Source organism: Flavobacterium terrigena, assembly GCF_900108955.1.
Classification (GTDB): domain Bacteria; phylum Bacteroidota; class Bacteroidia; order Flavobacteriales; family Flavobacteriaceae; genus Flavobacterium; species Flavobacterium terrigena.
This window is the reverse complement of the sequence record NZ_FNYA01000006.1, coordinates 115,343-214,956: the sequence shown is the minus strand read 5'-3', so window position 1 is coordinate 214,956 and position 99,614 is coordinate 115,343. Positions and strand designations below refer to the sequence as shown.

General features: G+C 30.1%; 109 protein-coding genes (1 of these 109 cut by a window edge). 55 read left to right on the top strand and 54 right to left on the bottom strand.

Annotation, left to right across the window (positions count from 1 at the left end; genetic code table 11):
• From BMX42_RS11375 to BMX42_RS11355, 5 genes are all read left to right on the top strand, one after another.
• Positions 1-650 (top strand): T9SS type B sorting domain-containing protein (locus tag BMX42_RS11375; RefSeq protein WP_143055644.1); only part of this gene is annotated, 650 nt, incomplete at its 5' end.
• Positions 651-803: 153 nt separating this feature from the next.
• The gene (locus BMX42_RS11370; protein ID WP_091314082.1) at positions 804-1,208 is read left to right on the top strand and encodes a hypothetical protein; all 405 of its coding nucleotides are present in this window, start codon (positions 804-806) and stop codon (positions 1,206-1,208) included.
• Positions 1,209-1,402: 194 nt separating this feature from the next.
• Positions 1,403-1,636, top strand: coding sequence for a hypothetical protein (locus tag BMX42_RS11365; protein ID WP_091314077.1), 234 nt, complete (start codon positions 1,403-1,405; stop codon positions 1,634-1,636).
• Positions 1,637-1,853: 217 nt separating this feature from the next.
• Positions 1,854-2,096 (top strand): DUF6364 family protein, encoded by a 243-nt coding sequence (locus BMX42_RS11360; RefSeq protein WP_091314072.1) that lies wholly within the window; start codon positions 1,854-1,856, stop codon positions 2,094-2,096.
• On the top strand, positions 2,096-2,503 hold the full coding sequence (locus BMX42_RS11355) for a type II toxin-antitoxin system VapC family toxin (protein WP_091314068.1): 408 nt from the start codon (positions 2,096-2,098) through the stop codon (positions 2,501-2,503). Before BMX42_RS11360 ends, BMX42_RS11355 begins: the two co-directional genes overlap by 1 nt.
• Before the next feature lie 359 nt (positions 2,504-2,862).
• Here the strand turns inward: BMX42_RS11355 and BMX42_RS11350 are convergent, their stop codons facing one another.
• Positions 2,863-5,493: a valine--tRNA ligase gene (locus BMX42_RS11350; RefSeq protein WP_177169165.1), complete on the bottom strand. Its 2,631-nt coding sequence runs from the start codon at positions 5,491-5,493 to the stop codon at positions 2,863-2,865.
• A gap of 158 nt (positions 5,494-5,651) precedes the next feature.
• On the opposite strand from BMX42_RS11350, the gene BMX42_RS11345 reads away from it, so the two are divergent.
• Positions 5,652-6,083: a DUF1573 domain-containing protein gene (locus tag BMX42_RS11345; protein WP_091314063.1), complete on the top strand. Its 432-nt coding sequence runs from the start codon at positions 5,652-5,654 to the stop codon at positions 6,081-6,083.
• A 64-nt stretch (positions 6,084-6,147) separates the two neighbouring features.
• On the opposite strand, the gene BMX42_RS11340 is transcribed toward BMX42_RS11345, so the two are convergent.
• The 3 genes from BMX42_RS11340 to BMX42_RS11330 are packed head-to-tail and all read right to left on the bottom strand — an operon-like array spanning position 6,148 to position 7,822.
• Complete coding sequence (locus tag BMX42_RS11340) at positions 6,148-6,714, bottom strand: YceI family protein (protein WP_091314060.1); 567 nt, start codon at positions 6,712-6,714, stop codon at positions 6,148-6,150.
• Positions 6,715-6,734: 20 nt separating this feature from the next.
• Positions 6,735-7,367 (bottom strand): NAD(P)H-dependent oxidoreductase, encoded by a 633-nt coding sequence (locus BMX42_RS11335; RefSeq protein ID WP_091314057.1) that lies wholly within the window; start codon positions 7,365-7,367, stop codon positions 6,735-6,737.
• Positions 7,368-7,369: 2 nt separating this feature from the next.
• Positions 7,370-7,822: a MarR family winged helix-turn-helix transcriptional regulator gene (locus tag BMX42_RS11330; RefSeq protein WP_091314054.1), complete on the bottom strand. Its 453-nt coding sequence runs from the start codon at positions 7,820-7,822 to the stop codon at positions 7,370-7,372.
• A gap of 269 nt (positions 7,823-8,091) precedes the next feature.
• Here BMX42_RS11330 and BMX42_RS11325 point away from each other — a divergent pair, with 269 nt between their 5' ends.
• The 4 genes from BMX42_RS11325 to BMX42_RS11310 are packed head-to-tail and all read left to right on the top strand — an operon-like array spanning position 8,092 to position 11,955.
• A complete protein-coding gene (locus BMX42_RS11325) occupies positions 8,092-8,400 on the top strand; it encodes a rhodanese-like domain-containing protein (RefSeq protein WP_091314050.1) in 309 nt (102 codons plus the stop codon).
• Positions 8,401-8,421: 21 nt separating this feature from the next.
• The gene (locus BMX42_RS11320; protein ID WP_091314046.1) at positions 8,422-10,659 is read left to right on the top strand and encodes a cation:proton antiporter; all 2,238 of its coding nucleotides are present in this window, start codon (positions 8,422-8,424) and stop codon (positions 10,657-10,659) included.
• A 1-nt stretch (position 10,660) separates the two neighbouring features.
• Complete coding sequence (locus BMX42_RS11315; protein ID WP_091314043.1) at positions 10,661-11,488, top strand: CvfB family protein; 828 nt, start codon at positions 10,661-10,663, stop codon at positions 11,486-11,488.
• Positions 11,489-11,499: 11 nt separating this feature from the next.
• Entirely contained in the window at positions 11,500-11,955 is a 456-nt protein-coding gene (locus tag BMX42_RS11310) for a hypothetical protein (RefSeq protein WP_091314039.1), read from the top strand.
• Positions 11,956-12,030: 75 nt separating this feature from the next.
• On the opposite strand, the gene pyrE is transcribed toward BMX42_RS11310, so the two are convergent.
• Positions 12,031-12,672, bottom strand: coding sequence for an orotate phosphoribosyltransferase (gene pyrE / locus BMX42_RS11305; RefSeq protein ID WP_091314034.1), 642 nt, complete (start codon positions 12,670-12,672; stop codon positions 12,031-12,033).
• A gap of 7 nt (positions 12,673-12,679) precedes the next feature.
• On the opposite strand from pyrE, the gene BMX42_RS11300 reads away from it, so the two are divergent.
• The 5 genes from BMX42_RS11300 (at position 12,680) to BMX42_RS11280 (ending at position 19,599) form a co-directional block, all read left to right on the top strand.
• Entirely contained in the window at positions 12,680-13,276 is a 597-nt protein-coding gene (locus tag BMX42_RS11300; RefSeq protein WP_091314155.1) for an NUDIX hydrolase, read from the top strand.
• 60 nt (positions 13,277-13,336) lie between these two features.
• On the top strand, positions 13,337-13,762 hold the full coding sequence (locus tag BMX42_RS11295) for a hypothetical protein (RefSeq protein WP_143055643.1): 426 nt from the start codon (positions 13,337-13,339) through the stop codon (positions 13,760-13,762).
• Between the two features lie 102 nt (positions 13,763-13,864).
• Positions 13,865-14,950 (top strand): efflux RND transporter periplasmic adaptor subunit, encoded by a 1,086-nt coding sequence (locus BMX42_RS11290; RefSeq protein ID WP_091314028.1) that lies wholly within the window; start codon positions 13,865-13,867, stop codon positions 14,948-14,950.
• A gap of 25 nt (positions 14,951-14,975) precedes the next feature.
• Positions 14,976-18,179, top strand: a complete 3,204-nt coding sequence (locus BMX42_RS11285) for an efflux RND transporter permease subunit (protein WP_091314024.1) — start codon at positions 14,976-14,978, stop codon at positions 18,177-18,179.
• A complete protein-coding gene (locus BMX42_RS11280; protein ID WP_091314149.1) occupies positions 18,166-19,599 on the top strand; it encodes a TolC family protein in 1,434 nt (477 codons plus the stop codon). The genes BMX42_RS11285 and BMX42_RS11280 overlap by 14 nt, the downstream gene beginning before the upstream one ends.
• Positions 19,600-19,704: 105 nt before the next feature.
• On the opposite strand, the gene BMX42_RS11275 is transcribed toward BMX42_RS11280, so the two are convergent.
• Positions 19,705-21,414, bottom strand: a complete 1,710-nt coding sequence (locus BMX42_RS11275; RefSeq protein WP_091314021.1) for a M14 family zinc carboxypeptidase — start codon at positions 21,412-21,414, stop codon at positions 19,705-19,707.
• An 85-nt stretch (positions 21,415-21,499) separates the two neighbouring features.
• Between BMX42_RS11275 and BMX42_RS11270 the strand changes: the two genes are divergently transcribed.
• Positions 21,500-22,849: a DEAD/DEAH box helicase gene (locus BMX42_RS11270; protein WP_091314017.1), complete on the top strand. Its 1,350-nt coding sequence runs from the start codon at positions 21,500-21,502 to the stop codon at positions 22,847-22,849.
• A 54-nt stretch (positions 22,850-22,903) separates the two neighbouring features.
• On the opposite strand, the gene coaD is transcribed toward BMX42_RS11270, so the two are convergent.
• Together coaD and BMX42_RS11260 are read right to left on the bottom strand one after the other, a co-directional pair.
• Complete coding sequence (gene coaD, locus BMX42_RS11265; protein ID WP_091314013.1) at positions 22,904-23,362, bottom strand: pantetheine-phosphate adenylyltransferase; 459 nt, start codon at positions 23,360-23,362, stop codon at positions 22,904-22,906.
• 51 nt (positions 23,363-23,413) lie between these two features.
• Positions 23,414-24,400, bottom strand: a complete 987-nt coding sequence (locus BMX42_RS11260; protein WP_091314008.1) for a D-alanine--D-alanine ligase — start codon at positions 24,398-24,400, stop codon at positions 23,414-23,416.
• Between the two features lie 79 nt (positions 24,401-24,479).
• On the opposite strand from BMX42_RS11260, the gene BMX42_RS11255 reads away from it, so the two are divergent.
• Complete coding sequence (locus BMX42_RS11255; RefSeq protein WP_091314002.1) at positions 24,480-25,100, top strand: PASTA domain-containing protein; 621 nt, start codon at positions 24,480-24,482, stop codon at positions 25,098-25,100.
• Positions 25,100-26,146, top strand: a complete 1,047-nt coding sequence (locus BMX42_RS11250) for an RluA family pseudouridine synthase (protein WP_091313998.1) — start codon at positions 25,100-25,102, stop codon at positions 26,144-26,146. Before BMX42_RS11255 ends, BMX42_RS11250 begins: the two co-directional genes overlap by 1 nt.
• A 165-nt stretch (positions 26,147-26,311) precedes the next feature.
• Here BMX42_RS11250 and BMX42_RS11245 read toward each other — a convergent pair whose 3' ends face one another.
• The 5 genes from BMX42_RS11245 to BMX42_RS11225 all read right to left on the bottom strand — a co-directional run bounded on the left by BMX42_RS11245 (position 26,312) and on the right by BMX42_RS11225 (position 31,549).
• Positions 26,312-26,908: a YkgJ family cysteine cluster protein gene (locus BMX42_RS11245; protein ID WP_091313993.1), complete on the bottom strand. Its 597-nt coding sequence runs from the start codon at positions 26,906-26,908 to the stop codon at positions 26,312-26,314.
• A gap of 156 nt (positions 26,909-27,064) precedes the next feature.
• Positions 27,065-27,673 (bottom strand): YkgJ family cysteine cluster protein, encoded by a 609-nt coding sequence (locus BMX42_RS11240; RefSeq protein ID WP_091313990.1) that lies wholly within the window; start codon positions 27,671-27,673, stop codon positions 27,065-27,067.
• 122 nt (positions 27,674-27,795) lie between these two features.
• Positions 27,796-28,890 (bottom strand): endonuclease, encoded by a 1,095-nt coding sequence (locus tag BMX42_RS11235; RefSeq protein ID WP_091313986.1) that lies wholly within the window; start codon positions 28,888-28,890, stop codon positions 27,796-27,798.
• Between the two features lie 11 nt (positions 28,891-28,901).
• On the bottom strand, positions 28,902-30,119 hold the full coding sequence (locus tag BMX42_RS11230) for an RsmB/NOP family class I SAM-dependent RNA methyltransferase (RefSeq protein ID WP_091313982.1): 1,218 nt from the start codon (positions 30,117-30,119) through the stop codon (positions 28,902-28,904).
• Positions 30,120-30,238: 119 nt separating this feature from the next.
• Positions 30,239-31,549, bottom strand: a complete 1,311-nt coding sequence (locus BMX42_RS11225) for a hypothetical protein (protein WP_091313979.1) — start codon at positions 31,547-31,549, stop codon at positions 30,239-30,241.
• A 118-nt stretch (positions 31,550-31,667) separates the two neighbouring features.
• Here BMX42_RS11225 and BMX42_RS11220 point away from each other — a divergent pair, with 118 nt between their 5' ends.
• Positions 31,668-32,699, top strand: a complete 1,032-nt coding sequence (locus BMX42_RS11220) for a WD40/YVTN/BNR-like repeat-containing protein (RefSeq protein WP_091313977.1) — start codon at positions 31,668-31,670, stop codon at positions 32,697-32,699.
• Between the two features lie 55 nt (positions 32,700-32,754).
• On the opposite strand, the gene BMX42_RS11215 is transcribed toward BMX42_RS11220, so the two are convergent.
• From BMX42_RS11215 to BMX42_RS11205, 3 genes are read right to left on the bottom strand one after another with little or no spacing between them, the layout of a single operon-like run.
• Positions 32,755-33,204: a hypothetical protein gene (locus tag BMX42_RS11215; protein ID WP_091313974.1), complete on the bottom strand. Its 450-nt coding sequence runs from the start codon at positions 33,202-33,204 to the stop codon at positions 32,755-32,757.
• 29 nt (positions 33,205-33,233) lie between these two features.
• A complete protein-coding gene (locus BMX42_RS11210; RefSeq protein WP_091313970.1) occupies positions 33,234-33,692 on the bottom strand; it encodes a hypothetical protein in 459 nt (152 codons plus the stop codon).
• A 30-nt stretch (positions 33,693-33,722) separates the two neighbouring features.
• On the bottom strand, positions 33,723-34,265 hold the full coding sequence (locus BMX42_RS11205) for an RNA polymerase sigma factor (RefSeq protein WP_091314143.1): 543 nt from the start codon (positions 34,263-34,265) through the stop codon (positions 33,723-33,725).
• A gap of 90 nt (positions 34,266-34,355) precedes the next feature.
• Here BMX42_RS11205 and BMX42_RS11200 point away from each other — a divergent pair, with 90 nt between their 5' ends.
• On the top strand, positions 34,356-35,006 hold the full coding sequence (locus tag BMX42_RS11200) for an HAD family hydrolase (protein WP_091313967.1): 651 nt from the start codon (positions 34,356-34,358) through the stop codon (positions 35,004-35,006).
• Between the two features lies 1 nt (position 35,007).
• Here BMX42_RS11200 and BMX42_RS11195 read toward each other — a convergent pair whose 3' ends face one another.
• Positions 35,008-36,294, bottom strand: coding sequence for a cryptochrome/photolyase family protein (locus BMX42_RS11195; RefSeq protein WP_091313963.1), 1,287 nt, complete (start codon positions 36,292-36,294; stop codon positions 35,008-35,010).
• Between the two features lie 2 nt (positions 36,295-36,296).
• Positions 36,297-36,761: an SRPBCC family protein gene (locus BMX42_RS11190; protein ID WP_091313960.1), complete on the bottom strand. Its 465-nt coding sequence runs from the start codon at positions 36,759-36,761 to the stop codon at positions 36,297-36,299.
• 148 nt (positions 36,762-36,909) lie between these two features.
• Here BMX42_RS11190 and BMX42_RS11185 point away from each other — a divergent pair, with 148 nt between their 5' ends.
• Positions 36,910-37,755 (top strand): DUF2911 domain-containing protein, encoded by an 846-nt coding sequence (locus BMX42_RS11185; RefSeq protein ID WP_091313956.1) that lies wholly within the window; start codon positions 36,910-36,912, stop codon positions 37,753-37,755.
• 118 nt (positions 37,756-37,873) lie between these two features.
• On the opposite strand, the gene BMX42_RS11180 is transcribed toward BMX42_RS11185, so the two are convergent.
• Positions 37,874-38,995, bottom strand: coding sequence for a cysteine desulfurase family protein (locus BMX42_RS11180; protein ID WP_091313954.1), 1,122 nt, complete (start codon positions 38,993-38,995; stop codon positions 37,874-37,876).
• 94 nt (positions 38,996-39,089) lie between these two features.
• A complete protein-coding gene (locus BMX42_RS11175; RefSeq protein WP_245748287.1) occupies positions 39,090-39,656 on the bottom strand; it encodes a Smr/MutS family protein in 567 nt (188 codons plus the stop codon).
• A 362-nt stretch (positions 39,657-40,018) separates the two neighbouring features.
• Between BMX42_RS11175 and BMX42_RS11170 the strand changes: the two genes are divergently transcribed.
• The 11 genes from BMX42_RS11170 to BMX42_RS11120 all read left to right on the top strand — a co-directional run bounded on the left by BMX42_RS11170 (position 40,019) and on the right by BMX42_RS11120 (position 51,267).
• On the top strand, positions 40,019-41,416 hold the full coding sequence (locus BMX42_RS11170) for an anthranilate synthase component I family protein (RefSeq protein WP_091313951.1): 1,398 nt from the start codon (positions 40,019-40,021) through the stop codon (positions 41,414-41,416).
• A gap of 11 nt (positions 41,417-41,427) precedes the next feature.
• Complete coding sequence (locus tag BMX42_RS11165) at positions 41,428-41,991, top strand: anthranilate synthase component II (RefSeq protein WP_091314137.1); 564 nt, start codon at positions 41,428-41,430, stop codon at positions 41,989-41,991.
• 94 nt (positions 41,992-42,085) lie between these two features.
• Complete coding sequence (trpD, locus tag BMX42_RS11160) at positions 42,086-43,078, top strand: anthranilate phosphoribosyltransferase (RefSeq protein ID WP_091313948.1); 993 nt, start codon at positions 42,086-42,088, stop codon at positions 43,076-43,078.
• A complete protein-coding gene (gene trpC, locus BMX42_RS11155; protein WP_091313945.1) occupies positions 43,078-43,857 on the top strand; it encodes an indole-3-glycerol phosphate synthase TrpC in 780 nt (259 codons plus the stop codon). The genes trpD and trpC overlap by 1 nt, the downstream gene beginning before the upstream one ends.
• Positions 43,858-43,891: 34 nt before the next feature.
• Positions 43,892-44,515: a phosphoribosylanthranilate isomerase gene (locus BMX42_RS11150; RefSeq protein WP_245748286.1), complete on the top strand. Its 624-nt coding sequence runs from the start codon at positions 43,892-43,894 to the stop codon at positions 44,513-44,515.
• Complete coding sequence (gene trpB, locus BMX42_RS11145; protein WP_091313942.1) at positions 44,502-45,686, top strand: tryptophan synthase subunit beta; 1,185 nt, start codon at positions 44,502-44,504, stop codon at positions 45,684-45,686. Before BMX42_RS11150 ends, trpB begins: the two co-directional genes overlap by 14 nt.
• A 79-nt stretch (positions 45,687-45,765) precedes the next feature.
• Positions 45,766-46,527, top strand: coding sequence for a tryptophan synthase subunit alpha (gene trpA, locus BMX42_RS11140; protein WP_091313938.1), 762 nt, complete (start codon positions 45,766-45,768; stop codon positions 46,525-46,527).
• 148 nt (positions 46,528-46,675) lie between these two features.
• Positions 46,676-47,290: a TetR/AcrR family transcriptional regulator gene (locus tag BMX42_RS11135; RefSeq protein WP_177169164.1), complete on the top strand. Its 615-nt coding sequence runs from the start codon at positions 46,676-46,678 to the stop codon at positions 47,288-47,290.
• A gap of 2 nt (positions 47,291-47,292) precedes the next feature.
• On the top strand, positions 47,293-48,576 hold the full coding sequence (locus tag BMX42_RS11130; RefSeq protein WP_091313935.1) for a TolC family protein: 1,284 nt from the start codon (positions 47,293-47,295) through the stop codon (positions 48,574-48,576).
• Positions 48,577-48,589: 13 nt separating this feature from the next.
• Positions 48,590-49,669 (top strand): HlyD family secretion protein, encoded by a 1,080-nt coding sequence (locus BMX42_RS11125; protein ID WP_091313931.1) that lies wholly within the window; start codon positions 48,590-48,592, stop codon positions 49,667-49,669.
• 2 nt (positions 49,670-49,671) lie between these two features.
• Positions 49,672-51,267, top strand: a complete 1,596-nt coding sequence (locus BMX42_RS11120; RefSeq protein WP_091313927.1) for an MDR family MFS transporter — start codon at positions 49,672-49,674, stop codon at positions 51,265-51,267.
• Between the two features lie 50 nt (positions 51,268-51,317).
• Here BMX42_RS11120 and yaaA read toward each other — a convergent pair whose 3' ends face one another.
• Positions 51,318-52,076, bottom strand: coding sequence for a peroxide stress protein YaaA (gene yaaA, locus BMX42_RS11115; RefSeq protein ID WP_091313923.1), 759 nt, complete (start codon positions 52,074-52,076; stop codon positions 51,318-51,320).
• 149 nt (positions 52,077-52,225) lie between these two features.
• Here yaaA and BMX42_RS11110 point away from each other — a divergent pair, with 149 nt between their 5' ends.
• From BMX42_RS11110 to BMX42_RS11055, 11 genes are all read left to right on the top strand, one after another.
• Positions 52,226-52,975: a Rossmann-like and DUF2520 domain-containing protein gene (locus tag BMX42_RS11110; RefSeq protein WP_091313919.1), complete on the top strand. Its 750-nt coding sequence runs from the start codon at positions 52,226-52,228 to the stop codon at positions 52,973-52,975.
• Entirely contained in the window at positions 52,959-53,486 is a 528-nt protein-coding gene (locus BMX42_RS11105; RefSeq protein WP_091313915.1) for a KdsC family phosphatase, read from the top strand. The genes BMX42_RS11110 and BMX42_RS11105 overlap by 17 nt, the downstream gene beginning before the upstream one ends.
• Positions 53,487-53,515: 29 nt before the next feature.
• Entirely contained in the window at positions 53,516-54,430 is a 915-nt protein-coding gene (locus BMX42_RS11100; RefSeq protein ID WP_091313912.1) for a geranylgeranylglycerol-phosphate geranylgeranyltransferase, read from the top strand.
• A 1-nt stretch (position 54,431) separates the two neighbouring features.
• Complete coding sequence (locus BMX42_RS11095; RefSeq protein ID WP_091314126.1) at positions 54,432-55,013, top strand: Maf-like protein; 582 nt, start codon at positions 54,432-54,434, stop codon at positions 55,011-55,013.
• Positions 55,014-55,091: 78 nt separating this feature from the next.
• On the top strand, positions 55,092-55,634 hold the full coding sequence (gene pyrR / locus BMX42_RS11090; protein ID WP_091313908.1) for a bifunctional pyr operon transcriptional regulator/uracil phosphoribosyltransferase PyrR: 543 nt from the start codon (positions 55,092-55,094) through the stop codon (positions 55,632-55,634).
• Between the two features lie 80 nt (positions 55,635-55,714).
• Positions 55,715-56,644, top strand: a complete 930-nt coding sequence (locus BMX42_RS11085) for an aspartate carbamoyltransferase catalytic subunit (RefSeq protein WP_091313905.1) — start codon at positions 55,715-55,717, stop codon at positions 56,642-56,644.
• A 24-nt stretch (positions 56,645-56,668) separates the two neighbouring features.
• Positions 56,669-57,001: a ribonuclease Z gene (locus BMX42_RS11080; protein WP_091313901.1), complete on the top strand. Its 333-nt coding sequence runs from the start codon at positions 56,669-56,671 to the stop codon at positions 56,999-57,001.
• Between the two features lie 391 nt (positions 57,002-57,392).
• On the top strand, positions 57,393-58,298 hold the full coding sequence (locus BMX42_RS11070) for a ribonuclease Z (protein WP_091313895.1): 906 nt from the start codon (positions 57,393-57,395) through the stop codon (positions 58,296-58,298).
• Positions 58,299-58,367: 69 nt separating this feature from the next.
• On the top strand, positions 58,368-59,009 hold the full coding sequence (gene pdxH, locus BMX42_RS11065; RefSeq protein ID WP_091313890.1) for a pyridoxamine 5'-phosphate oxidase: 642 nt from the start codon (positions 58,368-58,370) through the stop codon (positions 59,007-59,009).
• A gap of 202 nt (positions 59,010-59,211) precedes the next feature.
• Complete coding sequence (locus BMX42_RS11060) at positions 59,212-59,715, top strand: CAP domain-containing protein (RefSeq protein ID WP_091313886.1); 504 nt, start codon at positions 59,212-59,214, stop codon at positions 59,713-59,715.
• 389 nt (positions 59,716-60,104) lie between these two features.
• Positions 60,105-60,599, top strand: coding sequence for a CAP domain-containing protein (locus tag BMX42_RS11055; RefSeq protein ID WP_177169163.1), 495 nt, complete (start codon positions 60,105-60,107; stop codon positions 60,597-60,599).
• An 87-nt stretch (positions 60,600-60,686) separates the two neighbouring features.
• Here BMX42_RS11055 and rsmD read toward each other — a convergent pair whose 3' ends face one another.
• Both rsmD and BMX42_RS11045 read right to left on the bottom strand, forming a co-directional pair.
• On the bottom strand, positions 60,687-61,292 hold the full coding sequence (gene rsmD / locus BMX42_RS11050; protein WP_091313880.1) for a 16S rRNA (guanine(966)-N(2))-methyltransferase RsmD: 606 nt from the start codon (positions 61,290-61,292) through the stop codon (positions 60,687-60,689).
• Positions 61,289-62,092: a DUF3822 family protein gene (locus BMX42_RS11045; RefSeq protein ID WP_245748285.1), complete on the bottom strand. Its 804-nt coding sequence runs from the start codon at positions 62,090-62,092 to the stop codon at positions 61,289-61,291. The genes rsmD and BMX42_RS11045 overlap by 4 nt, the downstream gene beginning before the upstream one ends.
• 107 nt (positions 62,093-62,199) lie before the next feature.
• Between BMX42_RS11045 and BMX42_RS11040 the strand changes: the two genes are divergently transcribed.
• Positions 62,200-63,618: an ATP-dependent DNA helicase gene (locus tag BMX42_RS11040; RefSeq protein WP_091313877.1), complete on the top strand. Its 1,419-nt coding sequence runs from the start codon at positions 62,200-62,202 to the stop codon at positions 63,616-63,618.
• 45 nt (positions 63,619-63,663) lie between these two features.
• On the top strand, positions 63,664-64,392 hold the full coding sequence (gene kdsB, locus BMX42_RS11035) for a 3-deoxy-manno-octulosonate cytidylyltransferase (RefSeq protein ID WP_091313873.1): 729 nt from the start codon (positions 63,664-63,666) through the stop codon (positions 64,390-64,392).
• Here the strand turns inward: kdsB and BMX42_RS11030 are convergent, their stop codons facing one another.
• The 7 genes from BMX42_RS11030 to BMX42_RS11000 form a co-directional block, all read right to left on the bottom strand.
• The gene (locus BMX42_RS11030) at positions 64,393-64,746 is read right to left on the bottom strand and encodes a hypothetical protein (RefSeq protein WP_091313868.1); all 354 of its coding nucleotides are present in this window, start codon (positions 64,744-64,746) and stop codon (positions 64,393-64,395) included.
• A gap of 99 nt (positions 64,747-64,845) precedes the next feature.
• Positions 64,846-65,406, bottom strand: coding sequence for a DUF6642 family protein (locus BMX42_RS11025; protein ID WP_091313864.1), 561 nt, complete (start codon positions 65,404-65,406; stop codon positions 64,846-64,848).
• Between the two features lie 2 nt (positions 65,407-65,408).
• Positions 65,409-66,377 (bottom strand): YitT family protein, encoded by a 969-nt coding sequence (locus BMX42_RS11020; RefSeq protein WP_091313861.1) that lies wholly within the window; start codon positions 66,375-66,377, stop codon positions 65,409-65,411.
• 21 nt (positions 66,378-66,398) lie between these two features.
• The gene (locus BMX42_RS11015; RefSeq protein WP_091313858.1) at positions 66,399-66,851 is read right to left on the bottom strand and encodes a hypothetical protein; all 453 of its coding nucleotides are present in this window, start codon (positions 66,849-66,851) and stop codon (positions 66,399-66,401) included.
• Positions 66,852-66,943: 92 nt separating this feature from the next.
• Positions 66,944-67,237, bottom strand: coding sequence for a hypothetical protein (locus BMX42_RS11010; RefSeq protein WP_091313855.1), 294 nt, complete (start codon positions 67,235-67,237; stop codon positions 66,944-66,946).
• Positions 67,238-67,385: 148 nt separating this feature from the next.
• Positions 67,386-68,102: a potassium channel family protein gene (locus BMX42_RS11005; protein ID WP_091313852.1), complete on the bottom strand. Its 717-nt coding sequence runs from the start codon at positions 68,100-68,102 to the stop codon at positions 67,386-67,388.
• A gap of 29 nt (positions 68,103-68,131) precedes the next feature.
• Positions 68,132-68,794, bottom strand: a complete 663-nt coding sequence (locus BMX42_RS11000) for a spermidine synthase (protein ID WP_091313849.1) — start codon at positions 68,792-68,794, stop codon at positions 68,132-68,134.
• Positions 68,795-68,847: 53 nt separating this feature from the next.
• On the opposite strand from BMX42_RS11000, the gene BMX42_RS10995 reads away from it, so the two are divergent.
• Both BMX42_RS10995 and BMX42_RS10990 read left to right on the top strand, forming a co-directional pair.
• Positions 68,848-69,396: a 1-acyl-sn-glycerol-3-phosphate acyltransferase gene (locus BMX42_RS10995; protein WP_091313847.1), complete on the top strand. Its 549-nt coding sequence runs from the start codon at positions 68,848-68,850 to the stop codon at positions 69,394-69,396.
• A 72-nt stretch (positions 69,397-69,468) separates the two neighbouring features.
• Complete coding sequence (locus tag BMX42_RS10990) at positions 69,469-70,482, top strand: LVIVD repeat-containing protein (protein ID WP_091313844.1); 1,014 nt, start codon at positions 69,469-69,471, stop codon at positions 70,480-70,482.
• Positions 70,483-70,516: 34 nt separating this feature from the next.
• On the opposite strand, the gene BMX42_RS10985 is transcribed toward BMX42_RS10990, so the two are convergent.
• Positions 70,517-71,023 carry a helix-turn-helix domain-containing protein gene (locus BMX42_RS10985; protein WP_091313841.1) on the bottom strand — a complete coding sequence of 169 codons (507 nt, stop codon included), beginning with the start codon at positions 71,021-71,023 and terminating at the stop codon, positions 70,517-70,519.
• A 285-nt stretch (positions 71,024-71,308) separates the two neighbouring features.
• Here BMX42_RS10985 and BMX42_RS10980 point away from each other — a divergent pair, with 285 nt between their 5' ends.
• The 3 genes from BMX42_RS10980 to BMX42_RS10970 are packed head-to-tail and all read left to right on the top strand — an operon-like array spanning position 71,309 to position 73,488.
• Positions 71,309-72,427 (top strand): M14 family metallopeptidase, encoded by a 1,119-nt coding sequence (locus tag BMX42_RS10980; RefSeq protein ID WP_091313838.1) that lies wholly within the window; start codon positions 71,309-71,311, stop codon positions 72,425-72,427.
• Positions 72,428-72,448: 21 nt separating this feature from the next.
• On the top strand, positions 72,449-72,928 hold the full coding sequence (locus BMX42_RS10975) for an Lrp/AsnC family transcriptional regulator (protein ID WP_091313834.1): 480 nt from the start codon (positions 72,449-72,451) through the stop codon (positions 72,926-72,928).
• 47 nt (positions 72,929-72,975) lie between these two features.
• Complete coding sequence (locus BMX42_RS10970; RefSeq protein WP_091313830.1) at positions 72,976-73,488, top strand: DinB family protein; 513 nt, start codon at positions 72,976-72,978, stop codon at positions 73,486-73,488.
• Between the two features lie 39 nt (positions 73,489-73,527).
• Here BMX42_RS10970 and BMX42_RS10965 read toward each other — a convergent pair whose 3' ends face one another.
• The 4 genes from BMX42_RS10965 to aroB form a co-directional block, all read right to left on the bottom strand.
• Positions 73,528-73,926 carry a DNA primase gene (locus BMX42_RS10965; RefSeq protein ID WP_091313828.1) on the bottom strand — a complete coding sequence of 133 codons (399 nt, stop codon included), beginning with the start codon at positions 73,924-73,926 and terminating at the stop codon, positions 73,528-73,530.
• Positions 73,927-74,012: 86 nt separating this feature from the next.
• Positions 74,013-74,987, bottom strand: a complete 975-nt coding sequence (locus tag BMX42_RS10960; protein ID WP_091313825.1) for a deoxyhypusine synthase family protein — start codon at positions 74,985-74,987, stop codon at positions 74,013-74,015.
• Between the two features lie 4 nt (positions 74,988-74,991).
• Complete coding sequence (locus BMX42_RS10955; protein ID WP_091313822.1) at positions 74,992-76,407, bottom strand: type III PLP-dependent enzyme domain-containing protein; 1,416 nt, start codon at positions 76,405-76,407, stop codon at positions 74,992-74,994.
• Between the two features lie 96 nt (positions 76,408-76,503).
• Entirely contained in the window at positions 76,504-77,574 is a 1,071-nt protein-coding gene (gene aroB, locus BMX42_RS10950) for a 3-dehydroquinate synthase (protein ID WP_091313818.1), read from the bottom strand.
• A 99-nt stretch (positions 77,575-77,673) separates the two neighbouring features.
• On the opposite strand from aroB, the gene BMX42_RS10945 reads away from it, so the two are divergent.
• Entirely contained in the window at positions 77,674-78,843 is a 1,170-nt protein-coding gene (locus BMX42_RS10945) for a proline dehydrogenase family protein (protein WP_091313815.1), read from the top strand.
• 165 nt (positions 78,844-79,008) lie between these two features.
• On the top strand, positions 79,009-80,040 hold the full coding sequence (locus BMX42_RS10940) for a T9SS type A sorting domain-containing protein (RefSeq protein WP_091313812.1): 1,032 nt from the start codon (positions 79,009-79,011) through the stop codon (positions 80,038-80,040).
• 60 nt (positions 80,041-80,100) lie between these two features.
• Here the strand turns inward: BMX42_RS10940 and BMX42_RS10935 are convergent, their stop codons facing one another.
• Positions 80,101-80,514 carry a thiol-disulfide oxidoreductase DCC family protein gene (locus BMX42_RS10935; protein ID WP_091314118.1) on the bottom strand — a complete coding sequence of 138 codons (414 nt, stop codon included), beginning with the start codon at positions 80,512-80,514 and terminating at the stop codon, positions 80,101-80,103.
• A gap of 5 nt (positions 80,515-80,519) precedes the next feature.
• Positions 80,520-80,915: a glyoxalase gene (locus tag BMX42_RS10930; protein WP_091313809.1), complete on the bottom strand. Its 396-nt coding sequence runs from the start codon at positions 80,913-80,915 to the stop codon at positions 80,520-80,522.
• 32 nt (positions 80,916-80,947) lie between these two features.
• Between BMX42_RS10930 and BMX42_RS10925 the strand changes: the two genes are divergently transcribed.
• Positions 80,948-81,352, top strand: a complete 405-nt coding sequence (locus BMX42_RS10925; protein WP_091313806.1) for an NUDIX domain-containing protein — start codon at positions 80,948-80,950, stop codon at positions 81,350-81,352.
• A gap of 11 nt (positions 81,353-81,363) precedes the next feature.
• Here BMX42_RS10925 and BMX42_RS10920 read toward each other — a convergent pair whose 3' ends face one another.
• The 11 genes from BMX42_RS10920 to BMX42_RS10870 form a co-directional block, all read right to left on the bottom strand.
• Positions 81,364-82,632 (bottom strand): mechanosensitive ion channel family protein, encoded by a 1,269-nt coding sequence (locus BMX42_RS10920; RefSeq protein WP_091313804.1) that lies wholly within the window; start codon positions 82,630-82,632, stop codon positions 81,364-81,366.
• A gap of 40 nt (positions 82,633-82,672) precedes the next feature.
• On the bottom strand, positions 82,673-82,945 hold the full coding sequence (locus tag BMX42_RS10915) for a DUF3817 domain-containing protein (RefSeq protein WP_091313802.1): 273 nt from the start codon (positions 82,943-82,945) through the stop codon (positions 82,673-82,675).
• Between the two features lie 238 nt (positions 82,946-83,183).
• Positions 83,184-84,902 (bottom strand): sensor histidine kinase, encoded by a 1,719-nt coding sequence (locus tag BMX42_RS10910; protein WP_091313799.1) that lies wholly within the window; start codon positions 84,900-84,902, stop codon positions 83,184-83,186.
• The gene (locus BMX42_RS10905) at positions 84,902-86,029 is read right to left on the bottom strand and encodes a histidine kinase (RefSeq protein ID WP_091313796.1); all 1,128 of its coding nucleotides are present in this window, start codon (positions 86,027-86,029) and stop codon (positions 84,902-84,904) included. The genes BMX42_RS10910 and BMX42_RS10905 overlap by 1 nt, the downstream gene beginning before the upstream one ends.
• A 70-nt stretch (positions 86,030-86,099) precedes the next feature.
• On the bottom strand, positions 86,100-87,182 hold the full coding sequence (locus tag BMX42_RS10900) for a porin (protein ID WP_091313793.1): 1,083 nt from the start codon (positions 87,180-87,182) through the stop codon (positions 86,100-86,102).
• Between the two features lie 9 nt (positions 87,183-87,191).
• On the bottom strand, positions 87,192-87,746 hold the full coding sequence (locus BMX42_RS10895) for a K(+)-transporting ATPase subunit C (RefSeq protein ID WP_091313789.1): 555 nt from the start codon (positions 87,744-87,746) through the stop codon (positions 87,192-87,194).
• 11 nt (positions 87,747-87,757) lie between these two features.
• Positions 87,758-89,806, bottom strand: a complete 2,049-nt coding sequence (kdpB, locus tag BMX42_RS10890) for a potassium-transporting ATPase subunit KdpB (RefSeq protein ID WP_091313786.1) — start codon at positions 89,804-89,806, stop codon at positions 87,758-87,760.
• A gap of 10 nt (positions 89,807-89,816) precedes the next feature.
• Positions 89,817-91,538: a potassium-transporting ATPase subunit KdpA gene (gene kdpA, locus BMX42_RS10885; RefSeq protein ID WP_091313783.1), complete on the bottom strand. Its 1,722-nt coding sequence runs from the start codon at positions 91,536-91,538 to the stop codon at positions 89,817-89,819.
• 121 nt (positions 91,539-91,659) lie between these two features.
• A complete protein-coding gene (gene kdpF / locus BMX42_RS10880) occupies positions 91,660-91,737 on the bottom strand; it encodes a K(+)-transporting ATPase subunit F (RefSeq protein WP_091314114.1) in 78 nt (25 codons plus the stop codon).
• A 112-nt stretch (positions 91,738-91,849) separates the two neighbouring features.
• Positions 91,850-92,131, bottom strand: coding sequence for a DUF7674 family protein (locus BMX42_RS10875; protein ID WP_091313780.1), 282 nt, complete (start codon positions 92,129-92,131; stop codon positions 91,850-91,852).
• Positions 92,132-92,297: 166 nt separating this feature from the next.
• A complete protein-coding gene (locus BMX42_RS10870) occupies positions 92,298-93,638 on the bottom strand; it encodes a sigma-54-dependent transcriptional regulator (RefSeq protein WP_091313776.1) in 1,341 nt (446 codons plus the stop codon).
• A 261-nt stretch (positions 93,639-93,899) separates the two neighbouring features.
• On the opposite strand from BMX42_RS10870, the gene BMX42_RS10865 reads away from it, so the two are divergent.
• Positions 93,900-95,813: a DUF294 nucleotidyltransferase-like domain-containing protein gene (locus tag BMX42_RS10865; RefSeq protein WP_091313772.1), complete on the top strand. Its 1,914-nt coding sequence runs from the start codon at positions 93,900-93,902 to the stop codon at positions 95,811-95,813.
• 5 nt (positions 95,814-95,818) lie between these two features.
• Positions 95,819-96,406, top strand: coding sequence for a 3'-5' exonuclease (locus BMX42_RS10860; protein WP_091313768.1), 588 nt, complete (start codon positions 95,819-95,821; stop codon positions 96,404-96,406).
• A 2-nt stretch (positions 96,407-96,408) separates the two neighbouring features.
• Here BMX42_RS10860 and BMX42_RS10855 read toward each other — a convergent pair whose 3' ends face one another.
• The 6 genes from BMX42_RS10855 to BMX42_RS10830 form a co-directional block, all read right to left on the bottom strand.
• Positions 96,409-96,807, bottom strand: coding sequence for a DoxX family membrane protein (locus tag BMX42_RS10855; RefSeq protein ID WP_091313765.1), 399 nt, complete (start codon positions 96,805-96,807; stop codon positions 96,409-96,411).
• Positions 96,808-96,815: 8 nt separating this feature from the next.
• A complete protein-coding gene (locus BMX42_RS10850; RefSeq protein ID WP_091313762.1) occupies positions 96,816-97,274 on the bottom strand; it encodes a YHS domain-containing (seleno)protein in 459 nt (152 codons plus the stop codon).
• Positions 97,275-97,285: 11 nt separating this feature from the next.
• Positions 97,286-98,182, bottom strand: a complete 897-nt coding sequence (locus BMX42_RS10845; protein ID WP_091313758.1) for a hypothetical protein — start codon at positions 98,180-98,182, stop codon at positions 97,286-97,288.
• A gap of 5 nt (positions 98,183-98,187) precedes the next feature.
• Positions 98,188-98,598 (bottom strand): DM13 domain-containing protein, encoded by a 411-nt coding sequence (locus tag BMX42_RS10840; protein ID WP_091313754.1) that lies wholly within the window; start codon positions 98,596-98,598, stop codon positions 98,188-98,190.
• Between the two features lie 163 nt (positions 98,599-98,761).
• Positions 98,762-99,403, bottom strand: a complete 642-nt coding sequence (locus BMX42_RS10835; protein WP_091313751.1) for a hypothetical protein — start codon at positions 99,401-99,403, stop codon at positions 98,762-98,764.
• A 2-nt stretch (positions 99,404-99,405) separates the two neighbouring features.
• Positions 99,406-99,614 carry the end of an ATP-grasp domain-containing protein gene (locus tag BMX42_RS10830; RefSeq protein WP_091313748.1) on the bottom strand. The gene runs 826 nt beyond the window's last position, so 209 of the gene's 1,035 nt are visible here — the last part of the coding sequence; the start codon falls outside the window, past its right edge; the stop codon is at positions 99,406-99,408.

The following is a 99,614-nucleotide window of genomic DNA, read 5'->3' as shown; positions in this document are numbered from 1 at the left end:
GGTATATGTTAAATACAGCTACAAATACGTATGATGTATTAGCAAGTACAAACGGACCAACTCATGAAGTAACTTTACCAGGAACATACCAAGTGATTGTAACTAATACAATAACTGGTTGTAAGGCAGCAGCAGATCAGGCTATAGTAACTACAGTTTATCCAGCAACAGATTTCACATATGTTGTAACGGAAGCATTTACTGATAATGCTACAATCACAGTAACAGTAAACCCAGTAGGAACTGGAAATCTAATTTATTCATTAGATGGAGGTGCATGGCAAAGTTCAAATGTGTTTACAGGAGTTCAAGCTGGTTCACATGAAATTATGGTAGAAGATACTGAAGGATGTACAAGTCTAACACAACCAATTATGGTGATAGATTACCCTAAATATTTCACACCAAATGGTGACGGAATTCACGATACTTGGAATGTGGTTGGATTAAATCAAGCGAATGCTAAACTATATATCTTTGATAGATACGGAAAATTAATTAAACAATTAAGTCCAACAGATCAAAGTGCAGGATGGGATGGAACCTATAATGGGCAACTAGCGCCTTCAACAGATTACTGGTTCACAATTGATTTTAATGAAAACAGTCAACAAAAACAGTTTAAAGCTCACTTCTCGTTGAAGAGATAAGAATTAAATAAAAATACCAAAACCGTTCAGTTTAAAAATTGAACGGTTTTTTTGTAGGAATTTGTTATATTAGCAAACCACAATGATAGCTCATAGTTGATTTAAACGGAAGTTTGGTTATTTATGAGGTTATCCCGATTCACGAAATTTCTTATGATATCAGATTTTATAATACTTTTTACTGTAAGCGATTGGATAAATTTTATATCTGCAATTTCGGCTTTATTAACTGCCGCAGTTACTTTTATTACAGTTAGAGAGATAAAAAAACAAAGAGAACATAGTTATCATCCAGATATTAATATCGCCAACTTTGAGTTTTACGTATACAAGTATGATATTGATGAAGAAGAGAATGAAGAGGAGGAGAATATATTCTCACTATATTACTCCTCTAAAAAATTATCAGAAATGGATCCAAAAAGAGGCTATAATGAACTTACTATTGATATAAGTAATATTGGTTTAGGAGTAGCTAAACAAGTTTCTTGGAATTGGTTTGTAGATTTTAATGAAATACAGAAAACATTACAATCAAGTAAAAAAAACCTTTCATAAAATACTCCATTAACAAAGATGAAATTGAAATTACATCAAAAAAATTAAATCTCAATTGGTTTTATTTTATAGGCGAAGAAAATTTTGGCGATTTTTTCAATTTTATATTACCTTATTCGATAGAAAACAGAAAAAATGAAATCAGAATTCCTTCAAGTTTTATTGATTTATATTGGTTATATAAAGCAAAAGAAATGTTAGTTGACAATCATAACAGCAAAATGGAATACCCACCATTATATTTAGTTGTTAAGTATACAGATATTCACGCCAAGGAAATTGAAAAAACATTTGTTTTACATTTAGCATGGAACTTTATGAGTAACCCAAATACTAAAGAATCAGAATTAGCAAAATTTCGATTTGAAATTGTAGAGGCTAATGATAAGATTAGCTATAATAGCAGTTTTAAGTATTGGTGGGTTTAGATTTCTATTTGTAGAAGTTGGTTAAATTTAAGTAAGCATCTTCCAAATCGAACAAGACATAGTTCAAACCAAACAAAGCATAGTTTCAATCGAACAAGACATAGCTCAATCAAACAAAGCATCTTCCAAATCGAAACGGTTCACGAGTTACAGGTTTTTTGTTAAATACTTTTTTATTACGTATAAATTTTTTAATTTTACACGTAAATTAATTATCATGAATACGAAACTAACATTGAACATCGATCAAAATATAATTGAAGAAGCTAAATTTTACGCAAAAAATAATAGCGTAAGTCTTTCAAAGCTTATTGAAAATTATCTTTTATCATTAACTAAAAGAAATACAGAAGAGACTAAAATAAGTCCGCTTGTGGAAAGTCTTACTGGTGTAATTTCTTTGGAAAGTGCTGATTATAAAAAAGAATATTCAGATTACTTATCTAAAAAATATTCTTAATGGATAAAATATTAGTCGATACAAATATCGTTTTAGATCTGCTTTCTAAACGAGAAGAATTCTATAGAGAAGCTCAGGAATTATTTACTTTGGCTGACCATAAAAAAGTTAAACTTTACATTTCTTCTTTAACCATTGCTAACACACATTACTTATTAGCGAGAAGTCACAAATTAGATGAAGCAAGAAAGATTCTAATCAAATTTAAAGTTTTGGTAGAAGTTTTACCAATGGATGATAAAATATTAGAGTTAGCATTAGTTTCTGATTTTAAAGATTTCGAAGATGCCATTCAATATCATACCGCATTGGAAAATGAATTGGATTTGATTCTAACACGAAATAAAAAAGATTTCAAAAAATCTATTCTTCCAGTGTTAACAGCAAAAGAGTATTTAAAAAAGTAAGCATCTCTCAATAAGAAGTTACTTTTAATGCAATCGAATAACACATCCGCGCAATCGAACAAGGCTTCCGCTCAATCGAAGTAACCTTTAGCACAATCGAAACAAGCATCTTCTAAATCGAAGTAAGCCTTAGCACAATCGAACAAAGCATCTTCCAAACCGAACAAAGCTTTAGCACAATCGAACAAGAAATCCGCCAAACCGAACAAAGCATCTGCTCAATCGAACAAGACATCCGCCAAATCGAACAAAGCATCTGCCAAACCGAAGTAAGCATTGTTTCAACCGAACAAGACATAGTTTAAACAAAAAAAAAGCCTAAACAATTACGTTTAGGCTTTTTACTTTTATAAAATATATTACTTCAATCCAGCAATACTTTGCTCAATTGTCGCAATTTTTGCTAAAGCATCAGCTTCTTTTTTGCGTTCGTTGGCAATAACTTGTTCTGGTGCACCAGCTACAAATTTTTCGTTAGATAATTTACCTTGAACCGATCTTAAGAAACCTTTCGTGTAATTTAATTCTTCTGTTAATTTTGCAATTTCTGCTTCTACATCAATGTTTCCAGTAATTGGAATGAAATATTCGTTAGATTTTACTCTGTATGATAAAGCACCGTCTACTTTTTCAGTCACGTACATTAAATCTACAATGTTTCCTAATTTCATAATGATTGAATCGAAATAAGAAGAAGCTTTTTCATTATTCACGACTCTTAATTCAATCACATCTTTAAACGGAATATTTTTATCTTTTCTAATCGTTCTAATTCCAGAAATTACATCCGTTGCGAAATCAAAATCAGCAATTAAAGCTGTATTCACTGTCGTCATTTTCGGATATTCTGCTACAATTAAAGCTTGTTCTGGCGTTCTTTCTGCAATATGTTGCCAAATTTCCTCCGTTAAGAAAGGCATAAATGGATGTAACAATTTCAAATTCGCTTCTAACATTTCAATAGCTTTATCGAAAGTCGCTTTATCAATTGGTTGTTGATATCCAGGCTTAATCATTTCTAAGAACCAAGAACAGAAATCGTCCCAAACTAATTTATAGGTCGCCATTAAGGCTTCAGATAATCTGTATTTTTCGAAATTATCTTCAATTTCTAATAAAGTTTGTTGCAATTTAGCTTCGTACCATTCAATTGCTACTTTAGAAGATTCTGGTTGTGGAATCGTTTCAGAAACTTCCCAACCTTTAATCAATTTAAAGGCATTCCAAATTTTATTTGTAAATGCTTTTCCTTGATTACATAATTCTTCATCAAATAAAATATCATTTCCTGCAGAAGCACTTAATAATAATCCTACGCGAACTCCATCTGCACCAAATTTCTCAATCAAACCTAATGGTTCAGGAGAATTTCCTAATGATTTAGACATTTTTCGTCCTTGACTATCACGAACTAATCCTGTTAAATATACATTTTTAAAAGGTTTTGCATCAGCATATTCGTAACCAGCAATAATCATACGAGCTACCCAGAAGAATAAAATATCTGGACCAGTTACTAAATCGTTTGTTGGATAATAATATTTAAAATCTTCATTTTCTGGATCCATAATTCCTCCAAAAACAGCCATTGGCCATAACCATGAAGAGAACCAAGTATCTAAAGCATCAGCATCTTGACGTAAATCAGAAGCTTGAAGATTAGCGTTTGAAGTTCTTTCTTGAGCCAATTTTACAGCATCTTCAATATTTTCAGCAACCACGAAATCTTCTTTTCCATCTCCATAGAAATACGCTGGAATTTGTTGTCCCCACCATAATTGACGAGAAATATTCCAATCACGAATATTATTTAACCAATGCGCATAAGTATTATTGAAACGACTTGGGTATAATTTAATTTCATCAGATTCTAAAACGGCGTGAATTGCTGGCTTAACTAAATCTTCCATTTTAAGGAACCATTGATCAGATAAACGAGGTTCAATTACACATTTCGTTCTTTCTGAAGTACCAACGTTATTAGTGTATGGTTCTACTTTACTTAAAGCATTGATTGAAGTTAATTCTGCTTCAATTTCTGTACGAACTACGAATCTGTCTTTCCCTTCATAATGTAATCCGAATGAGTTTAAAGTCGCATCTTCATTAAAAATATCAATGATTTCTAAATTGTGCTTGTCACCTAAAGTCTTATCGTTAACATCATGTGCAGGCGTTACTTTTAAACATCCAGTTCCGAATTCTAAATCAACATATTCATCTTCAATAATAGGAATAACTCTTCCAGAAATTGGAATAATTGCTTTTTTTCCTTTTAAATTGAAATGTCTTTCATCATTTGGATTGATACAAATCGCCGTATCTCCGAAAATAGTTTCAGGTCGAGTAGTGGCAACCACTAAAAAATCTGAAGAATTTTCTATTTGATATTTGATATAATATAATTTTCCTTGACGTTCTTCAAAAATAACTTCTTCGTCAGATAAAGTTGTTTTTGCTTCCGGATCCCAGTTTACCATACGGTAACCTCTGTAAATCATACCTTTATTGTATAAATCTACAAATGAACGAATTACAGATGCCGACATGTCTGGATCCATCGTAAATTTAGTTCTGTCCCAATCACAAGAACAACCTAATTGTTTTAGTTGTTCTAAAATTGTTCCACCATATTTATCTGTCCAATCGTAAGCATGTTTTAAGAATTCTTCACGAGTCAAATCAGCTTTATTAATTCCTTCCGATTTTAATTTCGCAACCACTTTTGCTTCAGTTGCAATTGAAGCGTGGTCTGTACCAGGAACCCAACAAGCATTGAAACCTTTTAATCGCGCACGACGAATTAACACATCTTGAATCGTATTATTCAACATATGTCCCATGTGTAAAACTCCAGTCACGTTTGGTGGAGGAATTACAATAGTATACGGCGTTCTGTGGTCTGGAGTTGAATGAAAATAATTGTTTTTCATCCAGTATTCGTACCATTTTTGTTCTACTGCTTTGGCATCAAATTGGGCTGGTATCATTTATATATTGTTTATTTTGAAATTTAATTGTCTTTTGGTATACTTTTTGAATTATATCTGCAAAAGTAATTATATAAAACAGAATAAAAAAAATGTATTTAGTTTTTGTTAGTTAGTTTAAAAAACATATTTTTACAATTCTCAAATTAATATAAAAGATGAAAAAGTTAGTATTTATTTTAGTTTTAATGGTAACAGGTTTATCAGCTAATGCACAAAATGGTGCAAAAATTGAATTTAAAGAGGAAACCATTAATTATGGTGAAGTTTATAAAGGTGTAGATTCAGGAAAAAGAACTTTTGAATTTACAAATACAGGAAATGAGCCTTTAATTATTAAAGATGCGAAAAGTAGCTGTGGCTGTACGGTTCCAACGAAACCAACCGAGCCTATTGCTCCTGGAAAAAAAGGAGTTATTGAAGTACAATATAACATGAATCCTGGACCAATTAGTAAAACAATTACAGTTGAAACTAATGCAATTAATAAAGAAAACGGAATGATTGCTTTAAGAATTAAAGGAACCGTTTTAGTAAAAGAAGAAAAAAGTTTACTAGAGAAAAAAGCTCCAGGTCCACTTTCAAAATAAAAACAAAATCATATAAAAAAAGTCCCGATAAATCGGGACTTTTTTGTTTTCTATAGTTTGATAATTACCAAGCTAAATTAACTTTTAATTCAAATTCGTCATTGATTGTTTTGTCTCCTAAGTCAGAGAAGAATGAACCTGAACCGTATTTGATATCATATTTAGTTCTATCAACTTTTAAAGTTGTTGAAGCAGTATTTCCTTTAACTGTAATATCGAAAGTAATTGGTTTTGTAATTCCTTTGATAGTTAAATCAGCAGTAACAGTATATAAACCATTTCCTTTTCCACTAATGTTTGTAAAAACTAAAGTAGAAGTTTTGAATTTATCAACTCCGAAGAAATCGTCAGCTTTTAAGTGACCATCTAAACTTTCTTTTCCTTTACCTGATAAATCTGTAGTATTAATAGATGTCATGTCAACAGTAAAAGTTCCACCTTTTAAAACTTTTCCCTTGAATACTAAAGCACCACTTTGTAAACCTATTGTTCCATTGTGTTGTCCAGTTACTTTTTTACCTGTCCATTCAATTCCACTTTTTGCTACGTCAATTTTCTTTGTTGTTTGAGCATTTGCTGTGAAAGATACGAATGCTACTAATGCTACTGCAATTGTTTTTAAATTTCTCATGTTTGTTAATTATTTAGTTATTAAATTGTTTCGAATAATTCTGATTTTGGTTTTCTTACTTTAATATAATGTTGTGTGTCATCTTCATGATGTCTGTAACCAACAGTTGCTACTAAAGAAGCGTGTAAACCTTTCTCTGTTAAGCCTAAAATTTCGTTGTATTGATTTGGATCAAAACCTTCCATTGGAGTTACATCAATTTTTAATTCCGCTGCAGCATTTAATAAATTTCCTAAGGCTAAATAAGTTTGTTTTGCTGTCCAAACTGCTTGATCTTCTGGAGTTAACGTTGTGATTTTTCCAATCATAAAATCTGCATAACCTTTTACATTTTCAAATGGAATGTTTCTAGTTGTTGCTACATTTTGTGCGAAATTATTAATGTATTCTTCATCAACATTCGTTATGTTTGCAAAAACCAATAGGTGAGAAGCGTCAACAATTTGACTTTGTCCCCAAGATGCTGGTTGTAATTGTTTTCTAATTTCTTCGTTTTCAATAATTAAAACTTTATAAGGTTGTAAACCATATGAAGAGGAAGATAATTGTATAGCGTCTTTTAAAATTTCAAAATCTGTATCAGATATCTTTTTCTCGCTATTGAATTTTTTTGTGGCATAACGCCAATTCTGATTTTCAATAAATGTGCTCATAATTAATTTCTGTATTTTTCTAATAAATCATTTAATAGTGTTAATTCTTCTGTTGTTAATTTGCTTGCTAAGCTATTTTCGTGCTCTACTACAATTGGATCAAGAGTTTCTAACACTTCTAAACCTTTTTCTGTAATTGTAATTTCCATTTTTCTTTTGTTCGATGGACAAATGTTTCTGATAACTAGTCCTTTTAATATCAATTTATCAACCAATCTAGTAGTATTACTGTTTTTAGAAATCATTCTTTCTTGAATAACTGACATATTTGCAGGTTTTCCTTTCTGACCTCTTAAAATGCGTAAAACATTATACTGTTCACCAGATAAATCATATGGCTTTAGTATTTCTAAAAACTTATCACCAATAATATTTCTAGTAAATGACAAATTCAAGATTACTTTTTTCGCCAACGATAATTCTACTGTACTTTTTATTTCTTCTTGTATTTTCATAACAGATGTTATTTGTAGGTACAAATGTACTACTTTTATTTTATTTGTATATACAAGTGTTATTAATTTTTTGTTAAATTTTATTTAAGTCCGAAAAATGAAGCAAAACGACTGAGCTACATAAAATAAATTTTTATATATCAATTCTTGTTGTAAATTTGATGAAAATTATATTTATATGAAATCGCCTATAAAAGAAATTTAATGAACCAATATAATGAGTAAAAGGCGATAACATATATGACAAATAAAAAATAAAGTATACATATATGAATTTAGAACAAAAAGAGTGGTGGGAAGGTTTTTTAACCACTGAAAACGCAGTAATTTTAGACGTAAGAACAGAAGAAGAAGTTGCAAACGGAATTATACCTGAAGCAATTAATATTGATATATATAAAGGACAAGGATTTATTTATCAAGTTGAAGAATTAGATAAAGACAAAAGTTATTTTATATACTGCTTAGCTGGCGGAAGAAGTGCACAAGCTTGCGGTATCATGAAACAATTAGGTTTTGAAAAAGTTTATAACCTTGTAGGCGGAATTTCACAATGGGAAGGACCTATTGAGAATTAAATTTATTTTTGACGTTTTTTAATGAGGAACTTTAAGCATAGCTTTTTTTATATAATTATTGTGGGAATATTTTCTGCATTAATTTATTGGACAGTAAAAAACGGCAAACTATTAGAAAAACCTAACGTTTTAAAAGTTGTTTCAAATGGTAATTCATATTATCAGGATTTTTTAGATTCACTTCATCATAATGTTACGCATCCATTAGCTATTTTATTAGCACAGATTGTAACGATTATTTTAGTGGCGAGATTCTTCGGATTAATTTGTAAAAAAATAGGTCAACCCTCAGTAGTTGGAGAAATTATTGCAGGTATTGTTTTAGGACCATCCTTTTTTGGAAACTATCTTAAAGAATGTTCAGATGTTTTATTTCCAGATTCTTCATTAGACAATTTAAAATTTTTAAGTCAAATTGGTTTAATCTTCTTCATGTTCGTAGTTGGAATGGAGCTAGACCTAAAAGTACTTCGAAACAAAGCCAAAGAAGCTGTAATTATTAGTCACGCTAGTATCATTATTCCTTTTACTTTAGGATTAGTTTTAGCATATTCTATTTATACGAATTTCGCACCAAAAGGAATTGAATTTCTTTCTTTCGGATTGTTTTTAGGAATTGCAATGAGTATTACTGCATTTCCTGTATTAGCAAGAATTGTTCAAGAAAGAGGTTTACAAAAAACCAGAATTGGCGCCATGGTTATTACTTGTGCTGCAGCAGATGACATTACCGCTTGGTGTTTATTAGCGGCTGTAATTGCAATTGTAAAAGCAGGTTCTGTGGCAAGCTCTTTATATATTATTGTATTATCGTTGTTATATGTATTTGCGATGATAAAATTAGTTCGACCTTTTTTACGTCGAATTGGAAATTTATATGACACTGCAGAAAAAATAACAAAACCTGTAGTTGCAATTTTCTTTTTAACATTACTAATTTCTTCGTATTTAACTGAAATTATTGGTATTCATGCCTTATTCGGCGCTTTTGTTGCTGGTATTATTATGCCAGATAACATGAAGTTCAGAAAAATGTTTATCGAAAAAATTGAAGACGTTGCTTTAGTGGTTTTATTACCATTATTCTTCGTTTTTACAGGTTTAAGAACAGAAATTGGCTTACTAAACAGTCCAGAATTATGGAGAGTTTGTGGTTTAATTATCTTAGTAGCTGTTGTTGGAAAATTCGTTGGAAGTGCTTTAGCAGCAAAATTTGTTGGACAAAATTGGCGTGATAGTTTAACCATTGGAGCGCTAATGAATACGCGTGGATTAATGGAATTGGTTGTTCTTAATATCGGTTACGATTTAGGAGTTTTAACCAAAGAAGTCTTCGCTATGATGGTGATTATGGCTTTGGCAACAACTTTCATGACAGGCCCAGCTTTAAATCTAATTGACTTTTTCTTCAAAAGAAGAGAGAAATTTGTTCCAACTCATTCAGAGAATTTAGATTATAAAGTTTTAGTAACTTTCGAAAATCCAGATGATGGAAAACCATTATTAAGAGTAGCTAATAATTTCATAAGTTTAGATAAAGACAAGCAAGCTTTAACTGCTATGTATATTTCTTCAACAAACGAGGTTAATCCTTATAAAATTGAAGAATATGAACGTGAAAGTTTTAAACCTGTTTTAAAAGAAGCGAATAAATTAAACCGTAAATTAGAAACCCTTTTTAAAGCTTCACGTGATATCGATTCAGATATTGTAGAAGTAAGTAATAAAGGAGAATTCAATTTGGTTCTGATAAATATTGGATCATCAATTTTTGAAGGAACATTTTTAGGAAAAGTATTAGGGATTACCTCAAAAATTATAAATCCAGAAAATTTATTAAATACATTTACTGGAAAAGAAAAGTTGTTTGAAGTCAATTATTTTGATGATAAAACCCAAGCTATAATCAACAAAACAGAAGTTCCATTAGGAATTTATGTCGATAAAAATTTAATTAAAACCGAGAATATTTCCGTAATTTTATTCAATGAAGAAGATCAATTTTTATTGGATTATGTGAAATTACTAAAGAAAAATTCTCAAGCTAAGATTTCAATTTTTGACACGTATGATGTTGTAAATGAGAAGAATAAAATCACACATGAGAATGTAAAAGTGATTCATTCATCGAAATTAGAAAAAGATTTCTTAAAAGAACAAGATTTATTAATTATGAGTATTGATAGTTGGAAAAAACTAATTGATACCAGAAGTGTTTGGTTAAATAATACGCCATCACTTTTAATAATAAAACCATAATATGTTACAAATAGGTGTATACCATACATTAAAAATAGATAGAGAAACAAAAGTAGGTTTGTTTTTAGTTAACGAAACCGATGATGTTTTGTTACCAAACAAATATGTTCCAAACGATTTCACAATTGGAGATGATTTAACAGTTTTCGTATATCTAGATCATGAAGAACGTCCAGTTGCGACGACTTTAAAACCACTTATTACCTTAAACTCATTTGCGGTTTTAAAGGTAAATTACATCAATAAATTTGGTGCCTTTTTAAATTGGGGAATGGAAAAGGATTTGTTTGTTCCGTTTAAAGAACAAGCACGTCCAATGGAAAAAGACAAACGTTACATCGTAACAATGTATTTAGACAAGCAAACGGGTAGGTTAGCGGCTTCAAGTAAAATTAATCAGTTTTTAGATAAAGAACCTTTAGATGTTGAAGTGGGTCAAGAAGTTGATTTAATGGTTTCTCATATTACTGAAATCGGAATTAATGTAATTATCAACGGAAAATTCAGAGGATTAGCGTATCAAAATGAAGTTTTTGAAACCGTTTCTCCAGGATATAAAACCAAAGGATATATTAAAACCATACGTCCTGACGGAAAAATTGATGTTTCTTTCCAAAAGCAAGGTTTTGAAGCTATTGACGATTCTTCACAACAAGTTTTAGAAGCTTTAAAACAAAACAATGGTGTTTTAAGATTAAATGACAACAGTCATCCAGAAGAGATTAAATCAGTTTTAAAAATGAGTAAGAAAACATTTAAAAAAGCCATTGGAAGTTTATACAAACAAAAACTAATTGACATCAATAACGAAGGAATTCAGTTAGTGTAGTTTTTCTTTTTATGCTTATTTTTTTTATAATTCCTTTAAAAGGTAGTTTTATTTTTGATTCTTTAGTAATATTATTTTGTGGTATTGTTTTTTTAATTTCATTTATTTCAAAAATAAAACAAAGAAAAGAAGAAAAAAAAGTAAATAATATTATCGAAAAGTTTAAAAAATCAAGTAAAAAAATTGAAATTAATTATACTGAAATTAAGATTAAATCTAATTCATGGAAACAAGAAATTGAAGTCGGATCTGGCGTAAATTCAAGAAATGATTATATTGATGTTTGCCAAAATGATTTAAGTTTTAGTATTGAAATAGGTGATATAAAATATGTCGGTTTAGTTCAAATTGATATGAATACCGATATTTTAAAAATGAAATTAGCTTACAAAAATAATATTGATTTTTATTACGATTTAGCCAATCCAAACCAATATATTTTGGATTTAGACTTTCTAATATCATAATAAAAAAAACGTCTCGAATTATCGGGACGTTTTTTTATTTTAATTATTCGTAAATTTTAAATCGTAAATCGTAAATTATTTTCCCCACTCACTCGGATTACTGTTCCAAGATTGTAATGTTTCTAATTCTTCTTCTGAAACATATTGTTTTTCAACGGCTTTTTCAATTAAGTTTTCGTAATTGCTTAGTGTGTAAACCTCTAATTTTGCTTCTGTAATCTTTTCTTCAGAAATAGGAAATCCATACGTAAAAATAGCTGCCATACCTTTTACATTAGCGCCTTCATTACGTAAAGCTTCTACCGCCATAAGACTACTTCCTCCAGTTGAAATTAAATCTTCTACGACAATTACAGTCTGACCTTTTTGTAAAAAACCTTCCACCTGATTTTGTCTTCCATGCTTTTTTGCTTCTGGTCGAACGTACACAAAAGGCAATCCCATAGCTTCTGCTACCAAGATTCCGATACCAATTGCGCCAGTTGCAACACCTGCAATTACGTCTGGTCTACCAAATTTGTCTTCAATTTGCTTAACAAATTCATCTCTAATATAATTTCTAACCGCTGGAAACGAAAGTGTTATGCGGTTATCACAATAAATTGGACTTTTCCAGCCAGAAGCCCAAGTAAAAGGATTTTTAGAATTCAATTTAATTGCGTTTATTTGTAAAAGCAATTCGGCTGTTTGTTGTGCTGTGTTGTTGTTAAATATCATATTGCAAATGTATAAAGTTTTTGTAAACGAGAAACCACTTTTTTTGACAAATACGTTTGAAAAGGAAACAAATTTCAAAATTTATTTGTTAGAGACAGTAAATATTCCAAAAGTAATCTCAGAATTATTTTTGAATAAAATACAAAGTGCCTACTTATATCACTCAGATGAAAAGTTGATTATGAAAACTTTGAAATCTAAGATTCCTGTGGCAAAAGCTGGTGGCGGATTAGTTTTTAACGCCAACGGAGAAGTCTTGTTTATTTTTAGAAACGGAAAATGGGATTTACCAAAAGGTGGTATTGAAAAAGATGAAACCATCGAAAACGCAGCTATGCGTGAAGTAGAAGAGGAAACCGGAGTTTCAGGATTAAAAATCACAGATAAATTACAAAAAACCTATCATATTTTTAAACGTAATGGAAGATTTAAATTAAAAATCACCTATTGGTTTAAAATGGAAACGAACTACTCAGGACCAACTTGTCCGCAAGAAAAAGAAGGAATTTCTAAAGCCGTTTGGCTAAAACCTTCAGAAATTGAAGCTACTTTAGGAAATTCTTACGAAAATATTAAATTATTGTTTGAAGATGTTACTGTTTAACATCATTAACAACTTTTTTGCAAATAAATCAAAATAAATAATTTACATTTGCTCAAAATTTTGCAAAACAAGCTAACTCTAATGAAGAAAATAGGTTTAAAATATTTCTTTCTGCTTTTTATATCTGTACTGAGCTGTCTTGGTGTATACACTAAATCAATTCAGAATACAGGCAAAATTTTTTCACATTATGTTGTTCATCATACAGAAGTTAATTCTGGAAGAAAACAGCATCTTACACAAAGTTCATTAGCTTATGAAGTAGAACTTGAAAATGTTGAAATTAGTGAATCTGAAATTGATGAAACTGATTTTTCAGGTAAAAAATTTCTAAATAATTTCCGATTTTCTGACGCTTATTTAAGCACTAATATCTTAGAAAATCAAATATCCGTAATTAAAAATGGTTTGACATCATGTAATTACGAGAAATACCTAGCATCCACAAATCCTTTAAATATTAGATTCTGCGTTTATAGAATTTGATTAACTGTTTTTTTATAAAACTTTAAATAGATTATTTACTAATCTGTTGAACATATTTTTATTACTCAAAAAACATTTAATTAATTTTTATAAATAATAGTTATGGCTAAAAGAATTTTTATGCTATTAAGCTTAGGTAGCGCTTTATTGCTAGCAAGTTGTGGTCACAAAGAAGAACATAAAGAAGAAAAAACTGCTTTTTTAGCAACAAATCCAATCATAAAAGATACAGTAGTTACTAAGGATTATGTATCGCAAATCCAATCATTTCGTCATATTGAATTGAGAGCCTTAGAAAAAGGATATCTTCAAAAAATATATGTAGATGAAGGACAATTTGTCAAACAAGGACAAATTTTGTTTCAAATTATGCCAAATCTGTATCAAGCAGAAATGCAAAGAGCTAAAGCAGAAGCCAACTTCGCAAGAATTGAATATTTAAATACTAAAAAATTAGCTGATAGTAAAGTCGTTGCTCCGAACGAATTATTGATGGCTAAAGCGAAATTAGATAAGGCTAATGCCGAATTATCTTTAGCAAACGTACATTTGAAATTTACTGAAATCAGAGCGCCATTTGATGGATTTATCGATCGTTTCCAAGTTAAATTGGGAAGTTTAGTTGACGAAGGTGATTTATTGACTAATCTTTCAGATAACAGTAAAATGTGGGTATATTACAATGTGCCTGAAGCAGAATATTTAGATTTCAAAGAAACAGAGAAAAAAGGAATTCATACTAAAGTGAACCTATTAATGGCTAACAACAAGTATTTTGATCATCCTGGAATAGTCGAAACTATTGAGGCCGACTTCAACAACGAAACAGGTAATATTTCTTTCAGAGCCACTTTCCCAAATCCAAAAGCACTTTTACGTCATGGAGAAACTGGTAATATTCATATCAATTTACCATATAAAAATGCGATGCTTATTCCTCAAAAAGCAACTTTTGAAGTGTTGGATAAAAAATACGTGTATGTAATTGACAAAAACAACGAAATCAAATCGAGAGAAATTGTCATTGCTGCAGAATTACAACATCTTTTCATTGTAAAATCAGGTTTAAAAGAAACAGACAAAATTCTTTTAGAAGGTTTGCGTCTTGTGAAAGAAAATGAAAAAGTGAACATCAAATTTGAAAAACCTGAATCGGTTTTATCTCATTTAGAACTTTACGCAGAATAATCGAAATCATTTAAAAAGAAAAAACATGTTTAGTAAATTTATACATAGACCCGTTTTTGCGATAGTAATTTCGATTGTTATTGTTTTTATGGGAGTCTTGTCAATATTCAAATTGCCAACGTCGCAGTTTCCGGATATTGCACCAACAACGGTTAATATATTTATCGCTTATCCAGGTTCTAGTGCAGATGTATTGGTAAAATCTACACTTATTACTCTTGAAAACTCTATCAATGGAGTTCAAGGAATGCGTTATATGGCTACAGATGCTACTAGTGCTGGAGAAGCAACACTTAGAATTATTTTTGAACCAGGAACTGATCCCAACCAAGCCGTAATTAGAGTAAAAACTAGGGTCGACCAAGTTATGCCTCTTTTACCAGAATTGGTACAACGAGAAGGAGTTGTAATTACTCCAATTCAGCCAAGTATGTTGATGTATGTCAACTTATATTCGAAAGATAAAAGTATGGATGAAAAATTTCTATACAATTACGCGAATGTAAAAATGCTTCCAGAAATCAATCGTATCAATGGAGTAGCCAGATCACAAATATTAGGAAGTAGAACGTATGCGATGCGTGTTTGGTTAAATCCAGAACGTATGAGAGCCTACAATATTTCTACGGATGAAGTGATGAATGCTTTAAAAGAGCAAAGTATTGTTGGTCGTCCTGGTCGTTTAGGACAAAGTTCTGGAATAAAAGCACAATCTTTAGAATACGTTTTAACTTATAAAGGAAGATTTAGTGAGCCAGAACAATATGAAAATGTGATTATTCGCGCCAATTCAAATGGAGAAAATATCAAATTAAAAGATATTGGACGCGCAGAACTAGGAAGTGAATTCTTCGATATTTATTCTAATTTAGATGGACATCCTTCGGCTTCAATCGTATTAAAACAAAATTATGGAAGTAATGCCAATGAAGTAATTGAGCAAGTAAAAGCAAAACTAGAGGAAATGAAAGAAACTTTTCCTCCAGGTTTAGATTACAAAATTAGTTATGACGTTTCTAAATTCTTAGATGCTTCTATAGATCAAGTTATTGATACACTTAGAGATGCCTTTTTATTGGTGGCTTTAGTAGTATTTATTTTCCTTGGTGATTGGCGCTCGACCTTAATTCCAATTTTAGCCGTTCCCGTTTCCTTAATTGGAGCCTTTTTTGTCATTCAGTTTTTCGGAATTACCATCAATTTAGTTACCCTTTTTGCCCTCGTATTAGCTATTGGAATTGTTGTCGATGATGCAATTGTCGTCGTCGAGGCAGTTCATGCCAAGTTTGAAGAATTTCCAGAAATTTCACCATATAAAGCAGTAAAATTAGTATTAGGTGAAATTGGTGGAGCAATTATTGCCATCACAGCAGTAATGGTTTCGGTATTTATTCCGATTTCATTTATGTCTGGACCAGTAGGAACTTTCTATCGTCAGTTTTCTATTACTATGGCAAGTTCAATTGTAATTTCTGCGATTATCGCATTAACATTAACACCCGTATTATGTGCTATGATGTTGAAAAATCATCACGCACAAGGACATCATAAGAAACAAAATATACTAACTAAATCTTTAGATAAGTTCAACCAAGTATTTGATCAACTTACAGGTAAATATGTTACTTTATTAAAATCAATTGTAAGTAGAAGATGGTTAACATTCTTTATTTTAATTGCTTTCTGTGCGGGAACATTTTTAGTGAACCAATTTCTTCCTTCTGGATTTATTCCAAGTGAAGATCAAGGAACAATTTATGCTATTATTCAAACGCCTCCAGGTTCTACTTTAGAAACTACAAATGAAGTATCACAAAGACTTCAAAAAGTGTGTGAAAAAGTAGATGGAATTGAATCCGTATCTTCTTTAGCAGGTTACGAAATCATGACGGAAGGTCGTGGTTCTAACGCTGGAACATGTTTGATTAATCTTAAACCTTGGGACGACAGAGAGCATAAAGTAACTGAGATTATGGAAGAATTAGAAGAAAAATCTAGAAATCTTGGTGCGAAAATTGAATTCTTTGAACCACCAGCAATTCCTGGATTTGGTTCTTCTGGAGGTTTTTCTATGCGTTTGTTAGATAAAAGTACAACTGTTGATTACAAAGATTTCGATAAAATCAACAAAAATTTCATGGAACATCTTGAAAAACGTAAAGAATTATCTGGTTTGTTCTCATTCTTCGCAGCTAATTATCCTCAATATGAATTAGAAATTGACAATCAATTGGCAATGCAAAAAGGAGTTTCTATTGGTAAAGCTATGGAAAACCTAGATATTTTGATTGGTAGTACCTACGAACAAGGATTTATCAAATTTGAACGTTTCTTTAAAGTGTATGTGCAATCAGATCCTAAATTTAGAAGATTACCATCAGATGTTTTAAATCTATACATAAAAAATGATAGAGGAGAAATGGTTCCTTATTCTGCCTTTATGAAATTGGTAAAAACGCAAGGTCCAAATGAGATTACACGTTTTAACATGTACAACTCGGCTGCAATTCAAGGACTTCCTGCAAAGGGTTATACTACAGCAGAAGCTATTGAAGCGGTTCGTGAAGTAGCAAAAGAAACGTTACCAAGAGGATATGATATCGCTTGGGAAGGACTTTCGTATGACGAAGCAAATAGAGGAAATGAATCTATTTATATCTTTTTAATTGTATTGGTATTCGTTTATTTCGTTTTAGCCGCTCAATATGAAAGTTTCATTATTCCATTATCTGTAGTGTTATCATTACCTGTGGGAGTTTTTGGTTCGTTCTTATTATTACAATTAATGGGACTTCAAAATGATATTTATGCCCAAATTGGACTAATCATGTTGGTGGGATTACTCGGTAAAAATGCCGTATTAATTGTAGAATTTGCCGTCCAAAAAAACCAAGAAGGCTTATCTATTTTAGATGCTGCAATTGAAGGTGCAAAAGTGCGTTTCCGACCAATTTTAATGACTTCATTCGCATTTATAGCCGGATTAATTCCATTGATGTTGGCTTCTGGAGCAGGAGCAATTGGTAATAGAACATTGGGTTCTGCTGCCTTAGGTGGAATGCTTTTCGGAACTGTTTTCGGAGTAATTATTGTACCTGGTTTGTATTATATTTTTGGAACATTAGCAAATGGAAGAAAATTAATTAAAGACCAAGAGTTTAACCCATTATCAGAAGATTTTAGTTATTATGATAAAAAATCAGAAAAAAGAAAAAATGAAAAGAAATAATATAAAAATTCTTGTAGTTAGTTGTTTGCTTTTAATCTTGAATTCTTGCGGTATTCCAAAAATCGCAACTCAAGAAAATAAAGTAGAGTTGCCATCAAATTATGCAGGTAATTTGAAGACAGAAAACAGTTCTGGTAAAGTAAAATGGAAAGACTTTTTTGATGATCCGTATTTGCAACAATTAATTGATTCAACATTAGTTAATAACAAAGAGTTGAATATTTTGATGCAAAAAGTAAATATGGCACAAAATGAAATTCAAGCTAGAAAAGGAGAATACCTTCCTAGCGTTGGTTTCGGAGCTGGTGCTGATGTTGATAAAGTTGGTGAATTTACTCGTAATGGTGCAGTTGAAAAAAATCTGAACATTAGAGAAGATGAAAAATTTCCAGAACCATTAACGAATTACAAATTCGGTTTATATAGTAGTTGGGAATTAGACGTTTGGAAAAAACTTCGCAATTCTAAAAAGGCTGCTGTCATGGAATATATGGCAACTCAAGAAGGAAAAAACTATTTGGTAACTAATTTAGTTGCTGAAGTTGCGAATTCTTATTACGAATTAATTGCGTTAGATAGTCAATTGAAAAATTTAGAGCAAAATATTGAAATTCAAAAAAATGCTTTAAAAATTGTTCAATTATTGAAAGAATCTGCAAGAACTACTCAATTAGCTGTAAAACGTTTTGAAGCAGAAGTGCAAAAAAATCAAAGCGAAATTTACAATCTAAAGCAGGAAATTGTAGAAGCAGAGAATAAAATTAATTTTTTAGTTGGTCGTACGCCACAAGCTATTTTAAGAAATTCAGATAATTTTATCAATTTAGAACCAAAAGTTGTGAATATGGGTTTACCATCTGATTTATTAGAAAACAGACCAGATATTAAGCAAGCACAACTAGAATTAGAAGCTGCGAAGTTGAATATTAAAGTCGCAAAAGCGAATTTTTATCCACAATTTGGATTAAAAGCCGGACTTGGGTATGAAGCTTTCAATCCGAAATTTTTATTGAATACACCGCAATCTTTATTGTATTCTGTAGTTGGAGATGCCTTTATGCCATTGGTGAATAGAAATGCAATTAAAGCAACATATAAAACCGCGACAGCAAAACAAATTCAATCCGTTTATGAATATGAACAAACGGTATTAAAAGCTTATACGGAAGTAATAAATCAATTATCGAAAATTGATAATTTGCAAAATTCATTCAAGTTGAAAAACGATCAAGTAACAGCTTTAAACGAATCAATTGAAATAGCAAATCAATTGTTTCTTTCTGCAAGAGCAGATTATATGGAAGTTTTGTTAACACAACGTGATGCTTTAGAAGCAAAAACAGCATTAATAGAAACTCGAAAAAATCAAATGCTAACTGTAATTAATTTATACAAGGCACTTGGTGGAGGGTGGAATTAATTAGATTTATTTGAGTAAATTTAAACTAAAAAGTCATCTGAAAAGATGACTTTTTTTGTTTTATATTCTTTCAATCTTCGTAAATCTAAAATCGTAAGTCAAAATTTAATTCACTCGAAATACAGGATATTGCATAAATGCTTTCTCAAAGTATTTTGAGTGTTTATACACCCAATATAATTGATCTCCGCCGTTTTCTGCAAAAGCTTTATCAGTTTGCTTTTTAGCTTCGAATTCTTGTTTTAAAGTAGGATTTTCGGCTAAAATTTGAGCAGCCATATCTTCAAAAACATAAGCAGAATAACCTTCTTTTTGTTGTAAAATAGTATCGAAGAAATTCCAATTGAAATACGAATCAACAGCTTCAGGTTCTAAGGTTTCCAATAAATATTTCACACCTAATTGATTTGTTGAAATTTTATAATCACCAGTTCTGAATTCCATTTTCTCTATACTTTTCGTGACAGCCGTATTGTAATGTCCGTAATGGCCTTCATATGCATTTTTAGAAGTTTGATAGGTATCTATTTTATAAATTTCCACTTCAATTGCTTCATTTTTAGTGATTTGTGTCATTTTAATGTTATTCAATTTCAATAATTCAATGATTTCCCATTGACTTTGTGGAACAACATAATATTTCGGAATACTTACAAACTTGGTTGGTTTATAATTTCCGTAAAAAGGAATTTTCTTAGTGAAAGGTTTATTTCTATCATAAAACAATCTGTCTTTTCCAGAAATAGCACTTGGTTTATAACCACCTTCAAAACCTTTAAAATCCATATATGACACTTTTGTAGAATCTATTGTCCAACTTAATGGATACTGATTTCCAGCTTTAAAACTTTCTAAATTTTCTTTTCGTAATTCTTTAATTCTTTCCCAATTCGCATCGGTATAATTTATAGCTGTAACCATAAATTCATACGTCGTTTTCACACGGTCTTTGTATGGTTTTAACATATGTGTTTCAGGGACAAATCCTAAAGTATTAAATAGAGTGGTGTAGCCCGTGGCATAACGTGGCGTATCTGTAAATTGTTCGTAACCTAAATCAGGTTTCGTACCATGAATATTAACATAAGGAACCACATCAATTTTCTTTTTCTGCATGTCTTTTACCATTTCTGGATACATTTCATTTTTGAAAAAGTTACCTAATTTTTCTCCCAAACGTTCGTGTTGTGTAGCAATACAAGTGAAAGTATATTGATAATCAGCACCATTTGAAACATGATTGTCTAAAAAAACATCTGGATTTACGGTATGAAAAATCTCTTGAAAACTTCTAGAATTTTTGGTGTCCGATTTTATAAAATCTCTATTTAAATCGTAATTTCTACCATTTCCTCTAAATCCATACGCTTCCGGACCATTTTGATTGGCTCTTGAAAAGGAATTTCTATTCAACATTCCATCAATATTATATACTGGAATAGCAACAACAATCGTATTTTTAGGAACTTTTATTTTAGCGTTTGCCAAATCTCGCATTAACATCATCGTAGCATCAATTCCGTCTGGTTCTCCAGGATGAATTCCGTTATTCACCAATAAAACAGCTTTATTCTGATTGAAAGTAAAGGTTGCATTTTCTGAAAAAATGACAATATGTAATGGTTTTCCACTATCGGTTAAACCCATTGTTTTCATCTCAATTTTATCTGAATTCGCATCTAATACTTGATAAAAAGAAACACATTCTTCATAGGTTGTAGATTGATTTTTATTACCTTTTTCGTACGGTGTTAATGGATTGTTTTGAGCGTTTACTAATAGTGAAGTAAACATAAATAGTAGAATAAAACGCATAGTTGTAAATTTGAATTTCAAAAGTAAGGATTAAACTTTGTACTTCCAACTTCGTACTTCCAACTTTAAAAACTACCTTTGCAGCATGAACAAAAATTTACATTCCAACAATATACTTTTGAATCTAGGGATCGAAAGTTTAAATAAAATGCAAGTTGCGGCTGAAACGTCAATATTAATTGATTCAGACGTAGTATTGCTTTCGCCAACGGGTTCAGGAAAAACATTAGCTTTTTTATTACCGATTTTTCAACTTTTAGAAGAAGATAATAATAAAGTGCAGTGTATGATTATTGTGCCTTCTCGTGAATTAGGTCTACAAATTGAACAAGTTTGGAAAAAAATGGCAACGACTTTTAAAGTCAACATTTGTTATGGTGGCCATTCAATCGAAACAGAAATAAAAAACTTAAGCAATCCTCCAGCTGTTTTAATTGGAACTCCAGGAAGATTAGCCGATCATTTAGAAAGAGAAACTTTTGATCCAAAAAGCATCAAAACGTTAATCTTAGACGAATTTGATAAGTCTTTACAATTAGGATTTCATGAAGAAATGCGATTCATTATTGGAAAATTAACCAATTTAGAAAAACGTGTTTTAGTTTCTGCAACAGATGGAGTAGAAGTTCCTAAATATACCAGAATTGAAAATCCACATGTTTTAAATTACATCGATAAGAAAAAAACGGAAACTAATTTAGATTTTAAATTGGTGATTTCTAAAGAGAAAGACAAGGTTAATTCATTGTTTCATTTAATCTGTTCGTTAAAATCTCAGAATGCTATTATTTTCTGTAACCATCGTGAAGCGGTGGAAAGAATTAGCGATTATTTAAATGATAAAGGAATTTTCTCTGTATTTTATCATGGTGGATTAGAACAAGAAGAACGCGAACGTGCTTTAATTCAGTTTAGAAATGGAAGTATTTCGTATCTGATTACTACTGATTTAGGTGCTCGTGGTTTAGATATTCCGGAAATGAAAAATGTAATCCATTATCATTTACCTTCAAAAGTGGATGAGTTTACACATAGAAATGGTCGTACTGCACGTATGATGGCGTCTGGAACAGCTTACATTATTATTCACGAAAGTGAGAAAAAGGTAGATTATATCGATTATGATATGAAAAAAATTGACGTATCTAATTATAGTGTGATTCCGAAGCCGCCAGAATTTAAAACGATTTATATTAGTGGTGGAAAGAAAAACAAATTGAATAAAATAGATATTGTTGGTTTCTTTTCACAAAAAGGAAAATTAGAAAAAGGCGATTTAGGTTTAATTGAAGTAAAAGATTTTGTGTCGTTTGCTGCAGTCAAATATGCTAAAGTTGCGCCATTACTTCAAAATATTAAGGACGAAAAAATGAAAGGCAAGAAATATAAAATAGAAGTTGCCAGAGACGTTGTTAAAAACACACTAGAAGATTAATAAAAATTTGAAAGCCTTTAAGATTTAAAACTCTTAAAGGCTTTTTTATAAACTTTATATTTTACAAACTACCGAATCTGGTACAAAAGGCGAAGCATCGCCGCCATTTCTTAAAACATCACGCACAATACTTGACGAAATATAAGAAGTATTTGCAGCAGTTAATAAAAACACGGTTTCAATTTTAGACAAACGTCTGTTCGTATGAGCAATTGCTTTTTCGAATTCGAAATCGGCTGGATTTCTCAAACCACGCAAAATAAACTGAGCTTTTTCTTTTTTACATAAATCGATTGTTAAACCTGCATATGTAATTACTCGGACTTTTGGTTCGTCTTTAAAAGCTTCTTCAATAAAACGTTTTCTGTCTTCTAAAGCAAACATGTATTTCTTCTCGGCATTTACACCAATTGCTACAATTACTTCATCAAATAAAGAAATTCCACGTTTAATTATATCGTAATGTCCGTTTGTAATTGGGTCAAACGAACCAGGAAAAATTGCTTTTCTCATAATTTATCTTTTAAACTTCAAGCTTCGTGCTTCAAACTTCTGGCTTTTAATCTATTTCTTCCAAATTGGTTTTCTTTCCAAAGCCAATTTAATTTCGTTATCTAATAAATCCGAAAAGTTTAAATTCGCATAAGCTGCTTGTTGCGGGAAAATACTTTGCGGACTCAAACCTGGATTGGTATTAATTTCTATAAAATGTGGAATATCGTTCATAACAATAAAATCGATACGAGAAAAACCTTGCATTCCTAAAGCTTCATATATTTTTGCTGCAGATTTCTCTACTAATTCAGAAACTTCTGATGATAATCGGGCAGGAGTGATTTCTTCTGATTTTCCTAAATATTTCGCTTCATAATCGAAAAAATCATTACCTGAAACAATTTCTGTAATTCCTAGAACTTTAGTTTTTCCGTTTAACTTCATTACACCAACAGAAATTTCAGTTCCTTTTAATTGCGATTCAATTAAAATATCTTTGTCTTCTGCGAAAGCAAAATCTAAGGCTTTATCTAATTCTGATAACTCTTTCACCATAGAAACACCTAAACTACTTCCAGATTGATTTGGCTTTACAAAGAATGGAAAACCTAAAGTGGCTGCAATTTTTTCACCATTAATATCTTGTCCTTTCGACAAATAAATAGAATTCGCTTTCGGAATATCAAATTTTCCTAAAACAGAAAGCGTATCACGTTTGCTAAAAGTTAGTGCACTTTGGTAAAATCCACAACCAGTATATGGTAAATCAATTAATTCCCAATACGATTGTAAATGTCCGTCTTCACCTGGAGTTCCGTGAATGGTATTTACGACTACATCAAATTTCACTAAAGTTCCATTGTTGTCAAACGAAAAATCTGCTCTATTTATAGGTAGTTTTTTGTCGTCCATTTTCACATACCAACCTTCATTTAGGATGTGAACTTCAAAAACTTGATATTTATCTTTGTTTAAATGGTTTAAAATAAGTTGTCCGCTTCTTAAAGAAATTACAGATTCGTCTGAATATCCGCCCATTACAACTGCTATGTTCATAAAAAAATATTTGTTTCGGTTTTATACAAAATTATCATAAAATGTTTTACTTTTCTTATATTTGCCAAAATATATTTCAATGAGTTTAAGAAAGTTTTTAACCAGTTTTACCTTTTTCAAAAATTTATTTTTTGCATTAGTGATAGTTATCGTGTTTTTAGTGGTGTTTGTGAAGTTTTTAGACTTCAGTACGAATCACGGCGAAGAAATAACTGTGGCTAATTTATCAAAAATGAAATTAGAAGTTGCAGAAGAAAAACTAGACGAAGAAGGCTTAGAAGTGTTTTTATTAGACACTGTAGAATTTCGTCCAGAGTTCCCACCATATACAATTGTAGAACAAGATCCAATTGCAGGATCTAAAGTAAAAGATGGTCGTAAAATTTACGTAAAACTAAATGCTGGTGGTTATGCCATGGTAACTTTCCCAGATTTAAAAAACAAAACATTCCGTCAAGCTGAAAATGCTTTAAGAGCTTTAGGTTTAGTAGAAGGAGAATTGAAATATGTAAAGAATATTGCTAAAGATATTGTTTTAGAAGTTTCTTATAACGGAAAACCTGTAAAAACAGGTGATAAGTTAATGAAAAACTCTAAAATTGATTTTGTTTTAGGTGATGGAAAAGATATGTTTAATGATGCTGATTTAGACTCATTAAAAAATGATGAACAAAATATAGAAATTGATACTACGAAATAATGCAAGAATTTATAGATGAGAATGAGGAAACGGCTGATGAAGATTTATATGAACACCATCGGTTTGAGATAGCAAAAGGACAACAAGCCTTACGTATTGATAAATTTTTGATGAATAGTCTTGAAAACACAACAAGAAGTAAAATTCAAAAAGCAGCAGATTCGGGAAACATTTTTGTGAACGATATCGCAGTAAAATCCAATTATAAAGTTAAACCAGACGATGTAATCCGTGTGATGTTAGAACATCCACCGTATGAACATTTACTGAAAGGTGAGAATATTCCTATTGATATTGTTTATGAAGATGATCAAGTTATAGTGGTAAACAAACCTGCAGGAATGGTTGTTCATCCTGGACATGGAAATTATTCTGGAACTTTAGTGAATGCTTTGGCGTTTCATTTCGATAATTTGCCAATGAACAGCAGCGAAAGACCTGGCTTAGTTCATAGAATTGATAAAGATACTTCTGGACTTTTAGTTGTTGCAAAAACTGAAGAAGCCATGTTGCATTTGACAAAACAATTTGCTGCAAAGACTTCGGAACGTGAATATTACGCCATTGTTTGGGGAAATATTGAAGAAGACGAAGGGACAATTGAAGGAAATATTGATCGTCATCCGATAAACAGAATGCAAATGCACGTTTATCCAGAAGGTGAGCAAGGAAAACCAGCGATTACCCATTTTAAAGTATTGGAACGTTTTGGATATGTTACTGTTGTTTCTTGCCAATTAGAAACTGGAAGAACGCACCAAATACGTGTACACATGAAATATATTGGTCACACACTTTTTAATGATGAACGTTATGGTGGTGATAAAATTTTAAAAGGAACAACCTTTACGAAATACAAACAATTTATAGACAATTGCTTTAAAACCTTACCAAGACAAGCACTTCATGCGAGAACTTTAGGTTTTGAACATCCAACAACAGGAGAATTTTTACGTTTTACAAGTGAAATTCCAGAAGAAATTACTTCTTGCATTGAAAAATGGAGAAATTATAGTAAAGCTGTTCAGTTTGATGACGAGAATTAGAATTTAAAATGTATAATATAGAAACCCTCAATAGTAATTATTGTGGGTTTTTACTTTTATAATTTAGAACGTTTGTCATTTCGAACAAAGTGAGAAATCACATAAAGCAATTCAGATTATGAGATTTCTCCTAACGTCGAAATGACAAAATAAATCATTAGTAATTTATTCAACCTCAGGAAAATCTCTATACGCATAATATTGCAACACTTCTTCAATTGCTAATTGTAAAGCTTTGTTGATATGCACATAAACGTTTCCTAAACGAAAATCTATTTGAGATAAGTTCATATAGTAATCTGTGAAAATCGGCACAGATAAGCCATTGTTTATAGCTTCGTTGGTTTTGTTATAATTTTCGGTTTGTTGTTCTTTAATGATGGAACAAGTGGCTAATCGTAATTGAGCAAATTTATCTTTTGTCGCGCCATAACCAAATAATCGACAAACTAAACCTCTGTATTTATAGGTATTACAACTTCCGTTATGTAAATCTAAATCGGAAATTGGATTATAATTATAGCAAATAGGGTTGGAGTGGTTGTTCAGTTTTTCGAGAATGCTTTCTGCTTCGCCAATTTTAAACAAATGAAATGCCCAAGGTAAAAATTCCAATGGAGAAGCTTCCATAGTTGGATTCGTACAACATTTTCCACAACCTACATTGCAAAATAAATGAGTAGTAGCGGTAAAGGTTTGTAATTCTGCTTCCAATCGGCTGAATAATATTTCAATTTCTTGGACTTTACTTTCGATAGACATTCTTTAATTTTTGGCGAATTTACGTTTAAAATAAATGGCTCACAAACATAAAAATTTGTTTTGTCATTTCGAACGAAGAGAGAAATTACATAAAATAGCTAATATTATGAGATTTCTCTCTTCGTTCGAAATGACAAACTAAACGTTAATTAAAATCTAAGCTATATTTTTAAACCCATTTGGCAAAGGTCGGTATGCGTAATATTGTAAAACTTCTTCAATCGCATATTTCAAAGCCTTATTTATTGGTAAAATAATATTTCCTAAATAATGATCTATTTGCGATAAATTCATATAATAATCTGTAAAAACTGGAACGGGAAGTCCTTTGTTTATTAAATCTGTAGAATTTGCAAATGTTTTGGCTTGCTCGTTTTTAATAATCGTACAAGTTGCCAAACGCAATTGTCCGTATTTATCTTTTGTCGCACCATAACCAAATAATCTACAAATTAATCCACGATATTGATAATCGCTGCATCTACCATTGACTTTATCTAACAAGGTTAATGGATTGTAAATATGACAAATAGTGGAAGTTTTTATGTCTAATTCGGCTAATATTTTTTCGGCATCGCCATTTAAAAAAATATGAAAAGCCCAAGGTAAAAATTCTAAAGGAGAAGCTTCTATGTCGAGTTTCGTACAGCATTTACCGCAACCTGCATTACAATGCAACTTGGTTTCTTCTTGAAATGTACTTATTTCAACATCTAACTGACTAAACAATTGTTCAACAGCGGCAACCTTAATTTCAATGGACATTATTTTTTTACGAATGTACGTCTAATTATCCCCGAAACAGGTTTATGTTGGGTTTATTTCCAAAATAAAAAATCCCTAACTACAAAGCAATTAGGGATTTGGTATAAAATTTAAAAACTAAATTAATTCACAATGATTTTTTTAGTCAAACTTCCGTTTTCAGCAGAAATTTGTAAGAAATAAAAACCTTGTGGTAAGTTGTTTAATTTATATGAATTTTGATTGAAAATTGGATTTTCAATATTTTTAATAATTTGCCCATTAATATTTACTAAAGTTAATTTGGTGATGTTTTCTGTAGTGAAAATATCAACTTCATTAGTGTTTGTTGGGTTAGGGTAGATGTTTACTGAATCATCTGCTAAGAAAGTTTCAGAAGATAATGCAGCACATTGTGTACTATATATTTGACAAACATATTCAGGATGATCAATAAAAGGATTTCTATTGTTTTGTCTTACATATATTGCATTATTTCTCGCAACTTCAAATACACTAACTGGATCATTATTATGCCAAGTAAGTAACATATTTAAAAATGGTGTTGTAAATACCTGATCAGATGTTGAATTAAACATTGGATATGACCAACCTGCAACTTGATCTTCATATCTTGTTGCAAAATAAAAATACATACGAGCAATATCTCCTTTAAATGCATTAATTGGTTCAAAAACTTGACCAGAATATCCAGAAATAGCACTAGAACCGTGTTTTCCACCATTATTTGTAGTAGAAGAAACAGTTGCAACAGTACCATGTGGATTATCACCTCTGTCACCATTTACTTTTTTATCAGTTGGTGTAACAAAATGAGCATCGTGTCTCATTGGAGCTGCTTGAGAAAAAATTGATTGTGGAATAATGTGTTCCCTGTTATAAAACTGACATTCTGAACCACCACCTGATCCAGTGTCTTGACTTGTCGCATAAATAAATCCACATTCACCAGCGCTACTAGTTGGGTTTTCAGTATACATATCATATATGGTATTGTCATTTTCATAACCTGTACCAATAAAAGCATCTCTATCTGATGTTTCATACGTAACCCATAATCCTCCATAACCTAAGTCGGTTTGATTATTTATAATATTAAACAATTGTGTTTTTAAAGTATAACCACTACCAGTTGCTGTACTATAATATCCAGCAGGGATTTGTGCAAAGCCGAAAATTGCACTCAGTAGTAATATTAAAGAGTAAGTTTTTTTCATATTAAAAGGGATTATTTATTTCGAGTTAACAATGCCATGTAAAATCCGTCATAACCAGATTCATGTGCTAATATTTTTTTATCTTCTACAAAGGTAAAGTTTTTTCCAGTTTCAGTTGTCAAGAATTTCTTAATTTGTTCCTGATTCTCAGACGGTAAGACACTACAAGTAGCATAAACTAGTTTTCCACCAGGTTTTACAATTGGTGCATAACTTTCTAAAACTTCAGCCTGAACTTTACGAATATTATCAATAAATTCTGGTTTTAATTTCCATTTCGCATCCGGATTTCTTTTCAAAACTCCTAAACCACTACAAGGTGCATCAATAAGTACTCTATCGGCTTGACCGTGAAGTTTTTTAATGACTTTAGTTGTATCAATTACACGGTATTCAATATTGTGAATTCCATTACGTTTAGCACGAATTTTTAATTGCTTTAGTTTACTTTCATATAAATCCATTGCAATAATTTGTCCTTTATTTTGCATTAAGCAAGCCATATGAAGTGTTTTTCCACCAGCTCCAGCACAAGTATCAACTACTCGCATTCCAGGTTGAATATCTAACATGTGAGCTACCATTTGAGAAGAAGCATCCTGTACTTCAAACATCCCGTTTTTAAAAGCGTCTGTCATAAAAACATTAGCTCTTTCTTCTAATTCTAATGCTTCCGGATAATTTTCAAGTACTTTAGTATGAATGTCTAATTTTAATAATTCTTGCTTTAAAGCTTCCTTATTTGTTCTAATAGTATTGGTACGTAAAATAACTTTAGCCGGTTCGTTTTGAGCTTTAATTTCTTTAGACCAAACAGCTTCACCTAATTCGCTTACACCAATTTCATCCATCCAATCTGGAATAGATTCTTTAAATTTTCTATCTTTAGATAATTCGTCAAATTTACCTTTGATTTTTCTAACTGGAGTTCCTTCAAAGTATTTCCAATCAGGTAGCGTGTAACCCTTTAACGTTGCCCAAACAGCAAACATTCTCCAAATACTATCTCTGTCGAATGGTTCTCTTTTAACCTCTGCAATCTCTGCGTATAAACGTTTCCAACGTACAATATCATAAATGGTTTCTGCAACAAACTTTCTATCGCTGCTTCCCCATCTTTTGTCTAATTTTAAGGCTCTCGCCACTACCTTGTCGGCATATTCTCCTTCATTGAAGATCGCCATTAAGGCGTCTATTACTGCAAAACTAATGTTTCTGTGAAATCTCATGTATTTTAAAAATAAAAAATGCTTGCAAAGATAGTAATTTTATACTAGCAACAAGCGTTTATTGAATCAAATAATGTCTATAAAAAACAAAAAAGCCGACTAATTAGTCGGCTTTTAATTTATCCTCTTCCTCTACCAGAACCTCCGCCATTTCCTCTCGGTTGCGAATTTCCTCTTGAACCTTCCATTCTTGGTTGCGAACCACCACCTCTTTGTGACTCCATTCTTGGTTGAGAATTGCCTCTTGGAGATGATTCTACTCTAGGATTGTTACTTCTAGGCGATTCCATTCTTGGTTGAGAATTTCCTCTTGGAGATGATTCAACTCTCGGATTATTGTTCCCTCTTGGAGCAATTGTTCTTGGCTGCGATTCGTTTCTTGGTGTTCCTACTGATGCATTTCCTCTTGGAGTAGCTTCAACTCTTGGTTGAGAATTTCCTCTAGGAGAAGTTGCTCTTGGTTGCGATTCGTTTCTTGGTGTTCCCACTGATGCATTACCTCTTGGAGTGGCTTCAACTCTTGGCTGAGAATTTCCTCTTGGAGATGTTGCTCTCGGTTGTGAATCATTCCTTGGAGTTCCAGCTACAGCGTTTCCTCTTGGAGCAATTCCTCTAGGTTGAGATTCACCTCTTGGTGCGCCAGTATTCGTATTTAAATTTCTTGTACCTGGAGTACGCGTTTTAATTTCTCTATGACTATCCATTTCATATCTGTTTGAATATCCACTATTTCTGTGAGAGAAAGAACGATTTGGATGGCGCATTTCGTAACCATTTCCTCTTCTTCCATAATAGGCGTTATAAGCAGTATGACATCTTCTATATGAAACATAATTGTATGAATGTCCGAAATTGATGTGGATTGAAATATTATTTCTATATCTGAAAATAGGGAATGGAGACCAACAGTGGTAATATGATGGGTAATAATTCCAATACCATGATGAATAATACGGACGATAATGATTTACCCAAAATGTAGTATAAATTACAGGTGTATGAACATAAATTGGCTCATATATATAGTTACTTCCGTACATATAAACGTCTCCAACAACTTGAATTTGAACTTTATTATTGCTGTCTTTTTCAAGCTCTACAGTTGCCACATCTTGAAAAACATCTTTTTCCAAAACAGCCTGAATTACAATAATATGTGCTCTACCTTCAACAGATTCTACTACACGTAAATAATCTACTTGATTATCGTTATTTAAATCTAAATTAGAAATTTGCGATTTTGGATCATTCAATCTTCTTTCGAAATCTTCCAAATTTGAAGCATCACCAAAAATTGAAGCTACTGCTTTTAAATCTAAATTATCACTAATATCGCTACTGTTTGCCGTAACGGTTGTCTTATCTTGCGCTAATGTTGGTATGGCTAGTAGTAGAGAGCCTATGACCGAAGCAAATAATCGTGTTTTCATAATATTTAGTATTAAGTTACTTTCTTTTTTAATGTAATTCCAATTATTGTGCCAAAGTCAATTTTACAAGTTTTGTAATTTTATAAATTATTGTACATTAGCCTAAAATAAGGTGTTTATGAGAATTTTAGTTTTGCTTTTTTCTTTTGTTTTTTTATCGTGTAAATCGACTTATAAAGTTGTTGAACGAAAAGATATTGTTTTGGATTCAGTTTCAATCAGAGCTATTACAGCAGTTAATGGTGGTGTTTGGTTTGGTGGAACGAATTCTAAAGCAGGATTTATTAGTTTTGCAACTGATTCAGAAACTAAAATTGTGAAACTTCAAAATGAGAAAACTGATTTTAGAAGTATGGGGTATAATGGAATGGATATTTTGCTTATTAACGCAGGTTCGCCAGCAAATATGTATAAAATGCGTACATATGCCAATAATTGTGCTTTTAGCTTAGTTTATTCAGAAAGTGGTGAAAAAGTTTTTTATGATAGTATGTTTATCTATCCTAAAAATGGTTTAGGTATTGTTATTGGAGATCCTACGGAAGATTGTTTATCAATACTGTTAACTGAAGATTCTGGGGAAACTTGGAATAAAATTCCATGTGCAAATTTACCAAAAACGGTTGAGGGTGAAGCCGCTTTTGCCGCAAGTGATACTAATGTAAAAATAGTTGATGGAGTTATTTTTATAATTTCTGGTGGGAAAAAATCGAGGTTATTTAAAAGTTCAGACAAAGGTAAAACATGGGAAGTTTTTGAAACTCCAATTACTCAGGGTGAAGCTATGACTGGTGCGTTTTCCATGGATTTTTTTAATGAGAAAAAAGGAATTATTGTGGGTGGAAATTATGACCAACAAAAAGACAATTCTAAAAATAAAGCAATCACAAAAGACGGTGGGAAAACTTGGAAATTATTGGCTGAAAATGAAGCTTTTGGATATGCTTCTTGCGTGCAATTTATGCCTGAAAGCAACGGGAAAGTAATTTACACTTGCGGAACTTCTGGTGTTTATTATTCAACTAACTCAGGTAAAAAATGGCATAAATTATTGGAAGATACTGATTTTTACACATTACGATTCAGTAGTAAAAAACATATTTATTTAGCTGGTAGAAACAAAGTAACTAAAATTAAAATAAGCCATTAATATACATCAATGGCTTAAATTGGGTTCAAAAATATAAAAAACTTTTAACCAGTTTTTATCGTCTTGGTGGAGGTGGATTTCCTCTACGGCCTCTTAATTTTTCTAATAATTTCCTATGGAATTCTTGTTCCAATTGTTCTAGTTTTAAAACTTTTTCAGCTGAAATTATCGGAATTAGCTCTGCACGCATTTTCTTTTTCAAAATCATCACTTCCGCTTCTTTTTCTTCCGCTTCTTCAATCTTTTTTAGAGCTTCTTCATCAGTTCCATTACGTTTTTGATGACGAAGTTTCATTTGTGCTTCCTTTAAAATCATTATTTTTTCATCGTACTTATTATAAATTGGCCAAAATTTTTCAGCTTCATCAGAAGTAAGTGCTAATTTTTGGGATATAAAAGCAATTTTTAAAGATTTAATTTGCTCTTTTCTAGTATCATTTTCTTGACTAAATCCAAATTGAATGGAAAGTAAAAAAAGGAATATATATGTAATTTTATTTTTCATAATTGCATTATTTTATTTAAACTAATTATTTAATTAATAGCATTTAAATCATTATAAATCAATTCATTTTCTAATTCTATTATATCATCATTATCTAACATAGAACCTACTTCATAAATACCTAATTCCTCCGAATGTATTTCTAAATAATTCATTTCTGCTAACTCATTCTTCTTCGTTTCTACAGTATTATAAAACATCGGCGAAACTATTGTTAGCAATAAAACTGCCGCAATTCCACTTACTTTATAAAACGCAGCTTTTAAGCTAATTACTTTTGTTTCCGAATGATTAATTTTTCTTAATAATTCTGCTTCATTCTTAGCAAAATAGTTTTCTGGCACAATAAAACCGCTCGTTTCAGGAAGCAAGCTTGTATTTACTTCTCCGTTTATTTTTTCGAATATTTTATCTGATAAAGTATCAAAATAATCGGTTGGAGCTGTAAATCCTGATTTAATTTTATTATTTTCTAAATTTGTATTCATATCTATATGACCTTTTTTTTGTTAAAAGGTTTAATTCGTTTTTAAATATTCTTCAATTTTTTTTACCGCATGATGGTAATTCGCTTTTAAAGCTCCAACAGAAGTATCTAAAATTTCACTCATGTTTTCATATTTCATTTCCTGAAAATACTTCATTTTAAACACTAATTGCTGCTTTTCTGGCAAAATTGCAATGGCTTTTTGTAATTTCAACTGGATTTCATCTCCTTCAAAATACACGTCCGATTCTAAATTCATAATGGCTTTTTGTTGCACTTCTTCATTAGAAATTCCTTGTTTTCTAGCTCTTTGCTCAATAAAAGTCAACGATTCATTTGTGGCAATTCTGTAAATCCAAGAATACAATTTACTTTCTCCTTTGAAATTTTTCAGATTTGAAAACACTTTAATAAACGTATTTTGTAAAACATCATCAGTATCATCATGATTTAAAACAATATTTCTAATGTGAAAATATAATGGTTTCTGATATTGTTGTACCAATTGTTTAAACGCGACATTTTGCGTTTTCGGATTAATTAAAGTTTCTATAAATAGTTTCTCTTCTTGCAAAATTAACAACAGATTTTAATATTAGACTAAAGTTATACAAAAAGGTTTAATTTCAAGGTAATTTTTTTAAATTCGCAAAAAATTTAAATTATGTTACAAACGGTTATTTTTGATATGGATGGTGTAATTGTGGATACTGAACCTGTACATCATTATGCTTATTTCGAACATTTTAAAGAATTAAACATTGAAGTTTCAGCAGAAATGTTTGCTACTTTTACAGGAAATTCGACTAAAAATGTTTTTCAAAAAATTAAAGACAATTTCGGAATAACAACGGATACAGAAGAATTAGTTCAACGAAAAAGAACTATTTTTAATAAAGCTTTTGACACGAAAGAAGACTTATATTTATTGGATGGAGTAGAAGATTTAATCAAAAACTTGCACCAGAAAGGAATTCAAATGGTTTTGGCTTCTTCAGCATCAAAAGTTACTATTAATAGAATTTTTAACCGATTTGATTTACATCAATATTTTTCTCATATTATTTCTGGAGAAGATTTTCCACAATCAAAACCTAATCCAGCGATTTTTAATGAAGCGGTAAGATTATCAAATACGCCAAAAGAAAATTGCATCATTATTGAAGATAGCACTAACGGAATTAAAGCCGCACACGCTTCAGGAGTATTTTGTGTTGGATATAAAAGTCTAAATTCTAAAAAACAAGATTATACTTTAGCCAATATCGTGATTGATAGATTTGAAGAATTGGATATAGAGAATGTTTTGGGATAATTTACCCAACAGCATCTTTATAAACACGTAAACATTTTTCTCTAGCTTCTTTATGATCCACAATTGGATTTGGATAATCTAGCGTTTCAAATTCTGGAATCCATTTTTTGATGTATTTTAAGTCTTTATCGAATTTTTTAATTTGTTCTGTTGGATTAAAAATTCTAAAATAAGGAGACGCGTCTACACCAGAACCAGCAGCCCATTGCCAATTTCCAATATTACTAGCTTGTTCATAATCTAATAATTTTGATGCGAAATAGGTTTCACCCCAACGCCAATCAATTAATAAATGTTTGCATAAAAAACTCGCAACCACCATTCTCACCCGATTGTGCATATGCCCGGTTGTGTTTAATTCTCGCATTCCGGCGTCAACCATTGGATATCCGGTTTTTCCTTCGCACCATTTTTTGAAAATATCTTCATTATTATCCCAAACAATAAAATCGTATTTTGGTTTGAAACTTTTTGAAATTGTATGCGGAAAATGCCATAAAATTTGCATAAAAAATTCTCTCCAAATTAATTCTTTTAAGAAGATGTCATTCTGAAATTGAAGCGCATATTGGACCAATTTCCGAATACTTATGGTTCCAAATCGCAAATGTATTCCAATTAAAGAAGTTCCGTTTAAAGCTGGAAAATTTCTGGTTGCTTCATATTCTGAAACTAATTTTTCTGAAATATTATATTCTGGTAACGAAATAGTTGTTCTTTCAAATCCAATATCATTTAGTGATAAAAAAGTGTAGGAGTGTTGTGCTATTTTATCCAATAAAATTTCTGAAGAATAATTAATAAGTTTTGTTTCTTTTAATTTCGCTTTCCATTTGTTAGAATAAGGTGTATAAACTACATATGGCAAACCATCATCTTTTGTAATTTCCGATTTTTCAAAAATCACTTGATCTTTACAGGTTTTAAACTCAATTTTATGGTGTTTGAATAAGTCATTTAGAGCTTTATCTCGTTTTCTAGCATATGGTTCATAATCGTGATTGGTATAGACCGAAGTAATTACATTTTCTGCAATTAGTTTCTCGAAAATCTCTAAAGGTTTTCCATAAAAAACCGCTAACGACTTATTAATTTTTGCTAATTCTTTATTTATTATCTCTAATTGATTGTGTATAAAAGTTACACGTGCGTCATTTTTTTCTAAATGTTGTAATATCGTTTCATCGAAAATGAAAATTGGCAAAATAGTCCCATTCTCTTGCAAAGCATGAAACAAAGCGGTATTATCATCTAAACGTAAATCTCTTCTAAACCAAAAAACTGTCATATTTATTTAATTTCTCCAAAAAGTTCAACTAACTTATTTCTTCTGTATTTAAAAATTTCTTTCAATTTTGGTTTGACTATAAATGGATGAAATAATTGTCCTAAAATTCCCATTGGAACTTTATAATCAATAATATCTTCCATTTCAACTCCTCCTGGAATTTCTTTGATAAAGTGTTTATGATGCCATAAGTCATAAGGCCCAAATCGTTGCTCATCTACAAAATATTCACCTTTAACTACATGGGTGATTTCTGTAACCCATTTTGTTTTAATACCTAAAATTGGTGTAACTATATACTCAATTATTTGTCCAGCAAACATAGGTCTGTCAGCTCCATTTAAAATATCAAAACTCATATATTCTGGAGTAATTTTTTTTAAATTTTCTGGATTTGATAAAAAAACCCATGCCTCTTCTTTAGAAATGGGTAAATTCTGTTTGGTATGAATTTTGTAAATCTTCATTAGATATTTTTTAAAGTTTTACAAAGATACAATTGTTTAATCTTTTATCTAAAAAATTAAACAAAATAAATGATTTTTGAAAATTTAAAATTTTATTAACTTTATTCAATAATTATTTGAGTTAAATTAGCAAAAAAATATATTTACTATGAAAAAATACATCGTTTTAAGTCTTTTACTAATTACTGGTTTAGCATCAGCACAAATTTCTATGCCACAAGCTAGTCCAATGTCAAAAGTTGATCAAACAGTTGGATTAACTCAGATAGAAGTTGATTACCACAGACCTAGCGCAAAAGGAAGAGCAGTTTATGGAGAATTAGTACCTTATGGGAAAAACTGGAGAACGGGTGCTAATGAAAACACTACGATTACTTTTTCTCAAGATGTTGTAATTGACGGAAAGCCATTAGCAAAAGGAACGTACGCATTGTATACAACTCCAAAAGCAGATGCATGGGATATTATTTTTTACAAAGACATTCACAATTGGGGTTTACCAGAAGAATGGAGTGATGAAAAAATTGCCTTAAAAACTTCTGCAAAACCAGAAAGTTTAAACAGATTAGTAGAAACTTTTACTATTTCATTTAATAATGTAACTACGGAAGCAGCCAATTTAGAATTGTCTTGGGAGAAAACTTTAGTTTCTATTAAAATTGATGTTCCTACTCAAAAAATAGTTTTAAAAACGATTGAAGATGTAATGGACGGACCTTCAGCAAATGAATATTATACTTCTTCACAATACTATTATCAATCGAATACTGACTTAAATAAAGCTTTAATCTGGATTAATCAAGGAATTGCATTATCAGGTGATAAAGTTCCATATTGGTACAATAGATTAAAATCACTAATTCAATATAAATTAGGAGATAAAAAAGGTGCTATTGAAAGTGCAAAATTATCATTAGCTGGTGCAACTACTGATAAAAATGAAGATTATATCAAACAAAATAAAGATAGTATCGAATTGTGGTCTAAAAAATAATTCGTAACTTTATATTATAAAAATAGGCTGTCTAATTAATAGGAAAACCAAAGGTTAGAAATTCTGGATTTACTTCAGAATAAGGTTTTCGAGACTTTTTAGACAGCCTCATTTTTGTTTAAATTGTTTTTAGACTTTCAATAAAAATATCAATTTCTTCTTTTGTATTGTAATGACTAAACGAAATTCTTAAAGAAGGTTTCTTTATATTTTCTTCGGATAAAAATTCCGCCAAAACGTGCGAAGGCTTTACACTTCCGCTTTGACAAGCACTTCCTCTTGAAACTGCAATTCCTTTCATATCTAAATTGAATAAAATCATAGCTGTTTTTTCTTCAGAAAACGGTAATAAAACATTTAGAATATTATAAAACGTATTTTCTCCATTTATAATAATTCCATCAAAATTGGCTTGCAATTGCGAAACACAATAATTCTTTAATTCTGTAATATATTTTGTTTCTTCAACCAAATGTTCATTGGCTAAATCAAAAGCTTTTGACATTCCAGCAATTTGATGAATCGCTTCTGTTCCAGCACGTAATCCTTTTTCTTGTTCACCACCAAAAAACATCGGTTGCATAATTCTATTTTTGCGAATAAAAGCAAAACCAATTCCTTTCGGACCATGAAATTTATGCGCACTTGCTACTAAAAAATCTAACTGAGTTTCTTGTAAATCAATTTTGATTTTCCCAATAGATTGCACAGTATCACAATGAAATATTGCATTATATTTTTTACAAATTCCAGCAACACGATTTAAATCTAAAACAGTTCCAATTTCATTATTCACGTGCATTAAAGTAACTAACGTTGGAATTTCATCATTTAGTTTTCTTTCAAAATCAAACAAATCTAAATTTCCATTTGGCAAGACATTTATATATTCAACATCAAATCCAAATTCTTTTTGCAAATTTAAAACGGTATATAAAGTCGCGTGATGTTCAATTTTACTAGTAATAATTTTTTTTATGCCGTTATTTTTAACCATTTCACGAAGAATCCAATTGGTTCCTTCCGTAGCATTTGCAGTAAAAATAATTTCTTGTGCCGAACAATTTAAATGCTTTGCAATTGTTTTTCTAGATGTTTCTAAAATTGATTTTGAACTTCTTCCAAAACTATGCGTTGATGAAGGATTTCCATAATCATGTTGCAAAACATCAACCATCGTATGAATAACTTCTGGGCGTAAAGGTGTGGTTGCGGCGTTATCTAAATATATATTTTTCATTTATGTAAATTAAATTTTTAAGCAGTCATAAATGTATCGTCTTTTATTTAAAGGTTTTTGCAAAAGCAAACCCTATTTTAGTGGCGATTTCATTTTATTTTTGTTTGATGTAAACTTCCATGGCTCCAAGTCCATATTTTCCGTAACTGGCTTCTTGTATGACTATATTTTCGTAGCGTTTTAATAAATATTCTAATTCACTTTTTAAAACACCATCACCAACTCCGTGAATTAAAACCACACGATTGTATCGCTTAGAAATTGCAAAATCCATAGCACGTTTGGCTTCTTCTAATTGAATATTCAGTTTATCGAAGTTAGTTAAATTCTGATTTCTTCCTGTAATTATTTTTTCTAAATGCAAATCAACTTCAAAAACCATTGGGTCTTTTTTACTCAATTTACTTAATACAGAACCTGGCTTCTTCGGGATTTCCTTTTCTGCTAAAACCTTTGAAAGACTCGCTCCAAATTCAATTTTCGGCGCATCTGAAGCAATTAAAATCAGTTCTTTTTTATAATAAGTTAATTCAAAACCATCAGTTGTTTCTACAATTACTCTGTTATCTTCCTTAAAACCAACTACTTTACCTTCTAAATTATCATCTAGTACTTGTACAACATCACCTATATTCATTCTTTCTTGAATTAAAATCTGCATCAAAAATAAATAATTCAAATTTAATTTGGTAATTAAAATACAACTATATACATTTGCCTCATATGAAATCGCAATAAACAACAAGTTTGCATTAGCAAACACAAATTAAAAAAATGCGATACCATATTTGACCGATAAAAAATAAAGTTTTCAAATATGAAAAATAGAATTCAAAATACTTGGTGGTGGAATAACTTACAACTTACGTCGTGAGCAAATCCTCTATTGTATTAAAATAATATATACTAAAAAAGGCTTGTCAATCACGACAAGCCTTTTTTTATTTCCAAAACTGAACAAAATAAGATGGACCGAGCCCAAAAGGCGAACAACATCGAATCCATTAAAAAATAAACATTGAGATGAAAACATATCAATTACATACAAATTCTAAAAAACTACTAGCTGATACTTTTACGCCAGTGAGTGTTTATTTGAAAATCAGAGATAAATTCCCAAATAGTTTATTATTAGAAAGTTCTGATTATCATGCGAATGACAATAGTTTTTCGTTTATTTGCTTCAATCCAATTGCGAATTTTAGCGTCGAAAATAATGTGATTACAAAACAATATCCTGATCATTCAATCGTAAAAACGAATATTGAAAATCAAAATGTAATTGAAGAATTATCGCAATTTTCTCAGCAATTTATAACAGAATCAGAATCGTTTAAATTTATTAATAACGGGCTTTTTGGTTATATTTCTTACGATGCGATTAAATATTTCGAGAAAATAAATATTAAAGTAAAGTCTCCAGAAAACGAAATTCCATTAATTCAATATGCTGTTTATCAAAATATTATTGCTATAAATCATTTCAATAATGAAGCGCATATTTTTTGTCATTCTTATGAAGATGTGAATAATATTGTCGAAATTGAACAGTTGTTACAAAACAAGAGCTTTGCATCGTTTAGTTTTAAAAAAGAAAATGAAGTTGTTTCAAATTTAACAGATGAAGAATTTAAAGCAAATGTAACTTTAGCAAAAAAACATTGTTTGCGTGGCGATGTGTTTCAATTGGTGTTATCTCGACGATTTTCGCAAGAATTTAAAGGCGATGAATTCAATGTTTACAGAGCTTTACGAAGTATAAATCCATCTCCATATTTGTTTTATTTTGATTATGGAAATTATAAAATTTTCGGATCTTCACCAGAAGCGCAAATCGTAATTAAAGATAATATAGCAGAAATTCATCCTATTGCAGGAACTTTTAAACGAACTGGAAATGACGAAGAAGATGCGCAATTGGCCAAAAAACTAACAGAAGATACCAAAGAAAACAGCGAACACGTTATGTTGGTTGATTTAGCCAGAAACGATTTAAGCAGAAATTGTAATGAAGTACAAGTCGAAAAATATAAAGAAGTGCAGTTTTTTTCGCACGTGATTCATTTGGTTTCAAAAGTGACTGGAAAATTGAAAAATAGCAATAATTTTATGAACTTAGTAGCCAATACATTTCCAGCTGGAACTTTAACTGGCGCTCCGAAAGTTCGTGCGATGGAATTAATTGAAGAAATAGAACAAACGAACAGAAGTTTTTATGGTGGTGCTATTGGTTTTATGGATTTTAAAGGAAATTTCAATCACGCGATTATGATTCGTTCATTTTTGAGCAAAAATCATAAATTGTACTTTCAAGCTGGAGCTGGAATTGTAGAAAGTTCAACCGAAGAAAACGAAACACAAGAAGTTTATAACAAGTTAAGCGCTTTGCAAAAAGCCTTAGATTTAGCAGAAACGATATAAAATTGGAAAAGATGAAAATAGCAGTTATAGATAATTACGATAGTTTTACATACAATTTAGTTCACTATTTAGACGATTTAGGAGCAGAAGTCACTGTTTTTAGAAACGACGAATTTGAATTGAAAGAATTAGAACCTTTTGAGAAAATACTTTTGTCGCCAGGACCAGGAATTCCTGATGAAGCGGGTTTACTAAAAGAAGTAATTAAAACGTATGCAAAAACGAAAAGTATTTTTGGAGTTTGCTTAGGTTTACAAGCTATTGGCGAGGTTTTCGGCGGAACACTTACCAATTTAGAAAAAGTATATCACGGCGTAGCTACAAAAGTTTTAAAAACGGAAGATGATTTCATTTTCAATGATTTACCTAATGAAATGGAAGTGGGGCGTTATCATTCTTGGGTGATTTCCAACGAAAATTTTCCACAAAATTTAATTATTACTTCTACAGATGAAAACGGACAAATTATGTCACTAAAACATAGTGTTTATGATGTTCGAGGTGTACAATATCATCCAGAAAGTGTCTTAACGCCTCACGGAAAAAAAATCTTAGAGAATTGGCTTAGCCACTAGCAATCAATTACATATACGCTAAATAATTTACTTTACTAATTGAAATTCAATGAAGTACAGCCCAACTTACGCCAAATTTTAAAATTTCAACATTATGAAGAATATAATAAACCGATTAATCAATCACGAAATTCTTTCTAAACAGGAAGCGAAATCGACCTTAATAGAAATCTCCAACGGAAATTGTAATTCGCATCAAATTGCTGCATTTTTAACCGTTTACATGATGCGAAATATTACAATTGAAGAACTTTCAGGTTTTCGTGAAGCCTTACTAGAATTATGTATTCCAGTTAATTTTTCAGCATACAACACCATAGATTTATGCGGAACAGGAGGTGATGGAAAAGACACTTTTAATATTTCCACGCTGTCATCATTTATTGTTGCCGGAGCTGGTTATAAAGTTGCCAAACACGGAAATTATGGTGTTTCATCCATTTCTGGTTCGAGTAATGTGATGGAACAAATGGGTGTGAAATTTTCGAATAATCAAGAATTTTTAACTCGATGTATTGAAGAAGCAAATATTGCGATTTTACACGCACCATTATTTCATCCAGCCATGAAAAATGTTGGACCAATTAGAAAAGAATTAGGTGTAAAAACGTTCTTTAATATGCTCGGACCAATGGTAAACCCGTCTTTTCCGAAGTTTCAAATGGTGGGCGTTTTTAGTTTAGAATTGGCCAGAATGTATGCGTATTTGTATCAAAAAACAGAAACAAAATTCGCGATTCTTCATGGATTAGAAGGCTTTGACGAAGTTTCTTTAACTGATAATGTAAAAATAATTACTAATTCAACAGAAACGATCAATTCGCCATCCGATTTCCTTTTCGATAAAATTCAACTATCTGATATTAAAGGTGGAAATACCGTTGAAGAATCAGCTAAGATATTTCATAAAGTATTAAGCGGAAATGGTTCGGAAGCACAAAACAATGTGGTTTTAGTCAACTCGGCTTTAGCCATTCAAACGATTTCTGAGTTAAGTTATTCAGATTCGTTAGAAAAAGCAAAAGAGAGTTTATTTAGTAAAAATGCACTTTCAAAATTAAATACACTAATAAAATTAAGCAACTAATGGATATTTTAGAAAAAATCATAGTAGATAAAAGGCGAGAAGTGAAATTGAAAAAATCAATTATTCCAGTTTCTCAATTAGAAAATTCGGTATTGTTCAATTCTAGAACCAATTCGCTGAGTAAATTATTGAGAAATTCAACTTCTGGAATTATTGCAGAACACAAGCGAAAATCGCCATCCAAACAAACTATAAATTCTTCATTTACGGTTGAAGAAGTCGCGAAAGGTTACCAAAATGCTGGTGTTTGCGGGATTTCAGTTTTAACTGATATGAAATATTTCGGTGGAAGTTTAGACGATTTATTACTAGCTAGAGCTTCAGTAACTATTCCATTATTGCGAAAAGAATTCATCATTGACGAATATCAATTATTAGAAGCAAAAGCACATGGAGCAGATGTAATTTTGCTAATCGCAGCGGTTTTGACTCGTAAAGAAATTAAGCATTTATCGGAATTTGCACAATCTTTAGGCTTAGAAGTTTTGTTGGAAGTTCATAACGAAGAAGAATTATACAAAGTAATTATGCCAAGCTTGAATATGATTGGCGTAAACAACAGAAATTTAAAAACATTTGAAGTTAGTTTGAATTATAGTAAAGAGTTAGCGGATTTAATTCCAAACCAATTTGTAAAAATATCAGAAAGTGGAATTTCAAACATATCTGATATTAAAGAGCTACAAACCTTTGGTTATCAAGGTTTTTTGATTGGAGAAAACTTTATGAAAACAAATAATACAGGTTTAGCAGCGAAAAAATTCATAAAACAATTATAATAAAATGTCGAAAATAAAACTTAAAATATGCGGCATGAAGTTTCCCGAAAATATTCAGGAAATCGCCAATTTGCAACCTGATTTTTTAGGATTCATTTTCTATGAAAATTCAGTTCGAAATTATACAGAAAATACAATCATTTCGATTCCAAATCCTATAAATAAAGTTGGAGTATTTGTAAATGAAAGACAAGAAAAAATCATTAAAACTATTCAGAAATATGATTTAGATATGATTCAATTACACGGCAATGAAACCAAAAGTTATTGTTTAGAATTAGTAATACAACTAAAACAAAATCAATTAAATACAAAAATAATTAAATCATTTTCAATTGATGATTATTTTGTTTTTCAAACACTTAATGATTATCAAATGGTTGATTATTTTCTATTCGATACAAAAGGAAAATTATCAGGTGGAAATGGGACAAAATTCAACTGGGAAATTTTAGAAAAATATCACCTAGAAAAACCATATTTTCTGAGTGGAGGAATTGGTTTAGATGATGTTTCATCCATAAAAGAATTTTTACAAAAACCAGATTCAAAATACTGTTTTGCTTTAGATGTAAACAGTCAATTTGAAACAGAAACCAGATTAAAAAACAAAGAAAAATTACACCAATTTAAAACACAATTATATGAGTCAGTTTAAAGTTTCAGAAAAAGGATTTTACGGAAAATTTGGAGGTGCATTTATTCCAGAAATGTTGTATCCAAATGTAGAAGAATTACGTACTCAATATCTTTCTATCATAGCAGAACTAAGCTTTCAAGAAGAATACATGTATTTGTTAGAACAATATGTGGGTCGACCAACGCCTTTATATTTTGCCAAACGATTATCGGAAAAATATAACACAAAAATATACTTAAAAAGAGAAGATTTATGTCATACTGGCGCGCATAAAGTCAACAATACGATTGGGCAAATTATTTTAGCCAAACGCTTAGGAAAAACTCGAATTATAGCTGAAACTGGAGCAGGCCAACATGGTGTAGCAACCGCAACAGTTTGCGCTTTAATGGGTTTGAAATGTATTGTATATATGGGTGAAATCGACATTGAACGACAAGCACCAAATGTAGCTCGTATGAAAATGCTTGGCGCAGAAGTTCGTCCGGCGACTTCGGGTTCAAAAACGTTGAAAGACGCAACAAATGAAGCAATTCGTGATTGGATTAACAATCCAACTGATACATTTTATATCATTGGTTCTGTTGTTGGACCGCATCCTTATCCAGACATGGTGGCGAAATTTCAGAGTATTATTTCAAAGGAAATTAAATCGCAATTACAAACTCAAGAAGGAACAGAATATCCAAATTATGTAATAGCTTGTGTTGGCGGTGGAAGCAATGCCGCTGGTGCTTTTTATGAGTTTTTAGATGACGAACAAGTTGGTTTAATTGCTGTTGAAGCCGCTGGTCATGGCGTAGATTCTGGAGAAAGTGCTGCAACATCGGTTTTAGGAAAGATCGGAATTATTCATGGAAGTCGAACTTTGTTGATGCAAACGGAAGACGGACAAATTACGGAACCCTATTCTATTTCTGCAGGTTTAGATTATCCTGGAGTTGGACCGCTTCACGCACATTTGAATGATATTGGTCGTGCCGAATTTATTGCCATTACAGATGAGGACGCCATGAAATCTGGATTAGAAATTTCTAAATTGGAAGGTATTATTCCAGCAATTGAAACTGCTCACGCTTTTGCCGTTTTAGATAAAAAACAATTCAAATCAACTGATATTGTGGTCATTAATTTATCTGGTCGTGGTGACAAAGATTTGAATACATATATCAATTATTTTAATTTCTAACCGCAGAGCTCGAAAAAAAATTAAAACTCTGTGCCTCAGCGTCTTCGTAGCGAAAATTACAAACTTAGCATCTTAAAAAATGAACAGAATAAATCAAAAATTACAAGAAAATAAAAAACTGCTTTCTATTTATTTTACAGCAGGATATCCAAATTTAAACGATACGGTTTCGATTATTCATGAATTAGAAAAAAGTGGTGTAGATATGATAGAAATTGGTTTGCCTTTTTCAGATCCTTTGGCGGATGGTCCAACTATTCAGGAAAGTTCTACGCAAGCGATTGAAAACGGAATGACAACTAAATTGCTTTTCAAACAATTAGCAGACATTCGTAAAACAGTACAAATTCCTTTGATTATTATGGGATATTTCAATCCGATGATGCAATTTGGAGTGGAAAAATTCTGTCAGAAATGTAATGAAATTGGCATTGATGGCTTAATTATTCCCGATTTACCTTTAGAAGAATATCTTTCAGAATATCAATCAATTTTCGAAAAATACAATCTGAAAAATGTGTTTTTAATTACGCCTCAAACTTCAAATGAAAGAATTGCAGAAATCGATTCTGTTTCTGATAGTTTTATCTATATGGTAAGTACAGCTGCAGTAACTGGAAGTCAATCGGGTTTTGGAAATGAACAAATGCATTATTTTGAACGCATTTCGAATCTAAATTTAAAAAATCCACAAGTAATTGGTTTCGGAATCAATAATAATGAAACATTTAAACAAGCAACTTTACACCAAAAAGGAGCGATTATTGGAAGTGCTTTTATAAAATTCATTGCAAATAATCCAATTGATAAAATAGGAGAGTTTGTAAAAAACATCAGATAAAAAACTCCTACTTACTTTTAAAACCAGGCTTTGTCTGGTTTTTTTTTTAGAATTACAAATTGTTAAAATAGTGTTAAAATAAAATTAAACGATTGTTTAAATTAAACGTTTGTTTAATTTTGTCCAGAATTTAAAAGATAAAACTATTATGGAATATAATTCAAAACAAATTGAAATCTTAAATATATCATTAAAGCTTTTTGCAGAAAAAGGTTTTGATGGCACTTCAATCAGAGATATTGCAAAAGCTGCAGACATTAATGTAGCAATGATTTCTTATTATTTTGGTTCGAAAGAAAAATTACTAGAAGCTATCGTTATTAATCGTGTTTCTGGTTTTAGTATGATTTTAGAAAATCTACAAACAGAAGAAATTTCACCAGTTGAAAAAATCAAAAAGTTTGTCGCTCTATATATTACGAGACTATTTCAAAATAAAGATTTTTATCAAATTGTACATTTTGAAATTGTGAATCAAAAAAGAGCTTGTGATTTTTCAGCTTTCTCAGAAATTAAAAAGAAAAACTTACTTCTTCTAGAAAACATAATTGCAGAAGGTCAAAAAGCGAATGTATTCAAATCAATATCTAATCCACATTTAATTCCAGCTATAATTATAGGAACTTTTTCACAAGTTTATAATAACAAGAAATTCTATTATGAATTATTGAATTTAAAAAACGAAAAAGAATTTGAAAATTATATCGCAAATGATTTTAAAGAAGAAATAACCAATGTCGTATTAGGAATGTTAATCAAATAAAAATGAATATCAACAAAATTATAATAGTAGCACTGTTTTCAATTGGATATATCCAAGCACAAGAAAACAAACCGCTTTCATTAAAGGAAGCTATTAATTTAGGAACCACTAAAAGCAATCAAGCTATTTTAGCTGATACGAAAGTTAAGACTTCAGAATGGGAAGTAAAAACAGTAAAAAACAATCAATTACCAAGTGCGACACTTTCTGGGCAATTTTTTAAACTTACCAAAGCAGATGTAAAAGGAAATCTTATTCCAGAATCGGGTGGTGGAGTAGATATAAGTCAAATCGCAATTGGACAAGCGAATATTACTGTTCCAGTTTTTAATGGATTCAAAATTCAGAATCGCATAAAAGCTTCTCAAAATTTGAATTTAGCTGAAGTTAGCAACGCTCAACATACCAAAGAAGAAATTGCTTTATATGTAACCCAACTTTATTTTAGTTTGTATAAAACACAAGAAATGATTTTGTTAACCGAAGATAATCTAAAAAGTGCACACCAACGTGTGGTTGATTTTAAAGCTTTAGAAGACAACGGACTTTTAGCTCATAACGACTTATTGAAAGCACAATTACAAGAATCTAACATCGAATTATCGTTAGAAACAATTAAAAAAAATAATTCAGTTTTGAATTTTCAATTGGTAAACTTTTTACAATTACCAGAAGGAACAAAAATTAAAATTTCGGAAGGAGAATTTAAATCGTTACAAACTATTTCTGATAATTCAGTTCAAAGAAAAGATTTAGAAGCCTTGACATTTCAACAGCAAGCAGCCAAAAACAACATTAAAATCGCGAAAGGAAATTATTACCCTTCGTTTAATTTAATTGGTGGTTATATCGCTTTAGATGTAAAAAATGCTTTAACAGTAACGAATGCGATGAATTTTGGTGCTGGAGTTTCGTATGATCTTTCATCCATCTTCAAAAATAAAAAGAATGTTGAAAAGGCTAAAAGTCAAGCTTTAGAAACTGAAAATCAAATTGCGATTCTAAACGAAAAAATTAAAGAAGAAGTGCAAGAAGCGAATGAAAATTACATGTTAGCAATCAAACAAAAGAATGTTTACGAAAAAGCACAATTACAAGCTACCGAAAACTACAGAATTGTATTAGATAAATACAACAACGGATTATCAAACACCAATGATTTATTAGAAGCTAACGTTGAACAATTACAAGCAAAAATTAATTATACAATTTCAACTTCAGATATTTTACAAAAATATTACGAATTACAATTTCAAAAAGGAAAACTAACACAATCAATAAATTAAAAATATATTCAAAATGGAAAAAAAGAAAACCAATAAAAAATTCACATTCGTTCTAATTGGATTAGTAACTTTAGGTGTGGTATATGGTGGATATAAATATAATCATTCACTTTCGCATGAAACAACTGATGATGCACAAGTAGAACAAAACATGACTCCGATAATCCCAAGAGTAACTGGTTTTATTGAAAAAGTATATGTAAAAGACAATCAATTCGTAAAAAAAGGAGATACTTTATTTGTGATTGATAACAGCGATTATACCGTAAAAGTGGAAGAAGCTAAAGCAGCATTATTAGCCGCACAAAGTTCATTTGAAGTTTCAAAAGCAGATGTTGGAACAGCTCAAAGTACAGTTTCTGTTAGTGATGCGAATGCAAAATCTTCAGTAAATAGTATCGAATCGGCTCAAATTAGATTATGGAGAGCCACTAACGATTTCGAACGTTTTGAAAACTTGTATAAAAACAAATCGATTACAAAACAACAATACGAACAAGCTTTAGCAGCGAAACAAGAAGCGGAAAGTCAATTAAAAATGATGAAGCAACAAAAATCCGCAAATGATTTCCAAAAAAATGTTGCTGTAACAAGAACGAATGTTTCTCAAAAACAAACTTCTGTTGCTGCAGCAAATATTGAAAGAGCAAAAGCTGCTTTAGACGCTGCTATGTTAAACTTAAAATATACAGTGGTTACAGCTGCTACAAACGGACAAATTTCAGCTGTTGATTTACAACCTGGACAATTAATTCAACCAGGACAGTCTTTATTTTATATCATTAATTCTGAAGAAGTTTGGGTTGTGGCTAATTTTAAAGAAACGCAGTTAAATAAAATGAAATTAGGTCAAACTGTAGAAATTAAAGCAGATGCTTTTCCAGGTGAAAAATTCGAAGGTACAATTACTTCATTTTCTCCAGCAACAGGTTCACGTTTTTCATTGTTACCACCAGATAATGCTACTGGAAACTTCGTAAAAACAGTACAACGTTTACCAGTTAAAATTTCATTGACAACAAATAATATTAAAGATAAAATCAATTTACTTCGTTCAGGAATGAATGTTGAAGTTGATGTACATTTAAATTAATCATGAGCACGAGCACAACAAACACAAACGAAGATAGTTTAGTTGAATATGGCTTTAACCGAGTAATAATCACAATTACTGCTGTCTTATGTGCGCTTTTAGAAATTGTAGATACTACGATTGTAAATGTGGCATTAAACGACATGCGTGGAAGTCTTGGTGCAACATTAACTGATGTAGCTTGGGTAATTACAGCTTATGCAATTGCGAATGTTATTGTAATTCCGATGACAAGCTGGTTGTCGCAACAATTTGGTAGAAGAAATTATTTTGCAGCATCCATCATTATATTTACAACAGCATCATTTTTATGTGGAAATGCAAATGATATCTGGGAATTAATCATTTTTAGATTTATTCAAGGATTGGGTGGAGGAGCACTATTAGTAACTTCTCAAACGATTATTACCGAAAGTTATCCTGTTGCAAAACGAGGAATGGCGCAAGCTATTTACGGAATGGGTGTAATTGTTGGTCCAACTTTAGGGCCGCCGTTAGGAGGTTATTTAGTAGATACGTATTCATGGCCATATATTTTTTACATCAATATTCCAATTGGAATTATCGCTACATTATTAACGTTACGATATGTAAAAAGTCCAAAATACGGAGAGAAATTAAGCGCGAATCAAGTCGATTGGTACGGAATTTTAACTTTAGCTGGATTTATTGGATCTTTACAATATGTTTTAGAACACGGACAACAAGATGATTGGTTTAACGACAGAACAATAGTTACGCTAAGTTTAGTAAGTTTCTTTAGTTTGTTTTTCTTTATTTGGAGGCAATTAACGTATAAATATCCAATCGTAAACCTGAAAGTTTTAAAAGATACCAATTTACGAGTTGGAACGATTTTAAGTTTCATTATGGGATTTGGTTTATATGGTTCCACATTTATTATTCCAATTTATACACAATCGATATTAGGTTGGACTGCGACTGACGCGGGATTATTGTTAATTCCAAGTTCATTGATGACGGCTTTTATGATGCCAATTATTGGTCAATTATTACAAAAAGGAGTTCCTCAGAAATATTTGGTTGCGCTTGGTTTCTTGATGTTCTTTTTCTTTACATTTTGGATGTACAACGTAATGACACCAGACACTGGAGAAGAATACATGTATTGGCCATTAATTATTAGAGGATTAGGTTTAGGATTATTATTTGTTCCGATTACGACTTTATCACTATCAACATTAAAAGGAAAAAGTATTGGAGAAGGAGCTGCTTTTACAGGAATGATGCGTCAACTTGGAGGTTCATTTGGAATTGCAATTATCACCACATTTATAGCACGATTTAGTCAAGAACACCGTGTGAATTTAATCGCCAATATTGATGCAACAAAAACACAAGTTCAAGATAGAATTACTCAGTTACAACATGGTTTTATGGCGAAAGGATTTAGTTCGAATGAAGCCTTAGCAAAAGCTCATAAAATAATTGATTTTAGTGTGACGAAACAAAGTACAGTTTTATCATACATGGACATTTTTTTATACTTAGGAATTCTGTTTTTAATTTGTATTCCGATTATACTTTTAATCAAAAACAATAAAAACAAAGTTGATATTAGTGAAGCAATGCACTAATCAAAATATAATTCAAAAAAAAATCCCAATCAATTGATTGGGATTTTTTTTTATCTCGTAAAAACTAATTTATTTCCTTCTGATAAATTACTATCAAAAGCGTAACCTTCGTAGTTGAAACCTTTCAAATCCTCAATAGTTTCGGCATTCGTATCAATAATATAACGAACCATCATTCCTCTAGCTTTTTTAGCAAAGAATGAAATCATTTTCAGTTTACCGTCTTTGTAATCTTTAAACTCTGGCGTAATTACAGGAACTTTTAGTTTCTTCACATCAACAGCTGAAAAATATTCGTTACTGGCTAAATTCACAAATAATTCATCTTTTTCTAATTCCGAATTTAAAGTATCTGTTATAGTTTTCTTCCAAAATTCGTATAAGTTTTTCTTCGTACCAATTTTGATTGAGGTTCCCATTTCTAATCGGTAGGCTTGCATTAAATCTAAAGGTTTTAATAAACCATATAAACCTGAAAGTATGCGTAATTTATCTTGTAAATCGTCTAATTTTTCTACAGATAAAGTATAAACATCTAATCCCAAATACACATCACCATCAAATGTAAAAACTGCTGGTCTGGCATTCTCAGTAGTAAAAGGTGTTTGCCAATCTTGATTGCGTTGCCAGTTTAATTCGCCTAATTTTTCAGAAATATGCATTAATTCCATCAATTGTTTTGGCTTCTTCTTTTTCAAAGTTTTCTGAATGGTTTCCGCTTGTTTTAGAAAAGCAGATTCCGTGTGTAATTTGGTTGGAAGTTCCTTGTCAAAGTTTAAAGATTTTGCTGGCGATATAACGATTTTCATTTTTCGGTAGATTTTTTTCAAAAATAGGTAATAGGATGATTTCATACAACACAGATTTAAGAAATTTCAAAGATTTATATAATTTTTAAAATCTGTTTAACATTAAAAATGATATTGTAATTGATATTGCAATTGTTTATCTTCGCAACATGATAAAAGTAATTCTTTTAGGTTCAGGAAACGTGGCAACGCATTTATTTCAGGCTTTTTCCAAAGCATCTGAAGTAGAAGTAGTTCAGGTTTTTTCTAGAACTCTTTCAAAAGATTTTCCTGAAAGCATTCAAACTTCCGATTTTACTCAAATTTTAGAAGCTGATGTTTACATTATTTGTGTTTCTGATAACGCTATCGCAAATGTTTCTAATCAATTACAATTTGAAAATAGGTTAGTGGTTCATACTTCTGGAAGTACTGATTTTGATGTGCTTGACGCAAAAAACAAAAGAGGCGTTTTTTATCCATTACAAACCTTTACTAAAAATAAAGCTGTCGATTTTAAGGAAATTCCAATTTGTTTAGAAACTGAAAACGCTGAAGATTATGCGATTTTAGAAAAATTAGCCAAATCGATTTCCAATTCTGTCAATAAAATTGATGGAAAACAACGAAAAGCATTACATGTTTCGGCGGTTTTTGTGTGTAATTTCACGAATCATTTGTATCAAATTGGTAATGAAATCTGCAAAGAAAATAATATTCCATTCCATATTTTACAACCTTTAATTGAAGAAACAGCTCAGAAAATAAAATCACTTTCTCCACAAGAAGCACAAACTGGTCCGGCTGTGAGAAATGATAGTAAAACAATTGAAAAACATATCGATTTTCTAACCGATGAAAATCAAAAAGAAATATATAAAATCCTGACAAAATCTATACAAAATGTCGAAAAGTTATAAAGAATTAATGAATGATATTAAAGCGTTTATCTTTGATATTGATGGAGTTTTAACAGATGGAACCGTACATATTTCGGAAGACGGACAATTGCTTCGTCAAATGAATATTAAGGATGGTTATGCGATGAAAGCCGCTGTAGACAAAGGTTATCCGGTTTGTATTATTTCTGGCGGAAGCAATGAAGGTGTTCGTGTGCGTTTACAAAATTTAGGAATCAAAGACATTTATTTAGCTGCTCCAGATAAAGTAGAAAAATTTCATGAAATTTGCGATGCGTATCAACTAAAACCAGAAGAAATTCTATATATGGGTGACGATATTCCGGATTATTTAGTGATGCAAAAAGTCGGATTACCAACGTGTCCACAAGATGCAGTTCAAGAAATTAAAGGAATTTGCAAATATATTTCTCACGTAAATGGTGGAAGAGGCGCAGTTCGTGACGTAATCGAACAAGTATTGAAAGTTCAAGGAAAATGGATGGATGATTTTGACGCCAAGTTTTTTTAAAAATAATATACAATTCACATAAAATAAAAATGAAATACTACTTAAAACTTATACGCATAGAAAATTTATTAATGATTGCTTTATCGCAAATCGTAATAAAATATACTTTTTTAAATCAAGCTGAAATTTTACAAGCCTTATCAGATTGGAAATACTTTTTACTAATAATTGCCACTCTTTCAATAGCAGCTGCAGGTTATATTATTAATGATATTTACGATGTAGATGTGGATAATATTAACAAACCAAGTAAGGTTTATGTTGGCACACATATTTCAGAAAAAAACGCTTATAATTTATATTTTGCTTTAAATGTAATTGGAGTTGGTTTAGGTTTCTATTTGAGTAGAGCAGTAGGGAAACCAGCTATTGCAGCAACATTTGTTATTTGTTCTGCCTTATTATATGTGTACTCAAACGGATTAAAACAGATTCCACTAGTAGGAAATGCAGTTATTGCAACTTTAGCATCTTTTAGTATTTTAGTTGTTGGGTTGTTTAATATCTATCCTTTTATATTTGATTTTAATAGGGCAGAAATGTTTAATATTTTATCTGTAATTATTGATTATGCAGTTTTAGCTTTCTTATTACATTTTGCAAGAGAAATTATCAAAACAATTGAAGATATTGAAGGTGACAAAGCTTTTGAAATTACAACTGTAGCATCTTATTTCGGAATTACAATAAGTAAAATAATTTCAAGTGTAACTTTACTTGGTTTTATTGCATATGCTTGTTATTTCATTTACAATAACATCATGCACATGCCTTATGTTATTGGTTATTTTGTGGCGTTGTTGTTTTTACCAACATTTTTTGTGATTGTTAAAACGATTCTAGCAAAAGAAAAAAAGGATTTTAGTTTTATCAGTAAACTATTAAAATTCATCATGCTTGCAACTATTTTATCATTAACAGCAATTGTTTTAATTGGGAATTAGTATGCTGAACGAAAAATTCAAAAATCATCGTATCATTTTAGCTTCTGGTTCACCAAGAAGACAACAGTTTTTGAAAGAATTAGATGTCGATTTCGAAATTCAATTAAAAGATATTGAAGAAATTTATCCAGAACATTTACAAGCGGAAGAAATTACGAATTTCCTAGCTAAATTAAAAGCTTCGGCGTTTACTTTAGATTTAGACGATAACGATATTCTGATCACTTCAGATACGATTGTTTGGCTAAATAATAAGGCTTTAGGTAAACCGAAAGATTATGATGATGCTTTTGAAATGCTTACCGAAATGTCAGGAACAACACATAAAGTTATTACTTCAGTTTGTATTAAAACCACGATTAAAGAAATCGTTTTTTACGACGAAACTTTAGTGACATTTACTGCATTATCTTCAGATGAAATTAAATATTATCTAAATAATTACAAGCCTTTTGATAAAGCAGGTTCGTACGGAATTCAGGAATGGATTGGTTTAGTCGCAATTGAAAAAATTGAAGGAAGTTATGCGAATGTAGTTGGCTTGCCAACGCACAGATTATATCAAGAATTAATGAAGTTATAGTTTTTAGGAGTCTTTTTCTTTCAACTGTTTTCTTTGTTCTAAATTTTACTTACTTTTGTAAACACAACACATAAAAACATGAGTCAAAAAGTATTGCTCAACACTAAAGAAGTCAATATCATTCTACATCGATTGGCCTGTCAATTAATCGAAAAACATCTCGATTTTTCTAATACCATACTTATCGGAATTCAGCCAAGAGGTGCTTTTTTAGCCAAAAGATTAACTGAAATTTTAAAAGAAGAATATCAAATTTCCGATTTAAAACTAGGTTTATTAGACATTACTTTCTTTAGAGATGATTTCCGAAGAAGTGAAAAACCATTCGAAGCCAATCAAACACAAATCGATTTTTTAGTAGAAGATAAAAATGTCGTTTTCATTGATGACGTCTTATATACTGGAAGAAGTATTCGCGCAGCCTTAACAGCCATTCAATCGTTTGGAAGACCAAAATCTATTGAACTTTTAACCTTAATTGACAGACGTTTTAGTCGTGATTTACCTATTCAACCTGATTATCGTGGACGACAAGTAGACGCCATTAACAACGAAAAAGTTTTGGTAAAATGGAAAGAAAATGATGGCGAAGATGCCGTTTATATTGAAGTGAAGTCGTAGTGACAGGTCTAGACCTGTCATAATTATATAAAGAAAACAGAATCTGAAATTAATTCAGATTAAACAACACAACAACAAAAATGAAAGAATTAAGCGTCAATCATTTACTAGGAATAAAATACATCAACAAGAATGATATTAATTTAATTCTTGAAACTGCCGATCAGTTCAAAGAAGTAATTAATCGTCCCATAAAAAAAGTGCCTTCATTAAGAGATATTACCATTGCCAATATCTTTTTTGAAAATAGTACACGTACAAAATTATCTTTCGAGTTGGCTCAAAAACGACTTTCAGCTGATGTGATGAGTTTTTCTTCAGCACAATCGTCTGTTAAAAAAGGAGAAACGTTAATTGATACGGTGAATAATATTTTAGCGATGAAAGTGGATATGGTTGTAATGAGACATAGTTCTCCTGGAGCCGCTCATTTTCTATCGCAACATGTAAAAGCAAGTATTGTAAATGCTGGTGATGGCGCACACGAACATCCAACACAAGCATTATTAGATAGTTACACCATTAGAGAAAAATTAGGAGAAGTTGCAGGTAAAAAAATTGTAATTGTTGGTGATATTTTACACAGTAGAGTAGCGCTTTCCAATATTTTTGCCTTACAAATGCAAGGTGCAGAAGTGAAAGTTTGCGGACCAAAAACACTAATTCCACAATACATCAATTCATTAGGAGTTACTTACGAACCAAATTTGATAAAAGCGCTAGAATGGTGTGATGTAGCGAATATGTTACGCGTTCAAAACGAAAGATTAGACGTTAGTTATTTCCCGAATACTCGTGAATACACGCAACAATTCGGACTAACAAATGAAATATTAAACAATCTGAATAAAGAAATTGTAGTGATGCATCCCGGACCAATTAATCGTGGTGTGGAAATTACTTCAGACGTGGCGGATGGAAATCATTCAGTTATCTTAGATCAAGTCGAAAATGGAGTTGCCGTGAGAATGGCGGTTATTTATTTATTAGCAAGTAAGATTCAGAACTAGATTTAACTCATAAACTTTTCAAAAATGAAAGTAGAACATAAAGGACATACTACAACGATTAAAGATACTGAAAGCAGTTTTGATGCGTTTTTAGAAAAAGTAACTTCTCAATATAACTCGTACAAATCAGTTAATTTAATTATTGACGTAACACATGATAAGTCATTTAATTTAAGTCAATTAAAACAATTTTCTGATTTAGCTAAAACACATAAAAAGAATAAAAAATCTTTTGTAGTTGTGGCAAAAGACATTGATTTTAACAAAGTGCCGACTTCAATAAATACGGTTCCTTCTTTATTAGAAGCACACGATATTATTGATATGGAAGAAATTGAACGCGATTTAGGATTTTAATTATGAAAACATCTAACCAAACCAAAATATACATATATACAGCATTATTGTTTATATCTACTTTTTTAACAGCAGTTTATACAATTAGAGGTTTTAAAAATAATGATTTCAATTATATTTGGATAGCTGCAAGTTTATTAATGTCAATAAGCTTTATTATACAAATCATCAAATTAAGTAAAATCGAAAACAATAAATAATGACTAGAAGAGCTAAATTCAACCTGTTTTTCCTAATATTAGCAGTTATATTACTAGTATTAAATATAGTTATTTCTTTCAGAGAAAATAAAATTGAATGGTTTAGAATCATATCAAACATTTTATTGATTCTTCTTTTTACAATGAACATCTACAACGAAAATAAGAAACAAAAATTGCAATAACCTACTTTGAAAGTCAAGATATTAGGCTGTTATGCCGCTACACCAAGAACAATCACTAATCCTACTTCGCAAGTTTTAGAAATAAAAAGTCACATGTTCTTAGTAGATTGTGGCGAAGGAACACAAGTACAGCTTCGCAAACACAAAATTAAGTTCTCTCAAATTGAACATATTTTTATTTCACATTTACATGGCGATCATTTCTTTGGATTAATTGGCTTGATCTCTACTTTTATGTTATTAGGTAGAGAAAAAGATTTACATATTTATGGTCCGAAAGGCATTAAAGAAGCCATATTATTGCTTTTAAAATTAGGAAATGCATATACTTCATATAATTTATTTTTTCACGAATTGACTTCAAAAGAAAGCGAAATCATTTACGAAGATGAAAAAGTAAAAGTGACTACAATACCATTAAAACATAGAGTTTACACAAACGGTTACTTGTTCGAAGAAAAAAACAAAGAACGAAAACTGAATATTGATGCCATTTTAAATTATGATATTGAGAAAGTATATTATAATAAAATTAAATATGGTGGTGATATCACTTTAGATGACGGAAGAGTTATTCCAAATGCCGAATTATCTTTCGATCCAGAAATCGCAAAAAGTTATGCCTTTTGTTCAGATACGATATATAACGAGGAAATTATTCCGATAATTAAAAACGTTACCGTTTTATATCACGAAAGTACTTTTCTAGAAAGCGAAAGTCATTTAGCAGAAAAAACCATGCATACAACTGCAAAACAAGCCGCAAATATTGCTAAATTAGCAGAAGTAAAAAACTTATTACTCGGACATTATTCAACACGTTACGGCAATATTGAATTATTCAGAACCGAAGCCAATGAAATTTTCGAAAATGTTTTGTTAGCCGATGATGGTTTGGAATTTGAGTTTTAAGATTTATTATACTGAGAAACAAAATAAATTAAAAAGCCTTCGCGACTTTCTGACTTCGCGGCAAACAACATGAAAGATTTATCCAATTATAGAAAATCATACGAAAAGAGTGAATTGTTAGAAACTACAATTCCGGATGATGCTATACAATTGTTTCATAAATGGTTTTATGAAGCAGAAGAACAAGAAGATGGAGAAGTAAACGCTATGACCGTCGCTTCTATTGGTTTAGACGGATTTCCAAAAAGTAGAGTAGTGCTTCTTAAAAAGTTTAACGAAGAAGGCTTTATTTTCTATACCAATTATAATTCGGAAAAAGGAAAAGCAATTTTACAAAATCCAAATATCTGTTTATCCTTCTTTTGGCCAATTTTAGAGCGTCAAGTAATTATTAAAGGTATTGCTGAAAAAACATCAAATACTATTTCAGATAATTATTTCAATTCTCGCCCAGAAGGAAGCAAGCTTGGCGCGATTGTTTCTAATCAAAGTGAAGTTATTCCATCAAGAGAATATTTAGATGAAAAACTAAAAGCTTTAGAAAAAGAAACGGAAGGTTCAGAAATTAACCGACCAGAAAATTGGGGTGGATTTTTAGTAAAACCTGTTGAAGTAGAATTTTGGCAAGGTAGAGCCAACAGATTACACGACAGAATTAGATATAAAATACAACAAGATTTTTGTTGGAAAATAGAAAGATTATCTCCTTAATTGTTATAAATCTATAAAAAATAGAATCCTAAACACAATGTTTAGGATTTTTTTTATGTTTTTACTTACAAAAAATATAACAAACTGAAGTTGAATTGTTTAAAATGTTAAATTTTAGTGTATTTTGTCGATTTTTTTCACAGTTAAACGAAGAAATTATATATTTGCCACGAATATAAATGAACCCCCCAAATCGGAAGTTATGAAAAAAATAATGCTTTTAAAGAGCGTGGTTATTCTGTGCTTTTCAGTTACGTTAATGTCTTGCTCAAGCGAAGATACATCGGAAGTTGAAACTACAAAACCATCAATTGTATTAAATACATATACACAATCAGATTTTGAATTAGAATTATTAGATTTAATAAATCAAGATAGAGTTAGCAAAGGGTTAAGTGCTTTAACTATCTTAAGTCAAATTTCATACGTTGCATCTACACATGATGACTATATGATTTCAAAAGGCGTAATCAGTCATGATAATTTTGAAGAAAGAGCAGAATCATTAGAAGCAGGACTTGGTGCTGTTACAGCAAGTGAAAATGTTGCTTCAGGTTTTAACACACCTTCTGGTGTATTAGCAGCTTGGAATGCAAGTCCAGCACATAGAGCAAATTTAGAAGGAAATCACACGCACTTTGGATTAGCTGTAAAAGCTGATGCAACAGGAAAAAAATATTATACATTATTGTTCATCAGAAAATAAATTGATAAACATATTGTTTAGTTTTTAATTACACTTTAAAAATCCCGTTCCGATATTTTTCAGAACGGGATTTTTTTTTCTCCTATGTCTACACCTTAAACTTCTACAATATTATGTTCATACAATTGAAATTAATATAAATTGAAGATATTTCTAGCAAAAAAGCAACAACTATTATATTGTTAATCAAATAGTTACATAAAATTATGGTTTTAATCTCAGTAAGTAGTCTTTTTTTATGTTTTTACTTACAAAAAACATAACTACCTGAAAATAAAGTAGTTGAAATGTTAAAATTTAGTGTATTTCGTCGATTTTATTTGCAGTTAAACTGAAAATACATACATTTGTCCTGTAAATCAATCACTTAGTCGATAATTATGAAAAAAATGATGTTTTTAAGAAGTTTAGTAGTTTTATGTTTTTCAATGTTTTTATTGTCTTGTTCAAGCGAAGATGCAACAGGAGTTGAAACAACAAAACCATCAGTAGTATTAAAAAGCTACACACATTCAGCTTTTGAAATTGAATTATTAGATTTAGTAAATCAAGATAGAGTTAGCAAAGGCTTAAATGCTTTAACAATAATAAGCGAAATTTCTTATGTTGCTTCTACTCATGATGATTATATGATTTCAAAAGGTATTGCAAGTCATGATAATTTTGAAGATAGAGCAGCATTATTAAGAAGTGGACTTGGAGCAATTTCTTCAAGTGAAAATATTGCAGCTGGTTATAATACTCCAGCATCTACTTTAGCTGCTTGGAATGCTAGTCCAACACACAAAGCAAATTTAGAAGGAAATCATACACACTTTGGATTAGCTGTAAAAGCTGATGCTGCTGGTGTAAAATATTACACTTTAATGTTCATCAGAAAATAATTATAAACATAGTGTTTTAATAGTTTAGTTTTAGTTACAATGCAAAAATCCCGTCTCGTTTAATTATGAGACGGGATTTTTTTTATTTTATTCTGATTCAGTTTCGTCGTCTTCATCATCGTCTTCTGTGATATCATCACTTTCATCTTCATCGCTTACTAATTCAAAAAATGTAAAAGTGGTTCCTCCATAAGTTCTGGCAAATGAAAAATTATCCAAATGTTCCAATTTAGTATCTTTAGAATGTTCAATAATCAACATGCCTTCTTCGTCTAATATTTCATTTTCGAAAATTAAATTCGGAATTTTTTCAAAATCTTTTTGATCTAAATGATATGGTGGATCAGCAAAAATAATATCATAACTTCCTTTATGTTTTTGTAAAAAAGTAAAAACATCACTTTTAATTGGCGTAATATCAAAATCAAATTCAGTTGATATTTTTCTAATAAAATTGACACAACCCATATCGGCATCAACTGCAACTAAAGGCGTAGCACCACGAGAAGCAAATTCGTAAGCAATATTTCCAGTTCCAGAAAATAAGTCTAAGATTTTAAGTTCACCAAAATTAAAATGGTTGTTCAAAATATTAAACAAAGCTTCTTTCGCCATGTCGGTGGTTGGTCTTACAGGCAAATTTTTAGGCGCTTGTAATCTTCTTCCTTTATATTTTCCTGATATTATTCTCATGAGTGAAATAAAATAAAGTGCTTTAATAGGTCTTTTTCTTCCACATTAAAGGCTGTTTTTAATTGCGACACATCTAACAAACTACAATTTCTTATGTATTTGTACGCTATCTTAAAAGAATCACTTTCTTCCGAAATGTCACCTACAAACTGAACTGGAACAATTTCCGGATTCAGTTGCAATTGCTCATATGTGAACAATAAGTAATAAATGAAATCTTCTAACGTTTTGTAAATAAATGTGTTAAACAATAATAAATGTTTGTTTTTGGTAACTACAATTTCAAATCTATCATTTTGAAAATGTACCCAAACTTGTTTTGCATCGTTATTCTTAGAAAAATCTAATGCTTTTTTAACGAATATCGAATTGCAATTCTTATAATCAAAAGTATCGTAATGATCTAATAAATAGTTATTTATATTCGTATATGGAATAAAAACATTGTTTAAATCGTACGTATCTAAATAATCGTAAGCAAAATAATCCGTTTCAAAAACTTTTGAATTATACTGCAAATAACTTCCTAAATAATTCGGATCAAATAGGGAAGAAGGCACAAAAGTGTTTAAATTAGAATTGTGCAAAACCACTACATCATCGTACTTCTCTTCTAAAATAGGGTTTTCCACAAATATTTTCCACAATTCTTCTTCTACCACATTATTTTCTTTGATGGAATACGATTTATGTGTAATTATTTTGTTCGAAATCAAATCAATAACACAAAAAGAAAGGTTACTATTTGCAACCTCAAAGCATAACTTTTTATATGTTTTTTGAGTAATATCTTGATTCATGTTTTCTATTTGATTGACAAATTTACATTTTTTGAGAGAATTAAAAACCCTCAAATGAAATTATATTTAAAATCCTTGCTATATTTGAAGTTCTTAAATAAAAATTAATGTCGCCAACGCAATTTTACAGAATTTTAATGGATAATTTTCCTTTTGAGCCTACCGCAAATCAGGATATTTTCTTCCAAAAAATTGCCGGTTACATTCTACATTCCAAAGACGATTTATTTGTGTTAAAAGGGTATGCCGGAACAGGAAAAACTACGGTGATTTCTACTTTGGTAAATCAATTGAATACAGCAAATAAAAAATCGGTGATGTTAGCACCAACTGGTCGTGCTGCGAAAGTGATGTCGGCATATTCTGAAAAACCAGCATTTACCATTCACAAACGAATTTATTTTCCAAAAAAAAATAAAAATGGCGGTGTTGGATTTGTGATGCAAGCCAATAAATTTAAAGATACGATTTTCATTGTGGATGAATCGTCTATGATTTCAGACCAATCTAACGAAACGAGTTTGTATGAAAATGGTTCTTTATTAGATGATTTACTTTTTTATGTTGATGCTGGACAAAATTGCAAGTTAATTTTAGTTGGAGATACGGCGCAGTTGCCACCAGTCAATTCTGATATTAGTCCGGCTTTAGATATTCATTCTTTAAATGTTCATTATGATAAAGAAATCGTTCATATTGAATTGGATGAAGTCATGCGACAAGCTGAAAATTCTGGGATTTTATACAACGCAACTGAATTACGAGAATTACTAAAATCACATTTTGTTGATGCTTATAAATTCAATTTGAAAAGCTATAAAGATATAGTGCGATTAGAAGATGGTTTTGATATTGAAGACGCCATACATCAATCGTACAGAAATTATTCTACGGAAGATACCGCTTTTATTGTGCGCTCGAACAAAAGAGCGAATCAATACAATCAGCAAATTAGACAACGTATTTTAGGAAAAGAAAGCGATTTATCCGCTGGCGATTTACTAATGGTAGTGAAAAACAATTATTTTTGGTTGAATGATACTTCACAAGCTGGTTTTATTGCCAATGGTGATATCATTGAAGTCTTAAAAATCAGAAATATTCAAGAATTGTACGGATTTAAATTCGCAAATGTTACCATACGAATGGTTGATTATCCGAATGAAGCTTCCTTTGAAACCGTTTTACTTTTAAATACTATTGAAAGTGAATCGGCATCGTTAACCTATGAAGAATCGAACTTATTATACCAGGAAGTTTCTAAAGATTACGAAAACGAAACTCATAAATATAAAAAGCTTTTAAAAGTCAAAAGCAATCCATATTTTAATGCGTTGCAAGTCAAGTTTTCTTACGCGATTACTTGTCATAAATCGCAAGGAGGTCAATGGAGTAGTGTGTTTGTAGAAAAACCCTATTTACCAAATGGTGTCGATAGAGATTATGTTCGTTGGTTATATACTGCAATTACTAGAGCGAAAGAAAAATTATATTTAATTGGTTTTAAAGATGAAGATTATGAGTAAATTTGACTTTTAACAAACCATAAAACCATTAACAAAATTTATACAATGAAAATAATTGCTGTCATTCCTGCTCGTTATGCTTCTACACGATTTCCTGCTAAATTAATGCAAGATTTAGGTGGAAAAACGGTTATTTTAAGAACTTATGAAGCAGCTGTGGCTACGAATTTGTTTGATGATGTGTTTGTGGTTACCGATTCTGATTTAATTTATAACGAAATTATTTCGCACAACGGAAAAGCGATTATGAGCATCAAAGAACACGAAAGTGGGAGCGACCGAATTGCGGAAGCTGTAGAAAATATTGATACTGATATTGTCATAAATGTTCAAGGTGATGAACCTTTTATCAATAAAACGCCGTTAGAACAAATTATTGAAGCTTTCAAACAAGATGCAGAAAAGAAAATAGATTTGGCTTCGTTAATGTTTGAAATTAAAGATAAAGTTGAAATTGAAAACCCGAATAATGTCAAAGTGATTACTGATCAACAAGGTTTTGCTTTATATTTTTCTCGTTCTGTAATTCCGTTTCCTCGTGAAGAAAATGTTGGTGTGCGTTATATGAAGCATATTGGAATTTACGCCTTTAGAAAGCAAGCATTGATGGATTTCTATCGTTTACCAATGCTTTCTTTAGAAGCTTCAGAAAAACTAGAACAATTACGTTATTTAGAATACGGAAAACGTATTAAAATGATAGAAACTTCACATGCAAGTATAGGAATTGATACGTTGGAAGATTTAGAAAAAGCGAGGTTGTTGGTTAAATAATTATTTAATCACAATCTCAGATTCATATTTTATTACGATTTCTGGTTTTCCTTTATACATAATAACAGTTCCAGTAATGCAAATGGTTTTTTCATTTAAAAATTCTAATGGATTATAAGAGAATTTTTCTCTATCACGTTTAAAAATAATGATTGAAAAAGCATTATTAGGATAAGCCTTTCCGAAATTCAGAATTACGTTTTCGCCCTTGGTTTCATGAACTCCAGTAACTTTTTCGCAAATGGTAATGGTTTTACCTTCAAATGAATTAATGTTTTCTATTGTTGGCGTTGCTTCTTGGGCAGAAACAACAGATGCAAAGACTAAGAATAAAAGTAGTAGATTTTTTTTCATTTGGTGCAATTTATGTTTTAAACAAAAATATATTATTACAAATAAATGATATTAAATGATGATTCGCAAAATTATCTATCACATTTATAAGAATTTAGCTTAAAAATACAATCTAAAATCTAATAGTTTACAAAGCGCGTAATGTTTTTCAAAAAGTGTTTCAACAACTTCAGTAATATCATCATTTTCTTGAAAAAGCTGAAAAAAGGCTTGGTCTAGTTGGTAACTTTTTAAGTTACTAAATTTTGCACCATATCCAGAAATCGCTTTAGCTCCTGTCACATCTAAGAAAAATTGTGCTTCATCATTTGTTAACTCTAAGGTTTTAGTATTGGCAAAATGAATAATTTTTCCTTTCATTTTACCTTCAAAAAGTTCAGCAATTTCATCTAAACTATAATAGTAATCGTAAATACAAATTGAATTATCTTCGCCTTCCATCACTAAATAAATAATTTCATAATTCTTAAAATTATGATCATCGTAGAGTAGTGCCGACAAACTTTCTTCTAAACCTTCAATCGTATCGCAAGCTTTGTAAATATTAGTAATCCCGTGATGTAAAGCTAGATTTTCTAACTCTTTTACTACTTCGGTTGTCTCAATAACTTCAACATCTGAAACTGCTTCTAAACAAAAAATAAATTGATCAATTTCCATGCTTAATGTTTCAATGGTCGTTTTTTAATCATACCGCCACGAGTATCTTTTACACTATTCATCACTACAAAAGCAGAAGGAGAAATTTTGTCCAATTCGGTCATTAATTTGTTTAATTCTAACCTAGTAATTACAGTGTAAACAATATCGGTTTGTTTCGTTTCGCCACGTTTTCCAAAACCTTTTTTACCACTGTAAACCGTAACTCCACGACCCATTATGTTGATAATCATTTCTCTAATTTCTTCATTGTGCGAAGAAACAATAGTAACACCGATATATTCTTCAATACCTTCCACAATAAAATCGAGCGTTTTCGAAGCTGCCAAGTACGTAATCATCGAATACAAAGCGACTTCAATTCCTAAAAAATAAGCAGCAGTACTGAAAATAAGAATGTTGATGATAATAATGACATCACCAATAGTTGTCCCAAATTTTCGACTTAAATAAATGGCTAAAACTTCCGTTCCATCAATAACGGCGCCACCTCTAATAGCAAAACCAATTCCAGCTCCAAGGAAAAATCCACCAAAAACGGCGACTAATAAATTATCGTTTGTAACATTTGGAAAAGTCAATGTGGCTAAAGCTATGGAAAGTCCGCCTATGGCAAATGCTGTTTTTATGGCAAATTGTTTTCCAATTACATTATAACCTAAAAATACAAATGGTAAATTGACACAAATAATTAGTATATATAATGGAATATTAGTTAGTGAAGCTACAAGTAAAGAAATACCTGTAGCGCCACCATCAATAAAATGATTCGTTAATAAAAATGCTTTAAAACCAAATGATGCAGATAAAATTCCCAATAAAATCAAGAACACATCTTTGATATTATGTTTCACTGTGATTTTAAATTTCTTATATGCTTTCGCGAAAATATAATCAGATATTTTACTTCTATCTATTGTATCATCGCGAATTATGAGTTTAAGAATGATATTTTTGAAAAATGAATTCATTTTATATATTTTAAGAATGATTTATGTGATTTTATTCAATAGCGTTTGCCATTTTTGAATAATTTCAATTTCGTTCAGTATTAATCGGGTTTCGTTTTTATTGAAAAATTCTAAAACGACTGTTGGTTTACTAGCGAAAGTTAACTCTAATTCTAACTTTTCTAGTACTTTATGATTATTTTCTGTTCGCTCAATTCGGCATTTTAGCAATTCCGAAATATTGATGGAGATAAATTTATCAAATTCTTCTGATTTTTTAGAGAAAAATAGCATTTTATTTGTTTTGTCTATTCCGATTATAGATTGATTCCAATCGTCTTTTTCTTGAATAGTCGCATTGCTTTCTTGCGCTTTTTTAACTAAATTTTGAATTCTTCTTTTGCGTTTTTTACTATTATTTACACTGAATAATACGAATGGAAATACACATATTATGACTAATATGATGCCAATTGTTAAGGATGTTGAATCCATGTTTTTAAATTTTAAATTAATGATACATTACTGTTTTGCAGGCATTTTTTTAATACTTACAAACTTATTTTACGAGTAAAATGCATAATTAATTACCAGAAATTATGGAAAGGAAATATAATATCAGTTTTCTTGAAACTAATAGGAATAATAGTATAAGAAAAATGATTTTTGGCTAAAACCGATTTGTTTTCTTTTTTCTTATTTATAGCTTTTATAAAATGAATGTTATAAAAAGCTTTTGTAATTTTAGTTTTTGCTGTATAAACGTGAACTTGTAACGTTCTGTTTAAATTATCACTTAAAACAGTTGGAGAATCAACAGTATGGATTTCCTTTTTCTCTGATTGTTCTTGCTGTGGAATTGGATTAATACCATCAGCCATCTGTTGTAAATTACCTATAACAAAGTAGCTTAGAACAGAAAAAAAAAGTATAAATAATATTTTTATGGTATTTCTCACTTTGCCAAAAGTAGTTTTTATAACTGAAAAGTACTAATTGAAGCGTGGAATTTAGGATAATTTTAATACTTTAAATTTCACTTTCGTGGTCAAAATAACCTTTACTTTTTACTTTAGATGAAAAGAAATTTAAAAATAAAACTAAAAACGATAAGAAAAACATAGCTTGAATACTTACTAAAACTTTTGCAAATGTTGTAACAGGATAAAAATCACCATAACCGATAGAATTTGAAGTAATTATACTAAAATAAATTGGATCAAACCAATATATAAATGGTTTATTCATATTGTTTCCTAAAGTATATAAAACTGCGAAAGCACAAACAATTTCTAAATAATTTAAGAACAAAAGCAGCATCGAACGTTTATATGAACGCGGTCGAGAAAGCATATCAGAAGCAAAAATTAAAGTTGGGATGTATAAAACAGTTTCTAACAAAACATAGACCATAATATAAATCAGAATTGCATGCTCTTGCCAATTGTTTTTTAAAATTAATATTGGGAATGTTAACTTCAATAAAATATAAAAGTCCATTGCTATATCTTGATATTCAGAATTTCTTTTTGAAACCCAATATTTGATATAAATCCCAGGAAAGAGAAGTTGTGAAATAGATAAAAACAATCTGAAAATTTTCTCAATCCCATTATCGTCTTGATGATCATTATTCCAGATAGATTTAATATTTAGAATTCTTTTCTGAATGGGATTAATAATTAACCTAGGTTGATCTTTTCTAGTAATTTTTCCAAGGAGAAGTTGTCTTAAAAAGCTTTTCATTTTTTATTTTTTTGTAGTGAAAGGGTTTCTTATAACCTTTTAATAATAATTAAATCATTATAACGTTCTACATTTTTTAGTACTTTTTTTGAAAAATTTTCATCTTCAAAATATTCTAAATAAAGTTCAATTTTATCTTTTTTACTTTTATCTAAAACCATCATATTAAAGATGATATAACCATTTTTTTGAAGTAATTGTTTTACATTATCTATGAAGTTTTTCTCAAATAAAAATCCTGGCATTTCTGTATCTTTAAAAATATCTACTATTATTAAATCGTAAGAATCTTTACTAGTTGAAACAAATTGTTCTGCATCGTCAATCACACATTTAAAATTACTAACTTTATTTAAACCAAAATATGAATTCGCAATTTCAATTACTTCAGCATCTAACTCAACACCAGTAATGTTTTTGGTAAACGAAAAATCTTTAATTAGTGTCTGAACAACGCTTCCGCCTGCCACTCCTAAAACAAGAACATTATCCATTCTATTAATTTCAAATCTACCAATCGTTATAAGTCCTTTTTTGAGAACTGTTTGCAAACTACCGAAAGAATAATTGGTGTTTTTAGTGTTCAACAACGTTTTACCATTATACAAAGTTACTTCTAACGACTGACTAATTTTAGACGATTTATTATAAACTGTAATAGGATAGAGGTAACTAAGTATTTTTTTCAACATGTTGCTGTAATTTAAGTAAATATACTATATTTTTGCTGTCCAAATTTACAAGAATGAAACAAATAATTTACCGATTTATATTTTTTAAATTATTGGGTTGGAAAGTGAAAGGCACTTTCAATACCAGCATAAAAAAATGCATTATAATTGTGGTTCCACATACAAGTTGGTTCGATTTTTTTACGGGTGTTTTCTTTAGAGGAACTTTTCCAGTTGAAATTAATTTCTTAGCTAAGAAAGAATTATTCAAATTTCCATTAGGTCCATATTTAAAATGGATGGGCGGAACTCCTTTGGATAGAAGTAAAACAGAAAATAAAGTTGACGCCATTGCTAAAATATTTGAAACCAAAGAAGTTTTCAGATTGTCTCTATCTCCAGAAGGAACTAGAAAAAAAGTAACACAATGGAAATCAGGATATTATTATATTGCTCAAAAAGCGAATGTACCAATTATCCCTATTGGATTTGATTACGCTAATAAGCAAGTTATTATTTTCGAGCCTTTTACCATTACAAATGATTATGAAAAAGATTCAAAATATCTAGAAAGTCTATTTAAAGATGTAAAAGGAAAAATACCCGAGAATAGTTATTTTTAAAAAAAATATTATTTTAAAACCATAGTATAAAGTTTTACGTATATACAAATATAACTTTAAAAACTAAATACTATGAAACGAATTATTTTATCAATTTCCGCTTTAACAATTCTATTAACGTCATGTTCAGATAACGAAACGACACCAATGGAACCAATGACTAAACCTGAATTAAAATTAATTACAACAAGTAACACTACAGGGAAAGTTTCATTCACTAACTTATTAGAATCTACAACAACTGCAAAATCACTAACCATTAATGGTTTAGATGCTGATGGAGCCTATTTTAATAGCGAAACAGACGAACTAATGTTAGCTTCAAGAACTAACAACACTTTACAATTATATAAAGGATTAAATAGCTCAGTAGCTAACGACACTGATGTTTTACTTTTACAAGCTTCAACTGCTAATACCGATTTCAATAATCCAAGAGAAATTGCCGTTTCTGGCGATAAAGTTATCGTTACTCAAGATCAAAACGCTGCAAATGGTAATGTAAATAAATTTATTGTATATCGAAAAACTAGTGCTGGTTTTACATTATTAAACTCATACACCTTAAACTTTAAAGTTTGGGGAATTCATATTGAAGGTACAACTTTATACGCTGTTGCTGATTTATCTAGTGATTTATTGGTTTTCGACAACTTTTTTTCAAATCCGAATGGAAGCATTTTACCAACTAAAAGAGTTACAATTGAAGGCTTAGTAAGAACTCACGGAATTACTTTTTCCACATCAGATAATAGAATGATTTTAACTGATGTTGGAAATGCAGCTTCTGATAGTGATGGTGGAATTATTGTTATTAACGACTTTTCAGCAAAAATTAACGCAACAGCAAACTTAGGAACAATTGCTATGACCAATCAAGTTAGAATTTACGGCCCAAACTCTACATTAGGAAATCCAGTTGATGTTGCATACGATAGCGATAAAAATTACATTTACATTGCAGAGCGATTAAATTCAGGTGGGAAAGTATTAACTTTTGCATTACCTACTAGTACTAGTGACGCTATGCCATTAAATAGCAGAACTGAAGCCGGAGTTTCATCTGTTTATTTAATAAGAAAATAATAGTTTAAGTTTTTTGAGAGAATCCCAATTTGATTTATTTCAGGTTGGGATTTTTTTGCGAATAGGTTTTAAAAGTTCCATCTTTATAAAAAATAACAATTTGTTCAATATCTGAATTGTTATTTAGTGCATTTGTCGGATTATTGAAAACTTCCGTATTTGAAAATTTTTTAGAAATATTTTCAAATACACGATTTTTTTCATTTTCGATTGATGACACATTATTCGAAAATAAATCTGATGAATTTATTTCTTCTTCTTTTTCATTTTTTTGAATAGGAGTGATCTCCATTTTTTCTGGATTATAATTTTCACCTTTCGGAAAATTTCCTTTTCCATTTAATAACCATAATAATTCTACATCAGGAAAATTCTCTATAACTTTTAAGATAAAATCTAAACTCGGTTTGTTTCTTCCTGACAATAGGTGAGAAATGCTCGAACGTTGTACGTTGATTTTATCTGCAAATGAAGAAGCAGTTAGTCCATAATAATCAAAAATGGTTTCTAATCGTTTCACAAAATCGTCCGTATTTATCATGGTAATTTAAATTGTAAATTATGTTTACAAATGTAATAAAATAATTCATATAATGGTAAATTACAATTGTAAATATGTTTAAAACAACTTCATCAGCATCAACAATAAGTTTATTTAAAACGATATAACTTATTAATAATTAGTATTTTATGTTTTAATAATTAAATTGATTTACATTTGTCAATTAATCTTAGTATTTAGTGATTATTATTGTTTACAATTGTTTACAGTTGATTTGTTTTGTTAGTTTACAAATGTAAAACCAAATATATTTACATTTGTAACATGAAAGATAATTTACAATTAGCAACTGAATATTTATATAGTAATATATTAGGACGATATGTTACTATGAATCATATCGATTCATTTTTAGAGACTTTACATTCTGGTTTTAAAATTTCTACTATTGGATTTTCTGTAGAAAACAATCCTATAAAAGCCATTCAATTTGGTGAAGGAAAAACCAAAATTCTGGCCTGGTCGCAAATGCATGGAAACGAAGCAACAACAACAAAAGGTTTAATTGATTATTTAAACTATTTGAATTTAGATAAAAATGAGTTTGAAAACATATCTAAAAACTACTCCTTATATATAATACCAATTTTAAATCCGGACGGAGCAATATTATACACAAGAGAAAATGCTAATAAAGTTGACTTAAACAGAGATGCTTTCGATTGCACACAGCCTGAAAGTAAAGTATTACGAAGTGTTTTAGAAGATTTTAATCCAGATTATTGTTTTAATCTACACGATCAGCGTACTATTTTCGGATTGTTAGAATCAAAAAAGCCTGCTACTATGTCTTTTTTAACCGCTTCATACAATAATGAAAGAGAATTTAACGTTGTTAGAGAGAAAGCCGCAGTAGTTATAGCTGGAATTGATAATGAGCTTCAAAAATTCATTCCAAATCAAGTGGGAAGATTTGATGATTCTTTTAACATAAACTGCACTGGTGATTATTTTACTCATAAAAATTATCCAACAATTTTGTTTGAAGCTGGGCATTATCACAATGATTATCAAAGAGATATTGTAAGAAAATTTGTTTTTATTTCAATAAAATCTGCGATTTCTGCTTTGGCGCAAAAGAGTACAACTGAGTTGAATTTTAACAATTATTTGCAGATTTATCAAAATAACAAATGTTTTTATGATTTTATTTTCAAAAATGTCAAAATTATTGATAATAATGTAGAAAAAATCATTAAATTTGCAGTTCAATATAAGGAAGTTTTGAAGAATGGTAAAATTGAGTTCATTCCAGAGATTATTCAAGTAGAGAATTTAGATGATTTTTATGCACATCAAACTATTGATTTTAAAAATGATTTATATGAATTTGAAAACAGAAATTTTCCTAAAATTGGCGACACTATAAATATTAGAGTATAAAAAAGATTAAATAAATTGATTATGAGTAAGTTTAGATTAGATGAAGTAGATCACCAAATTTTAGATATGTTAATTGACAATACTAGAATTCCTTTTACAGATATTGCCAAAAAATTATTAATATCTGCTGGTACAGTGCATGTTAGAGTTAAAAAAATGGAAGATGCAGGAATCATTCAAGGTTCTTCATTAACCTTAGATTATGAAAAATTAGGATATTCTTTTATTGCATATGTGGGTATATTTTTACAAAGTACTTCTCAAACAAAATTTGTATTAGAAAGAATTAACGAAATACCTTATGTAACTGTTGCTTCTGTAACTACTGGAAAGTTTAATATTTTCTGTAAAATTAGAGCAAAAGATACAGCAAACGCAAAAGACATTATCTTCCAAATTGATGACATTGATGGAGTTTACAGAACTGAAACAATGATTTCATTAGAAGAAAGCATTAACGACAAAAAACGATTGATGCATACGATTTTCAAAGAATTGTAATATATTTAGGCTTTCATTTTTGAAAGCCTTTTTTATTTTATATAACTATGATACATTTAAACAACAACGAATATTCAGAATACTACGGATATTACATTTCATTGAACGCAAGTGATAATTTAATTCTGAATTTAGAAAATCAATTAGAAGCAACTTGTGATTTTTTTAAATCATTGCCAGTTGAAAAATTAGAATATCAATATGAAGTAGGGAAGTGGACGCCAAAAGATATTTTGCAACACATTATCGATACAGAAAGAATATTCGCTTACAGAGCCTTAAGATTTGCTCGTTTCGACAAAATTAATCTTCCTGGTTATGAAGAAAATGATTACGCAGACGTTGCAGATGCAAATAATAGAACAATAGAAGATTTAATTGAAGAATATAAAATTGTGAAATTAGCTTCGATCCATTTATTTAAAAGTTTTTCAGAAAAAATGCTATTAAATATTGGACAAGCGAACAATGCACCAGCATCTGTAAGAGCTATTGGCTTTATTATTTCTGGACATGAAATACATCACATCAATATCATAAAAGTCAGATATTTGAAATAAAAAAAATCCCGATAGTAATTATCGGGATTTTTTTATGTATTAATCTTCGTCATCTTCATCATCATCGTCAGAATCATCACTGATTTTATTTCCATCAGCATCTTCTTCGTCATCTAACTCGATTTTTTCTTCTTTATCGTCGTCGTCGTCAGAGTCGTCTTCAATTTCTAATTCTTTTAATGCATCTAAACCACCTTCTTCTGGAGCAATAAAATCATCGTCTTCATCAAAGTTTTCAATTCTATCTGCTAACTTCATACTAACTTTTACAAGATAGATAGTGTCTTCGGTTTTTACTTCAACTGCCTCAATGGTTTCATTTTTAGCATTTTTGAAGCGAATAATATCCGAATCATCATATCCGTCAGGAAATTTTTCAACTAATAAGTTTAAAATCTCGTTTGTTAATTTTGCGTACTCTACAATTACTCTTTTCATTTGTTGTGTGCCTTAATCAATTTAAGTGTCAAATTTAGTATTGAAATATTAAAATTTAAATTTTTTTTAAACTTTTTTTTTTCTTATTACCAACCTAAGATATAAGCAAATATTAGAGGTGTCACAATTGTAGCATCAGATTCTACAATAAATTTAGGTGTGTCAATATCTAATTTTCCCCAAGTAATTTTTTCATTTGGAACTGCTCCTGAATACGAACCATAACTTGTAGTTGAATCTGAAATCTGACAGAAATAACTCCAAAATGGCACATCATGCATTTCCATATCTTGGTATAACATTGGTACTACGCAGATTGGGAAATCTCCAGCGATACCACCACCAACTTGGAAGAAACCAATTCCTTTACCAGCACAGTTTTCAGGATACCATTTTGATAACCACATCATGTATTCAATTCCGCTTTTTGTTGTAGACGGTTGAAGTTCACCTTTAATACAGTATGATGCGAAAATATTACCCATTGTACTATCTTCCCAACCAGGAACTACAATTGGTAAGTTTTTTTCAGCAGCTGCAACCATCCAAGAATCTTTTGGATCAATTTCGTAGTATTGTTCTAAAACTCCAGAATTAATCATTTGGTACATGAATTCATGAGGAAAATATCTTTCTCCAGATTTGTCTGCTTTGTTCCAAATATCGTATAAATGCTGTTGTAAACGACGGAAAGCTTCTTCTTCAGGAATACAAGTATCTGTAACTCTGTTAAAGTGATTGTCTAATAAATCTCTTTCTTCTGCAGGAGTTAAATCTCTATAATTTGGTATTCTTTTGTATGAATTATGAGCTACTAAGTTCATAATATCTTCTTCTAAATTCGCACCAGTACAAGAAATAATATGAATTTTATCTTGACGAATCATTTCTGCTAATGATTTTCCTAACTCAGCCGTACTCATCGCACCTGCTAATGTTACCATCATTTTTCCATTGTCTAATAAATGCTCTTCATATCCTTTTGCTGCGTCAACTAAAGCTGCAGCGTTAAAATGTAAATAATGTTTCTCTACAAACTGACTTATTGGTCCTTTACTCATTGTATTATTTATTTTCGTTTCTGTTTTTATTATATCCTAAAATTTCTAAAACTTGCTCGGCATTTTGTTGTTCAGAAAATACTTCCGTTGCAAAAATTCCGTTTTTGTCTTTATCAATTAAAATGTGTTTTGGTTGTGGTAAAATACAGTGACTTAATCCGCCATAACCACCAATTGTTTCTTGATATGCTCCTGTGTTGAAAAACCCAATATATAATGGTTTTTCTTTGTTATATTTCGGTAAATAAACCGCATTCATGTGTTGTTCCGAATTGTAATAATCGTCACCATCACAGGTTAATCCTCCTAAAAGTACTCTTTCGTAATTGTCATTCCATCTATTAACAGCTAACATTACAAAACGTTTGTTAATTGCCCAAGTATCTGGTAAAGTTGTAATAAATGACGAGTCAATCATATTCCAATTTTCTCTATCATTTTGTTTCTTTTGATATAAAACTTGGTATAATGCACCACCAGCTTCACCAACAGTAAATGAACCAAATTCTGTAAAAATATGAGGAACATCAACTTCTGCTTCATCACAAGCAATTTTGATTTGATTTAAAATCTCATCCACCATATATTGGTAATCGTATTCAAAAGCTAATGAATTTTTGATAGGGAAACCACCACCAATATTCAAACTATCTAAAGAAGGACATTCCTTTTTTAAAGCAATATATACTTTCAAACATTTTACTAATTCGTTCCAATAATAAGCAGTATCACGAATTCCGGCATTAATGAAAAAGTGAAGCATTTTAAGTTCAACCTTTTTATTATCAGCAATTTGCTTTCTGTAAAATGGAACAATGTCTTTATATCCGATACCTAAACGAGACGTATAGAACTCAAATTTAGGTTCTTCTTCCGCAGCAATTCTAATTCCGATTTTAAATTTACCATCAATTTGTTCTTGTAGTAAATCTAATTCTTCATAATTATCAATTACTGGAATCGTATTTTTGTGTCCGTTATTAATTAAACGAGCAATATTCGTAATGTATTGATCACGTTTGAAACCGTTACAAACAATAAATGAGTTTTTGTTGATTTTACCTTGTTCCATTAAGTTTTCAACGATATTAATATCGAAAGCAGAAGACGTTTCAATATGAATATTGTTTTTTAAAGCTTCATTTAAAATGAATTCAAAATGCGAACTTTTTGTACAATAGCAATAGAAATATTTTGCTTCATAACCATGTTTTTCCATCGAATTTCTGAACCACATTTTGGCTTTGTTGATATTCTCAGAAATTTTAGGCAAGTAGGTAAACTTTAAAGGCGTTCCATATTGTTCAACCAATTTCATTAAATCAATGCCATGAAATTGCAAATTATCTTTATTTAAAGTAAATTCTTCTTGCGGAAAATAGAAAGTCTGATTTATAAGATCGGAATATTTTGTATTCATTAGAATAAAATAAATGTTTAATTAAAAAATTAGTACAAAAACAATTAGCAAAAGTAAAAATAATATTGCTAAAAATAGATGTAATTTAAAAAAATATTAATTCTGTAAATAATCTTCAAACGCTAATAAAATCAGCGAGTTATCTACAGTTTGATCGATTTTAATTTCGCCAATTTTATTTAGCAAAGCAAATTGAACTTTACCAAACTCATTTTTTTTGTCGAAAATTAATAAATCTATAATTTTTTGAATGTCAACTTCATTAAAATCAACCTTTTCAAAAACATCAGTAATGATGTATTTAATTTCGGCATATTCTTCATTTGAAATTAAATTCAGTTTTAAGGATAAAAAGCTTTCTAAAATCATTCCTACAGCAATAGCTTCACCATGAAGTAAAGGAGTTTTATCTTCAGCTTCTAAGAAATAACTTTCAATAGCATGACCTAAAGTATGACCAAAATTTAATGATTTTCTGATACCATTTTCGGTTAAATCTTCAGAAACAATTTTGTTTTTTATTTCAACTGATTCTTTAATTAAAATATCTAAATCATCTGTATTTAAATCATTTAAGTTTTTTAATTTGTCCCAATATTTTTTATCATAAATCAATCCATGCTTTAACATTTCTGCTAAACCAGAACGCATTTGATTTGATGGTAAGGTTTCTAAAAACTTAGTTAATATTACAACCGATTTAGGTTCTCTAATGACACCAATTTGGTTTTTTAAATTCCCTAAATCAACACCGTTTTTACCACCAATTGAAGCATCAACCATTGATAAAAGGGTAGTAGGGATATTAATATAATCAATCCCTCTTTTGAATGTACAAGCGACAAAGCCACCTAAATCGGTAACAACACCGCCACCTAAATTTAGCATAATGCTTTTTCTGTCGCCTCCTAACTCAATTAAAGTATGCCATAAATCTAAACAAGTATAAATGTTCTTATTTTCTTCACCGACTTCAATTTCAATAATTTCAATATCAATTTCAGTTGGTAAGTTAGATAAAAAATAAGGCAAACAATTTTCATTTGTATTTTCATCTACTAAAACAAATACTTTAGAGTAGTTTTCTTTTTTTAGAAGGTTTTCTAGATAAACAAAACTGTCATCATTAAAATAAATGGAATAATTATTGGCTTGGATAGGATTCATCGATTATTTTATAAAATTCTTTGCAAAATAAATTAAAAAATATGAGAAATCATTACTTCAATAAGTATATTTGCATTCCTAAATTTGCATTCAATTATAATGGAGAAAATATTCAACAACACAGAAAACGCATTTTCGTTAAAATCTAACTCTGAATTAAACAGAGCGCACTTTTTATTTCAAATGATTGGGAAACCATCATTAGTAAAAATTGGAACCTCACTAACCAACTTTGCCTTAAAATTTCATCTACCAGTTGAAGGTATAATTAGAAAAACTGTTTTTGATCACTTTTGTGGTGGTGTAAGTGAGCAAGATTGCTTAAAAGTAGTTGCAAACATGTACACTAAAGGTGTTTCATCTGTTTTAGATTATTCTGTAGAAGGAAAAGAAGACGAAGAAGAATTTGATGCGTGTTTGAAAATGACCTTAAAAACCATTGATTTTGCTGCAGCAAACAAAGCGATTCCTTTTGCTGTTTTCAAACCAACAGGATTAGGAAAAATTGATTTGTATGAAAAAGTTGGTGCAAAATTACCTTTAAGTTCAAGCGAACAAAACGAATGGAATAGAGTAGTAGTTCGATTTGAAAAAATTTGCCAATACGCTTATGATAATGATGTTCAGGTTTTAATTGATGGTGAAGAAACTTGGATGCAAGATGCTGCTGATGATTTATCCGAAAAAATGATGGAGAAATTCAATACTAAAAAAGCATTGATTTTTAATACATTACAATTATATCGTTGGGACAGAGTTCCTTATCTAAAAGCTTTACATGGTAGAGCAAAAGAAAAAGGATATCATATTGGAATGAAATTAGTTCGTGGTGCTTATATGGAAAAAGAAGCGAAACGTGCTGAAGAAAAAGGATATAAAAACCCAATTTGCTCAAGCAAACAAGCTACTGATGATAATTTTAATGCTGGTTTAACTTACATGTTAGACAATATTAATGAAATGGCCATTTTTGCTGGAACTCATAATGAAGAAAGTTCATATCTGTTAATGGAATTAATGGAACAAAAAGGAATTGTGAAAAACGATCCAAGAATTTGGTTTGGACAACTATATGGAATGAGTGATAACATCAGTTATAACTTAGCTGCAAACGGATATAATGTGGCCAAATATTTACCTTTCGGACCAGTTAGAGATGTTATGCCATATTTGATTAGACGTGCACAAGAAAACACCTCAGTTGCTGGACAAACAGGAAGGGAATTAGCATTAATAATTTCCGAAAGAAATAGAAGAAAATTGAACTAAAAAAATAATTTAAAATCCCGAATTTCTTCGGGATTTTTTATTTATAAATCTTATTATTTTTAATAAAAAAGTTAAAGATTAAATAAGTTAACGATAAAAATATGTTAAAGTTATTTTTTAAAAAAAAAATAATCTAAATTTGGCTAAACTTAAAAAATAAACAAGATGACAAAAAAATTACTTTTATTATGTACTGCTTTAAGTGCATTTTCTTTAACAAATGCTCAAGAATTTATTTTCGATAATTGTACTGCATATACTATTGGTAATGTTGGAACAGCCGTTACTGGCCTAACAGCTGGACAAGGTGGATACTACACATTAGGTGGAGCAAATTCAGATTATCAAATTGTAGCTGACGTTCCTGCACAAGGAAATGTTATTCAAATTACTGGTTCTGCAACAGCTACTGGAAATAAATTTTTATTTAAAGATGTTGCTACTGCTTGGGCAGCAAGAACTGCTGGAAACAATGTTATCAATATACAATTTGATATGTATACTGGAGGCGCTACAACAAGTAAAAACAATCCAAGATTTTATATTTATAACAGCGATGGTAGTACTATTTTAGGTGGGTTTACATATAGTTTAGAAACAAAAGCGCTAACAGCACTTGCCTGGTATGACCCTAATAATGGTGTTAATCCAGTTGATGTATATACATTTAATTTAGGTGCAGCAAATGCAGTTGTTAATTTACCTGCAAGTTCTTGGGTTAAAATTGGTATTTCTTATAACACTACAACAAGACAAGTAATTTGGAAAGGACCAGGATTTTATGTTGGTACTACTGGGGCAGTACCTGCAACTGGTACAACAGCACCTAGTGAGATAGATTTTATTCAAGTAGCTGGAGCAACAAATGCTGTTTCTGCAACTTGTAAATATGATAATTTACTTGTAAGAGCAAGTGCTACTGAAAACTTATTAGGAAATGCAGCTTTTAATTCTGTTGAAGCATCTTTCGCAAGAGTATATCCAAATCCTGTAGTTGATTTTGCTTCAATCAATGTAGTTGATACACAAATTAATGCTATTACAGTTACAGATATTAATGGAAGAATTGTTAAAACTGGAAATTCTAATGAAATATTAAATTCTAAAATAGATTTATCAGATTTAACAGCTGGAATTTACTTAATGACAATTGAAACTGATAAAGGAGTTTCAACTGAAAAAATTATTAAAAACTAATTATACGTTTTTATAAAAAACAAAATCCCGTCTCGTTTTAATTAACGAGACGGGATTTTTTTATGCAATAAATTTTCTTTTGACTTCTTCTGTTGGTATCATACAACTTTCTTTTTTACCGTACCAATTGTATCTGTTTTTAGCAATTAAATCGTAAAAGACATTCTTGATACTTATGGGAATAAAATTGAAAAACAACAATATTTTCACACCTGATGATAAATGCTTAATAATTCTAAAAACAGCTTCCGACTTAATAAAATAAGCATAACCAGGTTCATAAAGCACAATACTATCAATAGAATTATCTATTCCTAAATATTTGATTATTTTTTGTCCAGTTTCGCTTTGTAATGCAACAAATCTGAAAATATCTTGTTTGTCATTCTTTATAATAAAGTTAATTTTATCATTACAATAATTACAAACTCCGTCAAATAGAATTATTTTTTTGTCTTTTGGTAAATTCTCAATTTCCATTAATCAATAGTTAGTATTTGAATCTGACTTTTTAATCTTTCAATTAACATGGTCATCATTCGTTTATTTAAATTAGAAGAGTTTTTAATATAATCTAAATATTCTTCCACACTAAAAAGAGCAATAATGATTCCTTTTAGCGAATTTCTGAACTTAATATCTTTCTGAATAACATTTTCAATATACTTTTCCTTTTTATCAGGAGAAAGCTCAAAAAAGGTATTCTTTTGTTTCACAGCATAATTCTTAAAAACCTCAATTAATAAATCGTTTTGCAATTTAAGAATTGGTCGTAGGGTATTATTTTGAAAATATTCCTCACTTAATGATTCCACATTTTCATCTCCAAACTTTACAGTTTTAAGGGGCAAAAGAAATTGGCTACGTTCTATCATTTTTTTATTTTAAATTTACAAAAAAAACTATCATGTCTAAATACGTATCCAAAATTTTTGTAACAGTTGATGTATTAGTTATTAACAAAATAACTAATGAAATTTTACTAATAAAACGATTGAACGAACCTTTTAAAGATTGCTGGGCGTTACCTGGCGGATTTGTGGATGAAGGTGAAGATTTAGAACAAGCGGCTAGGAGAGAATTATTTGAAGAAACGAATATTGAAACGAGTGAAATGACTCAAATTGGTGCCTTCGGAAAACCAAATCGTGATCCACGTGGGCATATGATTTCTGTAGCTTACAAAACAAATCTAATTGATAATCAAATTGTAAAAGCGAAAGATGATGCCAAAGAGGTAAAATGGTTTTCGATGAACGATTTACCAGAATTAGCATTTGATCATTTAGATATAATCAACTCAAACTTATAAGATTGAGTTGATTATTCTAAATCTGGTAAGCTCAATAAATTCAATTTATCAGCTTTAACGTGCTGAACTTCAAATAATTCTAAATCAAAATAAGGAATTGAAGCAATAATATGATCGAAAATATCGGCCATTATATATTCGTAGTTTTCCCATTTTTTGTCTTTACTAAAGCAGTAAATTTCTAACGGAATTCCCTTTTCCGTAGGTTGTAAATGCCTTACCATCAATTGCATATCTTTATTGATACCTGGATGCGTTTCAATATATTTTTGAACGTATTTTCTGAAAAGTCCTAAATTCGTTATATTTCTCCCATTTACATTTAAAGATTTATCAATATTGTTCGCTATATTAAATTTATCAATATCTGCTTTACGTTTTTCAATATAACTCGCCACAAACTGAATGCGTTTAAACGATTCTAATTCCTCATTAGTAATAAATCGAACAGTTGCACCTTTGATTAAAACGTGTCTTTTGATACGTCTACCATCAGAATTTATCATTCCGCGCCAGTTTCTAAAACTATCAGAAATTAAGCTATAAGTTGGAATAGTGGAAGTGGTGTTATCAAAATTTCGAACTTTTACTGTCGCCAAATTAATTTCTTCCACTTCGCCATCAGCGCCAAATTTATCAACTGTAATCCAATCACCAATACGAACCATATCGTTCACGGTAACTTGAATACTAGCTACAAATCCTAAAATCGTATCTCTAAAAACTAAGATAATCAAGGCTGAAATTGACCCAAAAGCGGTTAATAAAACACCTTTTTTAGTGTCTAAAAGCAGTAAAACTATAGAAATTAAAGAATAAATCCATAACACAATCATAATTACCTGAATGTAACTATCAATTGGTTTGTCGTTGTATTTTGGTTGGGTTTTTAAATAATCTTTTAACGAATGAAATACACTTCGAACAATAAAAAGTGATAAAACAATGATGAAAATTTTTACGCTTTTTCCAAACAAGTTTTCCCAATATACAAAATCATCTAAAACGATAGGTATTTTTTTACTTATGTAATATAATGGTACTAAATGCGCAATGTATTTTGCTGTTTTATTGGCGACCAAAAAATCGTCAAAAGTTGATTTTGTATAGGTTGCAACGACAGCTAAACCAATAATTAATACTTTCTTAGCGATATAATCTATAGCATAAGCAATAAGCATTAATATCAATAGATTGATAAACAAATTTCCATATAGTGTGAAATTTGCACCAAAATCTATTTTTTTTAATAAAGGCTCGGCTATGTCGAAAACTTTCATATTCAGAAATTATTTTTATTTTTTTTGAAATATCGAAATTTTAGCTAAGATATTTTTTATCTACGTAAAATGTTCCAGCTGGAATAAATGATGCAACAAGAATTATAGCGAAATTTTTAAGATTCCAATTTTTTTCTTCTTTAAGTAAAAATGCCATAATCACATATAATATGAATAAAATTCCGTGAGTCATTCCAACATACTTAACATATATTGGTAAGTCTGCAAAATATTTCAACGGCATTGCAATGAATAATAATAGTAATAAAGATAATCCTTCAAGTAGTGCGATTTTTTTAAACCAGTTTAACATTTTATGTATAAATTTATATTTCATACAAAACTAAATAATGTTTAGCAATTAACGTAGTATTTATGATAATTTTAAAATATTATATTTGAACTATAATATACATTATGTAAAATAGAATTTTCTTCTTACTATGCTTATTTATTATTTCCCTACCAACTTTTTAAAATTAAATGTGTACTTATATTTTAAAACTTGGTTTGATAACAAGTGTTTTTTTTAGTTCATGAACATTATTTATTTAAACAACATTCAAACCAATACTAAAAGTACTACCTAAACCAAGTTCACTTTCGACAGCAATTGTACCATTTTGAGCTTCAATAAATTCTTTACTTATTGCTAAACCTAAGCCTGTACCAGATTTATTACTTCCTGGTATCTGAAAATATTTATCGAAAACTTTCGATTGATAACGTTTATCAATTCCTTTTCCATTATCAATAACTTGAAATACAACTTGATTGTTTTCTTTTTTTAATTTGACAATTATTTCGCTGTTACTTGTAGAATAAGTTATTGCATTCGTTAGAAAATTAATTAAAACCCAACCCGTTTTTTCACTATCAGCTTTAACTTCTGGCAAATCATCATCAGCTTCTACAATAAGTTCTATTTGTTTTTGTTCAGCTTGTACTTTTACAGCATCAACAGCATAATTAACTATTTGATATGGATTACTTTTTTCAATACTTAAATGAATGTTACCTGTTTCTAATTGCGAAATATCTAATAATTCTCCTGTAATCTTTAATAATCTTTGACTGTCTTCTTTTATGCTTTCAATCAATTGTTTTTGTTCCTCATTTATCTTTCCTGTTTCAGCTTTTTCTAATAATTGCAAACTGAATTTAATAGATGAAATTGGTGTTTTTAATTCGTGAGAAACTGTTGCAATAAAGTTTGTTTTTGCAAAATCTAATTCTTTAAATATGGTAATATTTCTCAGTATAATTACATCTCCAATATCAATAGTTTTGTCTTCACCAGTTGGTGTTATTGTTATATTTACAATTTCTCTTTCGAAATAACTTTCTTTATTATCAGCAAATATTTTAATTGGTGGTGTTTTTTCAGAATTGTTTTTATTGTTTAATAATGTTCTTATTAAATCGTTTTCCAATGCTAATTTAAGAGCCGATTTCCCTAAAACATCCTCTTGTTTTAATCCAATAATCTTCAAGGCTTCATCGTTTACAAACAGAATTACATCTTGATTATCTAATCCAATAATTGGATCATGCATATTATTAATTAAGGTTTCTAATCGTTTCTTCTCAAATGATAGTTTATATAAATTACTACTGTGATATTCTTCCAATTTTTCTGCCATAGTATTAAACGAACTAGCCAAATCTCCAAATTCATTATGGTCTAAAAAATGTACTCGTTTAGAATAATTTTTATTAGCAATTTCTTGAATACTTGAAGTTAATTCTTTAATTGGATTTGCTATGTTATTTGGCAAATTAACCAACAAATTAAAGGCAATAAGAAAACACATTGTTCCTATAATAATCACCCAAAAATTTGCGGTTTCTGCTGTTTTTTTTGCTACATCACTTTTTTGTTTTATGGAATCCATATTAAGTTTCATAATCTCAAAAATATTCTGATGGATTTGAAATTTAATACTATCATTTAGCATATTGGTTTTAAGAAAATTAAAATTATCTCTCAATTTGTATGTTATCTTTTTTTCTCCAACTTCTGTAATGTTATTCAACTGCTTTTTCAAGTTGACTTCAAAAATAGCAACAGATTTTGAATCATTTTCATTAATTTCATCTAAAGCCAAAAGCATATTTCTAGAATACTCTAATGTTTCATAATTAGCCTTAATGATATTTTGAGTGTCTCTTTTTATAGAATATATATAAAAAGCACTTATTATAGATAGTATTATTATTAGCAAGAACAATACCCCTACTCCTAGATTTAATTTAGTTTTTATTCTCATTAGGAAAGAATTACAAGATCAATATTAGATGATGAAAGATTATTTAATAATTTATTAAATACATTAGTAGACAAAATTACTTTAAATAAATTTAAGTGTGGTTTTCCAATACAAACAGTTGTAATATCTTTTTGTTCCACAACATCTAAAATAGCATCAGTTATATTAGAACTTTGAACTTTTATAACTTCGGCACCTAATTCGGTTGCAAGCTTAAAGTTATTGATTAAATAACGTTGTTTATCCAAAGCAATTTTATCACTACTTTCTTTTGGAGTTTCAATATATAAAACATACCAATTACTGTTATAATAACTAGCTAAACGCGCGGTTTTTCTAATTACTATTTTGGCAGTTTTATCATTACTACTAATGCAAGCTAAAAGCTTTTCGTGTCTTAAAGCTACATTTTTTGGCACTTCATTCTCTACTTTCCTAACAACTTGACTTGCCACTTCTTTCAGAGCAAGTTCTCTTAATTGAAGAATTTGATCTGATTTGAAAAAGTTATTTAAAGCAGCCTGAATTTTATCTTCAGTATAAATTTTCCCTTCTTTTAATCGTGTGATTAATTCATCTGAAGTAAGGTCAATATTTACTACTTCATCTGCTAATCGCAACACATTATCTGGAACTCGCTCTTGAACATCAACATTAGTAATGTCTTTAACATTTTGATTTAAACTTTCAATATGCTGAATATTTACCGCTGAAATCACATTAATTCCTGCATCTAAAATTTCTAAAACATCTTGCCAACGTTTTTCATTTTTGCTACCTTCAATATTAGTATGAGCTAGTTCATCAACAATGACAATTTCAGGACGAAGATTGATAATTGCTTGCACGTCCATTTCTTCCAATTCTTTTCCTTTATAAAAAATTGTTCTTCTTGGAATTACAGGAAGTCCAGCCAATAATTCATGCGTTTCTTTACGATTATGTGTTTCAATATAACCAATCTTAACATCAATACCTTTCTTCAAAAGTGTATGTGCTTCTTGTAGCATTCGATAAGTTTTACCTACTCCGGCGCTCATTCCAATATAGACTTTGAATTTTCCTTTTCTAGATTTTTGAATTAAATCTAGAAAATGCTTTACGTTTTTTTCTTTTTCAGCATCCATAGTTAACGAAAATAACCTACAAGGTCAAAATTAACCTTGTAGGATTTATAAATTATATTTAATACTCTAACTAGAAAGAAATAGCCAAAGAAGTAGTAACAAAGAAATTACTATCTGTTGGATTATTGTTTCTTAAAAAAATTGCATCCTTACTATTTAATGAACGCGCTTCAATTCTAAACATTACATTATCTGAAACTAGATAATCAAAGTTAGCAGAATAACCGAAAGTTTTAAAACCATTTTCAGTTCCTGTTGCGATGATTACTCCGTTCTTATCTTGATAATACTCACCTCTTGCTGCCAATTGAATTTTTGCAGTTGGTTTATATTGTGCGATAATAACCGGTGAATACCAAGTTTCATAATCGCTACTACCTTTTAGAGTTTGTTGTGCTCCAATATCAAAACCAGCAACTAAATTAGTTTTTTCAGAAACCTTAAATTGTCCGTAAAAATTATTGAAATAACGCCATTTTCTGTCGATATCCGGTTGTTCATTTCCTACATAAGTACTCCAATTTAAAGTAGCTTTCCCCGATGGTTTATAAGTCACTTGAGTTCCAAAAGCTGGTGTTTGATTTCCATCAACTTTTTGAATGCGTTGCCAACCGTTTAAGTACATAGCTGCTAAATACCATTTTTCAGATTTAGAAGTATAGCCAATTTTTGCTCCTGCCTCATAATAAGGTGAATTATCTGCTAAAATACTTCTAGTTAAATTCATACAGTCTTTTCCAATAGCACTTTCAAAACCAATATGAGAAGGCATAATTCCTGCATCAACCCATAAGTTTGCTTTTTTTGAGATTTTTACACCAACGTTAGCTTCATAGATGTTTTTTATTAAATCTTGTTCAGCAGATAAATTATATTGTGCGTAAGTTCCGCCCATTAATGCAAAATTTCCTCTAATATTGTCTTTGGCATAATTTACTTTTGCCAATCCTAAATTTAGATTTAACTCATTGTGTTTATTATGACTATACACAAATCCTGGTCGCAAATGAGTGTCTGGATTTCCGAAATCGTAACTGTAATAGGTTTCTAAATATCCTGAAAATGTTAATGGACTTTTCTCTTTTTCTACTTCTTGAGCATTAACTATTGTAAATCCGAAAGCTACTAAAGCTGTCAATATTATTTTTTTCATTTAATTCTATTATTTCAATTGATCTAAAGCGATGTTCAATTCTAAAACGTTTACTGTTTCAGTTCCCATAACTTTTGGTTTGTTACTCATTTTTTCAACTAATTGTTTTACTTTTTCTTCTGGTAATTTTCTAGCATCAGCTACTCTTTTTACTTGAATTAAAGCGCCTTGTGGCGAAATATTTGGATCTAATCCACTTCCCGATGCTGTTACCATATCAGCTGGTATTTCCGATTTTTTCAAATAAGGATGTACAACTAAAAAAGTATCAATTCTTTTTTGAACTTGAGCCAAATAATCGGCATTACTTGGTCCTTTATTGCTTCCAGCACTTCCAGCGGCATTATAATCTACAGCTGATGGTCGTCCCCAAAAATAGTTCACTTTATCAAACTTTTGGCCGATTTTTTGATATCCAACTACTTTTCCATTTACTGAAATAGTTTCTCCTTTACCTTGGTTTGGAGCAAATTGGGCAATTGCTAAAATTGTTAAAGGATAGATGACTGCAAACAAAATTACTATTAAAACAGTAAACTTTATTATTGATATTATATTTTTCATTTTGTAAATTTTTAAAAGAACATTGCTACTACTAAATCAATCAATTTAATTCCAATAAATGGTATAATAATTCCTCCTAAACCATAAATTAAAAGATTTCTTTTTAGAATTGCACTTGCTCCGATTGGTTTGTAATCCACACCACGTAATGCTAACGGAATTAATATTGGAATAATGATAGCATTGAAAATAACCGCTGATAAAATGGCACTTTCTGGACTATGTAATTGCATAATATTCAAACCTTGCAACGCTGGAATAGATGCAATAAAAAGTGCAGGAACGATTGCAAAATATTTAGCCACATCATTTGCAATTGAAAAAGTTGTAAGTGTTCCTCTTGTCATTAAAAGTTGTTTCCCAATTTCTACAATCTCAATTAACTTAGTTGGATCATTGTCTAAATCAACCATGTTTCCAGCTTCTTTTGCCGCTTGTGTTCCACTATTCATTGCTACACCAACATCTGCTTGAGCTAATGCAGGAGCATCATTGGTTCCGTCTCCCATCATGGCAACTAATTTTCCGTTTTGTTGCTCATTTTTGATGTAGTTCATTTTGTCTTCAGGTTTTGCTTCTGCAATAAAATCATCTACACCAGCTTTTTCTGCAATGAATTTGGCTGTTAATGGATTATCACCAGTAACCATAACAGTTTTTACACCCATTTTTCGCAAACGATCAAAACGTTCTTTCATTCCAGTTTTGATAATATCTTGCAATTCAACTACACCTTGAACTTGACTATTTTTAATCACTACTAAAGGAGTTCCACCGTTAGAAGAAATTTCTATTACTTGTTTAGCTGTATCTTCAGGGAATTTATATCCTGCTTGTTCTGAAATGTTTTTAGCAGCATCTTGTGCGCCTTTTCTAATATTGGTTCCATCTTTTAAGACGACCCCACTAGTTCTAGTTTCGGCAGTAAACTTGATCAAAGTAGCTCCTTCAATTGAAAGTTTTTGAGCAACTTCATTTCCTGCTAATTCCACAATACTTTTCCCTTCGGGAGTATCATCTGCTAAAGAGCTTAATACAGCTGATTGAATAAATTCTTCTTTAGAAACACCATTAGTTGGATAAAAATTGGTTGCTTTTCTATTTCCAATAGTGATAGTTCCTGTTTTATCTAATAATAAAACATCAATATCTCCAGCTGTTTCAACAGCTTTACCTGATTTTGTAATTACGTTTGCTCGCAATGCTCTATCCATTCCTGCAATACCAATAGCTGATAATAACCCTCCAATGGTTGTTGGAATTAAACACACAAAAAGTGAAATAAAAGCTGCAATTGTAATCGGCGCATTAGCATAATCTGCAAATGGTTTTAAAGTCACACACACGATTACGAAAATTAAAGTAAAAGCAGCTAACAAAATAGTTAAGGCAATTTCATTAGGTGTTTTTTGTCGACTTGCACCTTCTACCAAAGCAATCATTTTATCTAGAAAACTTTCTCCAGGTTCAGTGGTTACTTTTACGGTTATTCTATCACTTAATACTTTTGTTCCACCAGTTACCGAACTTTTATCACCGCCGGCTTCACGAATAACAGGTGCACTTTCTCCTGTAATGGCACTTTCATCAATTGTTGCTAAACCTTCAATAATTTCTCCATCTGTAGGAATTACATCACCCGCTTCGCAGAAAAACATATCTCCTTTTTTTAATTGTGATGAAGAAACCATTTCAATTTCACTTGAACTGACTTTTCCAACTGCTAAAACTTTTTTAGCAGGAGTTTCTTCTCTTGTTTTTCTTAAACTATCTGCTTGTGCTTTTCCTCGTGCTTCTGCAATAGCTTCTGCAAAATTGGCAAACAAAAGTGTTGCAAATAATATTAAGAATACGATGAAATTATAAGTGAAACTACCTTGATTTTGTGCACCCATTAAAATAGCAATACACACGAAAAACATAATTGCAGTTCCAATTTCCACAGTAAACATTACTGGATTTTTGAACATTACTTTCGGGTTAAGCTTCACGAAAGATTGCACTAAAGCTTCTTTTACTTGCTTACTTTCAAATAATGAATTGGATTTATTTTTACTCATTTTTATTTAATTATTTTATTGTAAAATATTCTGCTAATGGACCTAAAGCCAATGCTGGAAAGAAAGAAAGTGCGGCTATAATTGCGATTACTGCAAAAACCATTATACCAAAAATTGTAGTATCTGTTTTTAAAGTTCCTGCACTTTCTGGAATGTATTTTTTACTAGCTAACAATCCTGCAATCGCAAGCGGACCAATAATAGGTAAAAATCTTCCTAATAGTAATACAATTCCTGTTGTGATATTCCAAAACGGATTATTATCTCCTAAACCTTCAAAACCAGAACCATTGTTGGCAGAACTTGAGGTAAACTCATATAACATTTCTGAAAATCCGTGATTACCTGGATTGTTTAGCCAACCAGTTGCATTTCCGCTAAACCAATACCCCATTGGTGTATCATTGGCTGCAAAATAAGATGCTAAAGCAGTACCAGATAAAATTAATAATGGATGAAGAATAGCAATAAAGGCAGCAATTTTAACTTCTCGAGCTTCAATTTTCTTACCTAAGAACTCAGGCGTTCTACCGACCATTAATCCCGAAATAAATACAGCAAGAATAATGAAAATGTAAAAATTTAACCATCCAACTCCACAACCTCCATAAAAAGCATTAACCATCATAGATAACAATTGCATTGAACCAGAAATTGGCATTGAACTGTCGTGCATACTATTAACAGAACCTGTTGAAATTACTGTTGTGGCAATACTCCAAAAACCTGAAATAGCTGGACCAAAACGAACTTCCTTACCTTCCATTGCTCCTGTAGTTTGAGCAATTCCCATTCTTTCAATAGCTGGATTTCCGTTTAACTCGGAAGTCATTGTTGGAATTACTAAGAGTAAAAAACCGATTGTCATTACTCCAAAAACCACGTAGGATAATTTTCGTTTTTTTAGAAAAAAACCTAAAGCAAAAATCATAGCAAAAGGAACAATTAATTGTGCCCAAAGTTCCACTGCATTAGTAAGGTATGTTGGGTTTTCTAATGGATGAGCAGAGTTCACTCCGAAAAAACCACCACCATTTGTACCAACATGTTTTATGCCAATAAATGCCGCAGCAGGACCACGAGAAACTTCAACAGAATCACCTTGTAAGGTTGTAATTTGATCTTTACCTTCAAATGTCATTGGTGTCCCACTAAAAATCAATACAACAGCAACAATTGCTGAAAGCGGTAATAAAACACGAGTACAACTTTTGATAAAGTAATTATAGAAATTCCCTAAATGTTCGGTTGTTCTTTCTTTCATTGCGTTGAAAACCATTGCCGCAGCTGCCATTCCTACACCAGCTGAAACAAATTGTAAAAACATCAACATTAATTGCCCTAAATAAGACAAGCCTGATTCACCAGAATAATGCTGTAAATTACAATTAACTACAAATGAAATAGCTGTGTTAAAAGCTAAATCGGGACTCATTGAAGGATTTCCATCAGGGTTGAGTGGTAAATTTCCTTGAAAAATTAAAACAAAAAAACAAAGAATAAACCATCCTAAATTGACACTTAAAAGTGCTTTTAGATGTTGCTTCCAGTTCATTTCTTCTTTGTCATTGATACCACTTATTTTAAAAATAAAGCGTTCAATTGGATTAAAAATTGGGTCTAAAAACGTTTTGTCTCCTAAATATACTTTTGCTATATATTTTCCAACAGGAATAGCTAAAACTATAGTTAGAAGAAAAACTGTTACGACTCCAAAAATTTCTGTGTTCATAATAAATTATTTGTTATTTAATAAAATTTTGGCTTTCATATAAACAAAGTAAACCATCGCAAATGCTACTATCCAAGCAAAAGCAATTAGTATAATTTCTTTAAATTTTGCCTTGTTCATTTTAAAATTTTTCGGGTTTAATTAAAACATAAACCAAATAGCCAAAAACGGCTAAAGCGACAATAAATAGTGCTATCATAATTTAGATTTTTTCAAAAAATTCGACGGATTTAAAACAAATTGCAAAAAGGAAAATTCCTAATGCGAGTAAAAGAATTGTACTTATCATATAATGGATTTAAAATTAGAATTTATGCGGAAATGGCATTAATTTGTTTCACATATTCTGCTTTTAGTGTTTTAGGAAATAAATTTGAAATGCTACAATGACGTATTTCCATAAATGTGGAAACAGAATAGATGTAAACTGTTGAAATCACTTCTTTAGTTTCCTTACTTCCCGATACTAAAAGGTTTTCAGCTATGTTTAAGAGTTTTTTTGCTCTTGAAATGTTTCCCGAAACAATAGCTTTGTTAGTAAGCTCAGCAAAGCGTTCGGCTTGTTTGTAAATAGTTTTTATTTTAGTTTTCATAGTGATGAATTTATTTATTCTTCATCGCTAATGCCAAAATGTATTCCATAAACAAAACAAACTAAGTAAACTCTTGAGAAACAAGGATATAATAGTTTACACACTAGTTTGTACCAATAAAAAAGCCTATCAAAATGATAGGCTTTTATTAAAATGATAGGATTGTCTATTGAATATTATATTCGTCTAATTTTCTATATAAAGTAGCAATACCTATTTCGAGCAATCTTGCGGTTTCTGCTTTATTACCTTTGGTATAATTTAAAACTTTTTGAATATGTAATTTTTCCACGCTATTCATTGAAAACGCAGACATTGATTTGGTAGAATTATCCGATTGATGTTGCATTTCATATGGTAGCACATCAACTGTTAATATGTCGTCATTAGCTAATATTACTGCTCTTTCAATAACATTTTTTAACTCACGAACATTTCCTGGCCAATGATACACTTCTAATTTGTGAAGAAAGTTATCATCTACTTGCAATGTTTTTTTATTGATTGAAGATGAAAATTTATCTACAAAAGAATGAACCAAAGAAGCAATATCTTTAACCCTTTCTCTTAAAGGTGGAATATTGATTTCAAAAATATTTAATCGGAAATATAAATCGGAACGAAAACGATGTGCTTCGCTTTCTTCTTTTAAATCTCTATTAGTTGCTGCTATTAAACGAAAATTTGATTTTTTTGGTGTAGTATCACCAATTGGAATAAACTCATTGGTTTCCAAGACACGAAGTAATTTTGCTTGTAATTCTAAAGGCATTTCTCCAATTTCATCTAAAAAAAGTGTACCGCCATTGGCTTCTTCAATAAAACCTTTTTTATCTTTTATCGCTCCAGTAAAAGCGCCTTGCTTATGTCCGAATAATTCACTTTCTAAAATTTCTTTACTAAAAGTACTGCAATTTAAAGCAACGAATGATTTACTAGCATGTGAACTATTTTCATGAATAGCTTGTGCAAAAACTTCTTTACCAGTTCCCGTTTCACCTGTTAACAATACAGTTGAATTGGTTTTTGCAACTTTTTTAGCCAAATCAATAACTTGTTCAATGGCTTTTGATTTTCCTATAATTGTATCAAAAGAATATTTATCGGAAATTCTTTTTTCGAGTTGTTTGACTTTCTTTTGTAATTGAACTTTTTCTATTGCTTTGTAAAGTAATGGAATAATTTTGTCATTGTCATCGCCTTTAACAATATAATCAAAAGCGCCATTTTTCATAGCTTGAACGCCATCTGAAATATTGCCATAAGCTGTTAAAAGAATAACCTCTGTAAGAGGAAAATTAGCTTTTATTTTTTGAAGAAAATCGACCCCATTTCCATCTGGAAGTTTCACATCACAAAGCACCACATCAATATCGTTATGCTCCAATTTTTTGAAACCAGATTTTAAATCTGGTGCTTCAATGACATCAAATCCTTCTGATTTTACAATTCGACCAAGAAGTCCACGAAGTTTTTCTTCGTCATCAATGATTAGGATATTTTTCAAAAGAAAGTAGTTTTATTTCTTACAAAATTAGAGATATTTTTTTAAAACTATTTGAATAACTTTTAATAGTTGGAATTTATCCTTTTCTTTTTTTAATTCATGAACATTATTTACGAAATATTTACAAACGTTATATTATTTAGGTTTTGAGGTAAAAAATGAACAAAATACAGTGAATATAACTAAAATAGAATATTTTAAATTAAGTCTTTAACTATTGATATATTTGTTTAAATTTGAGATGTATTTACTACTCCTATTATGAAGAATACTTTTGCAGAAAATATTGTAGACTTTTTACAGCAATACGATCCGTTTAAAACTGTACAATACAGCGACTTATTGGATATTGCTTCTCAAAGCGAAGTTATTTATTTAGAAAAATCGAAACGATTATTCAAAATAAATGATGAATTACATAAAAATTTCTATATCGTAAATTCAGGAATTATTCATTTAACAAAAATTATTGATGCTCAAGAAACTTTAGTCTCTAAATGTTATGTGGGTTCTATTTTTGGATTACGTCCGTTTTTTGCGAAAAATAATTATTCTTTAAATTCTATCGCAAATGAAGATGCAGTAGTTTATGCTATTCCAATTGTTTTATTTAAACCATTATTGGCAAAATATTCTGTTGTAATGGATTACTTCTTAGAAAGTTTTACAGAACAATCTAAATCAACGGGTGAAAACTATCAAACTTTAAAAGCTATTTCTGAAGCGGGTTCTGAATCAGAAATGACAGATTTTTCGTATTTTCAAGAATTAGATTATGATAAAAATCCGCTCTTAGTTACTATTCATACAAGTATTTCTACTGTAGCCAAAAAAATGGTAGAATCCAATAAATCTTATGCTATTGTTACTAATAACGCTAGAATTAATGGCTTAATTACGGATGCCGATTTTAAAAAGAAAATTGCTTTTGGAATTATTAATTTGGATGCCGATTGCACCACTATTATGCAACAAAATGTAACAATAGTTGAAGAAACAATTTCTGTGGCTGAAGCCCAATTATTATTACTAAAAAACGACACTGATTATTTATTAGTTACTGAAGATGGCACCGAAAACACTCGTGTTAAAGGAATGATTTCTGAACGTGACATTATAAAATCGCAATCAAATAATCCTGGAGTTTTAATTGATGAAATTAGAAATGCAAAGAATTTCGAGGAATTAAAATACATACATTCTAAATATTTATTTGTCATACAGAATTCGTTTACTAAGAATATTCCAATTTTCCACATCAATAACACAGCTGGCGGAATTTTACATACAATTATTCAACAATGTATTAAATTATGTATTGACAAATTAGGCTCACCTCCTGCCCGTTTTGTTTGGTTGGCATTAGGAAGTCAAGGTCGTAAAGAACAATTGGTTTTGAGTGATCAAGACAATATGATTGTGTATGAGGATGTTGCGGCTGAAAAACACCGTGACGTGAAGTTTTATTTCGTACAATTAGCGAAAATGGTCATTTCAAATATGGAATTATTCGGATACAAACCTTGTCCTTTTGATCATTTGGCTAGTAATATCAAATGGTGTAAATCATTATCTGATTTTACAGCAATTTATAGCAGTTGTATTAAATCTCCAGGTGAAAATATGTCTGATTTTAGTGGAATTTTCTTCGATTTCGAATACATTTATGGTGAAACGAAGATTAAAGATTCATTAGAAATTGCCATTCATCAGAGTTTAGCCAACAATAAAATATTTTTCGATTATATTGGAAATCAATTATTAAAATCGCCACCACCACTCACCTTTTTTAAGAAATTTGCAGTGGAAGAAAACGGAGTACATAAAGATCAATTCAATTTAAAGCAAAAAGGTTTGCAATTTTACATTGATGCAGCTCGAATTTTCGCTTTAAGTCATAACTTAAAAGGTGTAAATAATACCTTTTTACGATTCAAGCAAATGGCGATAACTGACGCTAAAAATGCTGAAAAATACCTAGATTTTGCTGAAAATTATATCAAATTGCAAGAATTTAGAACAAGAGAAGGAATTATTAATGATAATGATGGTGCTTTTATTGACACCACTAAATTATCAAAAATTGATAAAGAAGAATTGAAAAAATCATTAGGTGATATTGATGATATTATCGATTTAATCAAAGATAAATACAAATTAACTAGATTTTCATAAACCATATGCTATCAAAATTATTTAATAAGGAATATCCTGAATTTTGGAAAAAATATACCGATTCTTTTAAGAACCCGGCAACAAAATATGTGGTAATTAGCATGGAAACATCTGGTTTAGATACTGAAAAAGATGTAATTATGTCCATTGCAGCAACTTCAGTTATTGATAACAGAATTATTATTAAAGATTCTTTTGAAATTTTCATTATTCACAAAAGACACACCGAATTAGATATCGATAATGAATTTATTTCGGTAAGTAAAATTGAAAAAGTATTCGAAAATAATGCCGTTGAAACCTTATTAAACTACTTAAGTAATTCCATTTTAATTGGTCATCGTATAGATTTTGATATTGAAATGCTAAATGAAGCCTTAAGTAGAATGAAACTGGGCAATATCAGAAACGAAGCTTTTGATATAGAAGCAATGTTTAATAAAATTAAAGATACAAATGAAAAAAAGTATTCTTTAGAAGAAATGAGTAAATCATTGAATGTTGCTATGAGCAATCGAAATTCAGTTGCTGACGATGCTTATTCTATCGCTTTGTTGTTTTTGAAAATGAAAGATAAATTAGGAATAAAATAGACTTAATTAAAAAAAGAATTTATTGTTTTATTATTCAGTTTTTTTAAATCTGCAATATAATAAAAAGCAATAATTAAACTAGAAATCAAAGCGATTAAAGCTAATACAAACAACGTTCCTCCATCATTCATTACTTCAATTCCAAGTATAAATAAATGTGAAATAATCGCTCCTAACATGGTTCCAACAACAGTTAATGCTGCATAGAACCTCGTTTTATCTATAAAAAGTAAAATCGAAGCAATTAATTCAATTATTCCAGAGCCTATTCTTCCAATTGGTTCCGCTCCTAGTTTTTCAAAAATATAAATCGATTCTGTACTTCCTGAAAATTTAAAATATAAAGTTTGTAGTAAAATCACTGCTACAATTACTTTTAAAAGGATGATGAAATGTCTCATTTTTAGTGTTATTTAATTACTTTTTTCCAATTTGCGTCTGCTTTAGCTTTTAACGAAGCTTCATTTTTATTCCAGCTTTTTAACGTATTATTGAAATAAGCATTGTAAAATAAAAATAATTTACCATCAATAATTTTAAATGTTTCTGGATTAATTTCTACTTTATCACCAGAATCTCCCATGGCATAAGCGCACCAACCACCATATTGAGGTTCATATTTTGCTGGTGTTTTTATAAATAAGTTTTTATTTTCTACTGATGAAAAATAGTAAATTACACCTTCATAATTTGTAGCAATTTCTTTCTTTCCTTTTATGGCTTTATTTTGTTTAAAATAGCCAACAGGATCATAACCTTGAATAGCCACTTTCTTTTCTAAATTAAATTCTGCAGTTCTTTTGGCTTGATTTTGAGAAAAAACGACAAAAACTACAAAAAATGCTAGTGTTGATAATTTGAATTTCATAATATTGTTTTTTAAAATGAATATTTATAATTAATTCCTAAAGTGACTGATCTGGTTAATCCATCAGGTCTAATTTCTCTATAAACGACAGGGAAAGCTATTGATAGTTCAATTTTATTCGTCTCATTAATCTTATAATTCGAAATCAAATTCGCATTAATGGTTAATCCTTCTGAATCTTTAATTTTTTGACGGTTTCCAAAAATATCTTCGTAAGAATCATTTCCTAAATGATAAATGAAAAGAAAATTCGGCTTATACGTAAATTTTTCGTTTTTCGATTTGAAAGTATACATACTTCTAAACAAAACATCAGATTTTCTTTCAAATAAATTTGTCGTTGGGAAATCATTTGAAGCGGAATATTCATCAAAATAAGAATTCGCATTAGAATTAATTACTGGAATTTGAATAGTGGAATTAAAATTCCATTTTTTATATTTAAAATCTGCTCCTAAAAATAAATCATATGTTCCTAAACTCGATTGATAATCCATCGGAATAGAGAAATTATTTATTTTGTCATTGCTTCCAGTAAACGGAATTTTAATTCCTAAAAGAGAACTCCATTGTTTGTTGTTTTTCTCTAAAAATTTATAATTTCCAACAAGAAAAGCATCACCAATATTTCCTCGAGTTCCAAAACTCCCAGAAGCTTGCGAGTAAGTTATTTTTGTAGTTAATGAAAAATGTGTGTTAAATACTCTTGTATATGAAATATATGGCGAAATATAGGTAACATCTTCTAATCCTTTTCCAAAAATATTCCCAACTTCAATTTGATTTTTTGAAGAATCAATAGCAGAAGAAAAACCGTTTCCGATGGAACAAATTCCTGCATCACTACAACCTTGACTAAAACTATTACAACCAATTAACATGATTAAAATGTATACTATTTTTTTCATACAAATTAATTTAAAAGAGCAATTGCATACAAGTGATTGAATTGCTGACAATGAATTAAGACATATTTATATACATTCAAATCAACTGAATTAGGAATTGTATAAACAGTTTCTACATCTAAATTTCCTAAATTCACAAATGTATTTGGCGCGTCAGTTGTGGAAAGATATACTTTTAAATCGGGGCCATTTTCAATAGTATAATTTTCTAAAATCAATTTACGTTGATTATTTACCGAATAAATATTCACATTCCCAGAACCAGAAATTCCTGAAGTTGTAGTAAACTGGCCCGTTTTTAATAAAACAGCCGAGTTTAAATTAATTGTTTGATTATTAGTCTGTGCAAATTCTCCTTCTTTTTCGCAAGAAATAATTACAAACAATAGTATCTGAAGAGCTAGAATCTTTTTCATAAACGTAAAATTTAATTTATATTCTTTTAATTAAGAACTACTCTTTAATATACGTATTATTTCTAAAAACAGATTTATATAGGCAATTTCACTACAAAACTTATATTACTTAAAGTTAAGCATTTACGGTTATGGGTTACGTAAAACATTTCTGAAATAAATGTTATTTTGTTTTTATTTTATCTCTAACAATTTGAAACAATTGAAAAATAGCTAAAGCCAAAAAAATAACCCAAATATATTTAGAGAAAAAGGTTGGTGAGATATAATCTTTATTTTTTGCGGCTTGTATTGAAAAAATTATGGCTAACATTCCGAAATAAGTTCCCATTACAGTTCCTAAAACATAGAAAAGCTCTTTTTTATTTTCAATAAAGATGTATTTTTCATTGGTTAAATACAAATTCCAACTCATCCAAAACGGAATTTGAGCAAAATTAAGACAACTTAAAATCACACCTGAAATTATCGCAGAATAACTTAAATAAGAATTGTATTTTTCTAAAGAATTACTCTCATTTGAAGCGGAATTATAAGTTAAAATGGCAATTCCTAGTAAAAAAATGAACGAAAAAATAGAAATATAATTTTTCCATTTTGGATTCATAGCGACTTTTGAAGACAATTTTAAAGTCGAATAAATCACAATCGCTTCTACAAACAAAACGCCTAATAAATATAAATTTAGTTGATTAAAATCGGATGCAGAATAAATCTGATAGCCAAATAAATTAAGATATCCCAAAGGAATAGAGCCAATAAAACTTACGGCGAAACCAACTAATATGTTTTTTAAAATTTTCAAAATTAAACCTTTATAATTTTACTCAAACATTCGATATGTTCGTGGTATTCTTTCATTCCTTCTTTATAACCTAAGAATTTAAAACCATTATCGTTATTATGTTTTCCAATTTTGTAAATATAACCAATATGTCGTGCTAATTCTTTCCAAGCGAAAAAGATAGAATGTTTTGGATCATAAATATGTGTAGGTTCACTCCCACTTCCATTTA

Coding starts and splice junctions, on each gene's coding strand:
- BMX42_RS11370 (WP_091314082.1), top strand. CDS start 804: ATGATATCAGATTTTATAATACTTTTTACTGTAAGCGATTGGATAAAT.
- BMX42_RS11365 (WP_091314077.1), top strand. CDS start 1,403: ATGTTAGTTGACAATCATAACAGCAAAATGGAATACCCACCATTATAT.
- BMX42_RS11360 (WP_091314072.1), top strand. CDS start 1,854: ATGAATACGAAACTAACATTGAACATCGATCAAAATATAATTGAAGAA.
- BMX42_RS11355 (WP_091314068.1), top strand. CDS start 2,096: ATGGATAAAATATTAGTCGATACAAATATCGTTTTAGATCTGCTTTCT.
- BMX42_RS11350 (WP_177169165.1), bottom strand. CDS start 5,493: ATGATACCAGCCCAATTTGATGCCAAAGCAGTAGAACAAAAATGGTAC.
- BMX42_RS11345 (WP_091314063.1), top strand. CDS start 5,652: ATGAAAAAGTTAGTATTTATTTTAGTTTTAATGGTAACAGGTTTATCA.
- BMX42_RS11340 (WP_091314060.1), bottom strand. CDS start 6,714: ATGAGAAATTTAAAAACAATTGCAGTAGCATTAGTAGCATTCGTATCT.
- BMX42_RS11335 (WP_091314057.1), bottom strand. CDS start 7,367: ATGAGCACATTTATTGAAAATCAGAATTGGCGTTATGCCACAAAAAAA.
- BMX42_RS11330 (WP_091314054.1), bottom strand. CDS start 7,822: ATGAAAATACAAGAAGAAATAAAAAGTACAGTAGAATTATCGTTGGCG.
- BMX42_RS11325 (WP_091314050.1), top strand. CDS start 8,092: ATGAATTTAGAACAAAAAGAGTGGTGGGAAGGTTTTTTAACCACTGAA.
- BMX42_RS11320 (WP_091314046.1), top strand. CDS start 8,422: ATGAGGAACTTTAAGCATAGCTTTTTTTATATAATTATTGTGGGAATA.
- BMX42_RS11315 (WP_091314043.1), top strand. CDS start 10,661: ATGTTACAAATAGGTGTATACCATACATTAAAAATAGATAGAGAAACA.
- BMX42_RS11310 (WP_091314039.1), top strand. CDS start 11,500: ATGCTTATTTTTTTTATAATTCCTTTAAAAGGTAGTTTTATTTTTGAT.
- pyrE (WP_091314034.1), bottom strand. CDS start 12,672: ATGATATTTAACAACAACACAGCACAACAAACAGCCGAATTGCTTTTA.
- BMX42_RS11300 (WP_091314155.1), top strand. CDS start 12,680: ATGTATAAAGTTTTTGTAAACGAGAAACCACTTTTTTTGACAAATACG.
- BMX42_RS11290 (WP_091314028.1), top strand. CDS start 13,865: ATGGCTAAAAGAATTTTTATGCTATTAAGCTTAGGTAGCGCTTTATTG.
- BMX42_RS11285 (WP_091314024.1), top strand. CDS start 14,976: ATGTTTAGTAAATTTATACATAGACCCGTTTTTGCGATAGTAATTTCG.
- BMX42_RS11280 (WP_091314149.1), top strand. CDS start 18,166: ATGAAAAGAAATAATATAAAAATTCTTGTAGTTAGTTGTTTGCTTTTA.
- BMX42_RS11275 (WP_091314021.1), bottom strand. CDS start 21,414: ATGCGTTTTATTCTACTATTTATGTTTACTTCACTATTAGTAAACGCT.
- BMX42_RS11270 (WP_091314017.1), top strand. CDS start 21,500: ATGAACAAAAATTTACATTCCAACAATATACTTTTGAATCTAGGGATC.
- coaD (WP_091314013.1), bottom strand. CDS start 23,362: ATGAGAAAAGCAATTTTTCCTGGTTCGTTTGACCCAATTACAAACGGA.
- BMX42_RS11260 (WP_091314008.1), bottom strand. CDS start 24,400: ATGAACATAGCAGTTGTAATGGGCGGATATTCAGACGAATCTGTAATT.
- BMX42_RS11255 (WP_091314002.1), top strand. CDS start 24,480: ATGAGTTTAAGAAAGTTTTTAACCAGTTTTACCTTTTTCAAAAATTTA.
- BMX42_RS11250 (WP_091313998.1), top strand. CDS start 25,100: ATGCAAGAATTTATAGATGAGAATGAGGAAACGGCTGATGAAGATTTA.
- BMX42_RS11245 (WP_091313993.1), bottom strand. CDS start 26,908: ATGTCTATCGAAAGTAAAGTCCAAGAAATTGAAATATTATTCAGCCGA.
- BMX42_RS11240 (WP_091313990.1), bottom strand. CDS start 27,673: ATGTCCATTGAAATTAAGGTTGCCGCTGTTGAACAATTGTTTAGTCAG.
- BMX42_RS11235 (WP_091313986.1), bottom strand. CDS start 28,890: ATGAAAAAAACTTACTCTTTAATATTACTACTGAGTGCAATTTTCGGC.
- BMX42_RS11230 (WP_091313982.1), bottom strand. CDS start 30,119: ATGAGATTTCACAGAAACATTAGTTTTGCAGTAATAGACGCCTTAATG.
- BMX42_RS11225 (WP_091313979.1), bottom strand. CDS start 31,549: ATGAAAACACGATTATTTGCTTCGGTCATAGGCTCTCTACTACTAGCC.
- BMX42_RS11220 (WP_091313977.1), top strand. CDS start 31,668: ATGAGAATTTTAGTTTTGCTTTTTTCTTTTGTTTTTTTATCGTGTAAA.
- BMX42_RS11215 (WP_091313974.1), bottom strand. CDS start 33,204: ATGAAAAATAAAATTACATATATATTCCTTTTTTTACTTTCCATTCAA.
- BMX42_RS11210 (WP_091313970.1), bottom strand. CDS start 33,692: ATGAATACAAATTTAGAAAATAATAAAATTAAATCAGGATTTACAGCT.
- BMX42_RS11200 (WP_091313967.1), top strand. CDS start 34,356: ATGTTACAAACGGTTATTTTTGATATGGATGGTGTAATTGTGGATACT.
- BMX42_RS11195 (WP_091313963.1), bottom strand. CDS start 36,294: ATGACAGTTTTTTGGTTTAGAAGAGATTTACGTTTAGATGATAATACC.
- BMX42_RS11190 (WP_091313960.1), bottom strand. CDS start 36,761: ATGAAGATTTACAAAATTCATACCAAACAGAATTTACCCATTTCTAAA.
- BMX42_RS11185 (WP_091313956.1), top strand. CDS start 36,910: ATGAAAAAATACATCGTTTTAAGTCTTTTACTAATTACTGGTTTAGCA.
- BMX42_RS11180 (WP_091313954.1), bottom strand. CDS start 38,995: ATGAAAAATATATATTTAGATAACGCCGCAACCACACCTTTACGCCCA.
- BMX42_RS11175 (WP_245748287.1), bottom strand. CDS start 39,656: ATGCAGATTTTAATTCAAGAAAGAATGAATATAGGTGATGTTGTACAA.
- BMX42_RS11170 (WP_091313951.1), top strand. CDS start 40,019: ATGAAAACATATCAATTACATACAAATTCTAAAAAACTACTAGCTGAT.
- BMX42_RS11165 (WP_091314137.1), top strand. CDS start 41,428: ATGAAAATAGCAGTTATAGATAATTACGATAGTTTTACATACAATTTA.
- trpD (WP_091313948.1), top strand. CDS start 42,086: ATGAAGAATATAATAAACCGATTAATCAATCACGAAATTCTTTCTAAA.
- trpC (WP_091313945.1), top strand. CDS start 43,078: ATGGATATTTTAGAAAAAATCATAGTAGATAAAAGGCGAGAAGTGAAA.
- BMX42_RS11150 (WP_245748286.1), top strand. CDS start 43,892: ATGAAGTTTCCCGAAAATATTCAGGAAATCGCCAATTTGCAACCTGAT.
- trpB (WP_091313942.1), top strand. CDS start 44,502: ATGAGTCAGTTTAAAGTTTCAGAAAAAGGATTTTACGGAAAATTTGGA.
- trpA (WP_091313938.1), top strand. CDS start 45,766: ATGAACAGAATAAATCAAAAATTACAAGAAAATAAAAAACTGCTTTCT.
- BMX42_RS11135 (WP_177169164.1), top strand. CDS start 46,676: ATGGAATATAATTCAAAACAAATTGAAATCTTAAATATATCATTAAAG.
- BMX42_RS11130 (WP_091313935.1), top strand. CDS start 47,293: ATGAATATCAACAAAATTATAATAGTAGCACTGTTTTCAATTGGATAT.
- BMX42_RS11125 (WP_091313931.1), top strand. CDS start 48,590: ATGGAAAAAAAGAAAACCAATAAAAAATTCACATTCGTTCTAATTGGA.
- BMX42_RS11120 (WP_091313927.1), top strand. CDS start 49,672: ATGAGCACGAGCACAACAAACACAAACGAAGATAGTTTAGTTGAATAT.
- yaaA (WP_091313923.1), bottom strand. CDS start 52,076: ATGAAAATCGTTATATCGCCAGCAAAATCTTTAAACTTTGACAAGGAA.
- BMX42_RS11110 (WP_091313919.1), top strand. CDS start 52,226: ATGATAAAAGTAATTCTTTTAGGTTCAGGAAACGTGGCAACGCATTTA.
- BMX42_RS11105 (WP_091313915.1), top strand. CDS start 52,959: ATGTCGAAAAGTTATAAAGAATTAATGAATGATATTAAAGCGTTTATC.
- BMX42_RS11100 (WP_091313912.1), top strand. CDS start 53,516: ATGAAATACTACTTAAAACTTATACGCATAGAAAATTTATTAATGATT.
- BMX42_RS11095 (WP_091314126.1), top strand. CDS start 54,432: ATGCTGAACGAAAAATTCAAAAATCATCGTATCATTTTAGCTTCTGGT.
- pyrR (WP_091313908.1), top strand. CDS start 55,092: ATGAGTCAAAAAGTATTGCTCAACACTAAAGAAGTCAATATCATTCTA.
- BMX42_RS11085 (WP_091313905.1), top strand. CDS start 55,715: ATGAAAGAATTAAGCGTCAATCATTTACTAGGAATAAAATACATCAAC.
- BMX42_RS11080 (WP_091313901.1), top strand. CDS start 56,669: ATGAAAGTAGAACATAAAGGACATACTACAACGATTAAAGATACTGAA.
- pdxH (WP_091313890.1), top strand. CDS start 58,368: ATGAAAGATTTATCCAATTATAGAAAATCATACGAAAAGAGTGAATTG.
- BMX42_RS11060 (WP_091313886.1), top strand. CDS start 59,212: ATGAAAAAAATAATGCTTTTAAAGAGCGTGGTTATTCTGTGCTTTTCA.
- BMX42_RS11055 (WP_177169163.1), top strand. CDS start 60,105: ATGATGTTTTTAAGAAGTTTAGTAGTTTTATGTTTTTCAATGTTTTTA.
- rsmD (WP_091313880.1), bottom strand. CDS start 61,292: ATGAGAATAATATCAGGAAAATATAAAGGAAGAAGATTACAAGCGCCT.
- BMX42_RS11045 (WP_245748285.1), bottom strand. CDS start 62,092: ATGAATCAAGATATTACTCAAAAAACATATAAAAAGTTATGCTTTGAG.
- BMX42_RS11040 (WP_091313877.1), top strand. CDS start 62,200: ATGTCGCCAACGCAATTTTACAGAATTTTAATGGATAATTTTCCTTTT.
- kdsB (WP_091313873.1), top strand. CDS start 63,664: ATGAAAATAATTGCTGTCATTCCTGCTCGTTATGCTTCTACACGATTT.
- BMX42_RS11030 (WP_091313868.1), bottom strand. CDS start 64,746: ATGAAAAAAAATCTACTACTTTTATTCTTAGTCTTTGCATCTGTTGTT.
- BMX42_RS11025 (WP_091313864.1), bottom strand. CDS start 65,406: ATGGAAATTGATCAATTTATTTTTTGTTTAGAAGCAGTTTCAGATGTT.
- BMX42_RS11020 (WP_091313861.1), bottom strand. CDS start 66,377: ATGAATTCATTTTTCAAAAATATCATTCTTAAACTCATAATTCGCGAT.
- BMX42_RS11015 (WP_091313858.1), bottom strand. CDS start 66,851: ATGGATTCAACATCCTTAACAATTGGCATCATATTAGTCATAATATGT.
- BMX42_RS11010 (WP_091313855.1), bottom strand. CDS start 67,237: ATGGCTGATGGTATTAATCCAATTCCACAGCAAGAACAATCAGAGAAA.
- BMX42_RS11005 (WP_091313852.1), bottom strand. CDS start 68,102: ATGAAAAGCTTTTTAAGACAACTTCTCCTTGGAAAAATTACTAGAAAA.
- BMX42_RS11000 (WP_091313849.1), bottom strand. CDS start 68,794: ATGTTGAAAAAAATACTTAGTTACCTCTATCCTATTACAGTTTATAAT.
- BMX42_RS10995 (WP_091313847.1), top strand. CDS start 68,848: ATGAAACAAATAATTTACCGATTTATATTTTTTAAATTATTGGGTTGG.
- BMX42_RS10990 (WP_091313844.1), top strand. CDS start 69,469: ATGAAACGAATTATTTTATCAATTTCCGCTTTAACAATTCTATTAACG.
- BMX42_RS10985 (WP_091313841.1), bottom strand. CDS start 71,023: ATGATAAATACGGACGATTTTGTGAAACGATTAGAAACCATTTTTGAT.
- BMX42_RS10980 (WP_091313838.1), top strand. CDS start 71,309: ATGAAAGATAATTTACAATTAGCAACTGAATATTTATATAGTAATATA.
- BMX42_RS10975 (WP_091313834.1), top strand. CDS start 72,449: ATGAGTAAGTTTAGATTAGATGAAGTAGATCACCAAATTTTAGATATG.
- BMX42_RS10970 (WP_091313830.1), top strand. CDS start 72,976: ATGATACATTTAAACAACAACGAATATTCAGAATACTACGGATATTAC.
- BMX42_RS10965 (WP_091313828.1), bottom strand. CDS start 73,926: ATGAAAAGAGTAATTGTAGAGTACGCAAAATTAACAAACGAGATTTTA.
- BMX42_RS10960 (WP_091313825.1), bottom strand. CDS start 74,987: ATGAGTAAAGGACCAATAAGTCAGTTTGTAGAGAAACATTATTTACAT.
- BMX42_RS10955 (WP_091313822.1), bottom strand. CDS start 76,407: ATGAATACAAAATATTCCGATCTTATAAATCAGACTTTCTATTTTCCG.
- aroB (WP_091313818.1), bottom strand. CDS start 77,574: ATGAATCCTATCCAAGCCAATAATTATTCCATTTATTTTAATGATGAC.
- BMX42_RS10945 (WP_091313815.1), top strand. CDS start 77,674: ATGGAGAAAATATTCAACAACACAGAAAACGCATTTTCGTTAAAATCT.
- BMX42_RS10940 (WP_091313812.1), top strand. CDS start 79,009: ATGACAAAAAAATTACTTTTATTATGTACTGCTTTAAGTGCATTTTCT.
- BMX42_RS10930 (WP_091313809.1), bottom strand. CDS start 80,915: ATGATAGAACGTAGCCAATTTCTTTTGCCCCTTAAAACTGTAAAGTTT.
- BMX42_RS10925 (WP_091313806.1), top strand. CDS start 80,948: ATGTCTAAATACGTATCCAAAATTTTTGTAACAGTTGATGTATTAGTT.
- BMX42_RS10920 (WP_091313804.1), bottom strand. CDS start 82,632: ATGAAAGTTTTCGACATAGCCGAGCCTTTATTAAAAAAAATAGATTTT.
- BMX42_RS10915 (WP_091313802.1), bottom strand. CDS start 82,945: ATGTTAAACTGGTTTAAAAAAATCGCACTACTTGAAGGATTATCTTTA.
- BMX42_RS10910 (WP_091313799.1), bottom strand. CDS start 84,902: ATGAGAATAAAAACTAAATTAAATCTAGGAGTAGGGGTATTGTTCTTG.
- BMX42_RS10905 (WP_091313796.1), bottom strand. CDS start 86,029: ATGGATGCTGAAAAAGAAAAAAACGTAAAGCATTTTCTAGATTTAATT.
- BMX42_RS10900 (WP_091313793.1), bottom strand. CDS start 87,182: ATGAAAAAAATAATATTGACAGCTTTAGTAGCTTTCGGATTTACAATA.
- BMX42_RS10895 (WP_091313789.1), bottom strand. CDS start 87,746: ATGAAAAATATAATATCAATAATAAAGTTTACTGTTTTAATAGTAATT.
- kdpB (WP_091313786.1), bottom strand. CDS start 89,806: ATGAGTAAAAATAAATCCAATTCATTATTTGAAAGTAAGCAAGTAAAA.
- kdpA (WP_091313783.1), bottom strand. CDS start 91,538: ATGAACACAGAAATTTTTGGAGTCGTAACAGTTTTTCTTCTAACTATA.
- kdpF (WP_091314114.1), bottom strand. CDS start 91,737: ATGATAGCACTATTTATTGTCGCTTTAGCCGTTTTTGGCTATTTGGTT.
- BMX42_RS10875 (WP_091313780.1), bottom strand. CDS start 92,131: ATGAAAACTAAAATAAAAACTATTTACAAACAAGCCGAACGCTTTGCT.
- BMX42_RS10865 (WP_091313772.1), top strand. CDS start 93,900: ATGAAGAATACTTTTGCAGAAAATATTGTAGACTTTTTACAGCAATAC.
- BMX42_RS10860 (WP_091313768.1), top strand. CDS start 95,819: ATGCTATCAAAATTATTTAATAAGGAATATCCTGAATTTTGGAAAAAA.
- BMX42_RS10855 (WP_091313765.1), bottom strand. CDS start 96,807: ATGAGACATTTCATCATCCTTTTAAAAGTAATTGTAGCAGTGATTTTA.
- BMX42_RS10850 (WP_091313762.1), bottom strand. CDS start 97,274: ATGAAATTCAAATTATCAACACTAGCATTTTTTGTAGTTTTTGTCGTT.
- BMX42_RS10845 (WP_091313758.1), bottom strand. CDS start 98,182: ATGAAAAAAATAGTATACATTTTAATCATGTTAATTGGTTGTAATAGT.
- BMX42_RS10840 (WP_091313754.1), bottom strand. CDS start 98,598: ATGAAAAAGATTCTAGCTCTTCAGATACTATTGTTTGTAATTATTTCT.